Origin of the sequence: Vibrio tubiashii ATCC 19109, assembly GCF_000772105.1 — a bacterium.
GTDB lineage: Bacteria > Pseudomonadota > Gammaproteobacteria > Enterobacterales > Vibrionaceae > Vibrio > Vibrio tubiashii.
Map to the genome: position 1 here is coordinate 805881 of NZ_CP009355.1, position 114765 is coordinate 920645.

The 114765-nt window shown below is 43.9% G+C and carries 122 protein-coding genes (2 of these 122 running past the window's edge); 55 read left to right on the forward strand and 67 right to left on the reverse strand.

The window, feature by feature from the left end:
* The 8 genes in view from IX91_RS18730 to IX91_RS18765 are tightly spaced (at most 1 nt apart) and all read left to right on the forward strand, a layout consistent with a single transcriptional unit that may run on beyond the window.
* Positions 1–505 carry the final stretch of a CpaF family protein gene (locus IX91_RS18730; RefSeq protein WP_004746859.1) on the forward strand. The gene continues 761 nt to the left of window position 1, outside the view, so the window shows 505 of its 1266 coding nt (coding positions 762–1266); its start codon lies off the left edge, out of view; its stop codon occupies positions 503–505.
* On the forward strand, positions 502–1416 hold the full coding sequence (locus tag IX91_RS18735) for a type II secretion system F family protein (RefSeq protein ID WP_004746858.1): 915 nt from the start codon (positions 502–504) through the stop codon (positions 1414–1416). Before IX91_RS18730 ends, IX91_RS18735 begins: the two co-directional genes overlap by 4 nt.
* Positions 1416–2282 carry a type II secretion system F family protein gene (locus tag IX91_RS18740; RefSeq protein WP_004746857.1) on the forward strand — a complete coding sequence of 289 codons (867 nt, stop codon included), beginning with the start codon at positions 1416–1418 and terminating at the stop codon, positions 2280–2282. Before IX91_RS18735 ends, IX91_RS18740 begins: the two co-directional genes overlap by 1 nt.
* Complete coding sequence (locus IX91_RS18745; protein WP_004746856.1) at positions 2279–3403, forward strand: tetratricopeptide repeat protein; 1125 nt, start codon at positions 2279–2281, stop codon at positions 3401–3403. The genes IX91_RS18740 and IX91_RS18745 overlap by 4 nt, the downstream gene beginning before the upstream one ends.
* The gene (locus tag IX91_RS18750; RefSeq protein ID WP_004746855.1) at positions 3400–3930 is read left to right on the forward strand and encodes a TadE family protein; all 531 of its coding nucleotides are present in this window, start codon (positions 3400–3402) and stop codon (positions 3928–3930) included. Before IX91_RS18745 ends, IX91_RS18750 begins: the two co-directional genes overlap by 4 nt.
* A complete protein-coding gene (gene tadF / locus IX91_RS18755) occupies positions 3920–4504 on the forward strand; it encodes a tight adherence pilus pseudopilin TadF (protein ID WP_004746854.1) in 585 nt (194 codons plus the stop codon). The genes IX91_RS18750 and tadF overlap by 11 nt, the downstream gene beginning before the upstream one ends.
* A gap of 1 nt (position 4505) precedes the next feature.
* A complete protein-coding gene (locus tag IX91_RS18760) occupies positions 4506–5816 on the forward strand; it encodes a TadE/TadG family type IV pilus assembly protein (protein WP_174329869.1) in 1311 nt (436 codons plus the stop codon).
* A gap of 1 nt (position 5817) precedes the next feature.
* On the forward strand, positions 5818–6384 hold the full coding sequence (locus IX91_RS18765) for an OmpA family protein (protein WP_004746852.1): 567 nt from the start codon (positions 5818–5820) through the stop codon (positions 6382–6384).
* Positions 6385–6568: 184 nt separating this feature from the next.
* On the opposite strand, the gene IX91_RS18770 is transcribed toward IX91_RS18765, so the two are convergent.
* The 5 genes from IX91_RS18770 to moeA form a co-directional block, all read right to left on the reverse strand.
* On the reverse strand, positions 6569–7402 hold the full coding sequence (locus tag IX91_RS18770; protein ID WP_004746851.1) for a sulfurtransferase: 834 nt from the start codon (positions 7400–7402) through the stop codon (positions 6569–6571).
* Between the two features lie 93 nt (positions 7403–7495).
* Entirely contained in the window at positions 7496–9442 is a 1947-nt protein-coding gene (locus tag IX91_RS18775) for a methyl-accepting chemotaxis protein (RefSeq protein ID WP_004746850.1), read from the reverse strand.
* A gap of 93 nt (positions 9443–9535) precedes the next feature.
* Entirely contained in the window at positions 9536–9850 is a 315-nt protein-coding gene (locus IX91_RS25920; protein WP_236642977.1) for a hypothetical protein, read from the reverse strand.
* A 33-nt stretch (positions 9851–9883) separates the two neighbouring features.
* Positions 9884–10633 carry a molybdopterin-synthase adenylyltransferase MoeB gene (moeB, locus tag IX91_RS18780; RefSeq protein WP_004746846.1) on the reverse strand — a complete coding sequence of 250 codons (750 nt, stop codon included), beginning with the start codon at positions 10631–10633 and terminating at the stop codon, positions 9884–9886.
* Between the two features lie 9 nt (positions 10634–10642).
* The gene (gene moeA, locus IX91_RS18785; protein ID WP_004746845.1) at positions 10643–11878 is read right to left on the reverse strand and encodes a molybdopterin molybdotransferase MoeA; all 1236 of its coding nucleotides are present in this window, start codon (positions 11876–11878) and stop codon (positions 10643–10645) included.
* A gap of 156 nt (positions 11879–12034) precedes the next feature.
* On the opposite strand from moeA, the gene folE reads away from it, so the two are divergent.
* Both folE and dbpA read left to right on the forward strand, forming a co-directional pair.
* Positions 12035–12688 (forward strand): GTP cyclohydrolase I FolE, encoded by a 654-nt coding sequence (gene folE / locus IX91_RS18790; protein WP_004746842.1) that lies wholly within the window; start codon positions 12035–12037, stop codon positions 12686–12688.
* Between the two features lie 106 nt (positions 12689–12794).
* Positions 12795–14171 carry an ATP-dependent RNA helicase DbpA gene (gene dbpA, locus IX91_RS18795; protein ID WP_004746841.1) on the forward strand — a complete coding sequence of 459 codons (1377 nt, stop codon included), beginning with the start codon at positions 12795–12797 and terminating at the stop codon, positions 14169–14171.
* Between the two features lie 76 nt (positions 14172–14247).
* Here dbpA and IX91_RS18800 read toward each other — a convergent pair whose 3' ends face one another.
* The 3 genes from IX91_RS18800 to IX91_RS18815 form a co-directional block, all read right to left on the reverse strand.
* Positions 14248–14994: a MipA/OmpV family protein gene (locus tag IX91_RS18800; RefSeq protein ID WP_004746838.1), complete on the reverse strand. Its 747-nt coding sequence runs from the start codon at positions 14992–14994 to the stop codon at positions 14248–14250.
* Positions 14995–15148: 154 nt separating this feature from the next.
* The gene (gene msrB, locus IX91_RS18810; protein ID WP_004746837.1) at positions 15149–16285 is read right to left on the reverse strand and encodes a peptide-methionine (R)-S-oxide reductase MsrB; all 1137 of its coding nucleotides are present in this window, start codon (positions 16283–16285) and stop codon (positions 15149–15151) included.
* 161 nt (positions 16286–16446) lie between these two features.
* Positions 16447–17649, reverse strand: coding sequence for an aromatic amino acid transport family protein (locus IX91_RS18815; protein ID WP_004746834.1), 1203 nt, complete (start codon positions 17647–17649; stop codon positions 16447–16449).
* Positions 17650–18226: 577 nt separating this feature from the next.
* Between IX91_RS18815 and IX91_RS18820 the strand changes: the two genes are divergently transcribed.
* From IX91_RS18820 to IX91_RS18835, 4 genes are all read left to right on the forward strand, one after another.
* Complete coding sequence (locus IX91_RS18820; RefSeq protein ID WP_038197337.1) at positions 18227–18802, forward strand: acyl carrier protein phosphodiesterase; 576 nt, start codon at positions 18227–18229, stop codon at positions 18800–18802.
* A 35-nt stretch (positions 18803–18837) separates the two neighbouring features.
* Entirely contained in the window at positions 18838–20097 is a 1260-nt protein-coding gene (locus IX91_RS18825) for a DEAD/DEAH box helicase (protein WP_004746830.1), read from the forward strand.
* A gap of 71 nt (positions 20098–20168) precedes the next feature.
* The gene (locus tag IX91_RS18830; RefSeq protein WP_004746827.1) at positions 20169–20675 is read left to right on the forward strand and encodes a GNAT family N-acetyltransferase; all 507 of its coding nucleotides are present in this window, start codon (positions 20169–20171) and stop codon (positions 20673–20675) included.
* Positions 20676–20867: 192 nt separating this feature from the next.
* Positions 20868–21641, forward strand: a complete 774-nt coding sequence (locus IX91_RS18835; RefSeq protein ID WP_004746826.1) for a substrate-binding periplasmic protein — start codon at positions 20868–20870, stop codon at positions 21639–21641.
* 46 nt (positions 21642–21687) lie between these two features.
* On the opposite strand, the gene IX91_RS18840 is transcribed toward IX91_RS18835, so the two are convergent.
* Positions 21688–22815 (reverse strand): acyl-CoA desaturase, encoded by a 1128-nt coding sequence (locus tag IX91_RS18840; RefSeq protein WP_004746825.1) that lies wholly within the window; start codon positions 22813–22815, stop codon positions 21688–21690.
* Positions 22816–23069: 254 nt separating this feature from the next.
* On the opposite strand from IX91_RS18840, the gene IX91_RS18845 reads away from it, so the two are divergent.
* The 4 genes from IX91_RS18845 (at position 23070) to IX91_RS18860 (ending at position 28307) form a co-directional block, all read left to right on the forward strand.
* Positions 23070–23630: a GNAT family N-acetyltransferase gene (locus tag IX91_RS18845; protein WP_004746824.1), complete on the forward strand. Its 561-nt coding sequence runs from the start codon at positions 23070–23072 to the stop codon at positions 23628–23630.
* Between the two features lie 100 nt (positions 23631–23730).
* A complete protein-coding gene (locus tag IX91_RS18850; protein WP_038197333.1) occupies positions 23731–24849 on the forward strand; it encodes an efflux RND transporter periplasmic adaptor subunit in 1119 nt (372 codons plus the stop codon).
* Positions 24850–24859: 10 nt separating this feature from the next.
* Positions 24860–28012 carry an efflux RND transporter permease subunit gene (locus IX91_RS18855; protein ID WP_004746820.1) on the forward strand — a complete coding sequence of 1051 codons (3153 nt, stop codon included), beginning with the start codon at positions 24860–24862 and terminating at the stop codon, positions 28010–28012.
* Positions 28013–28085: 73 nt separating this feature from the next.
* Positions 28086–28307 (forward strand): DUF7661 family protein, encoded by a 222-nt coding sequence (locus tag IX91_RS18860; protein ID WP_004746818.1) that lies wholly within the window; start codon positions 28086–28088, stop codon positions 28305–28307.
* A gap of 35 nt (positions 28308–28342) precedes the next feature.
* On the opposite strand, the gene IX91_RS18865 is transcribed toward IX91_RS18860, so the two are convergent.
* Complete coding sequence (locus tag IX91_RS18865) at positions 28343–30103, reverse strand: methyl-accepting chemotaxis protein (protein WP_004746815.1); 1761 nt, start codon at positions 30101–30103, stop codon at positions 28343–28345.
* Between the two features lie 144 nt (positions 30104–30247).
* Between IX91_RS18865 and IX91_RS18870 the strand changes: the two genes are divergently transcribed.
* Complete coding sequence (locus IX91_RS18870) at positions 30248–30850, forward strand: beta-phosphoglucomutase family hydrolase (protein ID WP_004746813.1); 603 nt, start codon at positions 30248–30250, stop codon at positions 30848–30850.
* A 34-nt stretch (positions 30851–30884) separates the two neighbouring features.
* Here the strand turns inward: IX91_RS18870 and IX91_RS18875 are convergent, their stop codons facing one another.
* Together IX91_RS18875 and IX91_RS18880 are read right to left on the reverse strand one after the other, a co-directional pair.
* Entirely contained in the window at positions 30885–32189 is a 1305-nt protein-coding gene (locus IX91_RS18875) for an inosine/guanosine kinase (protein WP_004746812.1), read from the reverse strand.
* Between the two features lie 111 nt (positions 32190–32300).
* On the reverse strand, positions 32301–32768 hold the full coding sequence (locus IX91_RS18880) for a CreA family protein (RefSeq protein ID WP_004746809.1): 468 nt from the start codon (positions 32766–32768) through the stop codon (positions 32301–32303).
* A gap of 266 nt (positions 32769–33034) precedes the next feature.
* Between IX91_RS18880 and IX91_RS18885 the strand changes: the two genes are divergently transcribed.
* Entirely contained in the window at positions 33035–33541 is a 507-nt protein-coding gene (locus IX91_RS18885) for a hypothetical protein (RefSeq protein ID WP_004746808.1), read from the forward strand.
* Positions 33542–33762: 221 nt separating this feature from the next.
* Positions 33763–34410 (forward strand): HAD-IA family hydrolase, encoded by a 648-nt coding sequence (locus tag IX91_RS18890; RefSeq protein ID WP_004743828.1) that lies wholly within the window; start codon positions 33763–33765, stop codon positions 34408–34410.
* Here the strand turns inward: IX91_RS18890 and IX91_RS25925 are convergent.
* From IX91_RS25925 to torT, 3 genes are all read right to left on the reverse strand, one after another.
* A complete protein-coding gene (locus tag IX91_RS25925; protein WP_004743829.1) occupies positions 34407–34607 on the reverse strand; it encodes a hypothetical protein in 201 nt (66 codons plus the stop codon). The genes IX91_RS18890 and IX91_RS25925 overlap by 4 nt on opposite strands.
* Before the next feature lie 239 nt (positions 34608–34846).
* Positions 34847–35302 (reverse strand): methylglyoxal synthase, encoded by a 456-nt coding sequence (locus tag IX91_RS18895; protein WP_004743830.1) that lies wholly within the window; start codon positions 35300–35302, stop codon positions 34847–34849.
* 9 nt (positions 35303–35311) lie between these two features.
* A complete protein-coding gene (gene torT / locus IX91_RS18900) occupies positions 35312–36328 on the reverse strand; it encodes a TMAO reductase system periplasmic protein TorT (RefSeq protein WP_004743831.1) in 1017 nt (338 codons plus the stop codon).
* An 80-nt stretch (positions 36329–36408) separates the two neighbouring features.
* Here torT and torS point away from each other — a divergent pair, with 80 nt between their 5' ends.
* A complete protein-coding gene (gene torS, locus IX91_RS18905; protein ID WP_004749142.1) occupies positions 36409–39300 on the forward strand; it encodes a TMAO reductase system sensor histidine kinase/response regulator TorS in 2892 nt (963 codons plus the stop codon).
* A gap of 2 nt (positions 39301–39302) precedes the next feature.
* The gene (locus IX91_RS18910) at positions 39303–39830 is read left to right on the forward strand and encodes a GNAT family N-acetyltransferase (protein ID WP_004743198.1); all 528 of its coding nucleotides are present in this window, start codon (positions 39303–39305) and stop codon (positions 39828–39830) included.
* On the opposite strand, the gene IX91_RS18915 is transcribed toward IX91_RS18910, so the two are convergent.
* Both IX91_RS18915 and IX91_RS18920 read right to left on the reverse strand, forming a co-directional pair.
* Positions 39827–40450, reverse strand: a complete 624-nt coding sequence (locus tag IX91_RS18915) for a lysoplasmalogenase (protein ID WP_004743199.1) — start codon at positions 40448–40450, stop codon at positions 39827–39829. The two genes, IX91_RS18910 and IX91_RS18915, sit on opposite strands and share 4 nt — an antisense overlap.
* A 62-nt stretch (positions 40451–40512) precedes the next feature.
* Positions 40513–41661 (reverse strand): iron-containing alcohol dehydrogenase, encoded by a 1149-nt coding sequence (locus IX91_RS18920; protein WP_004743200.1) that lies wholly within the window; start codon positions 41659–41661, stop codon positions 40513–40515.
* A 141-nt stretch (positions 41662–41802) separates the two neighbouring features.
* Here IX91_RS18920 and IX91_RS18925 point away from each other — a divergent pair, with 141 nt between their 5' ends.
* Together IX91_RS18925 and IX91_RS18930 are read left to right on the forward strand one after the other, a co-directional pair.
* The gene (locus IX91_RS18925) at positions 41803–42687 is read left to right on the forward strand and encodes an AraC family transcriptional regulator (RefSeq protein WP_004743201.1); all 885 of its coding nucleotides are present in this window, start codon (positions 41803–41805) and stop codon (positions 42685–42687) included.
* Positions 42688–43071: 384 nt separating this feature from the next.
* Positions 43072–46200, forward strand: a complete 3129-nt coding sequence (locus tag IX91_RS18930; RefSeq protein WP_004743202.1) for a chitinase C-terminal domain-containing protein — start codon at positions 43072–43074, stop codon at positions 46198–46200.
* A gap of 70 nt (positions 46201–46270) precedes the next feature.
* On the opposite strand, the gene glgC is transcribed toward IX91_RS18930, so the two are convergent.
* From glgC to fruB, 5 genes are all read right to left on the reverse strand, one after another.
* Positions 46271–47485: a glucose-1-phosphate adenylyltransferase gene (glgC, locus tag IX91_RS18935; protein WP_004749141.1), complete on the reverse strand. Its 1215-nt coding sequence runs from the start codon at positions 47483–47485 to the stop codon at positions 46271–46273.
* A gap of 152 nt (positions 47486–47637) precedes the next feature.
* Positions 47638–49539: a sensor domain-containing diguanylate cyclase gene (locus IX91_RS18940; protein WP_004742775.1), complete on the reverse strand. Its 1902-nt coding sequence runs from the start codon at positions 49537–49539 to the stop codon at positions 47638–47640.
* Positions 49540–49774: 235 nt separating this feature from the next.
* On the reverse strand, positions 49775–51511 hold the full coding sequence (gene fruA, locus IX91_RS18945) for a PTS fructose transporter subunit IIBC (protein WP_004742774.1): 1737 nt from the start codon (positions 51509–51511) through the stop codon (positions 49775–49777).
* 19 nt (positions 51512–51530) lie between these two features.
* Positions 51531–52505 (reverse strand): 1-phosphofructokinase, encoded by a 975-nt coding sequence (gene pfkB / locus IX91_RS18950; RefSeq protein ID WP_004742773.1) that lies wholly within the window; start codon positions 52503–52505, stop codon positions 51531–51533.
* Positions 52506–52516: 11 nt separating this feature from the next.
* On the reverse strand, positions 52517–53650 hold the full coding sequence (gene fruB, locus IX91_RS18955; RefSeq protein ID WP_004742772.1) for a fused PTS fructose transporter subunit IIA/HPr protein: 1134 nt from the start codon (positions 53648–53650) through the stop codon (positions 52517–52519).
* A 307-nt stretch (positions 53651–53957) separates the two neighbouring features.
* On the opposite strand from fruB, the gene cra reads away from it, so the two are divergent.
* Positions 53958–54935: a catabolite repressor/activator gene (gene cra / locus IX91_RS18960; protein ID WP_004742771.1), complete on the forward strand. Its 978-nt coding sequence runs from the start codon at positions 53958–53960 to the stop codon at positions 54933–54935.
* 51 nt (positions 54936–54986) lie between these two features.
* Here the strand turns inward: cra and IX91_RS18965 are convergent, their stop codons facing one another.
* Both IX91_RS18965 and IX91_RS18970 read right to left on the reverse strand, forming a co-directional pair.
* Positions 54987–55505, reverse strand: coding sequence for a hypothetical protein (locus tag IX91_RS18965; protein WP_004742770.1), 519 nt, complete (start codon positions 55503–55505; stop codon positions 54987–54989).
* Between the two features lie 97 nt (positions 55506–55602).
* Positions 55603–55977 (reverse strand): YgiW/YdeI family stress tolerance OB fold protein, encoded by a 375-nt coding sequence (locus IX91_RS18970; protein WP_004742769.1) that lies wholly within the window; start codon positions 55975–55977, stop codon positions 55603–55605.
* Positions 55978–56151: 174 nt separating this feature from the next.
* Here IX91_RS18970 and IX91_RS18975 point away from each other — a divergent pair, with 174 nt between their 5' ends.
* The 4 genes from IX91_RS18975 to modC are packed head-to-tail and all read left to right on the forward strand — an operon-like array spanning position 56152 to position 60180.
* Positions 56152–57609, forward strand: a complete 1458-nt coding sequence (locus tag IX91_RS18975; protein ID WP_004742768.1) for a cobyric acid synthase — start codon at positions 56152–56154, stop codon at positions 57607–57609.
* Positions 57610–57620: 11 nt separating this feature from the next.
* Positions 57621–58376, forward strand: coding sequence for a molybdate ABC transporter substrate-binding protein (gene modA / locus IX91_RS18980; protein WP_004742767.1), 756 nt, complete (start codon positions 57621–57623; stop codon positions 58374–58376).
* 8 nt (positions 58377–58384) lie between these two features.
* Positions 58385–59077: a molybdate ABC transporter permease subunit gene (modB, locus tag IX91_RS18985; protein WP_004749140.1), complete on the forward strand. Its 693-nt coding sequence runs from the start codon at positions 58385–58387 to the stop codon at positions 59075–59077.
* On the forward strand, positions 59074–60180 hold the full coding sequence (modC, locus tag IX91_RS18990; RefSeq protein ID WP_004742765.1) for a molybdenum ABC transporter ATP-binding protein ModC: 1107 nt from the start codon (positions 59074–59076) through the stop codon (positions 60178–60180). The genes modB and modC overlap by 4 nt, the downstream gene beginning before the upstream one ends.
* Positions 60181–60221: 41 nt before the next feature.
* On the opposite strand, the gene IX91_RS18995 is transcribed toward modC, so the two are convergent.
* Entirely contained in the window at positions 60222–60659 is a 438-nt protein-coding gene (locus IX91_RS18995) for a DUF3069 domain-containing protein (protein ID WP_004742764.1), read from the reverse strand.
* A gap of 228 nt (positions 60660–60887) precedes the next feature.
* On the opposite strand from IX91_RS18995, the gene IX91_RS19000 reads away from it, so the two are divergent.
* Positions 60888–61823 carry a GGDEF domain-containing response regulator gene (locus IX91_RS19000; protein ID WP_004742763.1) on the forward strand — a complete coding sequence of 312 codons (936 nt, stop codon included), beginning with the start codon at positions 60888–60890 and terminating at the stop codon, positions 61821–61823.
* Here the strand turns inward: IX91_RS19000 and IX91_RS19005 are convergent.
* Entirely contained in the window at positions 61820–63055 is a 1236-nt protein-coding gene (locus IX91_RS19005) for a GGDEF domain-containing protein (protein ID WP_004742762.1), read from the reverse strand. The two genes, IX91_RS19000 and IX91_RS19005, sit on opposite strands and share 4 nt — an antisense overlap.
* Positions 63056–63273: 218 nt before the next feature.
* Between IX91_RS19005 and IX91_RS19010 the strand changes: the two genes are divergently transcribed.
* From IX91_RS19010 to IX91_RS19065, 14 genes are all read left to right on the forward strand, one after another.
* Positions 63274–63639 (forward strand): late competence development ComFB family protein, encoded by a 366-nt coding sequence (locus IX91_RS19010; RefSeq protein ID WP_004742761.1) that lies wholly within the window; start codon positions 63274–63276, stop codon positions 63637–63639.
* 20 nt (positions 63640–63659) lie between these two features.
* A complete protein-coding gene (locus tag IX91_RS19015) occupies positions 63660–63938 on the forward strand; it encodes an HlyU family transcriptional regulator (RefSeq protein ID WP_004742760.1) in 279 nt (92 codons plus the stop codon).
* 298 nt (positions 63939–64236) lie between these two features.
* Positions 64237–65787, forward strand: a complete 1551-nt coding sequence (locus tag IX91_RS19020; protein ID WP_004742759.1) for a Re/Si-specific NAD(P)(+) transhydrogenase subunit alpha — start codon at positions 64237–64239, stop codon at positions 65785–65787.
* A 13-nt stretch (positions 65788–65800) separates the two neighbouring features.
* Positions 65801–67177, forward strand: coding sequence for a Re/Si-specific NAD(P)(+) transhydrogenase subunit beta (pntB, locus tag IX91_RS19025; RefSeq protein ID WP_004742758.1), 1377 nt, complete (start codon positions 65801–65803; stop codon positions 67175–67177).
* 154 nt (positions 67178–67331) lie between these two features.
* Positions 67332–68783, forward strand: a complete 1452-nt coding sequence (gene vxrA, locus IX91_RS19030; protein WP_330216916.1) for a sensor histidine kinase VxrA — start codon at positions 67332–67334, stop codon at positions 68781–68783.
* Positions 68758–69417, forward strand: a complete 660-nt coding sequence (vxrB, locus tag IX91_RS19035; protein WP_004742756.1) for a response regulator transcription factor VxrB — start codon at positions 68758–68760, stop codon at positions 69415–69417. The genes vxrA and vxrB overlap by 26 nt, the downstream gene beginning before the upstream one ends.
* The gene (locus tag IX91_RS19040) at positions 69417–70295 is read left to right on the forward strand and encodes a DUF2861 family protein (RefSeq protein ID WP_004742755.1); all 879 of its coding nucleotides are present in this window, start codon (positions 69417–69419) and stop codon (positions 70293–70295) included. The genes vxrB and IX91_RS19040 overlap by 1 nt, the downstream gene beginning before the upstream one ends.
* A gap of 59 nt (positions 70296–70354) precedes the next feature.
* Positions 70355–71560 (forward strand): conjugal transfer protein TraF, encoded by a 1206-nt coding sequence (locus tag IX91_RS19045; protein ID WP_004742754.1) that lies wholly within the window; start codon positions 70355–70357, stop codon positions 71558–71560.
* Between the two features lie 83 nt (positions 71561–71643).
* Positions 71644–71793 carry a YoaH family protein gene (locus IX91_RS25930; protein ID WP_004742753.1) on the forward strand — a complete coding sequence of 50 codons (150 nt, stop codon included), beginning with the start codon at positions 71644–71646 and terminating at the stop codon, positions 71791–71793.
* A gap of 603 nt (positions 71794–72396) precedes the next feature.
* Entirely contained in the window at positions 72397–72807 is a 411-nt protein-coding gene (locus IX91_RS19050; protein WP_004742752.1) for a hypothetical protein, read from the forward strand.
* On the forward strand, positions 72807–72962 hold the full coding sequence (locus IX91_RS26680; RefSeq protein ID WP_004742751.1) for a hypothetical protein: 156 nt from the start codon (positions 72807–72809) through the stop codon (positions 72960–72962). Before IX91_RS19050 ends, IX91_RS26680 begins: the two co-directional genes overlap by 1 nt.
* 373 nt (positions 72963–73335) lie before the next feature.
* Positions 73336–74076 carry a toll/interleukin-1 receptor domain-containing protein gene (locus tag IX91_RS19055; RefSeq protein WP_236642979.1) on the forward strand — a complete coding sequence of 247 codons (741 nt, stop codon included), beginning with the start codon at positions 73336–73338 and terminating at the stop codon, positions 74074–74076.
* A gap of 141 nt (positions 74077–74217) precedes the next feature.
* Entirely contained in the window at positions 74218–75684 is a 1467-nt protein-coding gene (locus IX91_RS19060; protein ID WP_004742749.1) for a protein kinase domain-containing protein, read from the forward strand.
* Between the two features lie 21 nt (positions 75685–75705).
* A complete protein-coding gene (locus tag IX91_RS19065) occupies positions 75706–76743 on the forward strand; it encodes a hypothetical protein (protein ID WP_004742748.1) in 1038 nt (345 codons plus the stop codon).
* Positions 76744–76810: 67 nt separating this feature from the next.
* On the opposite strand, the gene IX91_RS19070 is transcribed toward IX91_RS19065, so the two are convergent.
* Together IX91_RS19070 and IX91_RS19075 are read right to left on the reverse strand one after the other, a co-directional pair.
* Positions 76811–77173 carry a hypothetical protein gene (locus IX91_RS19070; RefSeq protein ID WP_236642981.1) on the reverse strand — a complete coding sequence of 121 codons (363 nt, stop codon included), beginning with the start codon at positions 77171–77173 and terminating at the stop codon, positions 76811–76813.
* A gap of 4 nt (positions 77174–77177) precedes the next feature.
* The gene (locus IX91_RS19075) at positions 77178–77471 is read right to left on the reverse strand and encodes a hypothetical protein (RefSeq protein ID WP_004742746.1); all 294 of its coding nucleotides are present in this window, start codon (positions 77469–77471) and stop codon (positions 77178–77180) included.
* Between the two features lie 234 nt (positions 77472–77705).
* On the opposite strand from IX91_RS19075, the gene IX91_RS19080 reads away from it, so the two are divergent.
* Positions 77706–78287 carry a hypothetical protein gene (locus tag IX91_RS19080; RefSeq protein WP_004742745.1) on the forward strand — a complete coding sequence of 194 codons (582 nt, stop codon included), beginning with the start codon at positions 77706–77708 and terminating at the stop codon, positions 78285–78287.
* Between the two features lie 218 nt (positions 78288–78505).
* Here the strand turns inward: IX91_RS19080 and IX91_RS19085 are convergent, their stop codons facing one another.
* Positions 78506–78928 carry a phage protein gene (locus IX91_RS19085; protein ID WP_039952895.1) on the reverse strand — a complete coding sequence of 141 codons (423 nt, stop codon included), beginning with the start codon at positions 78926–78928 and terminating at the stop codon, positions 78506–78508.
* Positions 78929–79177: 249 nt separating this feature from the next.
* Here IX91_RS19085 and IX91_RS19090 point away from each other — a divergent pair, with 249 nt between their 5' ends.
* Positions 79178–79588 carry a DUF3653 domain-containing protein gene (locus IX91_RS19090; RefSeq protein ID WP_004749059.1) on the forward strand — a complete coding sequence of 137 codons (411 nt, stop codon included), beginning with the start codon at positions 79178–79180 and terminating at the stop codon, positions 79586–79588.
* Here IX91_RS19090 and IX91_RS26500 read toward each other — a convergent pair.
* The 22 genes from IX91_RS26500 to IX91_RS19185 all read right to left on the reverse strand — a co-directional run bounded on the left by IX91_RS26500 (position 79585) and on the right by IX91_RS19185 (position 90694).
* Positions 79585–79755, reverse strand: coding sequence for a hypothetical protein (locus IX91_RS26500; RefSeq protein WP_004742741.1), 171 nt, complete (start codon positions 79753–79755; stop codon positions 79585–79587). The genes IX91_RS19090 and IX91_RS26500 overlap by 4 nt on opposite strands.
* Positions 79752–79904, reverse strand: coding sequence for a hypothetical protein (locus tag IX91_RS26685; protein ID WP_004742740.1), 153 nt, complete (start codon positions 79902–79904; stop codon positions 79752–79754). Before IX91_RS26685 ends, IX91_RS26500 begins: the two co-directional genes overlap by 4 nt.
* Complete coding sequence (locus tag IX91_RS19095; protein WP_004742739.1) at positions 79897–80316, reverse strand: hypothetical protein; 420 nt, start codon at positions 80314–80316, stop codon at positions 79897–79899. The genes IX91_RS26685 and IX91_RS19095 overlap by 8 nt, the downstream gene beginning before the upstream one ends.
* 94 nt (positions 80317–80410) lie before the next feature.
* Positions 80411–80827 carry a M15 family metallopeptidase gene (locus IX91_RS19100; protein ID WP_004742737.1) on the reverse strand — a complete coding sequence of 139 codons (417 nt, stop codon included), beginning with the start codon at positions 80825–80827 and terminating at the stop codon, positions 80411–80413.
* A 17-nt stretch (positions 80828–80844) separates the two neighbouring features.
* A complete protein-coding gene (locus tag IX91_RS19105; RefSeq protein ID WP_004742736.1) occupies positions 80845–81072 on the reverse strand; it encodes a phage tail assembly chaperone in 228 nt (75 codons plus the stop codon).
* Positions 81072–81833 carry a hypothetical protein gene (locus IX91_RS19110; protein WP_004742735.1) on the reverse strand — a complete coding sequence of 254 codons (762 nt, stop codon included), beginning with the start codon at positions 81831–81833 and terminating at the stop codon, positions 81072–81074. The genes IX91_RS19105 and IX91_RS19110 overlap by 1 nt, the downstream gene beginning before the upstream one ends.
* Position 81834: 1 nt before the next feature.
* Positions 81835–82044: a hypothetical protein gene (locus IX91_RS19115; protein WP_004742734.1), complete on the reverse strand. Its 210-nt coding sequence runs from the start codon at positions 82042–82044 to the stop codon at positions 81835–81837.
* Positions 82041–82646: a hypothetical protein gene (locus IX91_RS19120; protein ID WP_004742733.1), complete on the reverse strand. Its 606-nt coding sequence runs from the start codon at positions 82644–82646 to the stop codon at positions 82041–82043. The genes IX91_RS19115 and IX91_RS19120 overlap by 4 nt, the downstream gene beginning before the upstream one ends.
* Positions 82647–83258, reverse strand: coding sequence for a hypothetical protein (locus IX91_RS19125; protein WP_004742732.1), 612 nt, complete (start codon positions 83256–83258; stop codon positions 82647–82649).
* Positions 83251–83679: a hypothetical protein gene (locus IX91_RS19130; RefSeq protein WP_236642911.1), complete on the reverse strand. Its 429-nt coding sequence runs from the start codon at positions 83677–83679 to the stop codon at positions 83251–83253. The genes IX91_RS19125 and IX91_RS19130 overlap by 8 nt, the downstream gene beginning before the upstream one ends.
* Positions 83676–83915 carry a hypothetical protein gene (locus tag IX91_RS19135; RefSeq protein WP_004742730.1) on the reverse strand — a complete coding sequence of 80 codons (240 nt, stop codon included), beginning with the start codon at positions 83913–83915 and terminating at the stop codon, positions 83676–83678. Before IX91_RS19135 ends, IX91_RS19130 begins: the two co-directional genes overlap by 4 nt.
* Positions 83912–84061: a hypothetical protein gene (locus tag IX91_RS26690; protein ID WP_004742729.1), complete on the reverse strand. Its 150-nt coding sequence runs from the start codon at positions 84059–84061 to the stop codon at positions 83912–83914. The genes IX91_RS19135 and IX91_RS26690 overlap by 4 nt, the downstream gene beginning before the upstream one ends.
* A gap of 9 nt (positions 84062–84070) precedes the next feature.
* Entirely contained in the window at positions 84071–84343 is a 273-nt protein-coding gene (locus IX91_RS19140; RefSeq protein WP_004742728.1) for a hypothetical protein, read from the reverse strand.
* A gap of 9 nt (positions 84344–84352) precedes the next feature.
* Positions 84353–85159 carry a major capsid protein P2 gene (locus IX91_RS19145; protein ID WP_004742727.1) on the reverse strand — a complete coding sequence of 269 codons (807 nt, stop codon included), beginning with the start codon at positions 85157–85159 and terminating at the stop codon, positions 84353–84355.
* A gap of 259 nt (positions 85160–85418) precedes the next feature.
* Entirely contained in the window at positions 85419–86075 is a 657-nt protein-coding gene (locus tag IX91_RS19150) for a helicase HerA domain-containing protein (RefSeq protein ID WP_004742725.1), read from the reverse strand.
* 117 nt (positions 86076–86192) lie between these two features.
* Positions 86193–86684, reverse strand: coding sequence for a hypothetical protein (locus IX91_RS19155; protein WP_004742724.1), 492 nt, complete (start codon positions 86682–86684; stop codon positions 86193–86195).
* A 12-nt stretch (positions 86685–86696) separates the two neighbouring features.
* Entirely contained in the window at positions 86697–87101 is a 405-nt protein-coding gene (locus IX91_RS19160) for a hypothetical protein (protein ID WP_004742723.1), read from the reverse strand.
* A complete protein-coding gene (locus tag IX91_RS19165) occupies positions 87101–87352 on the reverse strand; it encodes a hypothetical protein (protein ID WP_004742722.1) in 252 nt (83 codons plus the stop codon). The genes IX91_RS19160 and IX91_RS19165 overlap by 1 nt, the downstream gene beginning before the upstream one ends.
* Positions 87349–87570, reverse strand: a complete 222-nt coding sequence (locus tag IX91_RS19170; RefSeq protein WP_004742721.1) for a helix-turn-helix domain-containing protein — start codon at positions 87568–87570, stop codon at positions 87349–87351. The genes IX91_RS19165 and IX91_RS19170 overlap by 4 nt, the downstream gene beginning before the upstream one ends.
* A gap of 198 nt (positions 87571–87768) precedes the next feature.
* A complete protein-coding gene (locus IX91_RS19175) occupies positions 87769–89112 on the reverse strand; it encodes a KAP family NTPase (protein ID WP_004742720.1) in 1344 nt (447 codons plus the stop codon).
* Positions 89113–89664: 552 nt separating this feature from the next.
* Positions 89665–90474, reverse strand: a complete 810-nt coding sequence (locus IX91_RS19180) for a hypothetical protein (protein WP_004742719.1) — start codon at positions 90472–90474, stop codon at positions 89665–89667.
* A 16-nt stretch (positions 90475–90490) separates the two neighbouring features.
* Positions 90491–90694 (reverse strand): hypothetical protein, encoded by a 204-nt coding sequence (locus IX91_RS19185; RefSeq protein ID WP_004742718.1) that lies wholly within the window; start codon positions 90692–90694, stop codon positions 90491–90493.
* Positions 90695–90988: 294 nt separating this feature from the next.
* On the opposite strand from IX91_RS19185, the gene IX91_RS19190 reads away from it, so the two are divergent.
* Positions 90989–91261, forward strand: coding sequence for a hypothetical protein (locus IX91_RS19190; protein WP_004742717.1), 273 nt, complete (start codon positions 90989–90991; stop codon positions 91259–91261).
* 250 nt (positions 91262–91511) lie between these two features.
* On the opposite strand, the gene yciH is transcribed toward IX91_RS19190, so the two are convergent.
* Both yciH and IX91_RS19200 read right to left on the reverse strand, forming a co-directional pair.
* Complete coding sequence (yciH, locus tag IX91_RS19195; RefSeq protein WP_004742716.1) at positions 91512–91823, reverse strand: stress response translation initiation inhibitor YciH; 312 nt, start codon at positions 91821–91823, stop codon at positions 91512–91514.
* A gap of 6 nt (positions 91824–91829) precedes the next feature.
* Positions 91830–92207, reverse strand: a complete 378-nt coding sequence (locus IX91_RS19200; protein WP_038197061.1) for a DUF3319 domain-containing protein — start codon at positions 92205–92207, stop codon at positions 91830–91832.
* 99 nt (positions 92208–92306) lie between these two features.
* Between IX91_RS19200 and IX91_RS19205 the strand changes: the two genes are divergently transcribed.
* Positions 92307–93263, forward strand: coding sequence for a tyrosine-type recombinase/integrase (locus IX91_RS19205; protein ID WP_004742714.1), 957 nt, complete (start codon positions 92307–92309; stop codon positions 93261–93263).
* Here the strand turns inward: IX91_RS19205 and IX91_RS19210 are convergent.
* Both IX91_RS19210 and IX91_RS19215 read right to left on the reverse strand, forming a co-directional pair.
* Positions 93260–94252 (reverse strand): D-alanine--D-alanine ligase, encoded by a 993-nt coding sequence (locus tag IX91_RS19210; RefSeq protein WP_004742713.1) that lies wholly within the window; start codon positions 94250–94252, stop codon positions 93260–93262. The two genes, IX91_RS19205 and IX91_RS19210, sit on opposite strands and share 4 nt — an antisense overlap.
* 155 nt (positions 94253–94407) lie before the next feature.
* A complete protein-coding gene (locus IX91_RS19215; RefSeq protein WP_004742712.1) occupies positions 94408–94983 on the reverse strand; it encodes an SPOR domain-containing protein in 576 nt (191 codons plus the stop codon).
* A 218-nt stretch (positions 94984–95201) separates the two neighbouring features.
* On the opposite strand from IX91_RS19215, the gene IX91_RS19220 reads away from it, so the two are divergent.
* From IX91_RS19220 to arsB, 3 genes are all read left to right on the forward strand, one after another.
* Entirely contained in the window at positions 95202–97883 is a 2682-nt protein-coding gene (locus IX91_RS19220; protein WP_004742711.1) for a bifunctional acetate--CoA ligase family protein/GNAT family N-acetyltransferase, read from the forward strand.
* A gap of 143 nt (positions 97884–98026) precedes the next feature.
* The gene (locus tag IX91_RS19225; protein WP_004742710.1) at positions 98027–98368 is read left to right on the forward strand and encodes an ArsR/SmtB family transcription factor; all 342 of its coding nucleotides are present in this window, start codon (positions 98027–98029) and stop codon (positions 98366–98368) included.
* 98 nt (positions 98369–98466) lie between these two features.
* Positions 98467–99537 (forward strand): ACR3 family arsenite efflux transporter, encoded by a 1071-nt coding sequence (arsB, locus tag IX91_RS19230; protein ID WP_004742709.1) that lies wholly within the window; start codon positions 98467–98469, stop codon positions 99535–99537.
* A 51-nt stretch (positions 99538–99588) separates the two neighbouring features.
* On the opposite strand, the gene IX91_RS19235 is transcribed toward arsB, so the two are convergent.
* The 6 genes from IX91_RS19235 to IX91_RS19260 all read right to left on the reverse strand — a co-directional run bounded on the left by IX91_RS19235 (position 99589) and on the right by IX91_RS19260 (position 105329).
* A complete protein-coding gene (locus tag IX91_RS19235) occupies positions 99589–100458 on the reverse strand; it encodes an EAL domain-containing protein (protein WP_004742708.1) in 870 nt (289 codons plus the stop codon).
* 262 nt (positions 100459–100720) lie between these two features.
* The gene (locus tag IX91_RS19240; RefSeq protein WP_004742707.1) at positions 100721–101116 is read right to left on the reverse strand and encodes a GFA family protein; all 396 of its coding nucleotides are present in this window, start codon (positions 101114–101116) and stop codon (positions 100721–100723) included.
* Between the two features lie 19 nt (positions 101117–101135).
* Positions 101136–101993, reverse strand: coding sequence for a mechanosensitive ion channel family protein (locus IX91_RS19245; protein ID WP_004742706.1), 858 nt, complete (start codon positions 101991–101993; stop codon positions 101136–101138).
* A 159-nt stretch (positions 101994–102152) separates the two neighbouring features.
* Complete coding sequence (locus IX91_RS19250; RefSeq protein ID WP_004742705.1) at positions 102153–102620, reverse strand: DM13 domain-containing protein; 468 nt, start codon at positions 102618–102620, stop codon at positions 102153–102155.
* Positions 102621–102696: 76 nt separating this feature from the next.
* Positions 102697–103926 (reverse strand): peptidase T, encoded by a 1230-nt coding sequence (gene pepT / locus IX91_RS19255; protein ID WP_004742704.1) that lies wholly within the window; start codon positions 103924–103926, stop codon positions 102697–102699.
* Between the two features lie 194 nt (positions 103927–104120).
* Positions 104121–105329 carry a NupC/NupG family nucleoside CNT transporter gene (locus IX91_RS19260; RefSeq protein WP_004742703.1) on the reverse strand — a complete coding sequence of 403 codons (1209 nt, stop codon included), beginning with the start codon at positions 105327–105329 and terminating at the stop codon, positions 104121–104123.
* Between the two features lie 535 nt (positions 105330–105864).
* Here IX91_RS19260 and IX91_RS19265 point away from each other — a divergent pair.
* Positions 105865–106311, forward strand: coding sequence for a hypothetical protein (locus IX91_RS19265; RefSeq protein WP_004742702.1), 447 nt, complete (start codon positions 105865–105867; stop codon positions 106309–106311).
* 122 nt (positions 106312–106433) lie between these two features.
* On the forward strand, positions 106434–107354 hold the full coding sequence (locus tag IX91_RS19270) for a hypothetical protein (RefSeq protein ID WP_004742701.1): 921 nt from the start codon (positions 106434–106436) through the stop codon (positions 107352–107354).
* A 33-nt stretch (positions 107355–107387) separates the two neighbouring features.
* On the opposite strand, the gene IX91_RS19275 is transcribed toward IX91_RS19270, so the two are convergent.
* The 4 genes from IX91_RS19275 to IX91_RS19290 form a co-directional block, all read right to left on the reverse strand.
* On the reverse strand, positions 107388–108113 hold the full coding sequence (locus IX91_RS19275; RefSeq protein WP_004742700.1) for a carbonic anhydrase: 726 nt from the start codon (positions 108111–108113) through the stop codon (positions 107388–107390).
* Positions 108114–108274: 161 nt separating this feature from the next.
* Entirely contained in the window at positions 108275–109378 is a 1104-nt protein-coding gene (locus IX91_RS19280; protein WP_004742699.1) for a Fic family protein, read from the reverse strand.
* A gap of 299 nt (positions 109379–109677) precedes the next feature.
* A complete protein-coding gene (gene tdh, locus IX91_RS19285) occupies positions 109678–110709 on the reverse strand; it encodes an L-threonine 3-dehydrogenase (protein ID WP_004742698.1) in 1032 nt (343 codons plus the stop codon).
* Positions 110709–111905 (reverse strand): glycine C-acetyltransferase, encoded by a 1197-nt coding sequence (locus IX91_RS19290; protein WP_004742697.1) that lies wholly within the window; start codon positions 111903–111905, stop codon positions 110709–110711. The genes tdh and IX91_RS19290 overlap by 1 nt, the downstream gene beginning before the upstream one ends.
* Before the next feature lie 225 nt (positions 111906–112130).
* On the opposite strand from IX91_RS19290, the gene IX91_RS19295 reads away from it, so the two are divergent.
* Positions 112131–113045 carry a LysR family transcriptional regulator gene (locus IX91_RS19295; protein ID WP_004742696.1) on the forward strand — a complete coding sequence of 305 codons (915 nt, stop codon included), beginning with the start codon at positions 112131–112133 and terminating at the stop codon, positions 113043–113045.
* A gap of 29 nt (positions 113046–113074) precedes the next feature.
* Here IX91_RS19295 and IX91_RS19300 read toward each other — a convergent pair whose 3' ends face one another.
* Together IX91_RS19300 and IX91_RS25935 are read right to left on the reverse strand one after the other, a co-directional pair.
* Positions 113075–114541, reverse strand: coding sequence for a PepSY-associated TM helix domain-containing protein (locus IX91_RS19300; RefSeq protein WP_004742695.1), 1467 nt, complete (start codon positions 114539–114541; stop codon positions 113075–113077).
* 119 nt (positions 114542–114660) lie between these two features.
* On the reverse strand, positions 114661–114765 hold the end of the coding sequence (locus IX91_RS25935; RefSeq protein ID WP_039952886.1) for a hypothetical protein. It continues 261 nt past the right edge of the window; the window shows 105 of its 366 coding nt (coding positions 262–366); its start codon lies beyond the right edge, outside the window; its stop codon occupies positions 114661–114663.

Sequence of the window (114765 nt, forward strand, 5' to 3'; positions counted from 1 at the left end):
GACCGGTGAAGTGTCGGCTCGAGAGCTTGTCATTAACGCATTACGTATGCGTCCAGACCGGATCATTGTTGGTGAGTGTCGTGGCGGAGAGGCATTCGAGATGCTTCAGGCGATGAACACCGGGCACGATGGTTCAATGTCTACCTTACACGCCAATACGCCAAGAGATGCCATTGCGCGGACTGAAAGCATGGTAATGATGGCGACCGCGAGTCTACCAATTGCAGCTATTCGACGAACCATTGTTAGTGCTGTCGACTTGATCGTGCAGGTAAAGCGTCTTCACGATGGTAGCCGTAAAGTGATGTACATATCCGAGATAATTGGGATGGAAGGTGACAGTGTGGTTATGGAAGACATTTTCCGTTATGAAGCGAGCTCAGAGTATAAAGAGGGCAAGATTAACGGCGAGTTTCGAACTCCTGGCTTATCTACGCGTTCGGTTATTTATGAGCGTGCCAAGTTCTTCGGTCTTGAAGAGACGGTTAGGGAGATTTTTGCATGACCCTATTACTGATACTCGCTTGGGGAGGTCTCTTTGTTTATTGGATGATAGTTCACACACGCCAAAACAAGGAACTAAATAAGCTGATCCAAATGGAAGCTGAGTTTGAGGGGGTGAAAGGCGCAAGAGCAGTTATTGATGCTCAGCAATTTGAAAAAGATTTCAAAGCGCGACTACGTCAACAATATAAAGCTGCAGTGAAAGTGTTTCAGCCAAACATGCCGCTCAAGCTGTTGCTGTTCTTTTCAATCTCTGCGGGAGCAGTGTACGCGATCAACGAGTTCTTTTTCCGACAGGACTTCATGACGTGTTTGATTATCGTTGAACCGATATTGTTTGTGATGTTTTTTACCAAGCTCAAGCAAAGACAGGCAGAAAAATTCAAAAACAACTTTCCAGATGCACTGAATATTCTTAGTGGTGCGATCTCTTCTGGTCAAAGTATCGTGCATGCATTTGAGTATGTAGGGAAACAACTAGACAACGAAGTGGGCAATGAATTTAAGTTCATGGCCGAGCGACTGCTTATAGGTGAAGACCCTGATGACGTACTTGAAAGAAGTGCCGCGACTTTCCCTTACTTGGAGTACTTTTTCTTTGCGTCAACAATTCGAATCAACTTGAACCGAGGCGGGCAGCTAAAGGATGTAATCAATCGCATTAACCGACTTATGTTTGATTCAAGAGCGGTAGAAAAAAAGAAAAATGCGTTGACGTCAGAGGCACGCGCTTCCGCGAAAATCATCGCCTGTTTACCAGTCATTTTTCTAGTTATTTTGAAATTCACCAGCCCAGAGAATTACAACTTCGTCATGTTTGAACCGGGTGGACAACCGATTTTCTATTACGTGTTGATCAGTGAATTCATTGGTTTCGTGTGCATCTGGTTTATCTTGCGAGGGGTCGAATAATGGATTTTCAAACCCTAATGCTATGGGCTTTCGCATTTATGTTTTCAATGTTGATCGCAGGTGGTGTACTGAAAGCATGGGACAATACTCGAGCCAATATTGCAACGCGAAAAATTATTGGTTCTACACGCGAGGAACGTAAGCGCATCGACTTATTTAAAGTAGCGCTGTCTCAGGTGAGTTTTAACAAAGAAGAAACGCGGAAAAAGCTCGTAGCTGCTGGATTCTATAGTGATTATCTAGCTGATGTTTACTATCTAATTAAAATTATCCCGTTCACAGTTTGCCTAGCTCTAATTGGTTTTGATTACTTTCAAGGTCAAACAGAGGTTGCCTTTTCGCTACTCTACTTATTAGGCGCTTTAGGTCTATTTATAATCGGCCCCGATGCGTTTGTGACTAGTAGAGGTAAAGCCAATATAAAGCACATCAGCTCAAGACTTCCATTTCTTCTCGATCTTATGAACGTTTGTGTTCACACCGGGATGACAATTGAATCAAGTTTGGATTACTTGTCCAAAGAATTAGCGACCGTCGACCGTAATTTAGCCTATGTGGTGCGAGTCACTGTAGAACGTTCGCGATTGGTCGGTTTAGAAAAGGCGTTAGAAGAATTTTACGATCTAGTGCCTACCAGTGAATCTCAAAGCTTTGTCATGACTCTCGTACAGAGCCTTCAATTCGGTTCGTCTATTGGGCCAGTCTTGGCGACATTGGCTACCGATATTCGCGAACTCAATATGATGGATCTTGAAGAACGGATAGGAAAAATGGGCGCAAAAATGTCCATACCTCTAATTGCTTTTATCATGATACCTATCGTCGTACTGATTGCCGCTCCAGGCATTCTAAGGATGTTGACGTGAAAAAACTCACTCTTTGCACGCTATTAATCACTTGTGCTCTTTCAGGATGCGCGGCAGTAAACACTGAACTGGAAACCAAAGAAAAACTGCTTGTCGGGTCTGGGAATGACCAGCAACTGATAGAGTTTTACAAAGCAAATTTAAAGCTTGAACCAATCTACAAAGCAAAACTGGTCAATCTGTATTTGACCCAAAAAGACATAAAGTCCGCAGAACTCTATAGAAATACCTATTCCGAGAGTGATTTGGAGCAGCCAGAGTTCATATTGACCAATGCGCGCCTCGATTACCAAAAGAAAAACTACGCACAAGCTTTAGAAAACCTCGATTTGTACTTGGATGAAGGCGGTGACGAGGGACAATTCCACCTGTTAAAAGGGAAAATACTCGCCCAGCAGAAACGTTTTCCAGAAGCCATTGAGCAGTTCGAAGAAAGCAGGAAGCGAGGCGCTTCTGACAGAGAAGCGGGCAACAACATTGCCGTGGTTAAGATGATGCAGTCCGATTACCTTGGAGCAACAGATACTTTATACGACTTGTACTTAGCCAGCCCTAGCGATAAGAAAGTGCGATCGAACCTGATTATTTCTTCGGTAAACGCTGACCGTCCTGACATTGCGTTAGAAGTACTTCGACATACCAACAGTGATGAGCAGGCGCGAAAGCAACTAGCAGCATTAATGCGCTCTATCAAAAAGAACAAAAGGAGCGAAAGTTCAGTGAGACAGTCAACAGCAAAAACGTCATTTAACTCAAGGGGGACTGGTGCTAGTTTCGTTGCACCAACGACAAAGGTTAGTCGCCTTGCTACCGACAACGAGTTTCAACAGGCGAAAAACAGCCTTGATGGTTCAGAACTTGACCCAAAGAAATTGAAACCAGGAGTATTGCCAACTTATCGTGTCCAAGTGTTAGCGACTTATACTGCGATTCCCTCTGATTTTCTGAATTATCTAAAGACCAATTATGGAACCGTCTATTCATACACTCACGGTTTATGGAAGCGTTACTGTATCGGAGAGTTCAATGATCTAGATGAAGCCAAGACCTTTCTTTCTCGCTTAGATATCAAAGGCGCATTCGTCGTTGATTACACAAAAAAAAGGTACGTTAGACTATGAAGCGCTCTAAACAAAAAGGCTCGTTGACGATAGAGGCTGCGATGGGCATTCCCTTGTTTCTGGCGATTATTTTTGGCTGGGTCGAGATTTGTATCCTGACATTTAATATGAGCATGACTGACCATGCATTGACCACTGCAGTAATGCGTACCAAAAAAGCAGGTGATTCAAGCAACAGTAACACGGTTAACTATGGTCAAATGATCAAAGATGAAATGAATAAAGCCGGAGGCGCATTGTGGAGCAATGGCGTAAAGCCTGGCAGTGTTAAAATTCGGGTTGATTACTTCAAAGACTATGATGGATTCTTAAAGTGCACCGACGCGTATCAATCGTCTAAAGAGTGCCCTGAAAAAAAAGACCAACCGGAAGACATGGCACTGGCAGTGTATAACCTTGAATATACCTATGACCCTTTAGTATCAATTTGGTTTCCAGACATGGTCATTAGAAGAGAAGTGATCACCATTCAAGAGTACGAGCGTTGTTCGTTCAAGATTGGGCAGGGGGCTGGCTGTGCGAGTTAAACAAACAGGTTCTTTTGCTGTGGAGTTGGCGTTAGTCCTAGTGTTCGCTTCTGGTTTGTTTTTAGTTGTCGTGAATTACATGTTGGCTATCAACAAAAAAGGTCAGTTGGACAGAGCTTCATACTCTCTTACGACGATCCTATCTGAAAGAAAACAATTGTTTAGTTCGGACCTAGACATATGTGCAGGTAATTGTCGTAAAACAGAGCAAACCACATATTCAATTGCTTCCGCATCGATGAAACGCATGATACCAAACTTTGACAAATCTAAGTTTGGTATGCGTATCGATGAGATTCGTTTAGAAGAGACACTATTACCTAGTGGTAAAACTCATTACAAACGCGTCCAAAAAACGCTGACTAAAGGGGCAATTCATGGCTGCGATTTTCCAAATATGAGCGACATAACCAAAGATAAGGCGATTGAATTATTACCAATAACCTCTCGTGGTCGGAGATTGCCTTTGTATCAAGTGTCATTGTGCTATGAGATTCCGGTGAATCTATTGGGTGTAGCCAATGGTGAGGTTCTTCGCCTGTTAAGCACTTCTTATTCGTTCGCGAGGGTCTAGGATGAGAACATTTAAGAAACAGAGTGGTGTGGCAGGAATACTTTTTATAGGTTTGCTGCCCATCATGGTCATCTTTATGGCTTTTTCGATGCAAATGGCGCAACAAATGTTGGCCCATGCTCGTGTCTTGGAAGCGGCGGAAGTGTCAAGCCTAGCATTAATTGCAAGTCCAAAAGAAACTGAAGATGACAACGTTAAATACGCACGTCAGTTAGTGGATCGATATGTCGTTGACAATATAAATGATGTCGACGTTGAAGTGTACACGCGTAAATGCGAATACAAAGATGGCTGTGTTCAGGCGAGTGGGGAGTTGGCACCTTTCAGCGATTTTGTCGTCAGTGCAAAAGCAGAACATAAATCATGGATAGCTTATGAAGAAGCAGACTTAAAGCCTGAGTTTGAAGTCGCAGGTCAATCGGTGACACGAAAGTATCTTCCACAACCAGTAGATGTTTACTTCATCGCTGACTTCAGTGGTTCGATGAAGCATCACTGGAAAGGGGGGAAATCAAAACTAGATGTTGTTAAACAAACGATCGAGAGAGTGGTTGAAGATATTGAAAACTTCAACACCGAAGAGAAGAGTCGCATTGCGTTAATGGGGTACAACCCAATGCACGTCAAGCAGACTGGAACGGTATATTTGAATGCTTACGGTTACCGTAGGTCGTGGCCACGAAAAGTTGCCTACAATTTTGCACGAAATACAGCCAGTCAAACGGTTGCCAAGATGTTCGACAAGCCAATCGTTTACTCAAAGGTACAAGAGTATGTATCTGGAATGTCACGTTTAGAAGTTAAATCTCTTGCGCAGAATAACGATCGGTTTGTGGACTATTACAAGTTTTACGATATTCCACTTACTGAAGATTACTCCAATTTTAAGAGAAGACTATCAAACACATCTCTCGGTGCTGAAGGTGGTACTTCTTCTTGGAATGGGATCATCGCTGCTGCACAAGAAGCGAATCGAGCAACAAATATTAACCCAGAGCAGGTATTTATCGTTTTATCTGATGGTGCCGATAATGACGAAGGCTATCTACAACGATTGGTAAACCAAGGTCTATGCAAAAAGCTACGCTCAACTATATCTGCTAAAAGGAATCGATTCCAAAGCAAAACAGGCAGTGCGGGCAAAACCAAAGTCACCATGGGAGTAATTGGCGTGGACTACCGAGTTAAAGAGTCGGATGGATTTGGTGATTGTTTTGGTCGGAAAAACATTTACCACGCCAAAGATGGTGACGACGTTTACAAATATATTTTAAACCTAATCAACGAAGAAACAGGAAGACTTAAGGATTAACATGAAATACCCAGTAATTATTACTTCAATCTTACTATCGCCGCTGGGTTATGCGAACTGCTTGGGTAGTGTCGATGAATTTATAACATCAACTACCTTAGTCTCTTCTCATACAGTCAAAACTCAGGTTTCTGGCCATTTAACTCAGCGTGAACAAATGCTTGAAAATACTGTATTGAACAGCAATCGCGATGTGGTTCATGTTGAAGCTAGAGATGAACTGTGTTTTTACGACAAAGAGACACAATCTTTAGTACTTAACTACGGTATTGATATTTACAGGCTGTCGCCTAGCCATAAGCAGGTACTAGAGAAGTATTTAGGATTGGTTAGTGACAAAGCACAGATCTATATCGAAGGGCATGCAGACAGTTTAGGTGGTGAGGTTTACAATAAAGCGCTGTCTGCTCGACGAGCTAAACAGGTAGCAAAGTATCTAAAAAACGATTTAAATCAGGGTAACAGAATTGTGGAGCATGCTTTTGGAGAAAGCTCTCCCATTTGTAACCTTACTGAAAATTCGGCGACAGGCTGCAATCGTCGTGTAGTGATAACCGTTAAATCGTGATGCGCTGTCTAATCTTTGCTTGTTTGTGTATTTTGTGGGCGTCGGCGATGAGCGGGTTATTTTAAACAAAAGAGCCAGCATAGATGAAGTGACCCCCAATAGTTGGACACCAATTATTGGGGGTCTTTTTATGTCCAAATACAGCCGAGCGTTGAAATGCTCATCGTTAAACGAGTTGCCAAACTTATTTACTGCTAATCGGTAGGGATGGATCAGCTCCCCATTCCGTCCATGAACCGTCATACACTGCTAGGTTCTGATAACCGCATAAATGGGCAGCCAATAGAACGATACACGCTGTCACCCCAGAGCCACAGCTAAATAGCGTTTGGCTGGCTTGCTGCGACAGTGAGCTTGTTAGGATTGACTGCAACTCTTCCACAGGCTTAAGTTTGTGCCCTTTCATGAGTTCTGCAAATGGCTGACAGACAGAGTTGGGAATATGACCGCTTCGAATGCCTGCTCTTGGCTCAGCGACTTCGCTATTAAAACGGGCGCGTGAACGCGCATCGACTGTTAAGCTGTGGCTATTGTCAATTTGCTCCAGTACGTATTCAGCATCAACAAAGTAGTGCGGATCAAGCTGACCGGAGAAATCTCCAGTGGACTCAATTTTGCGATACGTTTTTGTGGTTGCAAGACGTTGAGATTTCCATTCTGTTAAACCACCATCAAGAATATAGACTTGCTGATGACCCATTGCGCGGAACATCCACCATGCTCTTGGTGAGGCGAAGGTGCCACTGTTGTCGTAAACAACAATGATGGAATCGTTGTTGATCCCCAGAGCCTGCGCCAAGCGATTAAACCGCTCTTCACTTGGCATCATATGAGGTAGGGAAGCGTTAGGATCGCAAAACTCTTGGTCGTAATCGAATCTTAGGCTGTCTGGAATGAGGTTGGTTTTGTCTTTTTCTACTTCGCCCGGGATCTGAAAATCAATGCTGGTATCTAGAATAACTAGATTGTCGTCGTCCATTAACTTATTGAGATCATTAGCGGTGATCAGCGGTGACATTGGCTATCCTTATGTTTTTGAAAGACATAAGGATTAAGCTACACGACCACCCGCTGACAAGCAACCGCGCAGCACTTAGAAGCAATGTGTTTGTTAAGCAATTTTGAATCGCTTCATCTGTAAATCGAGATACTGTGCGACTTCAGCGAGCTCGTGTGCAGAGTCAGCGACATGTTTGACCGTCTCGCTGTTTTCCCGCGTGATATTGTAGGTTTCGGTAATATTCTCGCTAACCGTCGTCGTCACCATACACTGTTCTTCCACAGCAGCTGCGATTTGCGTGTTAGTGTCCCCGAGCTCATCAATAGTGCTGTGTATTGCGGAAATGTTCTCAGATGCTGACTTAGCCTGTATCGCTGCTTTGGTGACTGTATCGTGACTTGAATCAATGGATTGCCTTGCAGAGTCGGCACCAGATTGCAGTGAATGAATCATTGAATCTATCTGACCAGTTGCTTCTTGGGTTCTTTTCGCTAACGAACGTACTTCATCGGCGACCACCGCGAAGCCTCGACCTTGATCACCTGCGCGCGCTGCCTCGATTGCTGCATTGAGGGCAAGTAGATTGGTTTGCTCTGCTACGCCTTGTATCACTTCCAAAATACTACCGATATTCATAGATTCATCGTACAGTTCGCCTACTTGAGTTGAACCAATTTTCATCGCTTTCTCGGCGTTTTCTATTGCTTCTAGTGTGCTCTCGACTTCATTGAGGCTGTTGTTAACGTTGGTTGTCGCTGATTGAGTAAATGAGGCAGCGTCTGAGGCACTTTGTGAAATTTCAGTAGTGCTAGTTGAAAGTTGCTGAACAGAAGACGAAATCTGTTCCATTTCATGGCTAAGCTGGTTAGATGATTGATTGGTGGTGTGGGTTATAGCCGAAAGCTCTTCTGACATCTGACCGACTTTAATACAAGAGTCGTTTACCTTTCCGACAATATCACGCAACGAAAGAATCGTGGTGCGCATATTTTTCAGCAACTCTGCAATTTCGTCTTTGCCTTTAACTTCGACATCATTAGAAAGATCACCTTCTGCGAGCTGAGAAGAGATTTGTTTGACTTTATCTATCCCAATACGAATGGAGCGGGTGATTGCAAGAGCTGTGACTATCCCTACAATGAACGCAAGGATCGCGAGCGAGATGATAATTTCTATCGTGTCATTTTTTGCTTCCAACAGATCGTTAGAAAGTACGTGTTGCTCTTCGACAGATTCTAGTTTTATCAGCTCTAGTTCTTTAGAGATATCAAGCCCGAGTGCCAACATTTCTTTCTCGGCTTTATGTTGTGTTTCTCTAAGTTTAACAACCTCTTCAAACCCCGTAGCGTAGGCAATACTTTGTTCAAGGAATTCATTTAGCAATTCAGTATCTCTACTACTGGTGATGTAGTTGCGGAACTTATCTTCAAGTGCGGGCAACTCTGAACCAAAATAGTTTCTGACTTCAGCAGCAACTTCTGCTTTCTCATTATGCAGATAGTTCAATACTGCGATATTGGCGAGTAAGAATTTCTCCATAACCAAAGACGAATAGTACTCAATATCTGCATTTGATGAATCGTGTGCGGCCTTAATCATCTGCTCGAGATCGTAAATGGCCTTTTTCTCCAATTCGACCATTTCAACATAAACTTTATGTTCTACTGCCTCAGTTGATTGCTTAACGATTTGAAAGGATTCGTCAAATAAATCGACCTCTTTGAAGACGGTTTCTAAATGTTTTTTACGTAGAGGGTCTGTGGTGGCTTTTAAGTCATCAGAGACCATTTTGCGCAATTTAGAGAGACGACTTTCGTAAATAGAGAGTTGCTGTTGAGACAATGTGTTGGCGTATTGGAGGGCACTTAGGCGGACTTTGAGAAAATTTGCTTGTATTTCCCCAGCCAAAGCGGTTTCTGTGGAAAGTTCTCCATAATGCTCAAAGTTGTGTGCGGCTGTTACCATACCTTTGTAGCTATAGAGAATCGCCACGAGGAAAAACAAAAGACAGACCGCAAAACCAAGGCGTATTTTATTGGCAATAGTAAGATTCAACATAAGCGTCCCTGCCCGTATAGTGTGCTAAATAACCTACTGGTACTTTAAATAAGCTTACACGCAAATTGATATTTATCTAATTTGTGTGCCACGTTACTCATAACGGGGTAGGCAGGACGAGTAGCGATAGTTGCTACTTTTGCTAATTACATTTTGCTCTTTGAGTAAGGATATGACTGAACCTTCAGGGCATGGAGTAGTAATAGGTGCGGTGACGAGTACGGTGTCGCCATTGTCCAGCTGAACATTCAAATAGCGACGCTGGCCATCTAAAGACTGAGTGACTGTCTGAGAAACGACCACTCCATTAAACGACCTATTTTGAGTTGGCGATAGAAGGTAGATGAGTAAGGCTAAAGTGAGCGACAGGGTAATTAAAGCAGTAAGGAAAATTTTGGGATTATTCATCAACAAGTGATTGTTCCTTACTGCTTAGAAAAGTTAACCACAAACGGGGCAGTTTGGCATTTTCATTAAGTTCATTTCACGCCAAGACATGCTCATTGCATCAAGCATAAGGATTTTACCTTGCTTTGGCGTTCCATAATTGGCAATCACCTTGATCGCTTCCATAGCTTGCACCGCGCCAATGATACCAACGACAGGAGACATAACCCCGGCCTCAACACAACTTAGGGCTGCGTTACCAAACAGAGCACTTAAGCACTGATAGCATGGCTGGCTGTCTTCTTGGTAGGTAAAGACACTGACTTGACCTTCCATTCGGATAGCGGCACCTGATACCAAAGGTATTTTAAGAGCATAGCAAAGCTTATTAAGTTGATTTCTGGTTTCAACATTATCAGAGGCGTCGAGCACTAAGCTGTGATTTGCTACCAGTGCGGAAAGCGCTTCGTCATTTAGCCTTTTATCGATCGTTTCAACTTCAAGGTGTGGGTTCAACTGTTTGAGCGAATTAGACGCAGATAACACCTTCTTAGTCCCAACATCAGCATCGTAATGCAATACTTGTCGTTGAAGGTTAGAAAGCTCAACCACATCATCATCAATCAAGGTGAGTTTTCCGATACCCGCAGTTGCCAAGTACTGACTAGAGGCGCAGCCCAAGCCGCCAGCTCCCAATATCAACACTGAGGCTTGTTTCAATGCTTCTTGACCGTCAAAGTCAAACTGCTTAAGAATGATTTGACGGTTGTATCGCAGCATTTCTTGATCAGATAAGATCTCCAAACGTCACCTCTAGTATAGGGTCGGGTTGAATAGCTGAATGTTGACTGTCTCACCGACTTCAACACGACCACGCTCACGCTCAAGAACGACAAAACAGTTAGCTAAGCTCATAGAACGGAATGCGCCTGAACTTTGGTTACCTGTGGTTTCGACAACAAATTTGCCATCTTCGATTGAGTAGATGCCACGTTGATAGTCTGTACGACCAGGTGCTTTTTTAAATGCGCTGCGTGTCGTCGCAGGAATAGACTCAGGCGCTGCCCACTCAGTGTGCCCTGCTAATTTAGCCAGTAGTGGCTGTACTAGCACATACATGGTTAATACGGCTGATACAGGGTTACCAGGCAAACCGCAGAACCAAGCAGTAGAAAGTTTGCCGAATGCGAAAGGTTTACCCGGTTTAATTGCCAGCTTCCAAAATCCAATTTGACCAAGTTTTTCAAGAATGTCTTTCGTGTAATCGGCTTCACCTACGCTGACACCGCCCGAAGTCACCACCACATCCGCGAGAGATTGAGCTTTTTCAAACGTCGCTTTGAGGGTTTCAGGACAATCAGGAATAATCCCAAGATCAATCGCTTCACAACCAAAGTTTTCAATCAGTGGCTTAATACCGTAACGGTTGCTGTCGTAAATCTGACCTTCAGCTAGTGGTTCACCCAGTGGTTTCAGCTCATCACCTGTCGAGAAAAAGGCAACGCGCGGTTTACGCACAACGGTCACATGGCTGATGCCCAAAGTGGCAATCATAGGAATATCACGAGAGGTGAGACGAGCGCCTTTGTTAAGCACAACGTCACCTTGCTTGATATCGTCACCCATAGGTCGGATGTTGTTCTGCGGTTTTACGTCGCTTTGATTGAACTGGATCCCTTGTTCGAGTACTTCGGTGTTCTCTTGCATAATCACTGCATCACAACCGTCTGGAATCTTTGCTCCGGTCATAATACGAATACATGTTCCTTGCGGCCATTCCCCATCAAATGGTTGACCTGCAAAAGACTTTCCAGCCAGTGGCATAACATTGTTTTGTGCAAGATCCGCTAGGCGAAGCGCGTAGCCATCCATCGCTGAATTATCAAAAGGAGGGACAAAAATAGGAGAAAGAATGTCTTCTGCTAAGACAAAACCAATAGCTTCAGCAAGTGGGAGTTGCAAGGTCGTTTGGATAGGTTTGATTGGCGACAGCATTTTATCCATCGCTTCTTCGATTGGCATCAAGCCAGGTGCGTCACAGCATCCCATAAATAATCCTACTCTTTTATTATTGTTAGCTAATCAGGTCACTCTACCACAGAAAGCCTTGTGCAATAATGACCTCCGATAAAATATGGGTGTAATTATTCAAAAATCCGAGTATCCTTGTCAGCCATCCTAAAGGGGTAAATAAGAGGAAGTGGTATGTCAGGTCTTAGCGAATCCGCAAAGTTGGTAAAAGATGCGCTAGAACGTCGAGGATTAGAGACGCCAATGGCTCCTAATCAGTTCAATCGAGAAGAGAAAAAAGAGAAAATTCAGCACCATATGCGTGAAATTCTCTCTCTACTAGAGCTTGACCTTACCGATGACAGTCTTGAAGAAACACCGCATCGTATCGCGAAGATGTATGTGGATGAAATCTTCTCTGGTTTAGACTATTCAAACTTCCCGAAAATCACGGTGATCGAAAACAAAATGGACGTGAGCGAAATGGTTCGCGTTAAAGATATTACCGTGACAAGTACCTGTGAGCATCACCTTGTAACGATTGATGGGCGAGCGGCGGTCGCTTACATCCCTCGTGGTAAGATCATTGGTCTTTCGAAAATTAATCGCATTGTTCGCTTTTTCGCGCAGCGTCCACAAGTTCAAGAACGTATGACGCAGCAGATTTTGGTAGCTCTACAAACGCTATTAGAATCGGATGATGTGGCGGTAACAATCGATGCAACGCATTACTGCGTTAAGTCGCGTGGCGTTATGGATGCGACTAGCGAAACAACAACGACTGCATTAGGCGGCATTTTTAAATCTAATCCTGCAACAAGACACGAGTTCCTTCACGGGATTCGATAGGGCAGCGATTAGGTTATCGACTTATTCAAAACCGCTTCTATTGAGGCGGTTTTTACTTTTTGAATCGAGAGTAAGATACTTTCGATAAACCACTAAGGTTAATATTGTGACGACTACATTTAAAACGCTTGGTCTTCGTAGCGAACTGCTAGAAACACTCGATAGCTTGGGCTACACCCAAATGACTCCTATTCAGCAGCAGGCTCTACCAATGGTATTGGCAGGCAAAGATGTGATTGGTCAGGGAAAAACAGGTTCAGGTAAGACAGCGACGTTTTCATTGGGCTTATTGAGCAACCTAAACGTGCAACGATTCCGAGTTCAGACCTTGGTTCTTTGTCCAACTCGTGAGCTTGCCGACCAAGTGGCGAAAGAGATTCGTACCTTAGCGCGTGGTATTCATAATATTAAAGTTCTGACCCTATGTGGCGGTATGCCAATGGGGCCTCAGATTGGCTCGTTGGAGCATGGCGCACATATTTTGGTGGGTACGCCGGGTCGAATTCTAGACCATATGTCAAAAGGGCGTATTAGTCTTGATGAGCTTAATACGCTTGTGCTTGATGAAGCTGATCGAATGCTTGAGATGGGTTTTGAAGATGCAATTGATACCATCATCGACGTTGCGCCAACTAAGCGCCAAACACTGTTATTCAGTGCGACGTTCCCTGACAATATTGAATCACTTTCCGCCAAGGTGATGGTTAACCCAGAAATGGTAAAAGTAGAATCGACTCATCAAAAGAGCACTATTGAGCAGCGATTCTACAAGCTAGATACAACTGAAGTACGCGACGATGCACTGGAAACATTGCTGCTGACTCATAAACCTGAATCTTCAGTGGTGTTCTGTAACACCAAGAAAGAAGTACAAAACGTCACAGATGAGCTAAGCCATCGAGGCTTTAGCGTAGTTGAGTTGCATGGTGATATGGAGCAACGTGAGCGTGAACAAGCGTTAACCATGTTTGCCAACAAGAGTATTTCAATTCTGGTTGCGACAGACGTTGCGGCGCGTGGCTTGGATGTTGATAACCTTGATGCTGTATTTAACTTTGAGCTATCTCGCGATCCAGAGGTGCATGTTCACCGTATTGGCCGTACAGGGCGCGCAGGCTCAAAAGGAGTAGCATTTAGTTTCTATAGTGAGAAAGAAGAGTATCGCGTGGCTCGTATCGATGAGTACATGGATATTGCGATTACGCCTTCACAATTGCCCGAAAAACCAGTTGAGCGTCCTTTTTATCCTAAGATGCAAACAATACAAATCTTGGGTGGCAAAAAGCAGAAAGTACGCGCAGGGGACATCTTAGGCGCACTGACTAAGCAAGCGGGGATCGATGGTAAGAAGATCGGTAAGATCAATATTTTGCCAATGGTCTCTTATGTCGCCGTTGAACATGACATTGTTAAAGCTGCCCTTAAACAGCTTCAAACCGGTAAAATGAAAGGTCGTAACTTCAAAGCTCGAGTTATGAAATAAAAGCCACTATAGTAAAAATCCCAGTAGGCGAAGAGCCACTGGGGTTTATTTTCTGCGCGGTTAGGCTTATTGGTCGTTAATCAGTGAACTTATAGACCACACCAAGACTTACTACCCAACCTAAATCACGCTGCACTAGCGGGCTATTTGAATCATGATGTTGTAGCTCGAGCTTAGCTAAGCCAAGCCAATCCGGTGTGAGGGTATAGATACTAATCAAACCCGCTTGATAAACCCAAGATTGCTTCGCTTCAAATGCACTGAATCGAGACTGGCTCGCTTCAAGAGGGCTAACATTATAAAGGTGCTGTGAGAGTTTTTTGTCACGGTAGTCGACCTCAACATATGGGGTGAGAGTAAAGTTTTCGAAAGGCAAATCTAGCGTTCGACCTAGATGAAGTTGAACTTCATATCCTTTATGCTCACTTGTGACATCATGAAGAAAGGTTAATCGCGCACCTACCGTACCGATTGTCACACCAAGTTCACCATTGCCATCGCGATCTTGAATGCCACTAGGAAGGTCATCAAAATCGTTAGATACTTCTGAAAATCGCCATTGACCTGAAATACCAAGATACGGCAACACGGAAACGTTAACTAAGCTGCCATCAATAAAGCCATATTTACCGTTATAAAACAGGTTCGGCTCTGCAGAGGCTTGTCCCTTATCACCGTCAGTAAATACAGATTGGCCGAAAGTGCCGCTCGCTCCGACAAAACCAAAATCATAGTACTGCTCGTTGGCGTTTGCATGAGCATTGGTAACGCCAAAGGTAGCCGCGAGTACTCCTAATGTAACTGCTTTGATATTTAAACTCATTGTGATTCTCCTTGTCTTCACAAATAGGAGAAAGGGTATCGAGCAAATAAATTGCATAAAAACAGAAAAAATAATCAATAGTTTTGATGTGAGACTAGATAAGAAAAGAGCCAATTCTGATGGGAATTGGCTCCTTGGTCGACGTTTGGATGGATTAACTGTCGAACAAATATAGGTACTCTGCGTAGCCTTCTTTTTCTAACTCTGAAACAGGGATGAACTTCATCGCCGCAGAATTCATACAGTAGCGCAGACCTGTTGGGGCTGGTCCGTCTTTAAATACGTGACCCAAGTGTGAGTCGGCAAAACGGCTTCGTACTTCAGTTCTTGGATAAAGAAGGTGATAGTCTGTTTTAGTGACAATGTAACCTTCATTAATTGGCTTGGTAAAACTCGGCCAACCCGTACCTGACTTATATTTATCTGTCGACGAGAATAGTGGCTCACCAGAAACGATATCGACGTAAATACCAGCTTCTTTGTTATCCCAATATTCATTATCGAAGGCACGCTCTGTCCCTTCTTTTTGAGTGACATAGTACTGTAAGTTCGTCAGCTTCGCCTTGATCTGCTTATCTGAAGGCTTATTGTACGCTTTGATGTTGGCGACAGCATTTTTCTCATCGATCAATTGACGCAATGTCACTGGATTTTCTTCGCGATCTTCACCAAAGATTTCATCGAGATATTGGTCGCGACCCGAAGCATATCGATAGTAGTTGTAACGAACTTTATTACGCTTGTAATAGTCTTGGTGGTAATTCTCAGCCGGCCAGAACTTTTCGAATTTAATCAGTTCCGTTTTTAATGGTTTCTTGAATATACCCAATGCATCGATCTCAGCCATAAATTGCTCAGCGATCATTTTTTGTTCATCGTTATGATAAAAGATCGCAGGTCGATAGTGGCGTCCACGGTCGACAAATGAACCTTTATTATCCGTAGGATCGATATGGCGGAAGAACTGGTCAAGAATCTGTTCATAGCTAACCGCTTTTGGATCATATTTTACTTCTATGACTTCAATATGACCGGATTTTCCTGACGATACTTGCTTATAGGTTGGGTTTTGTAAATCGCCACCTGAATACCCAGAAACAACGTCCAATACGCCGTTAAACTTCTCTAGGTCTGACTCTGTACACCAAAAACAGCCTCCTGCTAGTGTGGCAACTTCATATCCATTTGAAGTTGTGGTTTTGGGCATGTCACTTTCTGCAGTGCCTACAAAAGAGGCAAGGGCAGCTACGGCTGCGAGAGCGGATAGGACAAACTTAAACTTCACTTTCATATCAACCTCATCGATTGTTTTCGTTATCGATTAATAAGAACGGGCTAGAGGGCAAAAAATTACTAAGTAGATACAAGTTTTATCCATGTTCGCTGAAAACAGATCAAAAAAGACGCCAATATAGGCGTCTTTCTTTGAATTCTGGACTGTACTAATAAGGATTAACCTAAAGCGGGTAGGAAACCTGCCGTAATAAGAACCTGTGCACCAATAATCAATACGCCCACTGTACTTCCAATCGCTAGACCTAGATTACCACCAAGCACCTGATAGTGCTCTGCATCAGATTGAGCGCGTGCCTTCTTTACCATCAATATTGGTAAAAAGATTGCGAGAACGACAAGTGCAATAGCGGCATAACCAAGCGCCATGATAAAGCCCTGTGGGTAGAAGAGTGCGAATCCCATTGGTGGAAGGAAAGTGATCATACCAACTAGTGCACGTGAATTGCCTTTTTCTTGTTTCTTCAGGGTATCCCCTAAGAACTCAAACAAACCTAAACTTACGCCCAAGAAAGAGGTCAGTAGGGCTAAGTCAGCGAAAATACCAATGGTTTGGCCTAGGCTAGAAGCGTGAACTGTTGTTGCGAGTGTTGAAATTAATGCACTAAGACCTTGGTTTTCAAGCAGCGTAGATTGGTTTACAACACCAAGCGTTACCACTTGCCAAAACACATAAATAACTAGAGGAATAGCAGAACCGACTAAAATCGCTCTTCGCAGTGAAGGGGTATGACCATCAAGGTAATTCACAATGGCAGGAATGCTGCCGTGGAATCCAAATGAAGTAAAGATCACAGGAATGGCTGCGATGACCAATCCTTGTTCTACAGGCATGCTCAAAAGGTAAGACTCTGTGACGTTTGGCGCTAAGAAGGTGAGCACCATCGCCATCGCGACAATCTTGACCAAAAACAGCACTCTGTTCACCTTATCTACCGTAGCAGTGCCAATAGTCACAACAGACGCAACGATGAGGGTGAAAATCAAGGTAGATGTCGTGTTTGAAACTTCTATGTTGGTGAAACCGGCAATACGGTCAGCGAATTGAGCGCCGCCACCAGCAATGTACGCAGCACACAGGGCATAGAATAAGAACATCATTGCAAAACTCGCGACCCACTTGCCTTTGGTGCCGAGAAACTGCTTAGCTAATGTATGCAAGGTCGCATCTTGTTCAGCATGCTGGTGGACTTCAATCATTAACAGCGCGGTGTAAGCCATTAGGGCCCACAATGCGATCATGATCATTAGAGATGTAGAGAAACCGATTCCGGCGGATGCGAGTGGCAGTGCCAGCATGCCTGCACCAATAGTGGTGCCTGCAATGATCAAAGTACTACCCAATACCTTTGATTTTGTCATTGTATAATAATCTTTACGTTGTAATGTGCTTTTGTAGCTATATAGGCTATTAAATGTTCAATATATGGTATTAATAACTACCAATGGTGTGATTGTGTAAAATAATTCAAACACAATCAAGCTTTTTGTACAGTTAAATTACCATAAGTGTAAATATTGATGTACAGAGTGAAGTTTACCCATGACGTAATCGTTTACTTGGGATTGGTTTCAAATCGTGGCCACAATTTACTTTTCCCTTTCAAAAAACTGTCATATAAGTGGTTTAAAAAGGAACAATAGATCCACATATTCAAGTTAAGGCTTGCTTATGGGTCTTAAGAAGTGTTTTTATTAAGGAGGTCAGAATGAGTGACCAAACAGTAAACGAAGAATGCCTTGAGCTATTAGATGCGATGGAAATTGGCTTTGAGCTCTCAGATTATGAGCAGTCAATTGAAGAACTCGCAGAAGAAATCTTCAAATAACAATTCTTCAACGATGATATCGCTACTGAGGTAGCAAACAGAAAGAGCCAGTGCATTCGCGCTGGCTTTGTGCTTTTATTGGTCAAGGTGTTATTAGCAAGGCTAATCGATTGAACTATCTCGCTCACTTACATATTGCAGATCATTGCGATTCGAATTTACTTGGCAACTTGCTTGGTGACTTTGTAAAAGGTAATCCTGACTCTCAGTTTCCTAACAACGTTTCCCAAGGCGTGCGCCTGCACCGATATGTCGATTCATTCACAGATCATCATGAGCAAGTTCTCGAAGTAAAAGGCTTATTTCCAAATGGAGTAAGGCGCTTTTCAGGTATCGCTTTGGATATGTTTTGGGACCACTGCTTAGCGAACCAGTGGAGTCAGTTCCACTCAAACTCACTGAATGAGTTTTGCCAACAAGCAGAGCATCGAGTGTCTCTCGACAGCCACAATGAACTACCAGAAAGGTTTTTACGTGTCTCCACCGCGATGTGGCAAGGGCGCTGGTTGGAGTCTTATCAACATCTAGACAATATTGAATATGCTTTGCAACGAATGTCTGCTCGATCCCCGAGAATGTCACGGTTGAGTGACTGTTTTCCCCATATTGAGCGAAATTATGACCACTTGGTTGAGACATTTTCCACCTTCTACCCTGATGTGCTAACTGCGAGCAAAAGTTTTTGATAGAATCGTCCGCCTTGCAATTAAAGGTTACGCGCATGTCGACACAATTTGAAGCACTAGGGCTTTGCTCAACACTTACCCAAACCACTGACAAACTCGGTTTTAGCCAACCAACCGAAGTACAGGCTCAGGCTATTCCACATGTTCTTGAGGGTGCAGATGTCCTTGCTGGTGCTCAGACCGGAACGGGTAAAACCGCGGCCTTTGGCCTGCCAATATTGCATAAGCTACTTGCGTCCGATGTGAAGCGCGATCCTCAAAGCAACGATGTGCTCGCTCTGGTCCTTGTCCCAACACGTGAGTTAGCTCAACAGGTGTACGATAACTTAGTTCAATATGCGCAAGAGACGACAATAAAAATCGTCACTGCCTACGGTGGTACAAGCATGAACGTACAGACTCGTAACCTGAGCGAGGGGTGTGACATACTCATTGCTACACCCGGGCGTCTGCTCGATCATATGTTCTGCAAAAACATCAACTTGTTCAAAACGCAATACTTAATACTGGATGAAGCAGACCGAATGTTGGATATGGGCTTTATGCCAGATATCAAACGCATCCTTAAGCGCTGCAATGAAGAGCGTCAAACTCTGTTCTTTTCTGCAACCTTTGATAAACGTATCAAAACCATCGCTTATAAAATGCTCAATGAGCCGGTAGAAGTTCAAGTAACCCCTTCCAATAGTACGGCCGAAACAGTAAAGCAGATGGTGTATCCGGTTGATAAAAAACGCAAAGCTGAACTGTTGGCGTACTTAATTGGCTCAAGAAATTGGCAACAAGTGCTGGTGTTTACTAAAACCAAGCAAGGGAGTGATGCACTGGCGAAAGAGCTTAAACTTGACGGCATCAAAGCAGCTTCGATCAATGGCGATAAAAGCCAAGGAGCACGTCAGAAAGCGCTGGATGATTTTAAGTCAGGCCAAGTACGAGCGCTTATTGCTACCGATGTAGCCGCTCGTGGTCTCGATATTCAGCAACTTGAGCAGGTCGTTAACTTCGATATGCCATACAAATCGGAGGACTACGTTCATCGTATCGGTCGAACTGGTCGCGCTGGAAAAGAAGGATTTGCGGTATCTTTAATGAGTCGCGATGAAGAGTACCTACTCGAAGCAATAGAACGCTTATTGGACAGCAAACTGCCTCAAGAGTGGTTACAAGGCTTTGAACCGAGTTTGATAGAAGAAGTCGAACCCGAAAAATCCCCACGTCGTAGAGGTCGTAACTCAGACAAGCGCAAAATGAAGGCGAAGCTTAAGATTCACGCCAATCGTGGCAAAAGAAAATAGAAAAATAAAGAGGGCTCTGGTTGACGAAAACATAGCTCTTTTATCAAGGAATAATGACAAGGAACTCGTTAGTGAAATTGGCACTCATTACATTAAAAGATGCTGAAGCCTTGCTGGAGTTTGAACTGGACAACAAAGCTTGGTTTGAAGAATTTATTCCGCCACGTGAAGAAGGTTTTTATTCGATACAAGGTGTGCAGCAACATATCCGTGAGTTCCTGCTTGACTATCAATGCAATGAAATGATCCCGCTGCTTATCAAAAGTCTTGATAATCAAATCATCGGCAGGATCAATCTGACTAATCTCGACTCAGTGCGTCGCAGTGCTCATTTGGGTTATCGAGTTGGCAAAGCGTCAACGAACCAAGGTGTGGCTAAGTGGGCTGTTTCCGAAGTGACGAAATTAGTCGAACAAAAAGGGATAAAAAAGGTTTTTGCTTACGCTGCACTAGAAAACCCTGCATCGCAGAAAGTGCTGACTAATAATGGGTTTCAACCAGTGAAAGTCGTTCAAGATTATGCGGAGCTGCATGGCAAGTCGATCGATTGTATCGAGTTTAGACTTTTGGTCGGGTAAAGCCGGAAGCATTTAAGTAAAATACTGCAAAGCAATTCCACAATAAAGATCTCTTAGTTATCAATAAACTAAAGTGCTACTTTACTCAATGACTATCACTGTGCTTGGTTTCGATATCTTGACTTAACCCCCGTATAGACTATTACTTAGCGATAGCACAAAGGTTTATCCATAGATTCATTGGGGGCTATGATGAGATTACTTTTGACACTATTATCTACGCTTTTACTGTCTGGTGTTGCCGTCGCGAAAACCGATATTACGATTTACGGCGACGACACATACCCACCTTATTCCTACGTTGAAAGCGGCAGGCTTACCGGGATTTATACCGTCATCCTAGAAAACATTTTTGCCAAAATGCCTGACTATAACATTACCTTGAAAGGAACTCCTTGGAAGCGAGGTTTATCTCAAATTGAAGGTAGTAAAATATTCGCGCTTTACCCACCCTATAAGCGTCCAGAACAGAGACCTTATATGGAATACGATGTACCAATCTTGGATGAGAAACTGGTTGTTGTATGCCAAAAGTCAGTATTAAGCACTGCTAGGCCAAATTGGCCTGGTGATTATATGGGCTTAACTATCGGTAATAACGCGGGCTTTTCTGCTGGTGGCGATGAATTTTGGTCAGCAGTGAAAGCAGGGCAGATTAAAGTAACTGAAACCAAAGGGACGCCTAAGAATCTATTGAAGCTAATCGCTGGGCGCATCGATTGCTATATGAATGATGCTTTATCCATACAGTGGGAGCTTAAGAAATTACAAAATGAAGGCAAGTATGATGGTCAAAGCGTGATTGAAGGCGCAACCATTAGTTCAGAGCAGGGTTTTTTAGGCATTGTTACTAACGGCTCTGGTTATCCTTATAAAGAAAGCTTCAAAGCTGAATATCACAAAATACTATCTGAAATGAAGCAAAGTGGTGAAATAGATAGGATCGTAAATGACTTCATTAAGTAAACAGAACTGGGATAAAAAACGGAAGCCGAGGCTTCCGTTTTTTATATTAAGCGTATTGGGCAACCATGCTTTCCCAACTCTTTCTTTGGGTGGCAAGCTCTTGCTTCATTTGCTGATAGCGAAGTTTAAGTAGCGATTTCTCATACTTCTTGGCAAGGTCATTTTTCTTTGCCTCGAGCACCTGCTTCTGCACATCGTAGTAATCAGACATTTTACCCATCAGGGCTTCAAACTCTTTATTCAACGCTTCGTTAAGCAGTGCTGCGTTAGGCAGTTTACTAATGTTTCGCGATGCGGTGCTTAGGGATTGTTTAGCTTTGGCTTTTTCAATGATCAGCTTAGGCGTAACGCGAAGCTTCTTCGTTAGACCAAACCAAGAGCAAGATTTGATCAACCATTTGGTAGGATCGTACTGCCACCAATAGATGCCATTACGGTAGTCGTTCTCAAAGATATGGTGGTAGTTGTGGTAACCCTCGCCGAATGTAAACACAGCAAGCACAGCGTTATCACGAGCGGTATTCTTGTCTGTGTATGGCTGGCTTCCCCAGATGTGCGCCAAAGAGTTAATGAAAAACGTCGAATGATGGCTAAGCACTAACCTCAAAACGCCAACAATTAGAAGCATACCTAAGACATCACCGTGTAATAATCCAAGCGCGATAGGGATACCAAAGTTAGTCGCAATGGCTAAAGGTACGTAATACTTGTGTTGCCACATAACGATTTTGTCTTTCTGCAGATCACGGCAATTGCTGTAGTTCTCAAAAGTATTTGCATTGTACTCTCGCAACATCCAGCCAATATGGGAAAACCAGAATCCGCGTTTCGCTGAATATGGGTCTTTGTCGTTGTTATCGACATGCTTATGGTGAATGCGGTGATCCGAACTCCAATGCAGCGCACTGTTTTGGAGTGCAAATGCGCCACCTAAGGCGAAAAGGAGCCGCAAAGACCAGTGAGCTTCATAGGTTTTGTGGGACCAAAGGCGATGATAACCCGCCGTGATTGAAAGGTTACAGAAAGAGAACGCGACTAAAAACCAAACTAGGTGCTCGACGCCGTAACCCGAGGTCATGCCATACCAGGGCATGACAGCAACAGCGACGATAAAAGAGGATAAGAAGATAAATACATTTAACCAAATCAGAGGTGGTTTGCTAGAGCCCGACATGGTGATTTCCTTTCAGCTAACAGTTGTGCGCTAGAATATCAGCGTACAAGTGTAAGTCAAACGGAATTAAGGAGTTTGATGTCTAACTCACGCCTTTAGTGCATCGAATATGTAACTAAGTTTGTAATCGTTGGTTTGGCTAGATAATTATTCAATTTCTTGCGTAACTAGTTTCAGAATGTTTGGCTTTTAGTTAAATGTTTTATAGTATGAAGAGGTAAGCAATCCTTACAGGAAGTAATAAGGAACTATAAATGGAATTAAAAGTAGCTGAATATAGCGACTATGAGCGCATTGCTACTCTGCATGCTCAGAGCTGGAAGCTGTTCTACCAAGGTATTTTGGGCAAAGACTTTCTTGAGAACGAAGTTCTCGATGAAAGAATGGCTATTTGGCAAACACGTCTTATCAATCCTCCCTTCAACCAACATGTTCTTCTTATAGAAGAAGGAGGTTTACTATGCGGGTTTATTTGCGCATTCGGTAACCACGACTTTGAGAAAGGCACCATTATTGATGCATTGCATGTTGACCCCTCATATAGGGGTAGGGGTGTTGGGGTTAAGCTTCTTTCGGAAATGGCGAAGTGGATCGCACAATACTTTCCTGATAACGGAGTTTACCTTGAAGTAATGAAAGACAACAAACAAGCTGTAGACTTCTATGAACACCTTGGCGGTGACTGTCATCTCGAGCGCTTATGGAATGCTCCGTGTGGTAATAAAGTTCCAGAGTTAGTCTATACATGGAATTCAGGAAATGATTTGACGTGCAGCGTTGAATCTCACATAAAGTTAGACGTTGTAACAGGTTGAAACAAATAAGCCTATAACCCTGATATTTCTCGGACATTTGCTTTGTGGCCGTTAGGTAGTTTTAGATAAGCCCATTTATTAATTACCTAACGGTCTATTCATGAAAAATAAGATACTCTTCACAGCGCTCAGTAGTGCGCTTTTTCTCGTAGGATGCGGCGAAACTACACAAGGAAAAAATCAAGTTCCAGCCCAATTGGTTGTCGCCGAGCAAGCGAAATTCACTTCTCATCAACAAAGCAAATCGTATATTGGCCGTGTCGAGGCGGTTGAAGATACCAACATCACAGCGCAGGTGACTGGTTACCTTAAATCTCGCCATTTTGAAGAAGGGCAAATGGTCGAAGCAGGTCAGCTGCTCTACACGATTGAGCCATCTTCTTTTGAAGCGCAACTTGCCAGCGCAAAAGCGGAGCTTGCACAAGCAACAGCGAATCTTAAAAAAGCAGAACTTGATTTTAAGCGTGGTGAAAACCTGTTACCTAAAGGCAGCATTTCCCAGTCTGAGTTCGATAACTTAAATGCTGCGCTTCTTGGTGCTAAGGCTCAAGTAGAAGCGGGTAAAGCACAATTGCATTTGGCCGAAGTTAACCTTTCATATACCCAGATCAAAGCCCCATTTTCAGGCCGAATCGCGCAAAGTAAAGTGAGCACGGGTGATCTCGTCTCTCCACAGTCAGGAATTCTTACCACGTTGGTTAGCTTAGACCCAATCCATACAAGCTTTAGTGTGAGTGAGCGTGAGCGCCTTGAACTCGGAATGGACAGAGTCAAAGGGGACGGCGATGTTGATCTAGTCGAAGTGCAAATTGTACTTGAAAACGGTCAACCTTATGAATATCTAGGTCAGCTTGATTTTCTTGGAAATCGTATTGACCTAAATACGGGCACACTTGCTATGCGTGCGGTAGTAAACAACCCAGACTATCGTTTACTTCCAGGACAACATATTCGTGTTGAGTTGCGTGAGAAAGAAGCGACTGATGTGGTAGTTGTGCCACGTCGTGCAGTACAAACGGACCTAGAAGGTAACTTTGTCATGGTCGTTGCGGAAGGCAATGTCGCTGAGCGAAGAAATGTTGAATTGGGTCGACAGCTTGAGCAGGGAATCATTGTTCAAAGTGGTATTAGCGCAGATGAACAAGTGATTACCCAGGGCCTACAACGTATCCGAAATGGCGTTCCTGTGCGTTTTGACGAAAAGTCTGCAGCTGAATAACGAGGTCTAAATGTTAAGTCGCTTCTTTATCCAGCGTCCTAAGTTCGCGCTGGTCATTTCAATAATACTTACGCTCGCAGGTGCAATCTCGCTAATGATTTTGCCCGTTGCTGAGTACCCAAAAATCAGCCCTCCATCGGTTAACGTTTCTGCCTACTACACAGGTGCTAGTGCAGAAGTCGTTGAACAGGCTATAGCCGATCCTATAGAAACTTCCGTTAATGGCGTTGAGAACATGATTTATATGTCCTCAAAAAGCGCGAATGACGGTTCGTACAGCTTAAATGTGACCTTTGATGTTGGTACAGACCCTGATATGGCTCAGGTAAACGTGCAAAACCGAGTGTCGCAGATTGAGTCTAAGCTGCCGCAAGAAGTACGTATGGTTGGAGTGACAGTTCAAAAGCAGTCACCAGATATGTTGATGGTGCTGAACTTCTACTCGCCAGACGGTAAGTATGATGACAAGTTCCTGATCAACTATATCAACCTAAACGTTAAAGATCAGTTGGCGCGCGTTAAAGGTATCAGTAACGTTAACGTTATTGGTGGTGGCGAATACGCTATGCGTGTTTGGTTAGATCCTGAAAAAATGGCTAATCTAAACCTGACCACAAGTGATGTTTATTCTGCACTAGCGGAACAGAACGTTCAGGTAGCCGCAGGTCGAGTGGGTGCAGCGCCATACAGCAGTGCACAAGAAGTTCAGTTTAACCTAGTGACCAAAGGCCGTTTGGAAAGCGTCGATGAATTTGAAAATGTCGTTTTACGTGCAAACAGTGATGGCTCTACTGTTTACTTGAAAGATGTTGCGCGAGTTGAACTCGGCAAGAAATTCTACGACGGTACAGGTAAATTCCGTGGTCAAGATGCTTCAATAGTCGTGCTTTCTCTGCAGTCAGATGCCAACGCGCTAGAAAGTGGTGCGGCGGTCATGGAGTTGCTTGAGAAGTTAAGCACCAACTTCCCAGAAGGCATGGTGTACGAAACCAGTTATGACACAACGCTATTTGTCTCGGAATCGATTAAAGGTGTAGTTAAGACGCTCATCGAAGCCATCTTGCTGGTTATTGCGGTTACCTATCTTTTCTTGGGTAGTGCGCGTGCGACGCTAATTCCAGTCGTGGCGATTCCAGTGTCTTTGATTGGTACGTTTGCCATCATGCAAGCCACCGGCTTCACCATCAATACCGTAACCCTGTTTGGTCTTATTCTAGCCATCGGTATTGTAGTTGATGACGCCATATTGGTGATTGAAAACGTCGACACAACCATGGCCAAGGATCCTTCCATTAGTCCGAGAAAGGCAACTTTGATCGCGATGAAGGAAGTAACAGGGCCAATCATTACCTCAACATTAGTCTTGCTCGCGGTATTCCTGCCAGTAGCGATGTTGCCGGGCATTACAGGGATCATGTACAGACAGTTTGCGTTAACGATCTGTATTTCGGTAGTAATCTCATCCATCAATGCGTTAACACTATCGCCAGCTCTGTGTTCTCTGGTTCTAAAACAAGGCGGTGGCAACACAGCTCGTTGGTTTACCGCGTTTAATGCGGGTTTAGAAAAAGTAACCGCTCGTTATGGGCAAGTGGCAGGTTTCCTTGTTAAGAAGAGCGTGCTACTGGTTACCTTCTTTATTGTGGCCGTCGCAGCGGTAAGTTTCTTTGCTAAAACAACCTCTACTGCCTTTGTTCCGCAAGAAGATAAGGGCATCTTACTGGTTAACGTTCAGCTGCCGGATGCGGCTTCATTATCACGAACTGAAGAAGTCACAGAACAGCTCATAAAAATTGTTGAGCAAGAGCCAGGCGTAGAGGGCGTAACGGTTGCAAACGGTTATGCGTTTATGACTGGAGCGTCGGCTTCCAATGGTGCATCACTGTTTATCAAACTGCATGACTGGGACACGCGGAAGGCGTTAGAAGGGGAACACTCAGCTGATGCAATAGGACAGCGAATTAACGCTCGTGCTGCGAACGAATTACCGCAGGCAATTGTATTTGCAATGGGTGCACCAGCGGTCCCGGGCATGGGAGCGGCTTCCGGATTTGAGTTCGTGCTTGAAGATAGCCTAGGCAGAAGCCGCACTGACCTAGAGATGGTGATGGGGCAAATGATCGAAGAGGCGAACAAACAGCCAGAAATCGCATTTACTTTCAGCACATTCCGTGCAAGTGTCCCTCACTATTACGTTGATATTGATCGCGAGAAGGCTCAACAACTTGGCGTTCCTCTCTCTAGCGTATTTCAGACGCTACAGGGTAACTTGGGCTCGTTGTATGTAAATGATTTCAACTTATTCGGTAAGAACTTCCAAGTGACGATGCAAGCGGACGGAGAACACCGCCGCGGTATGGAAGACTTAGAGCGTTTCCATGTACGTTCATCGAGTGGGGAAATGATTCCTCTAAGTACACTGGTTAGCTACGAGCAAATCTTTGAACCAGACGTTGCATGGCGATACAACATGTATCGTAGTGCGGTGATTCAAGGTCAACCTGCTCCTGGTTACTCAAGTGGTGATGCCATTGCAGCGATGGAACGCGTTGCTGCTGAATTGCTACCGCAGGGTTACCAATATGAATGGACTGGCATGGCATACCAAGAGGTGCTTGCCGGAAACCAAGCGATATTCGCTTTCGCTCTAGCGCTCATCTTTATCTACTTATTCATGGTGGCACAGTATGAGAGTTGGACCATTCCATTGGCTATTATATTGGTTGTGCCTGTCGCAACTCTAGGTTCATTCCTTGCGTTGAACTTAACCGGAACTCCGCTGAACTTATATGCGCAAATCGGTCTCGTTCTACTTATAGCGCTAGCGGCGAAGAACGCAATCTTGATTGTGGAGTTCGCCAAGGTGGAGCGTGAAGAGAAGGATGTTCCAATCGACGATGCTGCTGTAGAAGGTGGTAAGCTACGTTTCCGTGCCGTTAACATGACGTCGTGGTCGTTTATCTTGGGCATTTTCCCTCTGATATTCGCTTCAGGCGCAGGACATGTAAGCCAAAACTCACTCGGTATTTCGTTGATTGGTGGCCTGTTGTGTGTGCTATTAGCAGGTACATTCTTAATTCCGGGCTTTTACGCATTCGTTCAGCGTCGACGAGAGAAGGCACATGGTGGCAATACCAAATTGATTCCTTTAGATGACGAGTAACGTTTGGTAAATTCAAAATCCCCTCAGCTGATTAGCGAGGGGATTTTTTGTATTTAGAATTTGGAGAATAAGCATGAGACTCTTCTTTAATGTGTTCGGCAATAAAATGTCTGTAGAAAGAAAAGGAGAAGAGTGGTTACTGTATCAAGAATCAGATACTTCAATTCGCCGAAGGGTTTACGATATCTATATCCCTAGTGATATAGATTGTGACCAACTCGCCCAATACTTGGCTGATATGTATCATGAAAACGCGACAGAGAGATTTTCATCGGTAGAAAAAATAAAGCCCTAACCAACAGGTTAGGGCTTTGTCGATAGCTGAGCCGATTAAGACGTTTTGAACTCAGCGACAGCGTTGTCCATATCTGTGGCTTGCGCAGAGACACGGTCAACTTCGTTCATACACTGCTGAGCCGAGCCCATATTTCCTTCAGAGATTGTGTTCAATTCGGTAATCGATTCACTCACTTGATTCATCACAATGCCTTGCTCTTCAATTGCCGAGGCGATACGTTCAGAGTTGGCTTGGATGTTGGTCATATCATCAATGATTTGCGTCAGGCTACTATCAAGCGTACGTGACGCATCAAGAGTTTGAGAGCCTTGCTCATTACATTGATCGATGTTGGTCACCACTTGCGACATCTGAGACTGAATTGCGGTAACCACTTTGGTGATCTCTTCTGTTGACTGGTGAGTTCGACTAGCGAGTGCACGCACTTCATCGGCAACCACAGCAAACCCACGACCTTGTTCACCAGCGCGGGCTGCCTCAATGGCTGCGTTGAGAGCTAACAAGTTAGTTTGTTCTGCGATTTCTTGAATGATATTTACAGCATCGCCAATTTTATCGACGTGATTGTTTAGGTCACTGATAGATTCTTGGCTGCTTCCCAAAATAGATGAAAGCTGATCAATATTTTGAACTGTTGTTTCAACGACTTTACGACCATTTTGAGCGTTAACTGAGGCTTGCTGAACCCCCTCTACTGCTACAGCGGTACTTTCTGAAATTTCACTGATGGTAGAGACCATCTCTTGAACAGAAGTAGCCATAGTACTGGTGTGGTCGGCTTGAGTGTGGAACTGCTCAATAACATTTTGCAGTTCATTGTGCATATTTGAGGTACTTTGAGACAACTCAGCAGACTTAGCCTGAGTACCTGATATAAGCTTTTCGAACTCATCTAATAGGCGGTTGAAGTAGTTACCTATAACACCTAACTCATCATCTTTAGCTAAGTTTGCGCGTAGTGAAACGTTATTGGTACGTGCGATCTCTTGTATTGCCGTAAGTAACGAGGCGACTTGTTGATTGATGGTACGAGAGATTTGAAAGATAAATCCAAAAATAACTAAAATGACCAGCGTTGTAAAACCAGTTTTAAACGTTGTGAGCCGCTCTTTTGTTGCTGATGTTTCGTCGTTTAGCAAAGATGAGAACGATTTAAATTGTTCTTCTACAGTGTGGGATAGATTGCGAGTATCACCGAGTAGTCCCTCGTTGTATTTGAGACCGATTCGTGTGCTCTGGTCGATATACGCTTGGGCTGCCGCTTTAAGAGATGAAGCAGTTGTAGGTATTAAAGACGTGTCTAATTTACCCTCCAATACTTGTTTATTGAACTCGAATAGTCCAACAAGTTCGTCGCTTGAGAGAGAGGGTTTAATCCCGGTAAGCTCGGAATTGTAACGTCCGACTAGCTTTTCCTCGGGCTTTAAACCACGTTGATCAAACGCCTGAACTAAAGTATTAAAGCCTGTTTGATATTTAAGAATATCTTGTTTAAGTTGACTGCTAGAAGGTAAAGAGTGTTGGGTTAATAGTGTAGATAACTCAGACTCAACCGCCAAAAAAGTATCCATATTTTTGTTAAACTTATCGAGATATTTCATATCCTTACGGAGTAGGAAATCTTTTTCATTACGACGAAGGTTTAGAAGTCGAATCTCGAGTTTGGCAACTAATAAACTTGCGTGATTGAGTTCTGAGGTAGATTGGGCAAAATGAGTTGAGGTTAATAGTACTGAAACAACCCCTAAAATGGCGACAGCACCCAATGAATACAGCTTATTCTTGATATTCATGAGATTACCTTATTTGTTAAACAATTTGATTTATAGGTAGTTAATGTGATGTTAGTTGCTATTCGCAAATATATCAATTATCTATATACTCCTAGTTTTGCATAGCGCAAATGTTGATCAGGCGCATATAATCGAGAAAATTAAATGTTTGAAAACATAGAGAAATATCAGGCGTTCATATTTGATATGGATGGTACCATAATTGACACCATGCCTGCACATTTAAAAGCCTGGCAGCAAACCGCTGAGCATTTTGGATTTCCGTTTTGCGAGCGATGGCTACATAGTTTGGGCGGAATGCCGAGCTATAAGATCGCGGCTGAAGTAAACAAGAAGCATGATATGTCGTTGGAACCTAAGGAAGTATCGCGATTCAAGATGGATGCGTTCGCTTCACTCGATGAGCATGGTGAGCCTATTGCTTGTACGGTGAATGTTCTTAACCACTTCTTTGGTAAGAAAAAACTTGCCGTTGGTACAGGAAGCCAACGAGAAAGCGCGATCAGACTACTGACCAAAGCGAAACTAATAGATAAGCTAGACGCTGTTGTTACCGCTACGGATGTGGCTAATCACAAACCGAATCCCGATACCTTCTTGCAAGCAGCAGAGTTGGTGAACACAGTGCCAGCGAACTGCCTAGTGTTTGAAGATACCAAGCTCGGCCTTCAAGCGGCCCATGCAGCAAAAATGGATTGTATGATGGTCGAAGGCGATAAACTTGTGTTCTATCCGTACATTAAATAATAAAAGAGCCGCTAAAGTTAGCGGCTCTTGAATTTTATCTGTCCCAGTAAGCTTCTTCTAAGCTATCTTCCCTCTCTGGAAGCGCTCGCGCTAGGCGAGGTGAGTGCTGAGTTAACACTTCATAGCTAACGCGGTTTGCGTATTTACAAATTTGCGATAGTGAAGAGTAAGTTAGGTATGGCTGATCATGTTTTGATGAATTTGGTACATTGACCTGATGATGGCTATTCGCCGCCATATCATGCAGCAGTGCAGACAGAGCTGCATCACCAGCACCGTTAGTGTTTTTTATCTCAAGTGGGCCACCTAGATACGGACCAATATGAGAGTACACTTTTACTGGATTCTGACAGTCTGACTTGCGCATTGCGCGGCTGAACTCGTACTTATTGAACTCAGGGATATTACCCGGCAATAGCGGTAATTCTGTTTCGCGCTTAACAGATTCTTCCGTGTAACCTGCCATGTAAAGACCAACTGGACCAGCGGTACATAGAACCACATCTACCCATTCGAGTGCTTTGTCAGCAGCAAGAAGAGGATCTTTTTCACCAGTTAAGGCTTCGCCTTCTTCTTCGTTCATCGCGACGATAGCAATATTTTCTTTAATGTAGTCTTGCCACCACTTTGCATTGCCTTCGATTACCCATTTTGTACCCAAAGTCAGGACAACGGGAACATTCTTCGATTTAGCAATCTCGATTGCGCGAGCAACAGCTTGAGGCATTGGATCTTCAGGCTTTCCGCGCATTAAATATGAAGAAACCACAAGGGCAGAGGCCTTATCAAACACATCTTCAGGAATGCTGTCAGGGCGCAGTTGGTTCATATGGCCTTCGTTAATTGCGAAGGTACGTTCACCGTTTTCAGAAATTAGGGTGTAGCAACGACCGATTGATCCTTCAACCATTTGTAAATGGTTAAGGTTCATACGAGAAGAGGTTCTACATAGGTAACGGTAGGCGAACGAGCCCACTTCAATATTGCGCGACATAACGCCAAGTAATACTGACTTGCTGTCTGCAAGCACAGAGTAGTTGTGAAGCGTGTTGCCGATCGTATCGCCAGGGTATTGGTGAGTGATCAGTTCACGTTTTACAAGCTCTTCGTACAGAGCATCGGCTTTGGCTTCTTCTAAAACTAGAGAGTGTCCTTTACTCAAGTCATATTTCGCGAGAAATTCATCATCGACTCTGGCTTCAATATCAACGATTGTTTGACCAACACCTACCACAATTGGGCGGTAAAGTTTTGGTGTTTGTTTCATCTGATTGACGAGTGGATCACGGGCGTGAGTTGGAAAGTAGTGCTTAGATTTGCGCTGTCCGGGAAACTTCATGTTTAAAGTGGAGTTGGAAATTTTCCCGCATAATATCACATTAAATTAAGATTGCTTTCATATTTATTACATAAAAAAGTGCCAATCGGACACGATTGGCACTTAATTGAGCTATTTCTCTTTGGTAAAGCTACCGTAGGCTTTTGTTCCCCAGAGCGGCACGGTTGATAAACTGTGCTTGAAGCTGCCGTCAGTTTCTTTGGTTGTGTATGAGAGGTAAAGAAGCGTCTGATTGTCTGCATCGTAGATGCGTCTAACCTTCATCGATTTGAAAAAGATACTTTTAGATTTCTTAAATACAACTTCACCAGATTTACTCTTATCAATCTGAGCGATCATTTCTGGGGTGATATCGCCCGTTTGGCGGCACGAGATAGAGCTATCGCTTGGGTCTGCAAGGCTAAAATCCGCTTCAATAGAAGCAATGTGGCAGGTAACACCTGTGACGACATCATCTTTTAGGTTTTCGATCTTAATGTCTTTCAATGTAAAAACGCCAAGCGAAACATCGCCAACTTCGTTGTCAGAACAACCCGCTAATAGTCCGGTTAAAAGCATTGCGGTGAGCAGTTTTTTCATTCTAAATCCTTGCTATTGTTTAGTTATCCGAATCTTTGGCTCAAGTATCAGGGCAATCAAGAAACGATAAAGGCAAATACCAACACTGTCGTTTCAAAAATGACTAACATTCAGCTTAAAGAGACAAGATGCAAATAGAGTACTGATAGCATATCAGGTTTTTGAATAGTTTACTGAATCACGTTTTAAAAGACTTGAGAGGTCAAGGTGTTATCTAGTAAGCTTCAGCCTAACTTCCTTAAGCGAGTACAGGTCTAACCGACGTTATGACGATACCTAAGATTGCTGAAATCAAAAATGAATGGCTTTATCAACAAGTCGATGTTGAATACCCAACAAAAGAGAGTATCGCTGGGTTAGCACTGTATAAAGAAAAGGTCACCTCGTGCCAATATGATCAATTAGAGTCAGTGCCGACTGAGTCGAGTGTCTTTGGCAAAGATGATATCTTCCTAGTTGATTTTCATCGTTTAACCGTTATGTTTGCCTTGTTACAGGCACGCCGTTGGCAAAACCAAGCCGACAAAGATCTGATTTTAGAATTCCTTTCGCAAATCATTTACTCTGAGCCATGCAGCTTGTATTTAGGTTTTAAAGCGGGAGAAGCGGTTGCAGCAGCGATCGTTACAGAAAGTGAAGATGCTTCACTGATTTCAGATATCGTTGTCAAAGACGAGTCAGCGCAGCTAAGCAAACAAGATTTTATTGCTGGGTTGTGCGCCAAATTAGGCATCTCCAATGACGGTGACCTTAGTTTGTTCGTTGAAAGCTAATTGCACTTATAGGAAACGAGTAGGAGTGAGTCTTAAACTAGACTAAGTTCTACTACTCTGCCTCACTGATAGCGCCTTGTTTACCTAAATAGTGGTAAATGGTGATGCGCTTTAAACTTCTGATTATAAATCTCCAATAAACCAGTGAAATGTTAAGCTGGTCATTTCAAATACTACTATCTGCCTTATTATTTCTCTTAGAAAATTAAGAGGATAGTGATATGGCAAGGCCTCAAGCTCAATGTGTAATTTTTGATTGTGATGGTACTTTAGTCGATAGCGAAAGGCTGTGTTGCCAAGCGTTGTGCGATACGTTTAACCATTTTGGCGCTTCATTATCGATGGATGAAGCGGTCAGTCATTTTGAGGGGGGGAAGCTAGCAGACATCTTAGCGGCGACCAAGCAAAGGCTAAATGTTAATGTTTCTATCGATCGACTCGAACCTGTCTACCGCCAAAAACTCGACTTGCTGTTTGAAGATCAGTTACAGCCAATGGAAGGGGTGTTCGAGGTTTTGGATTACCTCAATGAGAATGGTGTCGAATATTGTGTGGCTTCTAATGGTCCGAGAGACAAAATCGAGCGCTGCCTTGAGTTGACTGGGTTGTTACCGTTTTTTAAAGGGAAAATATTCTCTGCATTTGATACCAATAGCTGGAAACCCGAACCTGATCTTATCCTTTACAGTGCAATGAACATGGGTTTTAAGCTCGAAGATTGTATTTATGTGGACGATACGCCAAAAGGGCTCGAAGCTGGAGTGAGAGCTGGCGTGCAAACTGTTCATTTAACTGGATTAAACAACAAGCATCACACGCTAGATCTGAAAAAAATAAGCCACCTACGGGAGCTTGAAGAGATGCTTTAATGTAGGGCAGTCTGGGAAATTGTTGGCGTTGTACCTACTTTATGCAGTAGCGCATGAGTCGGATTGAGCTGTGTGACATTTTCAAAAAAGGACCCACATTCTGCGCAAAGCATGTTGTTGTTATCAGATAGCAAGTACTCCTCGCTACCGCATAACGGACAGCACAGCACATCGTTGAGCATTTCATCTTTATTCATGGGGGAATCTCCCGGCAGCGACAATAGAAACAATATATTATTAATTTTGTAATGTTCCTCGACAGGATAACTGGGCGTTGTTTGCCTGACAATTCCATTTTAGTCGAATGGATCGCTGTATTGCTCAATAAATGGAATTATCCGCAAATATTGAGAAGCATTTCATATATTGGGAAGATAGTAGAAGAATCAGATTTGATAAAAGCTCGCAGTCTCGCGAGCTTTTTGTTTTTTGTTACTTATGTTCTGTTGGCAAGGTAAGCTTCATAGTCAGGGATTTCGATATCCACTTCTTGTTCGATGAGCTCAGATTCAATAATGAACTTGGCCGTTGCACGGTTTGTCGCGACAGGAATATTCCATACACTTGCGATACGCAGTAGTGCCTTAACATCTGGGTCATGCGGAACCGCATTGAGTGGATCCCAGAAGAAGATCAGTACATCAATCTTGCCTTCAGAGATTAAAGCACCCAGCTGTTGGTCACCGCCCATCGGGCCACTGATCATACTTTTAATCGCTAAACCAGTATCCTTGCTCAGCATAGATCCCGTGGTGCCTGTTGCGTAGAGGAAGTGACGTTGTAGCTTTTCTTTGTTCTCTTTTACCCAACGTAGTAACTCAGGTTTGCAGTTGTCATGTGCGACAAGCGCGACGTGTTTGTGTGCAGGCAGGGTACGCGTCGTTTTTTCCATTTAGACTTCCTAATTGTTTTCGTTATATACGTAAAATGTTGGTCGATACTCTGAAGGGGATAGAGATTGCGCTATCACTTCAGGGTTCAAATTATTCGGTGTTAGCGGCTCAATAATAGGCGCTTCGATTTTGTTATAGTTTTCACCACGCAAATAGTGCACGGCTTGCTGAATCGAGAGGCGGCCTTGCAGTACCATTTTATCCGTTGGGGCAAATTCAACTCTGCTCCTCAATAGCCCTCGGTATACGCCGTGGCTTAAGTAGGTCGAAACAAGACCAATATCGTTGGCTTTGTTCGCGCTACGTAACTCGCTAATGGCTGCTTCAATCGCGACTGCGCTTCCTACTATATAATTAATATTTTTGTTATCAATGGCTTTTTGAACTAGGTTGCGTTGCAGCTCTTTATCATTGTCTGCCCAGTAGGTGTCGACAACATTAATGTCGCTACCTTTAATAGCAGAGTAAAACCCTTGGATCACGGGTTTAGTGCCACCACTGGATTGAGGTCCGGGTAATAGGGCAATATTGGTTTGCCCAGAGCCCGCAGGGTGCTTAGATTTTAGATAATCACCGACGTAGTAGCCCATCCAATACCAGTCGACGCCAACTTCCCCTTTTAAAGCGGATTGGTTTTGTGGATCAACCACGAGTTTGTTGACTGTTGCAAACACAGGAACTGATGAAGAGACAGTACTCAGTGATGAATAAAATAGGTCGGGTGCTACCGTACCTAAAATGATCGCGTCCGCTCCCCATTTGACACACAACGCCAAATGTTCACGTTGCTTGTCTAAGTTGAGGTAACCACCTGCTTCTAAAACTCGAAGATCGACATCTTGTTTGCCGGCTTCATCCACCATGCCGTAATTGACTGACAGCCAATAGGAATCTTTAAGATGTGGGTAGATAGCACAGATACGAGGAGGCTGAGCAGCATAGGTACTGGCAGAGAACAGGAAAAGGGTGAGCAGTATCGACGAAGTCAATGTTTTAGGTGTTTTGATTGCGGAGATCAAAGACATGCAGCATTTCGTTGGTAATGGGCGAATAAACACTGCAAAATATAGCGCATTATAGAAGAGTTAAGAAGTGAAGATTCTCAATGTTACTTGCTAAAGCGAGTATTGGCCGTAAATTGTTGCTGTCATTTTTGGCCATGGCGCTGCTGGTTTTAATATCCGCATTGATCGGTATGTTCGGATTTTCGTCCGTAGCAAAAACCGAGCGCAACGTGGTTAACTCTGCAATCCCTTCGATGATCGAAGCTCGTCAGGTTTCGGAACTCAGTTCGCGGATCATCTCATCTGTACAGACACTCTCGAACGCTAAAACTGAAGCAGAACGTCAAGAGTCAGGTAAAGAGCTCTTTTCGCAACTCGAAACCTTGCTCACGCATATAAAGCAGTTGGGTTCGGATTCGTTTGACTCGTCATTGCTAGATAGATTGGAATCAGACGTACAAGGTGTTATTGATACGTTGGCAAAACTGGGAATTGTTGTCGAAAGACGGTTATTTCTTAGTGATGATCTTGCGATAAGAACTCAAGAGCTAAGAAAACTAGCGAGGGAGTTAGAGCAGCTTACTCGTACACAAGTTGCAAACACGTCGACCATTGCTGTAGCTAACGTTACGCATATCTATGCGCTGCTGGAAAAAAACAAAAAAGATCAGGCTTATCAGGCGCTCGATACTTTAGTGGAAGTCGATCTCGATTTGGCTGAGCGTTTACACGAGCTCCATCTACTCGCTTTTAAGCTTCTTAATCATATTGAAGAGACACGCACGATCTCTGATATTGATCGTATTCGCACCATACGCCAAGAATTCAACAACAACTTGAGCATTATGAAGCGTCGAGTTCAAGCGGTAGAAGATCCAACGCGTTCCGCTCAGATGACGGCCTTACTTGATAAGTTAGAACAAAGGGAAGTGGTGTTTGATGTTCTCACTCAACGTTATGAGAACGAACTTTCAGCACAGCAGTTGATGCAAGATACGCTTACCCAGTTTTCGACACTAAACACAACGGTAAACAAGCTTGTCGATGATTCGAACTCGGCAACGACACGTGCCGTCGCTGAGTTAAAAACCACACTAAATTACGCACAGTTGACCCTAACGATCATCACAATATTGGGTATGTTGATAGTGGTCATTATCGTGTGGAAGGTCGTCTATGTATCGGTCGTTAAACGACTCGCTGAGTACTCTTCAGCGTTGCTTTCGATTGCCAAAGGACAGCTTGAAGTTGACCTCAAAGTGAGAGGGAGCGACGAGCTGGCTCATATGGGCCAAGCGATAATTACCGCGCGCAACACAGCGAAAGCGTTAAAGGTGGTTGCAGAGAGTGAAGCGGCCGCCAAGAGAGAATTGGAAGAACACAAAGGTCATCTTGAAGAGCTAGTTGCTGAGCGAACACATCAGCTGCAAAATGCCAATACCCGCCTAAATGAGGAAGTAGAGAACCACGCCAGAGCGCGTCAAGAAGCCGAGCAAGCTAGCCGAGCTAAATCCGCCTTCTTAGCTACAATGAGCCATGAAATTCGTACACCGATGAATGGCGTTCTTGGTACAGCACGCCTGCTTAAAGATGCCGGTCTCAACAGTACCCAAGCGCACTATGTTGACGTGATCAATCGCAGCGGTACGACACTATTAGCCATTCTCAACGATGTTTTAGATTACTCAAAAATAGAGGCGGGACATCTTGAGATCCGCCCGGTTGATTTTAATCTTCCTGCGATGGTCGATGATACCAAGCAACTGCTATTGGGCAGAGCGAAGGAAAAGTCCTTGCAGCTTGAGTACTGTATCGAAAGCGATGTTGAAAAATACTGGTTTGGTGACGTGACTCGTATCAGTCAGGTTCTCAATAATCTGGTTGGTAACGCGATTAAGTTTACCGAACAAGGCAATGTCGATATCTATGTGTCGCTTGATCCAGATACTCCACAGCACATCATGTTCGAGGTTTCCGATACCGGAGTGGGGATCAGTGCAGACGAACAACTGACCTTGTTTGATGCGTTTACCCAAGCAGCTGGTGGCATGGGATCAAAAGGCGGGACGGGCTTAGGCTTAGCGATCAGTAAGCGAATTGTTGAAGCAATGGGCGGACAATTGTTTGTAGACTCAAGCGTCGGTGAAGGTAGCTGTTTTTGGTTTTCTATCCCACTAACACTAGGTCAGGAGTTTGAAGAGCTAGAAGTAACCACTGATTGTCGAATCAAAGCTAAGGTTTTGCTTGTCGAAGATAATCCGGTCAATTGCATGGTTGCAGAAGGGTTCTTGAAAAGTATGAACCACGAGGTACATACAGCAGTGACTGGCGAAAAGGCCTTCTCTTTGTTTAAACAAGAGCAGTTCGATTTGGTGTTGATGGATATAAATCTCCCCGATTGTAACGGCGCAGAATTACTCAAAGATTTTAAGACATATGAGCTTGGTCAAGGGACTACAAACGTTGTTCCGATGATTGCCGTCTCTGCGCACGTATACAACGAAGAGGTTGAAAGTTACTTAGCAGCAGGCTTTGATGGTTACTTACCTAAACCATTAGATAAGGATCAATTATGCCAAGTAATTCAAAATAGTTTAGAAGGGAAGCCTCTGTTACTTGCCCAAAGTGATGATTGTGATGTAGAAATAGGCATGCAAAAACGGTCAATTATTAATCCGAATGTTATTCTGGCTGATATGGAAGTATTAGGCAGAGACAAAATGAAAGAAATCAGCCTGATGTTTAATCAGGGGGCTGATGAAATACTTGAACAACTCGATGCCGCTGCTAAACAAGAGAATCAGCATAACACGGTACAGTTAGCACATAAGTTAAAAGGTTCTGCGGGCAGCTTAGGCTTAGACTCTTTATACGATCTTTGCTTGGAGATAGAAAAGTCTCCCAACCCCTTAGAGTGTTATCAACAACACAAAGCCGGGTTAACTTTGCTTGTTTCGCAATCGAACGAGGCACTGAAAGAATTATTAGATTAGATATGAACCAAATTGAATCAAAAAAACTTTCCATGGCTCAGATCACGGAAGATGATTGGGCGCTGTTTGAACGATTAAATCAAGATGAAGATGTGATTCGTTACGCTTTCGATAAACCGTCTACTGAGCAAATCCGAGAGCGTTTTACATCGAGGTTACCCGCGTGGAGCTGGCCGGACAGCCATTGGTTGTGTCTGGTGATTCGAGAAAAAGAGTCCGGTGATGCTGTTGGCGTGACAGGCTTGTGTGTCTCTGAACAAAGCAAGGATGAAGTAGAAGTAGGTTATCTATTACTGCCAGAATTCCACGGTAAAGGCTATGGAACGGAGTCTTTAGTTGCTTTGATTGATCATGCTACTAGTGAGTTTCCGATTAAAACGGTCAATGCGATTGTGACCGACGGAAACATTGCTTCATGCAAAGTGCTTGAGAAAGCTGGCTTTACCTTAGCTGAACGTGAAAAAGATGCCTATTTACTAGGTGGTAAATACTACGATGACTTAATTTATCGTTTTCAGGTATCGGCCTAAGAAGTGACGACTGACAAAGTCAGCAAGGTTTGAGCCGTGTAATAGGTGATCATCACAACGTGACGCGAGTATGCTGAGTGGCTACGAAAACGATCCACCGCCAGTACAACATCCGACACGATGAAAATGAATGCGCCTAACACGGCATAGCCCGCACCAGAGCCTAAAGATGAATTCCAATGCTCAATGGTGCCCCAAGCCATCATCAATATTCCTAAGCTATAGACGGCGATAGGTAGCTTCCAACGACCTAAGTTTGGCAATAACAGTAGATACACAAGCGTTCCAATCGCAAGGAGTGTTAACAATATCCAGACATTAATTTGCATATCTACCGCACTGAAAAATGCGATGCTATAAGCAAAGTGGGCAAGTAAAAAAACGCTAAGACCTTGTATAAACTTATCTTTTGGGTGCATTAAAAAAATGTCGCCTATGCAAGATAAGATCAGGCCAACGCCAATCCACAGGGCGTAGGTTGCCTGGGCTAGTTGATTGCCAAAGACAATAATAGACATAAGAAAGATCGGTGTCGGCTTCGATAAATAAAAAATCCAACGATTGCTTTGGTTAATACTCCATACGTGTATTGCGCACGTTAGGGTAATTAATAGCCACATAAATCCTTCTTATACAAAAAAAGCAGCGAATGCTGCTTTTTAGATTAATAACTTAGCTGAATTTACGCAATAGCAAGGTCAAGGATCTTACGGCTTTGCTCTAAGTTGATCGCTTGGTTTTCGCCCAGTGCAACCATGCCGTGTTGCGTCAGTTGATTAATCACAGAGTCAACGGCCTGTTCTTTATCAGTTTCGTACTCACTAAATTGAGTGGCAACACCTAGCGATTGGTAGAAAGATTCAATCGCTACTATGGTTTGCTCAGCAAGATCGTCTGTCGCTTCTAGACCAAATACGTTAATACCCATCTGTTCTAGTTTTGTCTTCTTAACGGCAAATTGATTACGTAGCAAAGAAGGCTGTACGATAGCGAGTGAGCGTGCGTGATCAACACCCCAAAGCGCCGTAAATTCGTGACCGATCATATGCGTCGCCCAATCTTGCGGAACGCCCGAGCCAATTAACCCATTAAGTGCTTGGTTCGCTGTCCACATCAAGTTTGCACGCCACTGATCATTGTCGCGCTGTGCAAATTCAGCACCTAACACTTTTAAGTTTTTAAGCAGCGCTTCTGCGTAACCATCTTGAACCATAGCGCCGTGTTGGTTAGTTAAGTACTGCTCGCAGACATGAACCCATGCATCGACAATACCATTGATTAATTGCTTCTCTGGCAGAGTTTTCATTACATCTGGGTCCATGACCGCAAACTTAGGCTGTACATGCGGTGTCATGAACGGGAGTTTGTCGTGAGTTTCTGCTTTTGTAATCACAGCGCCCATGTTTGACTCTGACCCTGTAGCTGGCAACGTTAAGATAGCGCCTAGCGGCACGGCTTCAGTTACTTGATGTTTGCCAACCATAATGTCCCAACCATCACCGTCATATTTCGCAGCAGCCGCGACATATTTTGAGCCATCGATGACCGAACCACCGCCCACTGCCAGTATGAAGTTGATACCTTGTTGCTTGACTAAAGCCACGGCTTTATCGAGAGTTTCTTTTGTTGGGTTTGGCTCTACGCCGGAAAATTCACTCCAAGTGTGGTTGCTCAGAGCCTGCGAAACCTGATCATAAACACCATTGCTTTTAATTGAACCGCCACCGTAAATAACAAGTACTTTTTGATCGGTAGGGATGATGGATTGAATGCTTTGAATTTGACCTTGACCAAATTGAATTTGGGTTGGGTTAACGTATGAAAATTGCATTGTGTTATGCCTCTTGCTTCCAGTTATGGATTGTAATCTTTATCGCTAACATGCATATTAGTAGTGGAGTTTAGCTTGATAAAGGCCAATTACTCCAAATATTATGCCTATTTCTCCAAGATTAATTTTAGCGGAGCAAAAATGTCACTCGCAGAACTTATGCAGCAATACGTCGATATGAAAGGTTTCGATCAACTCGAAGGCATTGCTAAAACTGAAATCGAAGGGCTCTACTTTTATCGAAGTAGTCAGGGAAACACGCGTCGACCTTTTGTCTATCAATCTGGCGTTATTGTGCTTGGACAAGGTAAAAAGAACATCTACCTTGGTAATCAGCCTGTTCAATATGGACCTGATGACTATCTCGTTGTCGGCGTACCAATGCCTTTAGAGTGTGAAGCAATCGCTGTTGATGGAGAACCCTTGCTAGGTTTAAGTATCGATATTGACCCACAAGTACTGCACCGGCTCGTGAACAAGCTGGAAACTATGAACTGTTACAAGCCTTGTGCCGATGGCAGTGTACGTTCCGGTCTTAAATCTGTTGCTATGGATGACGATATGCTCGGTGTCTGCAAAAGGTTGATGAAAGCACTTTGTAATCCGATTGAGCTAGCGGTGTTAGGCGATAGTTTGATGGAGGAGTTAGCGTTTAGAGCCTTAATGAGCAAAGAAGGCCATGTGTTATTCGATCTCGCTCGCCATGAGGGGCATTACGCACGAGTGGCAAAAGCGCTTGATTACCTCCATCAGAACTATACAGCTTCCGTAACAGTGCAAGATCTTGCTGAACAAGCAAATATGAGTGTTTCTGCGTTTCACCAAGCCTTTAGGAGTGTCACCTTAGCATCACCAATCCAGTACATTAAAAAGGTGCGATTGGATAAAGCGCGGGAGCTGATACAGTTAGAGGGGGTTAAAGTTGGAGAAGCCGCTCGTTTAGTGGGATACAACAGTACTTCTCAGTTCTCTAGGGAGTTTAAACGCCACTTCAATGAAACCCCGAAAGCCAAACTTGTTAGCTAACTGTAAAAAGAGGAAATCAGGTTTTACAAATTTACAGTGTTTTTTAACTCAAGTTTGAGTAATATTATAAAAACAAAGCGAATTATTCTCGTTTCCCTATAGGAGATCTAGTCAATCTTCTGTGATAAGCCCCTTTTTCAGTGATGATGAAGGGGCTTATTTTTTTATCAATAACCAAGTAAAACTAGTTATTGATGCAAATTAAGTGTCAGCTTGTTGCATATATTGAGCTGTAAATTGCGAGTCATTTTATAGTCTGACCAAACAACACGTGTCATTTTGGCATTCTTATCTAGGGTTATTTTACGCGAAAATTTAAGTGTTCAATCTTATTGATAAACATAGAAATTAAAGCGTTTAAACAACAACTTAAGGATAAATGAAATGCATAAATCAACGTCAGGAACGGCTAGAAGAGTATTTACCCTTAGTACTCTTAGCGCGTCATGTTTAATGGCATTTAACAGTTACGCCGCAGTTGACTGCAGCCCTCTCGGAGCTTGGGATTCATCGACCATTTATAACACTGGTGATCAAGTTCAACACTTGGGCGAGGGTTATCAGGCTAATTATTGGACGCAAGGAAATAACCCAACCCAAACGTCGGGCGAATGGGGTCACTGGAAACATTTAGGAGCGTGTGATGCTACTGGAGGAAATGAGCCTCCAACGGTGTCAGTGACGTCTCCTCTTGCCTCTGATGCAATCACTCAAGGTGACGCTGTCACTATTTCTGCAAGCGCGTCAGATGTCGATGGAACGGTCACCAAGGTGGAGTTTTCTGTTGATGGTGTTGTGGTTGGTCAAGCGACACAAGCTCCTTATAGTGTGGCTTGGACCGCTACCGTTGGCAGTCATCAAATCGGTGCGGTTTCTTATGATGATGCGGGCGCTCAGAGTACAGTCAGTAGCGTGACAATAAATGTCGTCTCTGCAAATCCTGATAACATTGCACCAACAGTCGATGTTGCGCTATCGACCAACTCGGTAGATGTAGGAAGTGCAGTGACACTTACGGCTAATGCAGCGGATGCGGATGGGTCAGTTGATAAAGTAGACTTTTATGTTGGTGGTAGTTTGGTGGGTACTGCCGCTACTGCGCCTTACACTTTGAATTACACAACGGTGCAAGCTGGCAATCTTGCGGTGTATGCCGTTGCAACAGACAATCTAGGGGCGAGTACTAATTCGACGCCTGTTACTCTCGTCGTTAACGGTGTACCGCCGGTTGCTAATTGTCGTCCAGACGGTTTATATCAGACACAAGGCGTGAATGTTCCTTACTGTACCGTCTACGATGGCGAAGGTCGTGAGCAGATGGGAGCGGATCACCCGCGTCGCGTGATTGGATATTTCACTAGTTGGCGTGCGGGTGATGACCCACAAGCCTCATACCTCGTCAAAGATATTCCATGGGAACAACTGACTCATATTAATTATGCCTTTGTTGGTATTGGTTCTGATGGGAAAGTGAACTTAGGTGATGTCAACGATCCAAACAATGCAGCAACCAGTAAAGAATGGCCAGGGGTAGATATTGACCCAACACTGGGTTTTAAAGGGCACTTTGGTGCGTTAGCGACTTATAAACAGCGCTATGGTGTTAAGACGCTGATTTCTATTGGTGGCTGGGCTGAAACTGGTGGTCATTTTGATGCCAATGGTAATCGTGTTGCTGATGGTGGTTTCTACACCATGACAACCAATGTCGACGGATCAATTAACCACGCAGGTATAGAAAAATTTGCCGCTTCAGCCGTTGAAATGATGCGTACCTATAAGTTCGATGGTCTGGATATTGACTACGAATATCCGACGTCAATGGCAGGTGCAGGAAACCCTTATGATAAAGCCTTTATGGAGCCGCGACGCCCATATTTGTGGGCTTCTTACCAAGAGTTAATGAAAGTTTTACGTGAGAAGCTCGACGCAGCTTCAGCGCAAGACGGTATTCATTACATGTTAACTATTGCGGCGCCATCATCTGGATATCTATTGCGAGGCATGGAAACTTTTGATATCACCAAATACCTCGATTACGTCAACATCATGTCCTACGACCTACATGGAGCATGGAATGATCATGTAGGACACAATGCTGCGTTGTTCGATACAGGAGAAGACTCAGAGTTAGCGCAGTGGAATGTCTATGGTACGGCCGCCTATGGTGGTATTGGCTACTTGAACACCGACTGGGCTTACCACTATTTCCGCGGTTCGATGCCAGCAGGTCGTATCAACATTGGTGTTCCATACTACACTCGCGGTTGGCAAGATGTGACAGGTGGGACTAATGGTCTTTGGGGCCGCGCTGCCTTACCAAATCAAGCCCAATGCCCTGAAGGAACAGGGGAAGGCGAGAAGAACAATTGTGGTAATGGTGCGATGGGCATCGATAACATGTGGCATGATAAAGATCCTCAAGGCAACGAAATGGGGGCGGGCTCAGGCCCAATGTGGCATGCTAAAAACCTAGAGAAGGGAGTATGGGGTACGTACAGCGCCGCTTATGGCTTAGATCCTGTTAATGATCCGAGTGATCAATTGGTTGGCACCTATACAAGACACTATGACAGCGTTGCGGTTGCACCTTGGCTATGGAACGCACAAAAGAATGTTTTCCTTTCCACTGAAGATGAAGCTTCGGTTTCTGTTAAAGCGGACTACGTCATTAACAAAGAGATCGGTGGGATTATGTTCTGGGAGCTAGCAGGGGACTACAACTGTTATCTGATTGAGAATGGACAGCGTACCTCTGTCGACTTGACTGAGCAAGCCTGTGCAAATGGAACTGGTGAGTACCATATGGGTAACACCATGACGAAAGCTATCTACGATAAGTTTAAGTCTGCGACGCCATATGGCAATAAGGTTTCAACGGGCGCAATACCTACCGAGGCCGTTGATATAGCAGTGACGATCGGCGGCTTTAAAGTGGGTGATCAGAACTACCCAATCAACCCTAAAGTGACCTTCACGAACAATACAGGGCAAGCCATTCCTGGTGGTACTGAGTTCCAATTCGATATCCCAGTTTCGGCTCCTGATAATGCTAAAGATCAATCGGGTGGCGGGTTAAAAGTCATCGCGTCTGGCCACACAAGAGCGAACAACATTGGTGGCCTTGATGGACCAATGCACAGAGTCGCATTTAGTCTGCCAAGCTGGAAAGAACTGCCTGTCGGTGGGACTTACGAGCTTGATATGGTCTACTACCTACCTATCTCTGGGCCTGCGAATTACACTGTAAATCTGAGCGGAGTAGATTACGCATTTAAATTTGAGCAACCAGACTTACCGCTAGCGGATTTGTCTAATGGTGGAAACAACGGTGGTAGTAATGGAGGTAACACCGGTACTGTAACAGCATGGGAGCCAGGCGTGACCCAAGCAATCAATGGTGACACCTATTCTTACAATGGAAAATGTTTCGTTGCCAAGAATAATCCCGGTACATGGGAATCACCGACTCAGTCAAACTGGTTTTGGGATGAGGTTACTTGCCCTCAGTAAGTGAATCTTGCTTAGTACAAGGCCCTGGCATTCCACCAAGGCCTTTTTTTATAGGGTAAACCCATACTGACTAAAATTTGTAGCTTTCAGGAACAACCACGATGCCGTTCTCTGAGATGTGGAATCGTTTGGCATCTTCAATGGCATTTAATCCGATTGAAGTATAGGCAGGAATTGAAACATGTTTATCAATGATGCAGTTGACCAACTTACATCCTTCACCAACTTCAACATCATCAAATAAAATACTGTCTACAATGGTGGCACTGTCGTTGATACGTACATTGGACGAAATCACCGAGTGTTGCACTGAACCACCGGAATTAATCACGCCATTGGCGATAATCGAGTTGATAAATATCCCTTCATTACCCGTTGCTGAGGAGACGGTTCGTGCGGGGGGCAGCTGCGGTTCATAAGTACGAACCCCCCAGTTAGGTTGGTACAGATTCATCGGTGGAATCGGCTCTAGCAAGTCCATGTTCGCCTGATAAAATGAATCGATTGTTCCTACATCTCGCCAATAGCAGTCTCGAGCAACACGGCCACGATCGGAGCAAAAGTTGTAAGCGTAAACGCATTGCTCATCGATTAAGCGAGGAATGATGTCATTACCAAAGTCATGCGAAGAGAAGTCATTATCAGCATCTTCTCTGAGCACCCTCTGAAGTGTTTCCATCTCGAATATGTAGATACCCATAGAAGCTAAACTACGATCCGGCTTGTTAGGCATGGATTGTGGATCTGCGGGTTTCTCGGAGAAGGTCTCGACTAAGCCTTGATCATTAACAGAAAGAACACCAAATGCGGATGCGTCTTTTCTCGCGACATCCATAGATGCAATGGTCAGCTTTGCGCCATTTTCAATATGGTCTTTCAGCATTTCCGCATAGTCCATGCGATAGATGTGATCACCAGATAAAACGATAACGTGCTTAGCGTCACTTCGCTCCAATAGCCATAGGTTGTGGTAGATTGCGTCGGCTGTCCCTTCATACCATTTACCTTTACCACGCATCTGAGGTGGGACGACCGAAATAAACTCGCCCAACTCAGGATTAAACAATGACCATCCATCTCGCAGGTGCTTTTGCAATGAGTGAGATTTGTATTGTGTAAGCACCAATATCTTACGAAGCCCAGAGTGGAGGCAATTGGTTAAGGTAAAATCAATGATTCGGTACTTGCCTCCGAAAGGCACGGCAGGTTTAGCGCGGTCATCCGTAAGCGGGCTTAAGCGAGAGCCCATTCCCCCAGCTAAGATAACGGTAAGGGTATCTTGCATGTTTCTATCTCCATATAGCGCAACTAACGACATATGAAGGTTAGTTCAAGAACCGCGCCAACTAAAAAACAGCGTACCAATAAGGGTTGTTGCACACGTCTGCACAATAAATGTGTGAACTTGGTGCATATAAAATGACCATTGCACCAAAATTATGCAATTGAATGTGTTTCGCTGACAGAAAGGACAGAGACTTGATTGCGACCCAGAGATTTTGACTCATAGAGTGCAATGTCTGCACGTTTATAGGTCTCTTCTGGTTTCGCTGAGATCTCCGTTGCGCCTGCACTTACAGTGATGTTTAGCTCGCTTTCTATATTGATTGCCGTTCTTACACGGTTGAGCACCATTTCGGCTTCTCGAAGGTCGGTGTGTGGCATAATAATGGCGAACTCTTCACCACCAATTCTGGCAATAACGTCGGTTTCGCGTAAATGGTGGGTTAAGCAACCCGCAACGTCTTTTATGACCTCATCACCGCGGTCATGTCCATAGTTATCATTGACGCGTTTGAAGTGATCAATATCTATCAACGCTAATGTGGCTGACTCATTATCAGAGTATCGTTTTGTACGCATCGCTTGATTTTGCATCTCTTTATCGAACTTACGGCGATTCCAAAGTGATGTCATCGGGTCTTTTTCACTTAGTTCTCTTAGACGATCTTCTAGCTCTTTTCGATGAGATATATCGACAAAAGAGGCAACATAGAACTGAATGACACCAAAACGGTCTTTAACCGTCTGTATACGCAGGATTTCCGTGATTAATGAGCCATCGCGACGTTTATTGACCACTTCGCCTTCCCATAATCCCTTTTCTTCAAGAATCTTCCACATATTCATATAGAATTCTTGCAGGTGCTTTCCTGAGGCGAATAACGAAGGTGGGCGACCTTTTACATCTTCTAATGTATAGCCACTAATCCTTGTGAACTCGCTATTCACTTGGATGATTCTGTTGTTACGGTCTGTAATAACTACGGCTGACATGCCATTCATCGCGGCGCGCGCAATCTTGCTATCTAAGCTATTTTTCTCGTGGTTATGATTCCATGTCACAAAAGTGAATGTGAGCAAAAATAAAATAATCAGGATAAAAGCCGCTTGGATATAGAGATCATGGCGAGCGTCATCAGTGAATGCATGAGCTTCATCAAGTGAGGTTTTAATAAAAAAGATTAACTCTTCAACGTGTTCTACGTCATTGAGTTCAGCTGTAGTGTAAGAAATCCAATAATCACGTTCTTTAACTGTGCCGAATTTATCAAACTGCAACGAACGCCATAGCTGAGGAAACTGCTGTGAAATGTTGGAGTCTCTGTGAGCGTCTAGCAAGTTGCCGAGTATCTTTTCACCATTGGTCGACATCAAGTAGTAGCCGTCACCTGTCGCTACTATAGGTAAATTGAGCTGATTACGCTTGTAAGCCAGACCATAATACAAACGAGCGAGGTCAAGATTTGCGACAAAATATCCTTTACGTTCACCATTGAGCGTAATCGGGTAAATGACTCGATAAGCAGGTTGATGAGGGGTTACCAGATTGCCATTTTCGACTTCAAGGTCAATACCGAAATTACCCGTATCATGATCACCTAGTGTTTTGGCAAAAGCAAAGTAATCGCGGTCGCCTTTGTATTGTAAACGTTCAGGTTCGACAATCTCTATAAATCGCTCACCGCTATTTATCCGAACAACCTCCATACCGTCTTGGTCTATAAAGCGCAATTGGGAGTAATAGCCTTGTGTTCGAGCAATGAGCAACCAAAACTCTTCTAAAGCATCTAGGTTTTCACGGGTTGGGTTTAGGATCGCTTGGTTTAATACGCCATTGTTTGATAGGTAACGAAGTGATGTTGAGATCTTTTGCAGAGATGTTTGCAACTCCACTTTTGAATACTCAAGCTTATTGCGATTGAGCTGCTCGACATATTGCTCGGTTTGCTGATCGACAAGTGAAAGCTGAGTGTAAAAGTAGAGGAAGGGGACAAACGACAGCGCACAAAAAACAGCGATAAATTGGAAGACGATTTTGGAACCACGTTTGCGCATTTAACTATTCTAATTATTAAGTTAATCAGTAAAGGTTACATCATACTACGATATCATTACACTTACTGTGAGCGTGGTTGAATATTAATTGCGTATGTATGTGGTTATCGAAATAAATGAGGTTTTGTACACCTTACCAATGAGTTGTGTTGATGAACTAGAATTGCTCGGAATAAAAAAAGCACCTCTAACACGAGGTGCTTTTGCCATCTATCGGGGGAGTGGCAAGAAACGTTTAAGCAGTTGCAGTTTCTTGTTTTGCTTCTGCTTTGTTTTTTAGGAATGCGTAAGTAAAACCTGTTACCGCCGTTCCTGCCGCGATAGCAACCAAATACATCAGCACTGGAGTGATCGCGTTAGGAATCAGTAGTACGAACAGTCCACCATGTGGTGCCATTAATTTTGCACCAAACAGCATAGATAGAGCACCTGTTAGTGCGCCACCGGCCATACATGCAGGAATTACACGCATCGGATCTTTCGCAGCGAATGGAATTGCACCTTCAGAGATAAAGCACAAACCTAGCACGAATGACGCTTTACCCGCTTCACGCTCACCTTGTTCAAACTTATTCTTAGCAATAAAGGTTGCGAGACCCATACCAAGCGCTGGAACCATACCTGCTGCCATAATAGCGGCCATTGGCGCGTAAGTTTGCGAAGCAAGTAGGCCAACACCGAATGCGTAAGCGGCTTTGTTTACTGGTCCACCTAAGTCGAAGCACATCATTGCACCGAGGATAATACCCAGTAATACCGCACTGTCAGAGCCCATGTTGTTGAGGAAGTCAGTTAGACCATTCATGATGCCAGAAACAGGGCCGCCTACGATGTAAATCATCACAAGACCCGTGAACAAGGTTGCTACGAATGGGATGATCAGAATTGGTTTAAGCGCTTCCATCGATTGTGGCAGTGATACCTTATCGGCAAGGAACTTAGCTGCGTAACCTGCGATGAAACCTGCGGCGATACCACCAAGGAAGCCCGCACCCGTAGAGCTTGCAAGCATACCGCCAACAAGACCCGGTGCTAGACCAGGACGGTCAGCAATAGAGAATGCGATGTAACCTGCAAGAACAGGAATCATTAGAGCAAACGCCGATCCGCCACCAATGGTCATCAATGCAGCAGCGAGTGTGCCTTCTTCTTTAAACGCTTCGATACCAAATACGAAGGATAGGGCGATGATCAAACCACCGGCAACCACGACAGGAAGCATGTGAGATACACCCGTCATAAGATGTTTGTACGCGCCTTTCTTCTCTTCTGATGCAGTAGAGCTATTAGAAGCGCCTGAGTGTTGGTAGATACTGGCTTGTTCAAACGCCTTATCCATCTCTTCAGCCGTTTTTTTAAGAGCCGGACCGGTTTTGGTGCGGTACATCTTCTTGCCATTGAATCGATCAAGTGGCACTTCGATATCAGCAGCAATGATGACCAAATCTGCATCAGCAATTTCTTGGTCGGTCAGTTGGTTTTTCGCGCCTACTGAGCCACGCGTTTCCACTTTGATTTGGTGGCCGCGGCGTTTACCTTCTTCTTCAAGTGCTTCAGCTGCCATGAAGGTATGGGCTACACCAGTAGGACATGCTGTAATAGCAACAATCTTCTTAGTTGCTGATGTATTTTCTGCTGGGGCTGCGACTGTGGTTGCTTGCTCTAGAATTGCTGCGTTTTCAACGGCAGTTTGTAAGAACGCCGATGTATCTTTCGCTACTGTACTGATATCAGCTTGGTAGACTTTTTTACCTACGAAACGAGAAGTATCGACCGGAGTGTTAGCCGCAATGATAACGACTTCTGCTTGTTGAATGTCTGAATCAGCAAGCAGTGTTGATTCAATCACGCTGGATTGGCACTCAATTTTCGCATTCCATCCTAGTTTAGCGGCGGCTTGTTCTAGTAGACCTGCCGCAATGATGCTGTTTGCAACACCACTCGGACAAGCTGTAATAATGGCAATATTCATACTGATAACCTTCTGTTCCTTAGTTGTTGTCTAAGTTCGTATTAGGGTAGAGCTCGCTTACTTGTGTTTGGAGCTTGATGTTATCCAGTTCTTCCTGACTGGTAATTCCAACGCCAACCTGGCTTACTGCAAGGGCAGAGAGAGCGGTGGCGAAGCGTAATAAATCTTCTTTGGGCATGAGTTGCATGTGACCCCAACACAATCCCGCGACAAGCGTATCGCCGGCGCCAACTGTGCTGACAACATTCATACGTGGTGGCTTGGTATGTAACCATTGACCTTGGTTAAGCCACATCACGCCGTCAGCACCCATTGAAACGACAATATTGGCGATGCCTTTGTTGCTTAGCGTTTGTGCCGCTGATTGGCATTGTTCTGGTGTTGAGAGATGCTCACCGATAAGATCACTGAGTTCCTCATCATTGGGTTTGATCAGCCAAGGTTGAGCCTCAATGCCAGCGCGCAATGCCTTTTTGCTGCTATCAAATAAGACCTTCTTACCTTGCTGATGCAGTTTTTCGATCCAAGCAGCGCATTGCTCAGGGCTAACACCGCCCGGTAGGCTGCCGGCGAGTACGAAGTAGTCGTGAGTTTCCGCTAGCCTAAATAGGGTTTGCTCAAAGCGATCAATTTCTTCTTTCGTTACGTGAACGCCAGGGAAGTTAATGTCGCTAACTTGACCATCGGCTTCGACGAGTTTGACATTAATACGAGTTGCACCCTGCACCTCTACAAACTCATTGTTGACTTGGATATCGTCAAATAGCTGATGGAAAAGCTCCGGGTTATCTTTCCCAAGAAAACCAGTTACCGTGACCTCAGCACCAAGGTCACTAAGGACCTTGGCAACGTTTACTCCTTTGCCCGCAGCATGTAGGTTGCTTTTTTCTACTAGGCTTACTGAGCCAACTGAGAGCAAGTTTAATGAGCCTGTTAGGTCAAGAGCCGGATTGAGCGTGATGGTAACGACTTTATTTGTTTTCAATGCAGACATAACCACGCTCCTTATCCTTCACCTAGACCAGAAGCAATGGCTTTACCAATCGATTCTAATGCTTGTGCTGCATCTGGACCTTCTGCAGAGAACTGAAGCTGGTGGCCGTGTTTGACACCGAGCGCAATCACTTTCATCAGGCTCTTCGCGTTAACGGTTTTACCGTCGCCATCGAGATTCGCAACGCGAATGTTTGATTCGAATTTTTTCGCTTCTGCAACGAGCATTGCACCCGGACGAGCGTGTAGGCCATGTGCATTTTTAATCTTGAAAATGGCGTTGTTACCTGTTTCATCGGCGTCAGTTGCAACCTCTTCGCCTTTCAATAGTGCTAGTATTTGCTCAGCGGAAGCATCCAGTAACTTGTTGTGTTCGTTGTTAAACACAAGCGTTGAAATCGTCTTGAGAATAGGCTGATGAGCGTTGTTACAAGCAGCAAAAGCGACGAGTGCACGAACTTTCTCACCTTCAAGCTCACAATCATTGGCAGTAGATACAAAAGAAACGCCTGTACGGGTTACTTGCTTATCGCTACCTACAAGCCAGAGACCTTGCCCAAGGTGTGTGGGTGTTTTGGTCACCAGATCAGCAACGAATTCTGCGCCGGCACAACCTGTGTTTTTAAGAAGGCCACCCGCAACCGCACTCATTTGCACCATGTCACTCGCAGGGAACTTTAATTGAATATGTGCGGCATCGAAGTCTGCTTCTAATTGAACATCGCCGTTGAGTAGGGCAATGATATCCTGTTCGCTTTTAGCACTACGTAAACGTTCTTCAACGCCATCAGCAGACAAAACTTTTGTTAGTTGTTTAAGGATGCCCAAGTGCTCATCGGATTTAGCCGCGATACCAATGGCGACAAACACTTTGCTGCCATCTCCCCACTCAACACCGTTAGGGAAATGATGAACGGAAACACCAGTCGTTTTGACCATAGAACGTGTGTCGGTCGTGCCATGTGGGATCGCAATACCATTCCCTAAGAAGGTTGAGTTTTGCTTCTCACGGTTTAGCATGCCTTCAACATAACCTTGCTCAACAAGGCCTTTCTCCGTTAGAGCCTGCGCAATGTTCTTGATCGCTTCAAACTTATCGGTCGCTTTTTGGGAAAGGGTGATGTCACTTTTCACTAACTTAAGCATGGTGCTTCTCCAGCCTTAAGGGATTTAAACTTTTAATCGAGTCTTCATTTACAATGTCTTTTTGCTTAACTGAATCGATTCAGCAAAAAGATAAAAAATATTGGTTCAGCGTTAACAGGTCTAACTTGTTGATAAAAGGCTATTACTTAAAACAACCACTCAAGCAAATTTGGTGATTTCACTCACTTTATAGACATTGCTGAATCCTTTCAGCTTTTATACTGAATCGTTTCAGCATATAATTCAACTCATCGTAAGATCATTTATAAAGTATTATGATCCGGCGCACAGAACAAAGGTTGTGGATATGACACTAGATGAGATAGCAAAGCTTGCTGGGGTTTCAAAGACGACGGCGAGCTATGTGATCAATGGTAAAGCTCAAAAGTACAGAATCAGCGAGAAAACGCAGAGAAAAGTGATGGGTGTGGTGAATGAGCATAATTACCGCCCTGATCTTGCTGCTAGCACATTAAGAGCCGGACAGAGCCGATCATTTGGGCTTATCATCCCCGATCTCGAAAACACCAGTTATGCAAGATTAGCTAAACTGCTTGAGCAGAATTCACGTTCGGCAGGATATCAGATCCTAATCGCGTGCTCTGACGATGAACCAGAAACAGAAAAAAACGTCGTTCAAGCATTGGTCAGTCGTAAAGTTGATGCGCTGTTTGTCGCTAGCGTGATTCCAGATGCTAGTGAGTTCTACCTGCAACTGAAATCGAAAGGGACGCCAGTGATTGCGCTTGACCGTCCGCTCGACGATGAACACTTCTCTTGTGTAATCAGTGAGGATTTTGGCGGTGCTTTTGAGCTGACTCAGTCGGTTATCAGTGACAATGTAACATGTGTTGGCCTTATTGGGGCATTACCAGAGCTGAACATATCTCGTGAGCGTGAGTTAGGGTTTGTTTCCGCGGCGAAACAGCAAAATGTGGCCTGTGTTGTTGGCTATGGCGAACACTTTAATCGCAAAGATGGTAAACAAGTGCTTGAAGCGTGGTGCAAAGAGGATAAAGTGCCGGATGCTATTGTCACCACTTCTTATACTTTATTGGAAGGGGTGTTGGATGTATTGTTGGAACGGCCAGATTTAGCAAATAAGGTCAAAATTGCGACATTTGGTGATAATCGTCTGTTGGATTTTTTACCAATGAAAGTGAACTCGTTACCTCAGCAGTTCGAACTTATTGCAGATAGTGCGATGGAACTGGCGCTCAATGCGGCGGCGAAACGATATCAAGCTGGTGTTGAGTTAGTCCCCAGAAAGATCATTGTTAGATAAAACTAAGCCCTGTTTTAAACAGGGCTTAGTTTTTATGTTTGGCCAGATGGCTTAATATTGGAATCGAACCGACATAGTAACTTGCGGGCCATAAAGGCCGTTATTGCGGGTTTCCGCTGAAAGGGAAAGTTGTTGAGTAGAGTGGAAACGTACGCCAGCATGGAATACAGAAGAGTCATCATTGCGGCCGATACGTCCTGTTGCTTCAACTTGATCTGTTAACCAAAGACGGACACCAACGTTTATTTCGGCTTGGGTATCACTTTCGCCGCCTGCTTCTTTCGTGTACTTCACTTGGTGGACAAGTAATTGACCATAGATGTCGGCAAACTGACTGACAGGGCCGTTAAATCCAATACCACCAGCGAGATCGTAGTCTTTATCAAACTGGGTATCTGCGCGGAGAATAAAGTGAGAGTTTTCGGTAAAGAATGTACTAAACTCTGCGCCCGTCATTTCAGGTCCAATAGCTGTTCGAACTTCGAAAAAGTTATAGTTAAAATTGTTCGCTTGGGCGCTTGTGCTGATTCCTGCAATCGCTAGAGCACTGGCCAAAATGAGTTTTTTCAAAAGTAGTCTCCGACTAACAACAATAAATTGACTAATAAAAATGGCTTGCAATAAGCAAGCCAAATCATAGCGTAATCAGAGAACTAATTCAGGGGATTTATAGAATCTGAATACGATCAACTTCAATTTCTGGTGTGTTGCCGCCTTCGTATTCACCGAACAGACGTACTTTCGTCGTATGATCAATTGGCTGTGCCATATGAATGTCGTCGTCCAGTTCTACTTGAATCTCACCTTTGCCATCAGAGAAGATAAAAGTATCGCCTTTAACTTGTCTTAGAAGGTTACCTTCTACAACAACATTCTTCTCAGTAAACATACTGGTATCTGCTAATAAGGTGTCTACAGTAGTGAGTTCAACAGGGCCACTGTACTGAATTCCAGTCCCTTTTTCATGGTGACCATCTTTTGCTAAAGCAAAGGTAGGAGCTAGGATAAGGGTTGCAGCGGTCGCAAGAATTACTTTTTTCATCATGTTTTCCTTTCTAATGTCAGGCAGTGTTTGTTTGATGGTGCTATTAAAACAAACCCATTTTGAATCCATGCTGAGCGTAAGATTCATATTCCATTCATATTGTTGAGGAAATCAGCCAAATACCGTTATTATTAGCCTTATCTCAATGAATCAAATAAGTATTAATAGTTCATGCAATCCACATTGAAAGCGCTTATGGTCCAAGGCACTACCTCAGACGCAGGCAAAAGTGTTCTAGTGGCAGGTTTATGCCGCGTATTGGCTCGAAGAAATATTAAAGTCGCCCCCTTTAAGCCGCAGAATATGGCGCTCAATAGTGCCGTCACCCCAGATGGGGGAGAGATAGGCCGAGCGCAAGCTGTTCAAGCGCTCGCGTCTAACATTGAACCTAGCGTTCATATGAATCCGGTTTTGCTTAAACCAAATACGGACATGGGTGCTCAGGTCATTTTTCAGGGGAAGGCAACGACGACAGTTGATGCAATTGGCTACCAGAGTTACAAAAAAGTGGCCTTGCCAGTGGTGATGGAGTCTTTTTCTATCCTTCAGTCACAATACGAATCCGTGTTAATCGAAGGTGCGGGTAGTCCCGCAGAAATCAATCTAAGAGCTAACGATATAGCAAACATGGGATTTGCCGAAGAGGCCGACGTTCCTGTCATCATTGTTGCCGATATTGATCGCGGCGGTGTATTTGCCCATCTTTACGGGACATTAGCGCTACTATCTGAAAGCGAACAAGCGCGAGTGAAAGGCTTTGTCATTAACCGCTTCCGCGGCGATATTTCCCTTTTGCAGCCAGGACTCGATTGGTTAGAGGAGAAAACAGGTAAGCCTGTCATTGGGGTATTGCCTTACTTACACGGTTTCGATCTAGAGGCTGAAGACGCGATCAATGCCCAGCAAGTGAGCAGCGAAAACAGCAAGCTAAATGTTGTCGTTCCTGTATTTCCACGCATTAGTAATCACACAGATTTTGATACGCTCAGACTTAACCCAGATATTAACCTTAGGTACGTTGGTAAAGGAGAACGCTTATCTGATGCGGACTTAATCATACTGCCTGGTTCAAAATCAGTCAGAAATGATCTCGATTATTTACGCAGCCAAGGGTGGGATAAAGATATTAATAGGCACCTTAGGTTAGGCGGAAAAGTCATGGGTATTTGCGGTGGATATCAGATGCTTGGTTCGATGATTCATGATCCTCTCGGTATTGAAAGTGATCCGGGATCTAGTCAAGGACTAGGGCACCTCTGCGTAGAGACCGAACTTAAGCAAAGCAAAACGCTAACCAATGTGAGTGGCACGATGACATTAGAGGGTAATGATATTGCCGTCAGTGGATATGAGATTCATGCTGGAGTCAGTCATGTATCAACGAATCATCTGATTGAACTGGAAAATAAACAGTTCGATGGCACGATTAGTGATTGCAATCAAGTGCTCGGTACCTACCTACATGGTATCTTTGATAATGCTGACGCTGTATCCGCCATTTGCAAGTGGGTGGGTGTTGAAAACGTTGCGAAGATAGATCACCAACTAAACCAACAAAAAGCCATTGATAGGATTGCCGACGCCATAGAGCAGCATCTTGATCTTAAAAAGCTATGGCCTGAATTATAATCAATGTAACCATGACCAGTTTAAAACATTCTCTTTTTGCTTTTATTGCATGTGCGAGCTTTAGTGCTCATTCTGAGTCGCTACGCATTTACGCGGCTTCATCTATGACCAACGTGGTCAATGATCTTGTCGAGCAATATGAAGAGTCGAATGATACCTCTGTAACAACCGTGTTTGGTGGAAGCGCTTCGTTGGCGCGTCAATTGGCGCAAGGTGCTCCTGCGGATATCTATATATCAGCGAACCACAAGTGGATGGAATACTTAGTTGAGCAGAGTATCGTTAATGGTGACGGCGTCACAAATATTGCAGTGAATAGTTTAGTTGCTATTGCTCCGAAAGGTCATCTTCTTAACTTAGATGTAGATTCAGAGGAGTCGTGGATATCCGCATTAGCGGGATATCGTCTCGCGATTGGACAAACTAATGCCGTACCAGCGGGTATGTATGCAAAACTGGCACTAGTTAACTTAGGTGTTTGGGATGAGGTGAAAACGCATCTCGCACCAACAAACAACGTTCGTATTGCGCTGACGTTAGTCGAAAGAGGTGAGTCTCCTCTCGGCATAGTCTATAAAACGGATGCGTTACTAAGTGATAAGGTTAAGGTAGTGGCGACATTACCTAGCAGTGCACATGCAAACATAGTCTATCCGATGGCGCCGCTTAATGAGAAGATAGAGACACAGCGCTTTGTTAAGTTTATCCACAGTCAGCAAGCTCAAAGTGTGTTTAAACAGTATGGTTTTACTGAGGTAGTGGAATAGAGGTGAGTTTGTTAACGGATTACGAGTATCAGGCATTATTGTTAAGTTTAAAGGTGGCGTTGTTTGCCATTGTTTGGCTGATTCCTATAGGGGTTGGTCTCGCATGGCTATTAGCGAGAAAACAGTTTTTCGGTAAAAGCTTATTGGATTCAGTGATTCATCTCCCTTTGGTTTTACCCCCTGTGGTGATTGGTTATCTGCTGCTTATCTCTATGGGTAGGCAAGGCTTTGTTGGCAACTGGTTATATGAGCATTTTGGGTTAGTGTTTTCTTTCAGTTGGAAAGGGGCGGTTTTGGCCTGCATTGTGGTCGCACTTCCATTAATGGTTCGCTCAATAAGGCTTAGTTTAGAGAATGTTGATGGTCGCTTAGAGCAGGCGGCGGCAACGTTAGGCGCTTGTCCCATTAAGATCTTCTTCACTATTACGTTGCCGCTAACGATCCCAGGGATCATCACCGGCACTATGCTTTCCTTTGCGCGAAGCTTAGGTGAGTTTGGGGCGACAATCAGCTTTGTCTCAAATATTCCTGGTGAAACTCAAACTATCCCGCTGGCAATGTACACCTTTATTGAAACGCCAGGCTCTGAAGCAGAAGCAATGAGGCTGTGTCTTATTTCGATTGCGATAGCACTTGCGTCGATGCTGATCTCAGAATGGTTATCTAGGGTGAGTGCTCGTCGATTGGGAGCAAGCCAATGAAGGGAATAACTGCACGCTATAAACAGCAGCTAGGCGATGTTAAGTTCGACATAGACCTGACATTACCAGAAAAAGGGATTACTGCTGTTTTTGGTCGCTCTGGTGCTGGAAAAACGTCACTGATTAACGTTGTCGCAGGGTTAAAACAGCCTGACAATGGCTTGATTACTATCGGCAACAAAACACTCTTTAATTCAGAGCTTCAAATCGATGTTCCCGTGCATCTGCGTAATGTTGGTTATGTGTTTCAGGATGCGCGTCTATTCCCTCATTTTAAGGTAGAGCGAAACCTTAAGTACGGGGTATCCGTCTCTGATAATTCCCACTTTGAGCAGATTGTTCAGTTGCTGGCGCTAGAACCTTTACTAAAGCGCTATCCCCATCAGCTTTCTGGCGGTGAAAAGCAGCGTGTGGCGATTGGTCGTGCCTTATTGTCTAAGCCAGATATCTTGTTGATGGATGAGCCTCTTGCGTCACTCGATTTACCGAGAAAGCGAGAAGTGATGCCATTCTTAGAACAGTTATCGCAAAACGTTGAGATCCCAATAATCTATGTTTCCCACAGCTTAAATGAAGTGCTACGCCTTGCAAGCCACTTAGTTGTGATTGATGAGGGTAAAGTTGCGGTATCTGGGCCAATTGAAGATGTTTGGTCTTCACGAGCTATGAAGCCTTGGCAATCTTTCTCTGAACAAAGCTCATTGTTTGAAGCTAGAGTAGTGGAGCACAACAATCAATATGCTTTATCTAAGGTTGAACTTGCGCCCGACGTTGCTCTGTGGGTGCAAAAGATCGACGGTGAAATTGATTCCCCAGTAAGGTTGCAAGTAAGAGCCAATGACGTGTCTATAATGCTTGATGAGCCTCAGCGGACTTCCATTCGAAACGTCTTAAAAGGCAAGGTGTCGAAGATAGAAACTCATTCGAATAGCCAAGATAGAATCAGTGTGTCGGTGCAAATCGAATTATCTAAAGGCTGCCACTTAGTCGCAACCATTACCGCTTGGGCTAGGGATGAATTAGAACTTGAACAAGGGATGGACGTTTACGTTCAAGTTAAAGGCGTCAGTGTCACTCAGCGCGATGTCGTTGTATCGAATTAAAAAACGCCGCGAAATACGGCGTTTAAGTTTCTAGCGTTTAATTATTTTGCGAACACGTCTGTGAAATCGCGTTTTAGAATTGGGTCACGGCGCGCTTTTTTGATCTGCTTAACCATGTCTTTAACACAGTTGTGCAGTACTTGGTCAAGTAACTCAGCGCGGTATTCTTCTTTTTGCTCTTCAGTCATGTCTTTTGGAAGGTTTAACGTAGGAAACTCTTCCATGACATTCAAACCAGCAAAAGCTTGGCTCACTGATACTAAAGCGTGAAATTGTTCAAAATTATCTAGAACATTTTGCGCACTGCTTGGCAGTTCATTCCACGATTCACGAACGGCTTCTTCAGAAACTTCATGGATTGACGTTACCATTAGGTGCATTGCTTCTGGAACTTCATCAAATTCAATTACTTGGCGCAATTCAGCAGATACTTCTGCAAGATCTACTTTTGGCTGTTCTGTTTGATTAACGTCAGACATGGATAATATTCTCTTAAAATGTGTGTGTATCGGCGCTATCGTAAAAAATTAGGGATAAATGTCAACCTTGAATGGATGATTAAACCAAGGTGGAGTATGCTTTTGTTAAGCATGTGATTTCTTAGTGATTTTGTAGGTTTAAATCTATGAAACAGAATGACTAAAATTGGCTAAGACAAAAACGGATTTCAAGGGTGGTAGTAAACAGTGGAAATATCGGGTTCCTCGATGAACATCCTGCTGGTTGACGACGTTCAAATGGAGCGTATACAACTAGCGATAAGGTTAAAACAACTAGGTCACGCGGTTGAAATGGCTAGCTCAGGTCACGAGGCTTTGGAAATGTACCCTAAGTTCGAACCTGATCTTGTTTTGCTTGATATTTCCATGCCTGAAATGAATGGATTTGAAGTCTCAGCGAAAATCCGAGAGCTCTATCCTGATTGGGTTCCTATTATCTTTTTAAGTAGTCACGACGAACCGACGATGATTGCAAGTGCGATCGATGCGGGTGGCGATGACTACCTAATAAAGCCTGTTGACAAGATTGTACTCAACTCAAAACTTATCGCGATGCAGCGTATCGCCTTTATGCGTCGTGAACTTAAGCAAAAGTCTGCTGCTTTAGCGAAAGCAAATGAAGAGTTAGCACAGTTAGCACAAGAAGACGGATTAACGAAAGTCAAAAACAGACGTTATATCGATGAGAAGCTCACAGAGATGATATCATTGCATGGGCGTCACCAGCTTCCTCTAAGTATCATTTTACTTGATGTCGATCGATTCAAACTATACAACGACAATTATGGTCACATTGAAGGTGATCGATGTTTAATAGAAATCGCTTCTACATTATCCAAGTTGTTTACGAGAAGCGGGGAAGTCGTAGGTCGTTATGGCGGTGAGGAGTTTGTTGTGTTACTCGGCTATACCGATGATGAAAAAGCGACGAAAAACGCCGAGCGAATTAAATCGTCTATAGAGGCTGCAAACTTGAAGCATGAATATAGCGATGTCGCGCCAGTCGTGACGGTGTCACAAGGTGTATACCAACTTATCCCAAGTGGACGCGAAACTATAGAGCAACTCTATGAACTCGTAGATAAGCGTTTGTATCAAGCTAAAGTCAACGGTAGAAACCAGTACGTTGCGGGTGACGTTTAATTAATACAGACTCGGTTTCTACCTGCTTTTTTCGCCTTGTATAATGCGTTGTCGGCAGCTTTCATAACTTCAGAGACTTTATTCGAATCTAAGCTGTCTGCAACGCCAATACTAATTGTGACGTTAACATATTCTTGCTTTTTCTTAGCTCCACGGCTTTTAGAGCCCAGTTTATCGTCTTTTGGCCGCGCATCTTGATTTCTCAAAACCATGTTGTAATTTTCGATCGATGCTCTGAGTAGTTCTAAATGATCACGTGTGTCTTCAGCTAATTTTCCTTTGAACAGCACAGTGAACTCTTCACCACCATAGCGGTATACCCTCGCTCGACCACCGACCTGTTGAAGTTTGGTCGCAACAAGCTTTAAGACGTCATCCCCTGTGTCATGCCCATAAGTATCGTTGAATGATTTAAAGTGATCGATATCCAACATGGCAATGGTGTATTTTCGTCCGAGATGTTTTAGATCTGACTCAAGCGCAAGTCGTCCTGGTATCTCAGTTAGCGTATCCATGAAGGCGAGCTCATAGCTAGCAGAGAGCAGGTAGACGAGCAACAGCACACCTGCTAAAGAAAATAGAGTGCTAGAGATGTAGGTGACATCAAAAAACACAAACGTTGCGGCTGATAACAGCGTTGCGGAGTAGAGCACAACATCAATGATGCTATTTCTGTTCAAGACGCAAATAGCGAATATCAACACCATGGCGGTGAGAAAAACAACCAGAATAAAGGGCAGTCTTGATACCTGAGGCAAAACAAACAAAAACGTTTCGTTAATGTTTTCAAATCCGCCTTCATAGAAGTAGGTCAAGATCAGATACGACCATAACAGCAGCATGGCGAGCTTAAACAAGTACAAGCCGAACGTGCGAGTAAACAGCGAAGAATCTTTGTAGCTGTAAACAAAAATTAAAGCGATAGGAAGCAGCGCTGCGAGCAATGATAACTCAAGGATGGTTGTCCCTGATGAGAGGGGAGATTGTAGCCTTTCTTGTATGACCCAATAGGAGACAACTAGCGCAGAAGCGACCATAGCTATTCGACTTTGTTTAAATGCGTCAGCTAGCACTATAGTTATAGCGAAGAGTACAAATGGAAGCTTTGACACGATACCTAGGTTTGAATAAGTGAGGTTGATTACATTGTTCATCCCAAATGCAATAAACGTCAGCAACATCAAAGGTAGTGAAAGACGGAACCAGTTTGTAGTGACTACAGAAAACGACATTCAACCTAGCCTAATTGGTCTTATTATTAATTAGTAACTTGTTAAGAATACTTTTATTTGATGAATTTCCAAGCTTTTTACTAAACTTATAGATGAAAATTAGGGTCACGTTTAGATAGTGGTCATAAATTGGCGTTGAAATGCGCAAATCCGTAGAAAGCGTTAACTAATTGAAACATACTAGAACGAACAATTGTCCCTACAAGGAGTTGAGTAATATGCAGATAAGTGTGGACGTACATAACTATATGGAGACATTAGTCGGTCAAGAGCTTGCGAAATCCGAGTATGTTGATAATTTTGACCATGAGCAACTTGCTGATCTTGCCTGTTTAGCTTTGTCTCAATTGCGACCTGTGTATATTCGCTATGATATAGACTTTCTATCAGCGTTACCGGAAGAGAGACTGGTTACTTTGAAACACTATGCGTCGACGGCAATAGAGGCCGCGGTGAGTATGATTGTTGACGACCGTAGAAAAAACAGGAAAGATGAAGTTCTTGTCGTGTTTAGCAAACAGCAGATGTTTGATGACGACATTGAACTAGAGTGGTTTGAAAAACCAATCCTCAAGAAAAACTAATCGTTACCAAGGAGTACTTTGTGGGACTTTTTTCTCGCTTGTTTGGTGGTCAAAAAGAACAACCTAAAGTCGAAGTCGAGCCTATCGAGTATAAAGGCTATCTAATTTACCAAGAAGCGCTTGCTGAAGGTGGTCAATATCGTATTGCGGGTCGTATTACGAAGCAGTTCGGTGAAGAAGTGAAGACACACCGTTTTATTCGCTCTGATGTCCTACCGAGCGAAAGCGACGCCAACGAATTTATGCTCAAGAAAGCGCAAATGTTTGTAGACCAGATGGGCGACAACATTTTTCAGTAGATCCTCTCCAAATTGACAAACATCATAATTTTAAGAGCCATTAGTCGTTATTCTGATGGCTCTTTTAGTATGTGGATGTCACATAATCAGTTGTTTTAATGAGATTTTTCGCTTACTGGTTTGACCTCTTAACACTATCGTGTAGTGTGGTTAGGTAACAAACACATAAGCAAAATGGTTCATTACCATCGGTTATATGTAATGATATTTTGTGTTTTTGTTACAAAATGCTTGAAGTATCTAAAATCGTTGGATAAAAACAGAACAATCATTGTTGCGAATAGTCAAGGAATAGCTAATGCAAATTGGTGTGCCAAAAGAAATACTCGCCGGAGAAACGCGAGTGGCTGCATCGCCAAAGTCGGTTGAGCAGTTATTAAAATTGGGCTTCGAGGTTAATATCGAATCTGGAGCGGGTGAATTAGCGAGTTTTGATAACTCTGCTTATGAAGCTGCCGGAGCTAAAATTGTTTCCACAGATGAGGTATGGACGTCGGATCTTATCCTCAAGGTCAATGCGCCGCTTTCTACAGAAGAAAACGACGAGATTGCTCTGTTAAAAGATGGTGCCAGCCTAATCAGTTTTATCTGGCCAGCACAAAACCCAGAGTTAATGGAAAAGCTTTCAAGTAAAAACATTAACGTAATGGCAATGGACGCTGTGCCGCGTATTTCACGCGCGCAGGCTTTAGATGCACTTTCTTCAATGGCAAATATCGCTGGTTATCGTGCGGTCGTTGAAGCGGCACATGAATTTGGTCGATTCTTTACCGGTCAAATTACCGCTGCAGGTAAAGTGCCACCAGCGAAGGTACTTGTTGCTGGCGCGGGTGTAGCCGGTCTTGCTGCAATCGGTGCTGCGGGTAGTTTAGGTGCGATTGTTCGTGCGTTTGATGTTCGCCCAGAAGTAAAAGAGCAAGTCCAATCTATGGGCGCAGAGTTCTTAGAAGTCGATTTTAAAGAAGACTCAGGCTCAGGTGACGGCTACGCGAAAGAGATGTCCGATGAATTCAACAAGAAAGCGGCTGAGCTTTATGCTGAACAAGCGAAAGACGTTGATATCATTGTGACCACAGCGCTTATCCCAGGACGACCAGCTCCAAAGCTTATTACCAAGGAAATGGTTGATAGCATGAAAGCGGGTAGTGTCATCGTCGATTTGGCTGCTGCAAATGGTGGTAACTGTGAATATACGGTTGCAGATAAAGTCATCACAACAGCGAACGGCGTGAAGATCGTTGGTTATACCGACATGGTTGGTCGTTTGCCTACGCAATCTTCTCAGCTTTACGCGACCAACATTGTTAACCTTCTTAAGCTGTTAGCGAAAGAGAAAGATGGCAACATCAACATCGATTTCGAAGATGTGGTGCTACGCGGCGTTACGGTAGTTAAAGAAGGTGAGGTCACTTGGCCAGCGCCTCCAATTCAGGTTTCCGCTCAACCAGAGCAAAAGCCTGCTCAACCAGCTGCAAAACCAGAACCTAAAAAAGAAGAACCGACTTCTCCAGCGAAAAAAGTTGTGGCTCTAGTCGTAGGTTTAGGCGCATTTGCATGGATTGCTTCTGTGGCACCTGCTGCGTTCTTATCTCACTTTACGGTATTTGTTCTTGCATGTGTTGTTGGTTACTACGTTGTTTGGAATGTAACCCACGCGCTGCATACTCCACTTATGTCCGTCACTAATGCTATTTCAGGCATTATCGTTGTAGGTGCGTTACTGCAAATTGGTCAGGGGAATGGCGTTGTGTCGTTCTTGTCCTTTATTGCTGTCTTGATCGCCAGTATCAACATCTTCGGTGGATTCACCGTCACCAAGCGTATGCTTGAAATGTTCCGTAAAGACTAAGGAGTAACAGGGAATGTCTGCAGGATTAGTACAAGCAGCTTATATTGTTGCTGCATTATTCTTTATATTGAGCTTAGCAGGGCTGTCTAAGCAAGAATCGGCAAGATCGGGTAACTACTACGGTATTGCCGGTATGACGATCGCCTTGATCGCGACGATCTTTGGACCAGAGTCTGAAGGCTTTGTTTGGATCATCATTGCTATGGTCATTGGTGGTGGTATTGGCATCCACTACGCTAAGAAAGTTGAGATGACAGAAATGCCAGAGCTAGTGGCGATTCTTCACAGCTTTGTTGGTATGGCAGCAGTGCTGGTTGGTTACAACAGCTATATTGATGCACCTGAAGCGGCAACGCACGCAGAACATGTTATCCATTTAGTGGAAGTGTTCTTAGGTGTATTCATTGGTGCAGTGACGTTTACGGGCTCTATTGTCGCCTTTGGTAAATTGCGCGGTATTATTTCATCTTCACCTCTAAACCTTCCGCACAAGCATAAAATGAACCTAGCAGCGATTGTTGTATCGACGCTGTTGTTGCTTCATTTCGTCAATGCTGACGGCAGTATGTTTGCGTTAATTGTGATGACGTTAATCGCCTTCGCTTTCGGATACCACTTAGTAGCTTCGATTGGTGGTGCAGATATGCCAGTGGTCGTGTCAATGCTTAACTCATACTCTGGTTGGGCGGCAGCGGCGGCAGGTTTCATGCTAGCAAACGATCTATTGATTGTGACTGGTGCACTTGTCGGTTCTTCAGGCGCGATCCTTTCCTACATCATGTGTAAAGCGATGAACCGTTCGTTTATCAGTGTTATTGCTGGTGGCTTTGGTCAGGAAATCGTAATTTCATCTGATGCTGAGCAGGGCGAGCATAGAGAAACGACAGCAGAAGAGGTTGCTGAGCTTCTTAAAAACTCAAAATCTGTTGTTATTACTCCTGGGTACGGTATGGCTGTGGCTCAGGCGCAATATCCTGTTCACGAAATCACAGAGACACTACGTTCGCAAGGTATCGAAGTCCGCTTTGGTATTCACCCAGTAGCGGGTCGTTTACCAGGTCATATGAACGTTCTGCTTGCAGAAGCTAAAGTTCCATATGATATCGTGCTTGAAATGGATGAGATCAACGATGACCTTTCTGAAACAGATACGGTACTGGTTATCGGTGCGAATGATACGGTGAACCCTGCGGCTCTAGACGATCCAAATAGCCCAATTGCTGGTATGCCAGTACTTGAGGTGTGGAATGCGAAGAATGTTATCGTGTTTAAACGCTCGATGAATACAGGTTACGCAGGGGTGCAAAACCCACTGTTCTTCAAAGAAAACACCCAGATGTTATTCGGTGATGCAAAAGAGAGTGTCGAATCTATCTTCAAAGCATTGTAGATTCGGATTACACTATACAGAAGCCAGCATAACGCTGGCTTCTTTCGTTTCGTGAGTACCATTTCTGACATTGATATTACATTTCAGTTTTATATTTTTGCCATAATGTTTTACTCTAAATCATAACTTACTGATTTAATGAATTTTTGCATTGATTAAGACAACAGTTAAAGCGATCGCAATAGGTATTGCGGTCCTCTCAGGTAGCGCATCTGCAGAGTCTTTACCGGAGCGTATTGACCGATTTGTTGATCTTTTCGATCAAGAACAGGCAACGGTTTCTTATGATATCCGCAGTTTGCAGTCAGATTATCCAACAAGACTTCTTACTCCGGAATCGATGTTACCGCAGACCTCGGCATACCCTTTAAAGGATGTGCAAAGGCTATACAGGCTAGCGCAAAACTGTACTGGAAAGCTGCCACTGAGTCCTCTTATAACCGAGCCATTGGTGTTTACACGTGCTATGTGTAAGGGGAACAAGCTTAGCGAAAAATGGTTTGCCCGAAGTGCATTAATTCACCCAGGTGGTGGAACCTATGCGAGCAGATATGTTCAAACTTATCCAGAGTATATTGAGCAACTGCAGCAGTACATGCACATAAAAGAGCGTCCTTTAGCCTCTGATTCGACCTTATTGGGTCGATTACAAAGGATGAACGAAGATACCATGGTCGCGCTCATTTCTGGCTCTAGCATGTTTATTGAGCGTAACGAACTCTGGCTAAGAAAAAGCGATAACTACTTAGTTTATCCAGAACGAATTTGGAAACAAGCTGTCGAAGACGCAGGGCTGTCATTTAGCTTAAGAAAAGAGTCGAGCAGCTGTTTTGTACAACGTGGTAACTTATGTTGGGACGTTGAAGACCATTCGGATATCTTACGAATCAGCATGGTCGCGCTGGTCATTGCCAACATATTGTTGGTGTTAGGCTGGTCTGCGTACCGTTGGAACACGAAGCGTCAAGAGATGAAGAGCCGAATGCTGATTCTACAAATCTTGACCCATGAACTAAGAACGCCAATTGCCAGTTTGTCTTTAACAGTAGAAGGCTTCAGACGTGAATTTGAGCATTTACCTGAATCCGTTTATGACGAATTTCGCCGTTTATGTGAAGACTCAAGACGATTACGTCAGTTAGCTGAAGCGAGTAAGGATTATCTTCAGTCTGATAACAAACCGCTCGCAACTGACTGGGTTCCCTCTGTAAAAGAGTGGTTGGAGTTTAAAGTAGAAGAAGAGTTTGGCGGAAAAGTTAAGCTCAATGTAAACCAAGATGTCGCGGCCAAGCTAAATGTCTATTGGCTCGGCACTTGTATAGATAATTTAATACGCAATGCCAATAAATATGGGGTTGCGCCTGTTGTACTTGATGTAACAACGGAAACACAGAAAATTACGGTTAAAGTTCAAGATCAGGGCGAACTGTCAGCAAAAGATTGGCGACAGTTACGCAAGCCATTTGTCAGTAAAAGTGGCCTTGGTCTTGGCTTGACCATAGTGGAATCTATGGTTGGTCGAATGGGCGGTAGAATGTCGTTAATTGGCCCACCAACAGCGTTTATTTTGGAGATACCTTGTGAAACAGACACTGCTTCTTGTTGAAGATGATAAAAACTTAGCTGATGGTCTTTTGGTTAGCTTAGAACAAGCGGGGTATGAGTGCTTCCATTCAGAGACAATTGCGGATGTTGCGCAGTACTGGGATAAAGCAGATCTCGTGATACTTGATCGTCAATTGCCAGATGGTGATTCTGTTGATCACCTAGTTGAGTGGAAAAAGATCAAAGACGTTCCAGTGATCTTATTAACGGCGTTAGTAACAGTTAAAGACAAAGTCATGGGTTTAGATGCGGGTGCAAATGATTACCTGACTAAGCCATTCGCCGAAGCGGAACTGTTTGCACGTGTTCGAGCTCAGCTAAGAGCGCCAGAAGGTGAAGCACAAGACGATAACAAAGTCGTGACTGATTGCCTTGTGATTGATAAAGCGACGCGTGAAGTCACATACAAAGATGAGTTGGTGACTTTGACGCGAACAGAGTTTGATTTACTGCTGTTTTTGGCAAGCAACCTTGGCAGAGTGTTTACTCGTGATGAACTATTGGACCATGTTTGGGGTTATAACCATTTCCCAACCACACGTACTGTAGATACCCACGTACTGCAGCTTCGTCAAAAATTACCTGGATTAGAAATCGAAACATTACGTGGCGTTGGCTACAAAATGAAAGCTTAATGGATAAAGCAAAGTTATTGATTGGCGCACTGATGGTCAGTGCGTCGACAAATGCAGCACAAGTGCCTTGGTTTGAAAGTAACTCGCCTTTAACACAGGCACATAGGCATCTGTTAAATAACGATTTACCAGCGATGTTTACATCGCTTGTAGAGGTGTGGCAACTAGAAAAAAATCGTTCAATCACGCCTCATCTCAACGATCTTTTTCTTCAGTCCCTAGATGTAGATTGTGGTAAAAGCCTAGATAATCGATCATTACCCGAATGGATTAGCAACGTTACAGTTCGCCGAAGCGAAATACAAAGTCCTGGCAGGGATGCGTATCGTGCAATCGTTGAAATTGAATCTAACCGAGATATAAAAGATATCTCTCTGACTCGTTGGGTATCTAAAAACCTTTCTACCGATAACTCTTTCATCCAATCATCTCCTACAAACGACCTCGGTACCCAAAAATACGTAAAGCGCTATAACTTAAATAGCAGAGTCCGAAGCGGTCTATATAGAATTGATGTGACCGCAGCCGATGAGTCTTCTTGGAGTTCATGGCTAGTATTGGGCGAACCTAAGTCAGAGATGACGGTTCGTTGGGATGCGAAAGCTCAATGGAAACTCGAAAGAAACGCATTATTAAATCCTAATTGTCCGTTACCTAAACTCGATGTTGCACTCTATGACTACATTGATGGTAACTACAACCAAGTGTGGGGCGAGAGCTATGATTCCGACTATCCAACTTCATTAGATAATGGGATTGTTGACAAAGGTCGGTATGTTTTAGCGGTTTCGATTAACCACCAAAGGTGGCAAGGCCCGATAATTGTTGAACAACAACAAATAATTAGTAAGACCTATGATGTTTCAGTGGAGGAATAACTAAAGTTAATAGACAATAGAACGATATAAACATATGGAACTAAAAAGTTTATACAATTATGGAAAATAAAATAAAATTTCTTACATTGTCTATTGCACTTGCAGCCAGTTCAGCTTCTGCTGCAAACTACGCTATTGAAGCCCGCGGAGACGCAATGGGCGGAGTAGGTGTAGTTTCTGCAAATTTCCTCACCGCTCCATTCTATAACCCAGCACTGACAGCCATATATCGTCGTAATGACGATTATGGAATGATCACTCCAAGTATCGGCTTATCTTATAGCGATGAGCATATGATGGTGGATGACCTTAAAAAGGCGTCTGATCTAATTGATCAAGCTGTTGGTGGTGATTACTCTAATGTTTCAGAACTAGAAAGTACACTGAATGCCCTGCAAGGAGATGTCGCCAATCTTCAATTTGGTGGTGTTGTCGCGTTTGCTATTCCAAATAAGTTCATAGCTGCTAATGTTTTTGGTAAAGCTTATGCTGAGTCTTTTGCGCAGACCGATATATATACAGGTGCCAACAGTGCAACACCCAACCTCAATCCTGCTATCAATGCAGAGTTGAGTGGAGTCGACGCTGTAGGTCTGGGTGTTACTGAAGTAGGTATCTCACTCGCAAAATATCAAACGTTCTTGGGTCAACATATTTCGTTTGGTATTACTCCAAAACTGCAACGCATTTACACTTACGTTTATCGAGCCAATCTAAACAATTACGATATAAAGGATGTTCGAGAAAATGGACAAGGCGAAACCATGTTCAATATGGATGCAGGTTTCCTATGGTTCTACGGTCCTTTGCGGGTTGGTTTCTCTGCGATGAATTTAGTTTCACGTGATATCAAGTCCCAAGAACTTGCTGGTACAACTGTGACCTCTAGGGTGGACTCAAGTCAGTCTAGAACCTTTGAGGCGGTGACTTTTGATTATCAAATGCGCCCTCAATACACTGTTGGTGTTGGTCTAGTTGCTGACTACGCGACTCTAAGTGTTGATTACGATCTTAGAGAAGAGGAAAAGTTCACTAATTTCAAAGATAACTCTCAAATGCTTAGAGTCGGTGGCGAAATTGACATCATGCGTCAGTTAAAACTGCGTGCTGGTTGGAATCGAAATCTAGCATATGACAATCTTGACGACACAGTGACTGCTGGTATTGGCTTGTCACCTCTAAACTTATTCCAATTGGATATAGGCGCGAGCTACACGAATGAAAATTCAATGGGCGCCTACATTAACTTCCTGACGAGTTATTAAGTTATAGGTTAGGGGAGTAATGCACTAGCTCTTACAGTCAAATCGTAATATAGTCGGCTCCTAAAGTTTTAGGAGCCTTTTTTATGTTTGATGATCTACCGCCACTTTCCCATGAAGAACAGCAAAAAGCTGTCGAGAAAATCCAAGAGTTAATGGCAGAGGGTATAAGTACAGCTCAAGCGATAAAAATGGTCGCAGAAGAAATTAGAGCTGAAGCCGCTAAACAGCAGTAGCTACAATTTAAACTTAGCAACAGATACATAGAAGAGCAGGGAACTGCTCTTTTTTTATGCCTGCATTAGATGATGCACTATAACAGAATTCCGTATCAACAAGCTTACTCGTCCGTACTCACACATCGACGAAAACAAGATAAAACTCGAACTAAATCGTCATTTGTAATAAAAGTGAAAGTCTCATCTTTATAGTGCTCTAATTATATCATTGTGATTTAAAACAATAGTTTAGCGTAGTTATTTGTGCTGCAGGTGGGGTTGCGAATGTGCAGGTTGTAATAAAATTACATCTTTGTAATTCAAGTCTGCAAGCGCTTACTATCATGTAGTGTATTATTCTGACTCGTGATCGTGTAACTAATGAAATCTGAAGCCAGTCTCGAACGTCCCCTAATCCGTTATCGATTAATAATCGATTTTCAACAGGTACAAAAAGGTTTTGTACCTATGATTTTGTGCCTACTAAAGAACGTACATGCATTGTTACGCCGTAACAATGTGTAAATAAAAAATGGGAAATAGTTGGTGTGGAATGTATGGGGGAGACTTAAAGTCGCTTAAAGATGGTCCACACATTTAGCTCGATCGCCAGGTGTACCCATGATTGGTGCAATTGTCAGTTTGTTTAATGGCGGACTCGAAACTTATCGGCAGTACAATCGCAACAAAGCCGAAGCGTTAAAGCGCAAAGACGAGCTCGACCAGGAGAAACATCAGGCGAGGGTGCGCCGATTGCAAAAGGGCGAAGAGCAAGCCAGTAGCCTCGATGAAGTCAGCATCAAAGAGCGCGGCGTTAAAGACGAGTTCATCCTGCTTGTGGTGTTTGTTCCGCTCATTCTTTCCTTCATTCCCGATTACGCGCCCTATGTGGAACAAGGCTTTGAGGCGCTGCAGAATATTCCCGAGCCGTATTGGTATGTGGTGGGTGCCGTCGTCATCGATACCCTTGGCATGCGCGCCATGGTGCGCTACTTGCTCGAATTCTTCTCAGGCAAGTTCAGGGGGCAGTGATGGGATTACTTGAAGCGATGCTGATTTCCTTAATCACCGGCGTGGTTTCAAGCGCGGGCACCATTGCAGCGCTCAAAACCGACATCAACTGGATAAAGAAAGTGCAGCAAGACCAGGAACAACGAATACGCAAACTGGAGGACTCTCATGGCTAAACGATGTTGTAAGTGCAAAGGCCGCAAGCAAAATGGTCAACTTAAGAAAGGGTACACACTACGAGGCGGGAGGGTAGTGAAAGCCGCCACGAGAAAGCGACGAAAAACTCGACGCAGACGCTAAAGAAAGCCGCTCAACATTGGGCGGTTTTTTTCCTTTATTAAGTTGAAATTTTTGATTTAAAGCATGTTATTCAGGATTAGTATGCACTTTGGCGCAGTGCGTGATTGTTCTCTATCTAAGCGACTGATAAATTGCAAAAAACAGATAACCCAAAGTACAAATAGACAACAGGAGAGAGGTGCTTTTTCAGCACGTAAAGAATATTTATACCTAGTAGCTGTTATGTATTCAATTAATTTGAGGAAACCTATGTCTACACCTAAAGTATTTATCTCATATTCACACGATTCTCAGGAGCACAAAAAGTGGGTGCTCGATTTAGCGACGCGATTAAGAAATAGCGGTGTTGATGCAATTATTGATCAATGGGAATTAAGGCCGGGGGACGATCTTCCTCACTTTATGGAAACACAACTTGCTGATTCAGACTACGTAGTTATGGTTTGTACCGATAAATATGTTGATAAGGCAAACAGCGGGGTTGGTGGCGTAGGCTATGAAAAAATGATTATTACTGCTGATCTACTTTCAAACATTGATTCAAATAAAGTAGTCCCGGTAATTAGACAGTTTGGTACACACAGTGTTCCGACATTTCTCAAAACTAAACTATTTATAAATTTCTCTAAAGATGATGACTACGAATTTAGTTATGATGAGTTAGTAAGAACTTTCCATGGTGCTCCTCTTTTCCAAAAACCCGAAATCGGAAACAATCCTTTCACACCTATTAGTGATATTCCCCCGGAGAAAACAGGCGACCCAATTAGAGAGTTAATGACGTATGTAGTTGCAGACTTTGAAAGAGGTGAAAACTACACCGTATATACAAATCTTGTACATGCATCAAGTATGTCTCGCGTCATGCTCGATATGTTGATTGAAGAAGCTCTATCAAAAGGGTTAATTCGCCTAGATCACGATGGCGATCTGTACCTAGAGTCCGCTGGTAAAAAATACGCAATACAACATAAGCTTGTAAATGTATAACAATAAGTTTAAGAGTGATTTACTACGTTTGGTATTTTGCTGTGCGTCGCGTTTTGTGTGCGGTTCCATCGGTATATTTTTGCTCACATCTTGACTGAGCGTCGGGCTACCTTAAAGGTTGTACATAAGTAGGTTTGAATAATGAGTCCTAATAAAAAGAAAAGATTAAAAGTCCAAAAGGGCGCTAAATTTGGTAAGTACCGCCTGGTTGATAAATTAGGATCTGGCGGAAATGGAGATGTATGGAAAGTGTCAAATGATGAACATGATCATTATGCGATGAAGATACTAAAAAATATCGATCCGATTTCCTACCAACGATTTAAGGCTGAAGTGCATGTTCTATCCACTATAGATATTGATGGAGTTTTGAAAGTATTAGAGTCTAATCTACCAGAGGACCCAAAATCTGAATTTCCATGGTTTATATTAGAGATTGCTGAAGATTTTAATGTATATCAAAAAGACAAAGACGCTTTAGAAATAGTGTCAGGTTTTGTCCCTTTAGCTAAATCGTTAGAAGAACTACACAAGGAGAATATATCACATAGAGATATAAAACCGTCGAACATTCTGTTTTACAACGGTCGCCTGTTTTTTACTGATTTTGGTTTAGTAAAGTATCCAACTAGAGAGGATATAACACCCAAAACGCGTGATGTAGGGGCTAAGTTTACGATGGCGCCAGAAATGCGAAGGTATGCTGACGTTGCTGATGGTAAAAAAGCAGATGTCTACTCTTTTGCAAAGACTATTTGGATAGCTATAACAGGTGAAGAAAAGGGTTTTGATGGCCAGTACATTGCTAATAGTGTCTTAGGTCTTAAAAACTATCATAAAAGTTTATATTTAACTAAGTTAGATCAACTGTTGGCTGAAGCAACTGATAACGATGAAAATGTTCGTCCAACAATTACTGAATTTATATCTAGATTGGATGAATGGCTCAAGTTAAATAAAGACTTCAAAAAACGTAATGTCACTGAGTGGTTTGAAATTCAGCAAATATTGTTTCCTTTGGGTAGCCCCAAACATGCAACTTGGACAGACTTAGATTCTATCATAGGGGTGCTTAACGAAGTCGCTCAAGTAAAAGCTCTCAACCATATGTTTTACCCTACCGGCGGTGGCAATACAATAACGGCTGTTTCAAAGGCTAAAGAGGATGGAATGCTAGCTCTTCATGTTGGTGACATTGGTGCTGAGATATTGAAGCCAAAGAAGCTTACATATGAGTCATTTGGTCTAGAGCCTTCCTGGAATTATTTTCGATTAGAGGTGGAGGAGACAACCGCTATAGGCATTCCGGGTGTGGGTTCATTCAAAGGTACTTTTCAAGAGATGACTGAAGTTGAACCCGGTGTATATGCTACATACCAATGTTGGGACAACAACTTGTATCAAGGCAAACCGTTGCCACCGCTTGCTAGACCAATCTCCCGTTTCATGAATGGCTCTTTTGTATTCTTCTGTACCACATCACCTTATAACAATCTGAGAGGTGAGTATGATGCCTACAATGGTCAACATAACACGCTTACAGAAGATCAATTTCGAGAGTTTATTAAGCAAGGTGCGGAGTACTTCGCAACCAAAAAGCTTGCCTAAAAAGGTTTAGGAGTAGGTTAGGTGGAATTAAAAGTAGTAAAAACACTAGCAAGACAGTCAAAGCTTACACCTGAATCGATAAAGCTAATCTATAGAAAAAGGGCCGGTGAAGAGGTCCTTGTTCGAAGTAGAGGCTTAGGAAATTGTAGTGGCTTTGAAGTTCAAATTGGAAATCAAACGATTTACCTTACCGATAGACCTATTTCATATTATACAAGCCACTACCATCTGGTTACAAAAATGCAACAACGCATTCTTTCTGTTGCAGTTCCGATCCCCTTGTATATAGGACAAGGGGATATGGACCTTCAATTGCATCGTGTATTGAATTCGTCTATCCCCGAAACAGCAGCAAACAAATGGCTGCTAGATGTCTTTTCAATCGATGTAGCGATGGCTTATTTTAATAAATACTTCTTAGCTAGTAATTATTTTAGTGATTACAAAACAATAATTTTTGAAGCTATAGAAGCTTTCTATTTAGGCATGGATCACATAGCTATAATATCACTAATGCCGGTGTTCGAAGCGGGGTTAAGAAATGCACAAGAACAAATTCTATGTGTAGACAAAGGTAACGTGAGTGCGAAGGCTTTCGAGCAAGGTCTAAAAGATTTGATTCTTGTATGGGGACGTAATCAAGTCTCAGCGTATGATTGGTATCCAGGGAAAGATCATAACCCCGAAGTCGAAATAGAGTTCTTTACACAAATTAACCCCCAATGTGATGTGATAAATGCTTTTCGCTTATACTTTGCTGAGGTTTTATATAAAACTAGTAATGGGGGTTCTGGCGGATTTAATCGACACCTCATAGTTCATCTTTTAAAGAATGACTTTAATGAACCTTCAAACTTTATCCGAATATTTTTGGCGCTTACTCATATTCTGTTCATAGAAAGTCTTTATAACGATAAAGTTCCGTTTTTTTGGCAGGGTATCGATGAGAAAGATGTAGATTTAGGTAATTACATTAGAAACACGTCAAGAAGTTTTGGTGACTATAGGTGCAAGTTCTTAAACCGGATGGGAATCAGCAACTACGACTTATCAGTTTAAAAAACTGTTTAAGAGGGATTCCCAAAGCCTAGTGTTTATAATGTCATAAAGTCCGCATTAGCGGGCTTTATGATTTTCTTAGTAAAGTAGGCACAATGAGCAAGATAATAAAGAGGGCGTACAGGAGCGGCAATAGTGAGACTGCGACGCCAGCAAAGGTAGCTTGACTATCAAACACATTGGAAAAGGTGGCGATAGTGCCAGCTATAACGCCAAAGACCCCAGAAACCAAAGCCGTTATGGATACAGAAGAAAACAGTTTGTCTTTAGAGTAAAGAACACTCCCCACACCAACCAGAAGTGACGGAAAAAAGACGGTTATAAAAGAAGTGACGTCAACGTAGATCTCGACCCCAGCCAGAACCCACAACGTTGAGACCACATATAAAACTGCCAGAACATAGATACAATAGAAATACTGAAACTTCATGCCATTACCACCAATAACCATACATAATACTATTCGGATCTTTGGGTAATCTCATCATAGAATCTCGGTCTTTTAAATATCTATTTTTGAAATTACGTGTTCTTGCTCCAGAAGGCGGTAAATCAGCAATCGCTTCAATCAGTAATGTCATTTGTGGATCCGATAACGGCACGTTTGACTCTAACGCCTGGTGAAGAGCAGGGACCAGGACTTTATACAAACGATTCGCCTCAAGCTTACTGGACACGCGACCATACACTTTATCTAATGCTTCCATGAGTAAGGATTGAGCTGACATAGGCACTCCAATTTCAGAAAAAGCCAACAAACACCACTGAAACAACGACTAAATAATCACATTGCTTGATTCAGTTTCGTATCCTGTTGTTATCGCATCATTTGTGTCTTAACCGCACATTATTTCGTGTAATTAATCCTGGTTTACGCTCGCGCGAGCCTCGAAAAAGCCCTTAACTTATCCTCGACCTAACCGTCACTGTCCATCCTTAATTTAAATAAAGGCGCGAGACCTATGAACAACAAAGCCACACCCTTAATAGAACGTCAGTCGATTGATGTGCAGTTTCTGCAAGATGTCATCAATCAAACCCAGCTCGAGCTGAAGGTGTCTTCTTTGAGCGAAAAGAGCTACCGTGCGCTCACAGATGACGAAAGTCCGGTCCTGGATTGGCTCAGTCATTACCACTTATCTTGTTTTTCCGGCCGTGCCTTTCATATCGGCGTACAGCGCTTCAAAAAACCACGTTCAGGGCTGCTGGTTGGCGTGTACGACAGTCGGGTAGGGAGACAGCATACACTGTTGCTTGAGCCGTTAAGCGGGCGGGCGGCTCAGTCCATGACCGAGCGATTGATGTCGATGATCACCTACATCGCACTGTATTTTCTCACCACGTACCCCAACAGTGTCGGTGTGTACATTGTCGATCCCCCCAAAGCCTTCCTGTCGCATTATGGCTTGTATGGCTACAAAGTATTGGACAGCTGGCATGAGGTTCCGGTGATGTTTGCTACCTTTGACAGCCTGTTTGAACGTCAGCAAGACGTGCTGTTCGAAATGCTGCTCGATGAAGAGTTAGATCTATTGGCTCACTAACGGACCCTGCATTATGTTAAATCGACGACGCGTACGGCTACGGCCATCACAACGCCAGGTGAAACAAACGTTGCTCAAAACGGCCAGTGTGTTACTGCAGGATGAACGCTACAAAGTGCCGATCGACGAAGTCGCGCCTCAACCGAGTCCAACCCAACCTTCTCAACCACGCCGGACCTAACGTCCGGCGTGTGTTTGCCCAGTGCGAGGCGCTGACGTCATTTGAATTTACTCGGCACCCAAGGCTTGGGCTCGACGCGGCGGCCACCGCGAAAAGGTGCTCGATTGGGCACCGGTGGCGTGGGACAAGGATGGTGCAGTCGGCCATACAATTTGACCAACTGACGATGTTCGTCGCGCCAGTAGACGAAATTCTCGAGCTCTTTGGGGTTAAACTCGCGTCGATCGGGCGTAATCAGCGTGGCGCGCTCTTCATGGACGCGAAAACCGTCCCAGCGGATATCGAGCGGCAGATAACCGCGGGCTTTAATGTTGAGCAGCTTTTCCGCGAGTGGATTGACCGGCGTGACGCCTAAAACCCAGCGCTTAACGGTGACGGGTTGCACGTGAAAAAATGCGGCCGCTTGGTGCAGATCCATAAATTGTTGGTGAACCAGCTGTCGGAAGTTGGGCGTGAGCAACGAGGACATTTTAAAATTGCTAAAAAGTGACATTACAACTTTGCTCTTACATGCTAAGTGCGCATTATTATGGTTTATGTTCAATTAGTTACATTACTGACTAAACACACACTATGCACTAAGTAGACAACTTTTAACTAAGTCACACTTTATAAAAGTTGGGAAAATGAATCGCTTCTACTTAATTGTTACTAAACCCCACAAAAAATATGATTTTTGTCCCATTTATAATAATGAGACATGAGTCACATGAAAAGAAAGATAAAAGACGAGCTATTCGCCCATAACCTTTACATCAACCAAGTTTCAGATCTGCTGTTATGGCACTTTGACGATCACAAACAGGCGGCTGAATACTTCGGTGTCACGCCTCAAACGGTGAAGAACTGGCTTAAAAAAGGTAATTGGCCTCTATCAGTGGTGCGTTTGCTGCTGATAATGCATAGGGGCTATTTGCCTATATCGCCACTGTGGCGAGGCTTTAAGATAAGAGGCGATGTGCTTTACACACCCGGAGGGCGTGAACTGAGTGCTTATGACTTGATGGAGCTAGATATTCGTATGAGTTTGAAAACGACGTCTAACGTGGTTCAGTTCAGACGGAAAAAAAAGAAACGATATAGGTTAAAAAGCAAACAGGGCTTGCGAAAGCCCTGTTAGTTAATGTGATCAATGAGTTTGCTTAAGTTGGGTATCGGCTCTGGTGAACTATCAGGAAAGTTCTTTAACGAGTAGTCATCAAACTTACGTTTTCGCTGTGAAGCTGCATAAGCGTACATAGAGCCAAACAATAGAACAGGCACTAAGCCTAGATACCAACGTCTCATAATTTGTTCTCTAATCGCGTAACACGATCGTCCATCTTCTCTAGCATCATTCTAAGCCAACGAACATCTGTCTTAAGTACTGCACCTACACCAACGCCTGAACATAGAGAGCTCACTGCAAAGACTAATAGTGTTTGGTAGTCAACCATTCACACCTCCAAAGCGCTTTTGCAACCAGTGTTCAAACGCCACTCTTACCATACGACGAAAACCGAACGTATCCACATAAATCATGCCGAGCGCATACCAGTAGTATTCTGGTACGCCATCAAGTGCAGAAAAACCCGCATCCACGATATGCGCCCAGTCGGGGATAAATGACAGGCCGAGTGGGAGTGTGGTTAAGATCAACAAGTATTCATCTTTCCAACCACGTTGTTTGATGCTGAGTTCATCAAGTTTAGCGGCTGACTCGTCACCAGACTGTAAGCGCTTAATCTGAGCATCTAGTTTCGCTTGCTCTAGTTGATCGTCACGCTCTTGCGCTTTGTGTTTGGCATCTTGTTTGCGCTTAAAATACCCAATACCTTCAGAAAAGAGGGAAGTAACTAATCCAATCATAGCCAACCTTGTGTCCTTAAAAATTTGATTGTGTAAGCCGCCGCCACCGCACCAACAACGGTGACGGCGATTTTTTTCGCGTCACCTTTATTGATCATCGGTAGTACGCCTTATCCAGTTCGACGTGTGGACCGTCTTTGAAGGACTTCCAGTCGCCACCCCATTTGATAGGCACATCCAATTCGCGCGCGGCTTGCTTGAATGCCCAGCTCACTTGCTCGTAGTAGCTAAAGCCCCAAGTCACTTTGTTGTTTTCGTCGTAAACAACAAAGTCGACCGCGTGGCCTGTTTGGTGACGGCTAAGTTTTGAATAGCCGTCTAACTGGCTCGCCCCTTTTTTAAACAGCGCGTTTTGCTGTTCTGCTGTGCGCTTGCCGGACGTAATGCCAAAGTCAAAAGGCGATAGTTCAATCGCACGACGAACCACAGCCTTTAGGTCGGTATGAACCCCAACCATACGCGCTTCACTACGGGCAGACAGTACCCACTTAGAGACCGTTTTTTGTTTCATGATAAGTATTCCCCCAATTAAGCAGACGCTTGCGGCAATGATGGTTTTTGCGGCCATTGCACACCTTCCGGCGATTGATAGTGTTTGGTAATGTCGCGCAGGGCTTGGCGATATTGACGAAATGGAGTGACGTCAACGCCCAAATCTAGCGCTGTTTCAACGAGGTAATCCGCTTCAGCGAGTTTTGGTTTACGAACCTCACGTAGCATGTTGAGCAGACATTCAGGGTGTAAATTTGCTTTCATTAGCCAATCTCCGGAATGGTGAACAGTTTCTCAGGACGGTTTAGGTAGCCCGTTGCCACTACGGGCAGCGCCATTAAAAACGAGCCTGTTTCACTGGCTGGGAAGGGGTGCGCATATATATATGAACCGAAATGTGTATCTTCATGCATAGTGTAGCAGTAGCGCCACTCACCCAAAACCGCTCCCTCTGCAAAGTAGCTATTCCCTTTAATTAAACTGCCACTTTCCAGCTTAATGAGCGCTGCCGAGGTCAGCGGTTTAATGTTGTGAATGGGAATGCCAACACTGTTAGACAGCGGATAACAGAGGTAGGGCGTTTTGTCGTAGTTCGAGAAATCCCAAGACACACGAAAGATATTGAACGAGTCGCGGTAGTGATTATTCGCCAGAATACTAAAATCAGGGAATTGAGTTTTTACCCCTGCTTCAATGTCAGCAAGCATGGCTTTCATTTCCGCCGTTCTAAGTTGTGGCTGACCATCAATGGCCGTCACGCGCGTCATGGTTACGCGCTCATTTGCCCCAAACAAACTTGGAATGGTTGCGCCTTCAGCTACCTGCAATGTTTGATTGCCCGACAGGGCAAGGTTAGGCACCGCATCCTGCATGTTGGCTAAAAACGCCGTCGCATCAGCGTTAAACTTGGCTAGCGCTTGTGTGTGCTCAGTTTGCATGGTGTTAATCGCACCACCTTTAATCAGGTCGAGCAATTGACGGCTTTCTGAAACCAACTCACCCAAAGCGGTGTAATCAGTTGTCATACTAGTTTCCTTTTAGTAGTGAGTTGACCGCACTGTCTGCGGTCAACTGCTGTGTGAAGCTCGACACCAAGGCAGCACTTAACACCACTTGGTTGCTGTAAACGCCGCGCATCATTTGCAGGGCGTCCACTTGCTCCGGTTGTAAGTTCTTGAGGTGTTCCGTCAAAGGGTCATTAATCGCGACCACTCGACGGGGCATCATGTGACTCATCGATACACCTCCATCAACGCCAATTTGAGCGGCTGATTACTGTTATTGAACGCCCAAAGTTCACCACCGCCCGTAAGCGTGATACCCGCTGGCGCTTTTCGGTCACCAAGTATGGGCATGCCGACCACAGCTGATACCGTGCTGTCACCAATCATGGCTTCAGTTTCGGTATCGCTGATATTTTGAATGATGGTTTCAAGGCGTGAATAAGAAGCGGCGACTAAGCGCTTGCTCTTGTTCGGCTCAATCGTGATGTGCGCCGGACTGACGAAGCGTTGCGCGGTTTCCTGTCTAGTCGTAACAGGGGCGCGAATTTCCGACACTGCCATTGAGTCAGCAAACTGCACCTTAGTTGGCGGTGTGGTGTTCAACTCAACTTTGGTCAGCTGGAAGACAAAACGAATAGGGGCGGTATGTGGGTTGACAATCTCCAGCTCTCTAAAGCTTGAAATGTCGAGCTTGTCACCCGCATCCACACGAATTTTTTCACCGTTCTCGCTTTGAATATAAACGTACTCTTGCGCCTCACGAACGATGAGCCATTTATCCGAGCTAACGCCAAAACGCTTCACTTCATAAGGTTGTAATGTGACGAGTCTCATTTAACCTCTCCCTCTAGTGACTGCAAAGGCCACGGCTGCGATACCAAAGGCACCTGCCACCGCGATAACAACTTTAGTCATATCGCCGGAGTTACCCGTTTGACTGCGCTGTGCGGTCTTTTCTGCCATGTGTAACGCTTCGCGGGCGTTCAGCCCTGATTGCGCCGCCATTGCTTTGACTGCATTGATGGAGTCTTCGCTGTTCCTGCGCATGTTATCCATTGCCACTTGGTTGACGGCGCTGTTTTCTTTCAGCGCTTCACTGCCAAAACCAAGCGATTCTTTAAGCGACTCAAAGCCTGTATCAAGCGCTTTTTTACTCACGCTTTCATTGGACTTAAGTGCCTCTTTGGTCACGTTTTCATTGGACTTAATCGCTTCTTTGCCCAAGTCACTGGCTTCTTTCATGGCTGAGGCATTGCTGGCGACCGCCGATTTTGCGATGCTTTCAGCGGTGTTCATGGCACCGTGGTCAGTGACGGTAATGTTGCCCACATTGCCATTGACCCCAGAAATCACCACACCAAGGTTGTCGCCACTAATGGCGCTCGTGCCGTTGGTGTTGGTGGTATTGGTTGTGTTGCTACTTGAGCTAGAGCCTCCTTTACCCATATACACCTCCAAGATCTAATAAGTATCGGCGCTCCGTTGGCGTCACTAACTTGTCTAGCTCAAAGCCAAACCCTGCGAGAATTCGCCCCATTCCAAGCCTGTACGTACTGTAAGTAATGGATTGATAGCCCATAGCTAGACAACGTTGAATGATGAGTGGAGCAGCTTGATGTAAGCCTTTTCCGCACATCGCATTAATGTGATAAGCCCCATCAATCACGCGGCCAACAAAACGAAGTAACACGCCCTTAGATTTGATAACGTACAATGCCGCCTCACCAGATTTGACGCGGCTGACCATCTCTAACCATTCCGATTTAGGGCAATCTGAGCCCGCAAAAGCGGGCTTTAATTGCTCAAGGTGGTAGTTCAAGTCCTTGCGACTGGCGGCGAGGTAGGTGATGGTTGTTAACTTTTTCATCGACTCACCGCCCATATCACGACACCTAACCCAAGCAATAACATTGGCGCATTACTTGCGAGGTTTTGCCAACCGCTACCACCAAAGTTGATTGAAGCGTTGCGAATCCCCCCAATGGAGTTGGTCGCCGTCGCTTCACTGGGGCCCGCTGAGCCGCCACCCGCATCAATAGGCATCGAACCACCCGCGGACAAACCGCCACCGAGTGCGCTTGCAGCGCCCATAGCCGGAATCATTTCGCCCCCTTAATCACTTTGTAAGCGATGTAACCGCCGCCCCCAAGAGCGGCTATCTTCAGAACCTTCGATGCGCTTGAACCTGCAAAGAAACCTCCACCAAAGCCCACACCGCCAGCGGCGAGGGCGACCCATATCAAAGGCATGAGTCCTCCTTAGCTTTTTGCCAACACAATAAGCAGACCCACACTCAACACCGTGCCGACGCCCAGACCGACATAAAGCAATGTTTTGTCTTCTGTAGGTTGTGGTAGTGGCGTGACTTTGTTGCCGTGGTTATCGGCCTGTTTGTCCAACTGTGATGTGGTACCAGGGTTGACGGTTTGCTGCTCTTGCGTCGTCGCGGTTTTGACTAAGTTATCAAAGCCTTCACCCACGCTATCAAGCATCCCAGAGCCAAAATTCCCTAGGTCATCCCATAGAGACATGGTGCCTCCTTACTGAATCAAGTCAGGGCGAACGACTTCGACGGCTTCAACCAAAATAGGGATCGTGTTGACCACCGAATCAGTCTTAGCTGTCAGTTTCAGCTCGTTCTGGTGATTGGTTGGGAACAGCTCATCTAGGTAGTAACCGCGCATGATAGGATCGAAGTGATACATACCCGCTTGCCAGTAACGTTTGTTGCGCTTGGCACGCATGGTTTCTACCGAGCGTGATGCGTCATACAGCTTGATGTAGTCTTTGCTGATTTTGAGATTGTTCATCTGACCTGTCATAAAATGCAGACGACGCACAAAGATATAATCACCGTGCATCAGCGTTAGAAATTCATTCTCTGTTGCACCTGCTTGCATGGTCTGCTGCTTAATCATTGGCACAACAATACGCGCAGGTTGTGCAGGGGAGACCGTCGCATGCGCTTTAAGCTGTACGTCTGGTGCATCTGCGGCAGGTTTATCCGCAATCTCGACTTCCAACGTGATGTTGTCACCTTTTTCAGTGACTAACGCCGTGTAACGCATGCCGTTTTTCGTCTTGGCGGTGATATCCGCTAATGGGATATGGTAGAAACCGTCCACTGCTGGCATACCTTTATAGGCTTCCAGCATCTTCATCAACTGACCATCCAGTACAATGATTTCGTCAGCGTTTAACGTGATAGACACACGCTTGATTTGCTCAGGCGTGAGGTTGGTTTCAAGGAAAATCTCTTCATAAGTCGGGCCTGTTGACAGTTGCACGGTGGCGCGTTCGCCCCAACCGTGACCCGTGAATGAGTTAATTTTCATTACTGAGTTCATGTAATTACTCCTTAACCGATCGCATCTTCAACAGCATCAACGTTGTTTGACGCCCAAATCAGACCGCCAGCAACAACCGCCGCGACGCCAGCAATAATGCCAAGACTTCTCGCATTTAATTTCATAGTTCGATTTACTCCAATCAATAAACACATGCCCTAAATGGGCGATAGGAGCTGTATTGGTACTGCGTTATATGCCTTGGATTCCTAATGCTGATATGCCTTGGATATACCTTAAGTGTGACTGCCTTCACAGTTCACCACCGAATGCGGCCTTGTTCCACGGTCACACCGTACTGCTTGAAATACTCAAACTTGGCGAGTTTTGCCTGCTCTAAGGCACAGATTCCGGTCAGGTCTTCAAGGTAGCGGCGACTCTTAGGCGTCTTGGTCAGCATGATGTAGCCATATTCACAGTTATCGATGATGGTCTTAGGCACTTCTTGACCACGTTGAAACAGGTTGATGGTGTGAATATTGTAAGAACGGCCTAGACGCAGCAGCTTGCCGTGGTAGCCCGTTGCTTTACCCGCACTGGTTGAGTTCTCCGCAACCTCTTCACAAATAGTTTTAAGTGGCTTGATGTGCTTACCATTACCGCAGCACCAAACCACCTTGCAGAATAAATCGAAGTCCTTAGCGCAGGGTTCTGTAGGGCGGTAAGCAATCTTAAAGCCTTGCTTGGTGTCGCGTCCGGCGAATAGGGCACTGGCAAAGGTTTTCAGGTTGGTATAGACGCGCACTTTTCGCCCCAATAACAAGCCATCGTATTCACGTTTGGGATCATAGATTGCCACTTGGTCAGTGGCTTTGATGAGTAGCTTTTTCGCTAATGAGGACTTGCCCGAGCCGGACATACCGACGACATAGGCGTGATGGTTATCAAGCTCGTTATTGTTGTTGATAGGCTCCATGAGGTTACTCCAATAAAAAACCGCCCAACAGTAGGCGGTCTTATTGGTACTGGCTTATATGCCTTAGATACCTAATCAGATTTGGCTTAGATATGCCTTAAGTGTGACTAACTTCACTTATGCGGCTTGCTCGGCTTCTTCGGCCTGCTTAGCTCTTAAGGCTTCAAGGCGATCGGCTTTCTTCAACTGGCGATGCTGCAGGAACAACGAAAGTCCGACAGTCGCCACGGCTAAACCCAGTCCAATTTCTTCTTTGTACTTCACCGCCCATTCTGGCGGCTCAACGTTGTACTTGAGAATGACCGGGGCGGCGGCTTCTGCGACTTTGACTGCGTTTTCTTCACCAATCTCTAGGCGAGGGTCTGCGGCTTCCTGAATGACCATTTCAAGGCCACCCATCAGCGTGAGCGCTCCTTCTTTAGCGGCTTGGAGCATCATTTGCTCACCGTCGGCTTTGGCTTGCTTTTCTTGCTTTTCAGTTTCTTGCTTCTCGAGCGCGGCTTCTGGGTCGAACTCTTCTTCAAGCTCTTTGAGGAAGTCGTTTTTGTCTTCGCTTGAAAGGGTTTGTAGTTCTTCGTTGAGTTCTAGTTGTTCTTCGTTCTCTTTCATTCTGAATCGTCCTTAAATTGCTTTTAATACGGTGAAGGCTTTGCCAAAGGCGAGGCCAAGTCCGGCACCGATACCCGCACATAACCAACCCGATACGCTGCCGGATGTGTTTTTAGGGGCAGAAGTCGTTTGTTTTGGCACTTCCGATTGCACTTGTTTGGCTTCTGGTTGCACTTCTTGTGCTTTTGGTGGCGTTGAAATCCGTTCCTGTTGCACTTCAAGTGGCTTATCGAGCTCTTCCAAAGGCATATATTGCTTTAGGTATTCTTGGGTGTTGGCATTGGCACGTTGCTCTGTGCAATTACAAACGTTACAGCGTCCCTTTAGGAAGGCCGCACGTTTACCATTACAGCGGCTGACTTCCATGGGTGCGTTGCAGTTAGGGGCGGTGCATTTTACATAGCCTAGAATCTCCATTACTTCTCTCCTTGTGTTTGTTCCACTTGGTCGCGCAGCTCGTCAATCTGCTGCTGTAGGTTTTCCAGTGCGGTGACTTTGCTTTCGAAGATAGACTTGGCCGCTTCGAAGTTCTTAATGGCGTAGTCTTTGACGACTCCGGCCAGTTTGAACGCGGACACGCTCGACCAGTCAGGGGAGGCGTCTTCGAGTTCCTGACGTGAGCTTTTGATACCAGAAATGATTTGGGTGAATTGGGTTCTTAGAGTCATTGCACGGCCTTAACTAAGCCGAGCTTAAGCAGTACATCAGTGGAGACTTGAATTTGTCCGGTTTCCCAGCGAGAAAGGGTGGCTTGAGTAACGGAAAGCTTATGCTTGTCTATGAACTCTTGTTGATTGAGTCCAGAGCGAATACGAGCATCAGAGATTAGGTGTGCGGTCATTGGATAACGGCATTCGCCGCTTTGTGCCGCTAGATTAGTTTTCATGGCTCATTACCTTAACTGACGTTAATAGAAACAAGCCGGAAGAGTTTACGAAGTCATCGACTAGATATTATACATACAATATATAAATAAGGTACTTGTTTTATATATCTTGAATAGGGTTGCAAGTATCATAAAGGCCGCGGTTGCGGCCTGCTCAGTGCGAAAATTACAATAATATACGTGAAGGTATTTATGTAGTTATTTGGCAAGATTAATGGTTTGTATTACGTCAGCAAGTAACTTTAATCTTTCACCTTTTGCTGGAGGCCATCCAATGCCTTTAAAGTATTGACCAATTTCTTGATCCCATTTGTCCCGTTCTTGTTGGTCTTGTGCGATATAACTTTCTGAGTTGATATGGCATTCAGAACCAAGCATTACAGCAATCACTTGAAGGTGAGTGGGATGACGTAATTGGTCATTCCAATCAGGCAGTTGAGCAACGCCCACAAACTCACCTAGAGCAGCAGCATCTAAACGATTACTTAAGGCAGAGTTAGCTAGATCAGGTTTAAGACTCGCCAACAAAATACCTAATAGTCGAATTTTCTTATACACCCAAAATACTTGGTTGTTTAGGCCGTGGTTGTTGGTGAGGACTTGATATATTTCGACGTGGCGTACGAAAGTCTCTACTTCACGTAAGGACAGGTTATTAATAGCAATAATTTGGGAAACAAACTTAAAATCGGAATCATGAGCCAAATCAGCGACCTTAATAAGTTCACTACTTTCCAAAAGGGCTCTGTAATGACGAATTGACGCTAATGTACTATGGTGGTCATGCTCAATCGTTGTGTTTGGTATCGTGACGGTAAATTTAAGAAACTTGTCTAAATAACGCTGAGCGTCAATACTTTCCCCATAACGATGATTAATCGAAGCTTTTAGCTGATTCAAGTTTGTCACTAACACAAAATTGACACCCTCAACGTCAAATGTATGTTTAATTGTTTCCAGCATCTGGACAGCAAAATCTGGGCGACAACGGTCAAGCTCGTCAATAAATATAAAGATTCGTTTCTTTTCGGCAATATCTTGTAGAGCTTCTTGTAGAGCCTTTAGATTTTTCTCAGCTTCAATATGATCTTTTAGCAATGATTCAACAGAAGTATCTATTGCTTTGTCAGCAACTTCTCTAATTTCATTTTCAAAGCCATCCAATACATGGTCAGCATCTTGCCTAAGGATATGGGAAACGAGCGCTTTACCACCAACTTTTAAGCCATACCTCAATGCGGGAACCGACTTTTGGATAATTCCTTTTTGTTCAGTTTCATCTGGTATAACTTCTAAGACTTTGGCCAGCACCGTTAATAGAGGTTCATCTGCATGGTCTGCTTTGAATGCATCAATGTAAATTAGATGATGCTCCTCTGTCTCACTCATTAGATGGATTAATTTTTGGCAAAACTCAGTTTTACCTAATCCCCACGAACCATCAATTACGAGGGGAGATGTAGAGATGTTGGAGTTAAGTATTTTAATGATCTTTTCAGCTATATTTCTACGCTTAAACTCATCACGTTTTTCAAATGACATCTGGTTATTTTCTAGCATCTTACTGGTATGTTGTGGTGAATTGTTTAGCTATCCTATCATCTGTATACAGCTAAAGTATTGATGCAACGCGTGTTATAGATTTTTGTGCTCAGCGAACAACATCACCTTTCATCTTGCTAGAAGCATCGCGAAGCGATAGAAACGGCCTATATCCTCAAAGCCTTTGAGAAAGCCTGTCGATTGTATTGGGGTGATTCAGCGCAATTGAAGTAGCCCCTAGCTTTAGCTAGGAAATGGCACTTCACTCTCCAGACCTCAGAATGAGGTCGTTATTCCTTTCTTTTTAATTTATTAATTTGGGGAAAAGGTAATGCGGTATTTCTCCCGTCGGATTCAGTAACTAATCTAACTCCGTATGCACTAAAAAAAATAACTAGGTGCGACATACCCAAACGCTATGGGAATTTTTCGAATAATGGGAAAATATCAGTGGGCAAATCCGTCTTGTTGATGGGTCATCGAACAATAAATAGACAGCGTTAGAGTAGGGAGATCGCGTTAAGATCCGGAGCTAACCGGATAGACTGGAGATTATGCGGAGAATCCGCAGGATTTGAGCCTTGTATTGACCATACGGTCTAGCTCATAGTCAGAGAGTAGGAGGTGTTCACCGCGCTTTGTCATGCGGTCTAGAATGATTTTGACGGCTCTAGAGCGGTCAGTAATCTTTGAGATAGTCTTCTTGAAGCAGCCTTCTGAAATAGCTTTCACACGTCTTTCAATTGTGCCTTCCCATAGGGTGTTACGCACCGTTAAAAGCCTTTCATGCAAGTTCCAACCTGTTTCAGCATAAGCCTTTTCATCGGCTATTCTGAATGCGTCTTCAAGCTTGCGCCCAGCGACAGGCCCTGCCAGGTAACAAAAGTCATCTTCAACCTTGTAGATTTGGTTGTAAGGTAGCCCGTTCTCATCGAAAACAAGTCCGGCTTTCTTGTCGGTCGTTTCTTTGTCACCAGTGAAAGCAGGGGAGATAATACCCATTTTCACGGCCAACTCTAACAGGCGCGATACAGTTGGCTGACTCACGCCAATATCTTTAGCGATTTGGCCTTGAGTACCGTTACTTGAGAATGTACGTGTTTCTAGAGAGACATTAGCCGTGATCCAAAGACACAGCTGTGTGAAGTTATTGCGGCGGTTCATGCGCTTAAAAGTATCAATGCCGTGATTCTTGTATAAGCGTTGAACGAAAGAAGGTTTGGAGAGCGCGCCATGCTTCATAATGGCGCGGAATACGTCGGATTTTCCTTTGGGTAGATAAGCTTTACCACCGTTCTTAACACTCTCACGTGCAAAGAAGTTGTATTTGGTGACTAGCTCTAGGTAATCCGGTTTGCTCATGGTAGGTTAAGCCGCCTTACTTATCGCGCCAAGTAAGAGTTGCTTCAATTTGGTTTCTAACAACCGTTAAGTGATTGATAGCGCCACGATAGTAGTTAGCGTTTAGCTGTTTTTGGTGTGCTGTGAATTCTTCGTTGGCTTGATCGTTAGCCATGTGCTTTTCTGCTAATGCGATGCGCTCATTTATGAGATTGAGAGCTGTTTTACTATTTGCTGACATAATGTTGATCCTTATTTGATGCTCTTGGTCAATAATTGGGGTTAGGAAACATCTTCAAGAGTCCCGCTGTTAGAGTTCCGAACCTCTAACAGCGGGTCGTTCATCGTTATAAGGGAACATGAACTGTGATGATGTTTCGTAAAGTCTCCCGACTTGACATGCTCAAGTATCACCGGCGCTCTTCAAAGCCTGTTCAACCTGAACGATTCAGATTAAAGATCATTTTCATTTTGAATGATAGTCAGTTGTTTATCACCACGGGGTTAATCTATCCTTAGGATGGAGGTAGAAAACATGATAACCACTCTAGACTTGTTAAACCGATTACGCGTTGAAAAACAACTAGATAGCGACAGACAGGTCGCTAGATTTTTAGGATTAAGCCAACCTTCAGTTCAAAAATGGCGTCACGGTGGAACAATGAGTGATGATATAGCGTGTGAAGTAGCAGAAATCTTAGGATTAGATGCTGATTTAGTATTACTCGCCATTATCGCTGAACGTTCTAAGAATGGACGTGCAATTGAAGCTTTAGAGCGTCTAACTGATAATAAAAAATCAGCTTGATTATTGAGGCAAAAAGTAAAGGTATCTAGTTGATATTGTTAAGAAAGATACCTTTCTTTTTTGTCTCTTTCAGTGCGTATTATGTACGTTATGTTAAATGTGGTTTGGTATTAAGAAAGGACTACTTTTGTCCTTTCTTCTCTACTCTATGGTTTTCTACTTTGAGCCGCGAAATTCAACATAACTAGATTTACCATAAAATACCTAATAATCAGTTCGATAATCAGAGATTAACTCACTGCTTATTGGTTTAGCCGCCAGCGAGTTTTACTGTGTGGCCTTTCTTTTCTAGGTGCGCTTTGATCTTGTCACGTGCATCACCTTGAATTTCAATTGTGCCGTCTTTAACTGAACCACCGCAGCCACAAACTTTTTTAAGTTCTGCGGCTAATAGTTTAAGTGGCGCATCATCTAAATCGAGCCCAGTAACAATAGAAACGCCTTTACCTTTGCGTCCTTTAGTTTGGCGTTGGATACGTACAATGCCATCGCCTTTTTCGCGTTGAGGCTTTTCTTCTTCAGGTTTGATGCGACCTACGTCAGTGCTATATACAAGAGTCATACAGTTTTACTTCTTCTGTTGCTGTTCAGCTTTTTGCTTAGCGACCAAGTATGCCTCTATGTGCTTCTGAATAGCAAGCTTTCCGCCTTTAATTAGCCTTCCATTAAAGAAACAGTACCAGCTGTTTACGTCACCGGTGTCATTTTTGATGGTGTATCCATGAAAGTTTTCTTGTGCGGGTTGCCCGGTAGCTTTCTGTTTACTCGCCAGTGAATTGAATTCTTTAGGATCAATGATTGTTGCCGTATCACAAAACCAATCGATGCTTTTCTTCACGGCTGCCATACTTCCTGACAACACGTGTTGTTTGATTTGTACTTGCCAAACTTCAGTCGAATTTCCAGCAGATTTGAGGGTGAAACCTCGGTAAGTTGCAGCAGCCATAGTCATTATTATCTTTGTATTCAGATAGTTTAATAATAATTGTAAATCTCTCATTATCAAGTATATTTATCGTACGTTTCGTGGTTATGGTGCGTTAAAATGCGGAAAAATGTTCGCGTCGTCACATGTGAAGGTGAGAGAAAACAATTCGTTAATAAGTTATTAAACAATATAACTATCGAAGAGGTAAATGATTTATTGAACGGTGAGTACGCCCGCAATTCTCTATTAGCTATGCGCAAAGATTGGAATCTATTTAACGAATTTTGTTCGCAAAAAGGTGTGAATTCCCTACCCGCAGCGTCCACCGCAGTACGTTTGTTCTTAGAGAAAGAGTCGAAGCAAAGGAAGTACTCAACCATCAAACGTTACAGTGTGACATTGGGTTTATTCCACAAAACGTTAAACTTACCAGACCCTACTTCTAACATTTCCGTTCGAAACTTACTTGCGTCACTAAGAATCGATAAAAAATCCGACGCGAAATCAACAACCTCTTTCAATAGACAGCATTTGGAAACGCTAACAAATCTACTTACGCCTTCTAAGCATGTCAGAGATGTTAGAAACCTAGCGATATATCATCTTATGTTCGAGTGCATGCTTAAACGTTCCGAACTACGAGATCTAGAATTGAAAAGCGTTTGTTTAAATGACGGTGTTGTTAGTATTTGGATAAGCACTGAAGAGTATCGTTTATCAGACGAAGCCTGTGAGATTTTAAATCGATGGTTGACTGTACGTGGGAGTCACAATGGTGCGCTCTTTAACGCAATAGACAAACACGGCAATATAAGTGATGAGGCGCTTAACGATTCGTCAATTTATCGTATTCTGCGTTCGGCCAGTGATAAGCTAAAGCTAGGTGTTAAGTTCTCTGGTCTATCATTGCGAGTGGGTGCGGCGAATGAGCTCGCTTCTCAAGGTATGAAAGTTAAAGATATTCAACGCTTTGGGAGATGGAAAAGTGCCGCTATGCCCTATCAATACATAGGAAATCAATCTCAAGCAGCACTTGAACGCATGGTTTATAAAAGCTTTAAACCGTGGGATTAGAGCGAAGTTTTAACACAGTTTGCCAAGAAGTCCGCAAACGAGTGTCCATTATGCTCTAGCATTTTCGGGAACATCGAAATTGGAGTCATTCCTGGGAAGGTGTTAACTTCATTTAGGTAAATCTTCCCATCAGGTGTTAAGAAGAAGTCGATGCGAGATAGATGGCGTAAACGCATCTGAGTAAATACTTTTTCTGAACTTTGACGGATAACTTCAAGTTGCTCTTGGCTGAGATCTGATGCCTCTACCTTGGTTATTGAATGACTTGATGTGCTGTACTTCTCTTCGTAGCTATAGAAAGCATCTTCTGGTGCAATGATTTCACCAGGCTTAGATATGTGAAGTTTACCTTCGTACTCATACGCCGCTACTTCAAGCTCTCTCGGCTTAACTGCTTGTTCGACTAATACTTGATCTGAATAACCGAATGCATCATCAAGCGCTTTCTGAAGTTGTGAAGCATCCGTTACCTTGTAACAACCCACAGAAGACCCCTGTCTAGCCGCTTTAACGAACACAGAGCCCCACTCTTTAAACGCAGCTTCACTGCGCGCGTAGGCATCTTGATTGTTTTCAGACAAGAAAATGTAAGGAGTATTAGGAATGCCTAGTGCGTCATACCAAAGCTTAGAGGTGATTTTGTTAAAGCTATTAGTGCTCGCCTCTGGGCCGCAACCTAAATAAGGAATACCTGATAGCTCTAGCATAGATTGGATATCACCCGTTTCACCTGGGAATCCATGAATGCAAGGAATTACAAAATCTAATTTGGTCGAACTTGAATCCGTGTTAATTGTGCCCGCATTGGTATCGAGATAAGCAAGCTCACCATCATTGGTGAACCAACCATCTGCGTTCATTTCAATGCGAACAACATTAAAGCCTTGAGTTGATTCTAATTGAGACTGCAAGAAATCGGCGGAAACAAGTGAAACTTCATGTTCTGAAGAACCACCACCGCAAAGGAGAAGAATAGTCGTATTTGTCATTAAAAATCTTTCCGTGTGACAACAGGGAGAATCTCAGACCATGATAATAAAAACCGCTATGAGTTACACGGTTTTACCAGACAAAAATCCGTTTTGTCGGCTGAGTGAAGAAAATATAGGCGATAAAAAAGGGGCTGACGCCCCTTCTCTTTCAATTAGTTTAGCTTGTTAAGCGTTGGGTATTGTGAGTTCTTAATGTCATCAATACTCTTAACGAACGGCTTAAGCGTGCGGAATTCTGCAGGAAGTTCAGAAATCGCTGCTTTTGCTTCTGTACGTGTCGCGTAGTCACCGTAAAGAATCGTATACCATTTAGTACCGTTCACAACTTTATAGTTTTCCCAAACTGGCTGGTTATCTTCGCGAGGTAGTTTACGCGCAAAGTGATCCACTTTAGTTTGTGAACCGACTGCCACTACCTGAATAGTGAAGCCATAACGTGGATTCATTGCTTGCTGTTTGGCGGTCGGCGGAATAATAGCAACAGCCGGTTTAGGCTTAGCTTGCATCTTCACGGTTTGGCTGTGTTGAGCAGGTGCGGTATTCACGACCTTAGCAACGTTATCTTCAGAGATGCCGCTAGTCATTCCTTGCTGAGTTACGACAGGTTGCTCAACCTTTGCCGTTTTGTAATCCTCACGATAGCTTTCTGAGCTCACGTCTGTCACATAATCGCTCGAAACACATGCAGAAAGCACCACTGATAAGCCAACTATTGCTATTTTTTTCATGAATTATTCAAATGCCTTAACTAGAAATTACTGTAAATCATGCCGTTAGATAGACTTAGAATCAACCCAACATTTTAATTATATATCAATACTCTGTGACACATGGCACAAACTTCGCTCGTACCTCAGTGATCTGATTAAAACAACATCAAAAATGCCAAGTATTAGAGCCCTTTGTTGGTTAGGATTATACCTGTCGCCCCTTTAGGAGCCTTGCAATGAGCCACCTTACCCATCTGTTGAGACCAAAATCCGTTGCTGTTATCGGCGCTTCTACCAAACCAATGCGTGCTGGCAATATCGTTATGAAGAACTTACTGCATGGTGGGTTTGAAGGCGCGATTATGCCCGTGACACCTAAATACTCTTCCGTGTGTGGTGTGCTCGCCTACTCTTCAATTGAGCAGCTGCCAATTGTGCCCGATGTCGCCATCTTGTGTACTCACGCAAAATACAACGAGAAGATATTTGAACAGCTAGCTGAAAAGAAAGTAAAAGCGGTGATCGTTCTATCGGCAGATATGCACTTTGCTAACGAACAAGGCGAAAGCATTCAAGATGCTTGCTTATCGGTTGCTAGAGATAATGGAATGCGAGTTCTTGGGCCTAATAGCTTAGGTTTGATTCTCCCTTGGGTAAACTTTAACGCTTCTTTCTCTCCTGTTACTGCCATTAAAGGCAAGATAGCTTTTATCTCTCAATCAGCGGCGATGTGTACCACTATTCTTGATTGGGCGAACGATAAAAACATTGGCTTTTCTGCCTTCGTATCGTTGGGAAATGCCCTTGATATTGACTTCGCTGACTTGCTAGATCACCTATGTACCGACTCTCACACAGAGGCGATCCTCCTTTACGTCGATACGATCAAAGATGCGCGTCGCTTTATGTCAGCGGCTCGGGCGGCGTCACGCAACCGACGTATTCTGGTTTTGAAAGGTGGGAAAACATCTGCAGGCAGAGTTGCTGCAAGAGCACATACAGGTGGCGACGACACGTTAGATATTATCTATGACTCTGCGATCCGCCGGACAGGTATGCTCAGAGTAAACAATTCACATGAGCTTTTCGCAGCAGTAGAAACACTGACACATTCAGTACCGCTTCGTGGAGAAAGGCTGGCGATCATCACTAATGGTGGCGGCCCCGCGATTATGGCCGTCGACACTCTTCTCCAGCGTGGCGGTAAACTTGCCGATCTGTCAGACGAATCTATTGAGAAATTGAGTGAGATTTTACCCGCCAGTTGGAGCCACAATAACCCTATTGATATGGTCGGCGATGCGGACGAAAAACGCTACGTCAATACACTTAATGCTGTGATGGATGCTGATTGTGCCGACGCCATTCTTATCATGCATAGCCCATCAGCGGTGGCGCATTCAGAGCAAACGGCGAGTGCCATCGTTGAAGCGATTAAATCGCATCCTCGGCATAGACGTTTCAATTTTTTAACCAACTGGTCTGGAGAATTAACTGCGAAACCCGCGCGAGATATTTTTACTCAAGCAGGTATCCCGACCTATCGAACGCCAGAAAGTGCCGTGGTTGCCTTCATGCACTTGGTCGAGTATAGACGAAACCAAAAGCAACTGATGGAGACTCCAACGACTGCAGAACCTGTGCATATTGCAGAGCTCAACGAAGCCAAAAAATGGATTGAAACCAAACTGCTGGATGTAAACACAGTGTCTTTAGATACACACCAAATTGGCACCTTTTTACGCCACTTCAACTTTAAAGTGCTACCAACTTGGATTGCATCAGACTCAAGTGAAGCTGTCCATGTTGCTGAGCAAATTGGTTATCCAGTGGCTGTTAAACTTCGTTCGCCTGATATTGCGCATAAATCCGATGTCCAAGGTGTCATGCTCAACTTACGTAACAGTAATGAAGTCGCGAGTGCTTCTGAAGCTATTCTGGATCGAACCAAGCTCTCCTACCCGTCGGCTAATATTCACGGGCTGCTAGTCCAAGGGATGGCGAAGTTAGCAGGTGGCGAAGAGATTCGAATCAAAGTCAAAACAGACGAAACTTTTGGTCCTGTGATTCTTATTGGTCAAGGTGGTTCTGAATGGGATGAATCAATTGATGCAGCATCTGCGCTTCCACCATTAAATATGGCGTTAGCTCGGTATTTGATCGTACGCGCGATTAAGAGCGGTAAGATTCTCCCACAAAAATTACCGGAGCCTATGGATATTCATGGCTTGTCCGAGCTGCTTGTTAGGGTATCTCAAATGGTGGTTGATTGCCCTCAGGTATACGAACTGGATATACATCCAGTACTAGCTAATGGTTCCGAATTTACCATTCTCGATGCGGATTTGATTCTTAAAAAATATGAGGGAGATGCGCAGCAACGTCTCGCTATACGCCCTTATCCGGTTGAATACGAGCAGCTCATCACGCTTAAAGATGGAGAAGAAGTCTTGTTAAGGCCGATTCTTCCTGAAGATGAGCCGCATCATGCCGACTTTATCCATAATGTATCTAAAGAAGATCTCTATAAACGATTCTTTACCGATGTCGGCGAGTTCAATCATGAGGCGCTTGCTAACCTCACTCAGATAGATTACGACCGTGAGATGGCCTTTGTTGCCGTTAGCCAAAGTCGTGTGGGAAGCCCAATTATTGGTGTATCGAGAGCGCTGATTAACCCAGACAATACCGATGCCGAGTTTGCAATTCTTATTCGGTCTGATCTTAAAGGTAACGGTTTAGGTAAAGTGCTAATGAAGAAGATCATCGAGTATTGTCAGCATAAAGGAACTAAGCAGATGTCAGGTATGACGATGCCAACTAACCGCGGTATGCTCATGCTGGCTCAAGGGCTCGGATTTAAGTTAGATGTGCAGTTTGAAGATGGAACTGCAGATATGGTACTCCCCCTCAACTAGCCTCGGTAGTTTATAGTTAAGTCGCTCGTATTGGGCGACTTGACCTTTTCGTTCACAAACTATTTGGTGTTTATCTTGCGCAATGAAATTTGTCGGAGTATGATTAATCGCAATTCGACGATAGACTATAGAGTGAGTAGAAAATGTCTAATCCGTGCAGCAGCGCTAATACAAAAGCTTTCGAATCTTCAGAGCAAGATCTGGCACTAGAACAGAAGTTCGCCACACAAGCGAAAGCTTTGTCTCACCCTGCTCGCGTACGTATCGTTAAAATTCTTTTGAATTTAGAGAAGTTAGGTGGTTGTTTAAACAGCGATTTAGTTTCAGAGCTCGGTTTGGCACAGTCTACCGTATCTGAGCATCTACGAATCCTTAAACAGGCAGGATTTATTAGCGCGGAATCAATACCACCTAAAGTCTGCTATCGCGTTGATAAAGCGGAAATTGAACAGTTTTCGAATCGTTACGCATCGATATTTAGTTAATATTTAGTTTAGCAAGTACATATACGGGAAGAGAGCATCTTCCCATTTTTTAACCTTTTATAATCGTCATTCGACGATAAACGAAAGAGAGCGTTGCAATGAATCAACAAGTCGCAACACACCGCACAGCATCATCGGCGGCAAATAACATGAGCTTTTTAGATCGTTACCTCACGGTATGGATTTTTGTCGCTATGGCAGTGGGTATTGCTATTGGTGTCGCTTTCCCTCAAGTGGCGGAGTGGAATGAATCTATGTCAGTAGGAAGCACAAATATCCCACTCGCTATTGGCTTGATCTTAATGATGTACCCGCCATTGGCGAAGGTTAACTATGGCTTGTTAGGTAAGGTTCGAAAAGACAAAAAGGCAATTCAGTTGTCTTTGTTTATGAACTGGATTGTTGGCCCTACCCTAATGTTTGTCCTTGCTCTGGTATTCTTAGGCGATAAACCAGGCTACATGGTCGGTATCATTCTTATTGGTTTAGCAAGATGCATTGCAATGGTACTTGTTTGGAATGATATCGGTGGCGGAAACAAAGAGTACGGAGCAGCTCTGGTTGCGTTAAACAGCGCATTCCAAATCGTGACATACAGTTTTATGGCCTGGCTATTCATTACCGTTCTTCCACCGATACTTGGCTACCAAGGGTTTGATGTCGATATCTCGATGATAGACATTGCTGAAAGCGTTTTGATTTATCTTGGTATACCGTTTTTAGCTGGTTTTCTCAGTCGTAAATGGTTAACTAAGTTAAAGGGAGAACAATGGTATAACGAGGTGTTTCTTCCACGTATCTCACCGATAACCTTGATCGCTTTGCTGGTTACTATTGTTCTGATGTTCAGTTTAAAAGGTGAAATGATTTTCGAACTGCCTATGGATGTGGTTCGAGTAGCGATTCCATTGGCGATCTACTTTGTCGTTATGTTCTTTGTGAGCTTCTTTGTCGGTAAAAAAATGGGCATTGAGTATGATAAGAATGCCTCTATTGCGTTCACCGCAACGGGTAACAACTTTGAGTTGGCGATTGCGGTGAGTATTGCGGTGTTCGGTCTTAACTCCGACCAAGCCTTTGCAGGTGTGATTGGCCCACTAATTGAAGTTCCCGTTCTGATTGCACTTGTTAACGTAGCGCTAAGAATGAAGAACAAGTACTACGCTTAGTTTAGATTCTTGCCAAGACTAGTTTATTCAATCTCTAGTCTTGGCTTTACTTCATTTGCAGAACGTAAGCTGTGAACACACTTGGTCGAACGGCATCGGCTTGTAAAAGTAATAGCCTTGTATCGACTTTATCCCCAAGCTAGAGATGAACTCTAGTTCCTCGTTTGTTTCTACCCCTTCGACGGTAATCTCCGCTCCAGAGAGTTTGACTAAATCAGTGGTAAGACGGAACATTTCTCGGCCATTTTTATGACCGATGTTGGTCACCAATGAGCGGTCAATTTTAACTTTGTCATACTCGTAGTTAATTAGGTTTCCAATAGAGGAATACCCTGCCCCAAAGTCATCTAGTGCGATGCTTACTCCGGCACGCTTTAGTTGGGTGAACACTACCCGCATCTGGTTTGCGTCTTGAATCAGTACATCTTCAGTGATCTCGAGTTCAACTTGGTGATACTGAAGGTTACTTTGGATAATCATCGAAAGAACGGTGTCTGCAAATCCTTTAATAAGGAAGGTTTGCGGCGAGACATTAATCGATATCTTAAATTCTCGATTCTGCGCTAAGGAAGAGACTTCCTGTAATGCTCTTTTAATCACCCATGTATCAACTTCCGGTATTAGCCCCAACTTTGCAAAGCTTTGTAAAAATGTCGGTGGCGTAATTAGCCCTGTCGACGCTTTATGTCTGATTAGAGCTTCGAGTGACGTAATGCAATTTTTCTCGATGTTCATTTGTGGTTGATAGTAGAGAATGAACTCGCCGGATTGTTGAAGTTGTTTAATATGCTGGTAGGCGCGTAGGTCTTCCCCCTGACGTAGCAAGACCCTACTTGCATTAAGTTTTGCGTGTAGTTTGTCGTGAAATAGCCTGTTAGTTTCTTTTGGGATAGCAAAAGGATAGATGACATTTTCGTTCATTAAGGAAATAAGCCAATTGGTTCAAATTACATGACGCTTATTGATGCGTATATGTTGCCTGAAACACAGCGATTCCTTAATGATGTGATTGTATCCTTTTGCTGTGTTTGATGCCTCAGTGATAGACCACTAAGCTCATATCGGCAATTGAGGGCACCATACTCCTTTCTCACACATAGTTCTAATTAGAAAATTAACCGTGATGACAAACAATAATTATCGAGAAGTATGGTGATTGATTTAGGTAATTGCCCTTTAGAATTTAACGGTCTGCAGGATGATTTACGCCATCGTGCGTGACAATGTCACCTAAATCAAAAGGATTGACTCCTTCTAAACAGCCGACATTAAAGCCATATTCGTCAGGGAATGAGCGCCTTTGATGGTGGGTGTAAATCCCACAGTTCGAACAAAAGTAATGTTTAGCCGTGTTGGTATTAAACTGATACAGCTTAAGCTTATCTTCACCTTTGAGAATGCGAATACCATCTAACTTAACCGACGCGACAATAGCTCCCTTTCTACGGCAGATAGAGCAATCACAGCGGCGGGGCTTCTCAATTCCATTTGGTAGGCTAAGCTCTAATTCAACCGCACCGCAGTGGCAACTCGCCTTATGTTTGGATTGTATTGGTGTGTTCCCTACTTGCTTAATCATTTATCCTCCTGACATTGTCTTATACTTTTTCTACTTCTTTTTCGTTTGAAAATCGCTCCTCGTAGATTTGCATAAAGTCGGCGCGAATTTCTTGTTCTAGATGTGTTGCCTTATCCGTTGGACAGAACAGCATAAAGTGAACAATCTGCTCGCCTGTGCTGCCACTAGTAATATGAATATGAGGTTCTGCTCCCGGTAAATCTACACCTGCGTGCTTTTCAATAACCGTGTTGTAGCGCGTTGCCACCTCATAAAAGTAACTTGTGTGCCCATCGATCTTTTCTAGCATCGTCGGGATCAGTGGATAAAGGTTAACAAACTCAGGTACAACGATAGAAAAATCGTGGTACACGTAGCGCTTCATAAAGTTAAGGTTTTTTACTGGATAGGTAAAAAACATGCTGTTTGGCAACGTCGCGGTTTTACCCGTGTAATGATACTGGCCGTGATGCAAATCGATTTCCTGGATGACCGTTGCCATCATGTTGTGCTCGATGACTTCACCACAGATTTTTCCGACTTCAATCCAATCGCCAATTCGGAATGAACGTGAGCTCGCGCGTTGAATCGATCCTGTGAAACAAAGAATTATCTCCTTTGAAGCGACGACGATTGCAACAGCGATAGCAGTCACTGAAAGTGCAAATTCATTGATCTCTGATTGCCACAGAATGAACAGCAGAAGCACGGTAGTGATAAAGGTGCCATTCTTCGTTCGTGACATCCAGCTGCGTTGTTCTTCTGATACAAATGCCACATCTCCACGAATCATGGAAAGCACCATTCGGCGAATAATTGAGATCAGAATAACGATTAACGCGGTGAAAACGAGTTTGTGAGTTAGAAGAAAATCGATTACGGCTTGTACTTTCTCCACGCTCTGCTCCTATTAGTGAAAAGGGGCAAAAGCCCCTTTGTTTAGTTTGTATTTTTATAGTTTTACATGCGTAAGAACTAACTTCCCACACATCTCAAGAGAGATCTAGTATCGCGATGCAATATTGCAATAGATGTTCTGAACCTAGACAAAACTGAGTTATTTATAACGCGCTGAGGTAATGAACTCGCCAAAAGTCTCACACCACACAATAACCGTGTTGTAGTCCTGAATAGCAAAATCTTGAGGGAGATTTACGGTAAATCGATCGAAGCTCTTTACTTCCCCAACCTGCACCATCGTCTGCTTTTGAGCATTAAAATCTGCCTCTGTTTCTACAAACGTTGGTGAAAAGTACAGTTTATAATCAGGCCCTGGAGCCAACTCACCAACAAAGGCCACTTTGTCTGCACTGATCGAGACAGACCCCTCACCCCAGTGGAGAAAATCACTGTCTTTGCGGTCTTTCTGAAATGAGGCGTTATAAATTGCGTTGTTAGTAACGGTTTGCACGTCACTCATGCTTGGAGATGTTGGTTGAATAAGGATGGGCAACGCATAAATGCCAAGAGCGAAGCCCAATCCAATACACGCACAATGCGTAATGATCAAAAGGAGTTTTTTCATCCTGAAATCCACTGAAGTAATCTATATTAATAAATGTATATGATTTTCAATGAAATATCAGGTTTACGTTAGGTGTTTATTGGTATTTAAGCGCTGTTTTCTCTGCAAGAGTCACAATAACTTTCACAGCTTGCTCCATACCCTCAATTGAAATGAACTCATGAATACCATGGAAATTGTAGCCACCTGTAAATATGTTAGGGCAAGGTAACCCCATAAACGAAAGCCTTGCACCGTCTGTCCCGCCACGTATTGGTTTGATTTGTGGTTCAACGTCACAGGCAATCATGGCTTCTTTCGCTAATTCAATGACATGAGGGAATGGCTCTACTTGTTCTCTCATATTGAAATAGCTGTCAGTCAGTTTGAGTTCTACACGTCCATGTTCAAGCTTTTCATTGATCTCTGCCACTTTATCAATCATGAATTGCTTGCGCTTTTCTTGATCATCGCGATCAAAGTCTCGAATGATATAGCCAAGTTCACTTCTCGCAACGGACATCTCTGCCGATTTTAGATGGTAGAAACCCTCATAGCCTTCTGTAGATTCTGGCGTCTCTTCTGCAGGCATCATCAACTGAAATTGCGCGGCAATGTTCATAGAGTTAATCATTTTGTTTTTGGCCGTTCCCGGGTGAACATTGACGCCATAACAAATAACATCAGCGCTGGTGGCGTTAAAGTTTTCATATTCGAGTTCGCCAACCGGGCCACCATCAATGGTATACGCCCATTCTGCGCCAAATTTCTCTACATTAAACAGGTTCGCACCACGGCCAATTTCTTCATCAGGTGTGAATCCAATACAAATATCCCCGTGTGGAATATCAGGATTGCTAATTAGATCCGAAATGGCGGAGATGATCTCTGCGATCCCTGCTTTGTTGTCAGCACCCAGAAGTGTCGTGCCATCGGTTGTGATTAAATTGTGGCCATGCAGTTTATGAAGGTCTGGGTACTGTATCGGAGAAAGAACCTCATCCCCCTTACCTAACGCGATATCACCGCCTTGGTAGTCGTCAATGATCTGTGGTTTCACATTTTCACCAGACGCGTCAGGTGCCGTATCCATATGGGCGATAAAGCCGATAGCAGGGACAGGATAGTCAACATTGCTTGGTAGCTTTGCCATCAAATAACCATTGTGGTCTAATGAAACATCCGCTAAACCTAGTTCTTCAAGCTCTCTCTTTAAAAACTGAGCAAACGTCAGTTGCCCTTCACTGCTCGGGCAAGCTGTATTTGCTGGGTTTGATTGGGTGTTAAAAGCCACATAGCGCAAAAAGCGTTGAACTAATTCATTCATAGCAAGATCTCTTATAATTCTGACACTAAAAACGTTGAACTTAGAACATCCTACGCCTTCTAGTTTGGAAAATTTTGCTATAAATCAGGTTTTAAGCAATCAGTGCCATACATGATGTCATTTTAAGTTTGCGGATTTTGGGTATAAAAAAACCGAATAGTCTCCTATTCGGTTTGTAAGCGAAATGATGCGAATTAAAGCAAGATAAAGATCCCTGCTAAACATGCGCTCATCAGGTTAGCTAAAGTACCGGCCAGTACAGCCTTAATACCTAGATTAGCAACCTCAGCACGGCGCTCTGGGGCAATCACGCCAATAGAACCGAGCTGAATGGCGATAGAACCAATATTCGCGAAGCCACATAGTGCGAAAGTGACAATAACCTGAGTATGTTCAGACAGCATCGCTTTATGTTCAACGAAGTCAATAAAGGCAACAAATTCGTTCATTACAATCTTTTGGCCAATGTACGATCCTGCCATCAACACTTCATTTGAAGGAACGCCAATTAACCAAGCAAGCGGAGAAAACAGGTAACCGAATAGCGCTTGAAGAGTCACACCAGTAAAACCAGCCACTTCGCCTAAGCTCTCAAGGCCTGTGTTAACCATCGCTATCACACTAACAAACGCGATCAGCATAGTACCGACAGCGACAGCCACTTTCATACCGTTCATCGCACCGCTTGCAAGCGCATCAATCACATTGCTCTCTTGCGCTTTATCCATCTCAATATCGGATTGGTCGATAGGTGTTTCACGTTCAGGAACGATGATCTTTGCCATCATCAAACTACCTGGAGCGGCCATAAAGCTTGCAGCAATTAGGAATTTCAGCTCTACGCCTAAACCTGCGTATCCACCAAGTACACTACCGGCGACTGACGCCATGCCACCTGCCATTACTGCAAATAGTTCAGAACGAGTCATTCTAGAAAGGAATGGACGAACAAGAAGTGGAGACTCGCCTTGAGAAAGAAATATGTTGCCAGTCGCAACAAGAGATTCAGCTTTACTCGTCCCTAGGAACTTTTGGATACCACCACCGATAAACTCGATGACTTTCTGCATTATGCCTAGGTAATAAAGCGCAGAGATTAGGGCACTAAAGAAGATGATGATAGGAAGAACGCGAACCGCGAAGATAAAGCCAGTGTTGGCAAGGTCACCGAATAGGAAGCCAATACCTTCATCAGCAAAGCCAAGTAAGCTAGAAACACCACTACTTAGACTCGTCAGAGCGGCTTGTCCCCACGGGAAGTAAAGTACCAGAGCGGCGAAACCGACTTGAAGTAACAGCGCGCGTGACACTGTTTTCCAGTTAATTGATTTACGACTTTCAGACAGTAAAACCGCACATAACATTAATGCGATGACACCGATTAAGCCAAACAAAACATTCATTAAAGATTACCTCTACAAGCATTGAATAGGTAGCTGGTCCGGTCCGTGGGGTCATTCACCATCCTTGTGACGGCTTGTATTGGTAGAGCTGTTACTCTCAACCGGGCGGAAAGTATAGCGCCCAATGTGAGATATTCATCACATATTTTTACGCAAACGTTCAACCGTTCACTCAGTAACCAAACTTATGAGTGATCAGCGATTGATTCGCATATCGGGATTATTTTGTCAGCTGACTCATATGAACACTATTGCTATAAAACATTGAACTAAGATCACAATATAAGTCAATATACATTACAAATCTAATCATAAAGTTTGCGCTTCTAGGTAAAGCATCTAATTTTAAGTAAGAATTCTTAACGTACTTTTTGGTAACGACAATAAATTCTCTAACAACGTCAATGGCTACTAGCAAACACAACGAATATTGCCCCGCTGATCTAGCGGGGCTTTTTTGTATAGGGTTTTCGAGTAGTAATTATTGTTGAAAACGTTAGAATACCTCCCCATTTACTTTTGCCAGACTAATAGCATGCAACGCGATTACACTTATCACTGCTTATCTCAAATGCCACGAGAAGAGTTAGAAGAACTTAGCTTGAGAATGGTTCACCGTTTGGTACCCGAAGAATCTATGACTGAGCTTTTCACTTTTGATTTAGATGAGGCACAAGACGAAGACAAGCTTCAAGAAGCCCAGTTTGATGCGATGTTGCGCATGAGTGCAATCGCGCTTAGTGAGCTCCCTGCTCTATTTGAAGCGTCGGAAAGCAAAGAGCAAAACATCCAACGTATGCAACGTCTGTTATTGTGGCATTTTTACTCGGTTTCTTTTCATCTTGAACGAGCGATCCCACTTGAGACACACTGCAACCACGTAGAAATCATAGTCAAGCAGTCACCACAAAATGCTCTTGAATGGGTAACGACGCTGACCGATCTGCTACGCCAATACTCGCAGATAGCACAAGGTTCTTAACCAAATCGCCAACCATTTTACGGTTGGCGTTATAAAATTTTCACTTGAATTCGTTAAAACATTGACCATTTGAATGTGTTTTAGACATACTCAAACTCTAAGCCTCAAAATGTATTAATGAATTGCGCTACCTAGTTCTCATCTCTACCTTTTTATCTGCTGTAACGTACGCCGATGGCGAAATCGATTATTCCGATTGCCATAGTCAGCCAGATAGTGCCGAGATCCTCGACTCCGCTTTTAACTATGTGAATACTAAGCTTTGTGAACCGGCGATTTGGTTTGATAGTTTTTTCGTTGATGAGCGAGTAGACCAAGACGCACGTGCTGGCAGTACTGTTCGTTGGAGAAATGATTTCTCTTATGTAGAGGGTGAAGGCTACAAGTTTAAGACTCGATTCAAAGCGCGCTTTCACTTACCTAAGGTAACCAAACGACTTAAGGTGGTTTTCGAATCGGATGAAGAAGATGATTTATTCGACTTGTTCCCGCAATCGAGCGAAGATGCCGAAAATACGTTTGGTCTTAGATACGATTGGCTAAGTAAAGAACGCTATAGTTTCAACGTTAAGGTCAATGCAAGACCGGGTATCGAAGGACGTTTTAGATATACATACCCTATCAATGATGAATGGTTACTGCGCGTTACTCAGAAGTTGTATCAGAAAAAAAGCGTAACGGGTGAATCTACCGATATTGATTTAGATTATTCAATCAACCGCGATTTTTTGCTTCGCTGGAGCAACTACGCTCAGTGGGAAAGCGATATCAAAGGTTGGGAAGTGGGTACAGGGTTTACACTCTATCAGCATATATCCGACCATCAGGCTCTTAGCTATCAATTAAGTACCACCGGAACTAACCGACCTTTTCATTACATTACCAATACTCACGCCTCCGTGACTTATCGACAGAATGTATGGCGCACTTGGCTGTTTTACGAGTTGATCCCTGAGTACAACTGGAATCGTGAAGAAGATACGCAAAGAGAAGGCGAAGCAAAAATGACGTTTAGATTAGAAATCCTGTTCAATAATATTTAGCGCCAGAATAATTGCTGGCGCTATGAGTTTTTACTATTCGTTTTCTAGCACTACACGAGCGTTTTTAGCTTGAATAGGCCGATTGTTTTTCCCCATTACTTGTTTAAATAGTTTCGTTTGCTCCTGACTCAGTGTCTGTGCTTGTTTCAAAACGAACCAGCGCACGCCTTCCGAGCATGGCGGCGTTGTTAGCGACCCGTTAAAGCGATAGTAATGCTCGGTATCGGGGATCATATCCGCTACGTTAATAGTATGATTCAAAGAAACCGTTTCACCTGACTTTGGTAACGTCTCTAATAGAGTGGCGATTTCACTATTGTTAGTTGGAGACGTGTTATACATAACAGCCAGTACTGCTAGGTTGCCATTACTATCCGCGTTTACGAAATGAGCTTCGAGCGGGAAACTTTGGCTCTTGATTAGGTTTTCTGATGGTGTATGAAAGTGAAACTGAACGAGGTTAAACGCCTTGCCATCAACAGTGAAAGTATTATCTCCTTCGACCACGCCTTGTAGCGTATGTCCATTGTTGGTCAGTGCAGTGACCTTTCCTGAATAATCTAGATTTAACTCTGCGATGTTTGCCGTAACTTCATCTTTAACGTCGATTGGACTTTGGTTCTTTCCAGATTGGCACTCTGCACCAAACTCGCCCCAGTGCTGTGGTCCTGTTTCTCCTTCATAACTCCATTGTGCAGAATGAGCAGTAGTACCGACTAACGCTGTAGCTAAGCCAATTGATAATAGTGTTTTGTTCATTTTTATTCCTATAGGTCACTAACGTTGACGGTCATAATACGTTGGTGAGAAATGCCATGAACAGATAGAAAACTATGATTACCTACAATAGTTGGAAGCAGGTGCAAAGGAATTGAAATCTACATAAATATCAACAGATTGTTATGAGAGTTGACGCTATTTTAACTTTGCTTGGCAAGCATATATCGAGTGCTACGTCCGGCACCTGATTTTACTAAACATCCCTGCTCTACTAATGCAGTCAAATGTCGAGTCGCTGTTGGTTTACTGACTTTCGCTACTTTGTGATATTGAGAGGTATTAATACCATCAACAAAGTCACCATCAAGCATTCGATTAAGAACCTTTGCTTGCTCTGACGTCAATTGAGTCTGATCTACGTCTCGCCAGAAATTGGTTTTAAATACCGTTTGTTGGATCTCTTTTAAGACTTCATCGAAGGTTTCATTCAGGACGTCAAGAAACCATACTACCCAGTCGGTAATATCGACATCGCCCTTCTGCGTTTTTTCTAGAATTTGATAGTAGCTTTTTCGATTCGCCAATATACCTACTGACATCGCATAGAAACGAACTGATTGCTGATCCGCTTGAGCTAGAGCCAGATCGGTTAACAAACGCGTGATTCGCCCATTGCCATCATCGAGTGGGTGCAGAGTAACAAACCACAGATGTGTGATGGCCGCTCGAAGCAATGGATCCAAAGTCGTGTTTTGCTTTGAATGATTGAACCAAGCCACGAACTGGTCAAGCTCCGTATCAAGCCTCTCTCCCCCCGGTGCTTCAAAGTGAACAACTGGTCTATCGATTCGTCCAGACACTACCTGCATAGGTGCAGTCCCTCTGAGTCGACCCCCAACAACAGGGTTGAACAGCGTGTACCCTTCAGGGAAAAGCCTATCGTGCCAATGTAGGATTCTTTCTATGGTAAGAGGAGCATCAAGGTTATCGACAGCATCAAGCATAATCTCGGCAAGCCCATCTGTTTGCTCTGTCGTTGGGAAAGGTCGCTCTTCTGTCAAACCCAGTTTGTTCGCGAGCGAAGAACGAACTGAAAATGCATTCAGCTTTTCACCTTCTATCGCACTAGAATGGACTATGTTGGCTAACAAGGTATCAAGCATACTTTTGTTCTGATCTTGAGGCTGGCTAGTCATCCTACCCAGTAAGATACCTTGGTTTAGTCGTGTCTTCCTAAGCAATGGATCTACGACCGCTTCATCCCAACAAAAGTGAGGCCAATTTGTTTGCTCCCAGATCCACATAACAACACCTTGATTTGAAAATTGCTCTTATTCGACTCATATTATGATTTGATTAGTTAAACTATTCAACTCATTTTGTGATTCGATTAGGTTCCTTATTCGAATCACCCGCTAACCAGAAATAGTAAAATCTACAAGGCACAATTGCTGGATACAAAAAGACGCCTCGATTTAACTCGAGGCGTCATTCAGTTTCTGGGGCATTTCTAGGTGGAAATCAGGGCTATTTTTACTATTCACTGTCCGGATAAACGGTAACCAGTTAGCTAGCAACATGCCATAATCAGCCTAGTATTTCCCTACTCCCAATCTAGGATAACTTTTCCTGACTTACCGCTACGCATAGCATCAAAGCCTTGTTGGAAATCATCAATCTTAAAGTGGTGAGTGATAATTGGCGTTAGATCTAGGCCTGACTGGATTAATGAAGCCATCTTGTACCATGTCTCAAACATTTCGCGACCGTAGATACCTTTAATCACTAGACCTTTAAAGATTACTTGGTTCCAATCGATACCCATATCTGATGGTGGAATACCTAGTAGTGCGATACGGCCACCGTGATTCATTGTTTTAAGCATCGAGTTGAACGCAGAAGGTACGCCGGACATTTCAAGACCAACATCAAAGCCTTCTGTCATGCCAAGCTCTTCCATAACGTCTTCAAGCTTTTGCTCAGCAACGTTAACAGCGCGAGTCACACCCATCTTACGAGCTAGATCTAAGCGGTATTCGTTAACGTCAGTAATGACAACGTGACGAGCACCCACGTGTTTAGCGACTGCTGCCGCCATGATACCAATAGGACCAGCGCCGGTAATTAGTACGTCTTCGCCAACAAGATCAAAAGACAGCGCTGTATGAACAGCGTTACCAAACGGGTCGAAGATAGAGGCTAAATCGTCAGAGATGCCTTCTGGGATCTTAAATGCGTTGAAAGCCGGAATAACAAGATATTCAGCGAATGCACCTTCACGGTTAACACCCACGCCGACAGTATTGCGACATAAGTGTGTACGACCGCCGCGACAGTTACGGCAGTGACCACAGGTAATGTGACCTTCACCTGATACGCGGTCGCCAATTTCAAAACCACGAACTTCTTGGCCAATGCCTACCACTTCACCCACGTATTCATGGCCGACAACCATAGGCACAGGGATCGTGTTTTGCGACCACTCATCCCAGTTATAGATGTGAACGTCAGTACCACAAATTGCCGTTTTCTTAATACGGATAAGAAGATCATTGTGACCAAGCTCAGGCTTGTCCACTTCTGTCATCCAGATGCCTTCTTCAGGCTTAAGTTTTGATAGTGCTTTGATTTTCATTATTTAATGATCTCCATGTCACGACCAACTTCGATAAATGCATCGATCGCTCGGTCTAGCTGCTCACGCGAGTGTGCTGCTGACATTTGTGTACGGATACGAGCTTGACCTTTTGGTACGACTGGGAATGAGAACCCAATAACATAGATACCTTTTTCAAGAGCACGCTCTGCAAACTCAGCGGCTACTTTAGCGTCGCCAAGCATGATTGGAATGATTGCGTGGTCTGCACCACCCATAGTGAAACCTGCCGCTTCCATACGCGTACGGAAATGCGCTGCGTTTTCCCATAGTTGGTCACGTAGGTCACCACTTTGCTCTAGTAGGTCTAGAACACGGATAGAAGCATTAACAATTGCCGGAGCAACTGAGTTAGAGAACAAGTAAGGACGCGAGCGTTGACGTAACCAATCGATAACTTCTGCTTTACCAGATGTGTAACCACCTGAAGCGCCGCCCATCGCTTTACCTAGCGTACCTGTAATAATGTCGATGCGGTCAACAACATCATGGTATTCGTGTGTGCCCGCGCCTGTTTTACCCATAAAACCAACAGCGTGAGAATCATCAACCATAGTCAATGCGCCGTACTTATCTGCAAGGTCACAGATAGCTGGCAAGTTTGCTACCACACCGTCCATAGAGAATACACCGTCAGTCACAATAAGAATATGACGAGCACCCGCTTCTTTAGCTGCGATAAGTTGCTGCTCTAGTTCTTCCATGTTGTTGTTCGAGTAGCGGAAGCGCATTGCTTTACACAGACGAACACCATCAATGATTGAAGCGTGGTTAAGAGCGTCAGAAATGATCGCATCTTCTTTACCTAGAATGGTTTCAAACAGACCTGCGTTTGCGTCGAAACAAGAGGTGTAAAGAATCGTATCTTCTTTACCTAGGAACTTTGACAATTTTTGTTCTAGTTCTTTATGGATGTCTTGAGTACCACAGATAAAGCGGACAGAAGCCATACCGAAACCGTGTACGTCCATACCCTGCTTACCCGCTTCAATTAGCTCTGGGTGGTTCGCTAGACCAAGGTAGTTGTTTGCACAGAAGTTAAGCACTTCTTCACCAGTAGAGATCTTAACAGCCGCTTGCTGTTGAGACGTAATCACACGCTCTGACTTATAAAGACCTTCAGCCTTTACTTCTTCAATTTGGTTTTGAATCTGTTCGTAGAATGCAGAAGACATTTCAAATTCCTTCCTAGTTATTATGCGCATTGCTTATTGTCGGGTTCTAGCCGATTGCTAGAGCCAAAATCTGATGTTGTAAGTGTAATTCAAGCACGTGTTTTTCATTATCCCGTTAGTTGGAAAAACATTATTGAATCTAAGGCACAAATAACGACTTTTAATGATGACCGTCACATTTATAGGGTATAAAATGGCTATAAATAGTTATTTGAAGCCATTGAAATGAAGAATACGAAGTTGATTGCGCTACTTCCCGATCTAGCGAGTTTTATTCTGATTGTTGATGAAGGGAGTTTTACTGCTGCGGCTAAGATTCTCGATGTGACCCCTTCAGCACTAAGCAAATTGGTTACGCGACTAGAGACATCCCTTTCCGTCAAATTGTTCGAGCGTACTACGCGTAAGCTGATTATCACCCACTCTGGTCAACAGGTATATGACCAGGCTTTAGTGATGGTTGATGCTGCAAAGCGAGCAGTAGAACTCTCTACGACAGACCATCAAGATATGTCTGGAGCGTTAACCGTTGCAGCGCCAGAGGCATTCTTAAACTCAGTATTGCAGCCCCATGTTGTTCCGTTTTTGCAGAAGTACCCTGAAATACAGCTAAAATTGCGTGCGGCAGATGGTGAAATCGATCTAATCCGAGATGGGATTGATGTTGCGTTTAAATTGACGGATAAGCCTGACGAGAACTTGGTACTCAAAGAAGTCAGTAAAACCAACTTAGTCCTTTGTGCCAGCCCCGACTACATAGCCAAACGCGGGATGCCTAAACACCCAACGGAACTGTCTGAACACGATTGCCTCTATCTCGCAGAAACAGACAGCGATCATATATGGGATTTCTTTAAAGAAGACGAGTATCACTCAGTGGGAGTCTCAGGTCGTTACGCGGTCAACCATTCACAGATGCGATTGACGGGCGTTAAAAATGCGCTAGGTATCGGCATTTTTCATGATTTTGTTGTCTCAGAGGCAATTGAAAACAACGAAGTGATTCCTGTACTCGCTGATTGGACGATAAAAAGTAACTATCATGGCGCAATCGCCATGCAATATCCGCAAAACAAATACATGCCAGCCCGATTGCGTGGATTTATCGATTACATGACACAACAACTGAGCGCAAAATAAGAACAAGCCCCGACTTTGGGGCTTGTTGTTTATGACAAATAGGCTTTCAATTTTTGACTTCTCTTAACGAGCAACGTATCTAGAATTAACACGCTAATGATGGTCGCGCCCGCCAAAGGGAAAAGAACGCTCACCAATATTACGGTTGCGGCGCCAACCTTCCAAATACCTTCATGTTCGAAACGGGCTGGTACGCCCAACTTATTCTGATTGGTCGGGCGACGTACCCACCACATCAAAGCCCCTGTAATTGAAATAACGATAAACGCTAAACAGAAGAAGACATTCAGCAACTTATTTATAATGCTTAAATCACCTTGGTGAAGTGAAACCCCAGCAGCCATAAGCTTAGCGACAACATTGTAGTCATCCCAAGTAACATCAACGAGCACTTCTCCAGTGTATTGGTCAAAGTGAGTGGTCCTATCTTTTCTTGGGTCAGTAACATCACCCGCCATTGAGTTAGCGGATACTGTGTAAACGCCGGTCTCAGATTGAGGTAAATAGACTTTAAATTGGGTGAAGCCGAGTGATGTCGCTTTGCTTACTATGCTATCGATTCCAACGCTCTGTGATGTATCAAAAGGTTGATCAGAATGATGCTCGTGATGCCCTCCATGATGACCTTGCGATTCAGGAACTGCAGCGAGTTCTAAGTTCCAAGGCATTTCTTCCTCGCTACCGTGATTTAAGTCTGAGTGAATTAAAGTAGATTCCGGTTTTTCACCCCATGTGTAGTAGGTAGGAAATGTGTTCCAGCCTTGAACCATTTTCGCGCCCCATACCCCTGCCCATGCAAGGCCTGAAAGTAGAAATAGCAGTAAAACGATTGAAAGTGTTCCCCCTAGATTGGCGTGAAGATCTCGCATTAGAATACGCGAACCGCTGCGCATACGTACTTTGAGAAAACCCGCCTTAGTGGCGTTATCTGTTGGTAACCACAGATAAATGCCGCTGACTAACAGAAGAATGCCTAAACTCGCAGACACTTCAATCAAGTAATCTCCCCATTCACCAATCAGCAATGTTCCATGGATATCGTTAGCAAGTTGATACCAGCTGTCACTGCGATCGATTTCACCTAGAACTTCACCGGAGTATGGATTAACCGTCACTAAGATAGACTTGCCATCTTCATGTCTGACATTAAATCTGTTCGCTTTTGTACTTGATTCAGATGCAACAAATTGGGTGACTTGCGAGTCAGGATACTTTTCCTTGACCGAACGCAGTTGAATGGAAGGTGGTAGAGTTTGCGCCTGCGGAGCAACTGTGATGATTTCACTGTATCTTGTTTGTTCAATTTCGTCATCAAATAGCATCACAAGCCCAGTAATACTTAACATGAGCATAAATGGGATAACGAAAAGACCTGCATAAAAGTGCCAACGCCAGGTGAGAAAATAGCGTGCTTTTGCTTTAACCTTATTTGAATCGTCACTTTGAGATGAACGTAGTGATCCCTTAGGTTGAGTCTGAGATTGACTACCCAACATTACAATTTCCTTTTTTGAGCGCACAGCAAAAATCTCGAAACATAGTCGAGTCGTTAGTGCTGAGCTTTACTTTAGTAAGTGGCTTATAGGGTCAATTGCCCTAGCCTTTGTTATTTGATTTATATGAAGTTGTATGGAAGTAATGTAGGTGGCGCTCGGGGAATAGCGAGCTGAAATCGTTCACTTAGAGCCAAATAAGCGTACGAGTCGAATGTCGCTATCGA

Bases quoted from the DNA above. Each gene is read 5' to 3' on its own strand.
- IX91_RS19040 (WP_004742755.1), top strand. From the start codon at position 69,417: ATGGATAAAGCAAAGTTATTGATTGGCGCACTGATGGTCAGTGCGTCG.
- IX91_RS19080 (WP_004742745.1), top strand. From the start codon at position 77,706: ATGAACAACAAAGCCACACCCTTAATAGAACGTCAGTCGATTGATGTG.
- IX91_RS19260 (WP_004742703.1), bottom strand. From the start codon at position 105,329: ATGAATGTTTTGTTTGGCTTAATCGGTGTCATCGCATTAATGTTATGT.
- IX91_RS18735 (WP_004746858.1), top strand. From the start codon at position 502: ATGACCCTATTACTGATACTCGCTTGGGGAGGTCTCTTTGTTTATTGG.
- pepT (WP_004742704.1), bottom strand. From the start codon at position 103,926: ATGAATGAATTAGTTCAACGCTTTTTGCGCTATGTGGCTTTTAACACC.
- IX91_RS18800 (WP_004746838.1), bottom strand. From the start codon at position 14,994: ATGAGTTTAAATATCAAAGCAGTTACATTAGGAGTACTCGCGGCTACC.
- IX91_RS18925 (WP_004743201.1), top strand. From the start codon at position 41,803: ATGTCACTCGCAGAACTTATGCAGCAATACGTCGATATGAAAGGTTTC.
- IX91_RS26680 (WP_004742751.1), top strand. From the start codon at position 72,807: ATGGGATTACTTGAAGCGATGCTGATTTCCTTAATCACCGGCGTGGTT.
- IX91_RS18915 (WP_004743199.1), bottom strand. From the start codon at position 40,450: ATGTGGCTATTAATTACCCTAACGTGCGCAATACACGTATGGAGTATT.
- fruA (WP_004742774.1), bottom strand. From the start codon at position 51,511: ATGAATATTGCCATTATTACAGCTTGTCCGAGTGGTGTTGCAAACAGC.
- IX91_RS18870 (WP_004746813.1), top strand. From the start codon at position 30,248: ATGTTTGAAAACATAGAGAAATATCAGGCGTTCATATTTGATATGGAT.
- IX91_RS18880 (WP_004746809.1), bottom strand. From the start codon at position 32,768: ATGAAAAAACTGCTCACCGCAATGCTTTTAACCGGACTATTAGCGGGT.
- tdh (WP_004742698.1), bottom strand. From the start codon at position 110,709: ATGAAAATCAAAGCACTATCAAAACTTAAGCCTGAAGAAGGCATCTGG.
- IX91_RS19225 (WP_004742710.1), top strand. From the start codon at position 98,027: ATGTCTAATCCGTGCAGCAGCGCTAATACAAAAGCTTTCGAATCTTCA.
- pfkB (WP_004742773.1), bottom strand. From the start codon at position 52,505: ATGTCTGCATTGAAAACAAATAAAGTCGTTACCATCACGCTCAATCCG.
- moeA (WP_004746845.1), bottom strand. From the start codon at position 11,878: ATGGGATGCTGTGACGCACCTGGCTTGATGCCAATCGAAGAAGCGATG.
- IX91_RS19095 (WP_004742739.1), bottom strand. From the start codon at position 80,316: ATGATTGGATTAGTTACTTCCCTCTTTTCTGAAGGTATTGGGTATTTT.
- IX91_RS18850 (WP_038197333.1), top strand. From the start codon at position 23,731: ATGAAAAATAAGATACTCTTCACAGCGCTCAGTAGTGCGCTTTTTCTC.
- IX91_RS18845 (WP_004746824.1), top strand. From the start codon at position 23,070: ATGGAATTAAAAGTAGCTGAATATAGCGACTATGAGCGCATTGCTACT.
- IX91_RS19000 (WP_004742763.1), top strand. From the start codon at position 60,888: ATGAACATCCTGCTGGTTGACGACGTTCAAATGGAGCGTATACAACTA.
- IX91_RS19100 (WP_004742737.1), bottom strand. From the start codon at position 80,827: ATGAAACAAAAAACGGTCTCTAAGTGGGTACTGTCTGCCCGTAGTGAA.
- IX91_RS19275 (WP_004742700.1), bottom strand. From the start codon at position 108,113: ATGAACAAAACACTATTATCAATTGGCTTAGCTACAGCGTTAGTCGGT.
- IX91_RS25920 (WP_236642977.1), bottom strand. From the start codon at position 9,850: ATGAATAATCCCAAAATTTTCCTTACTGCTTTAATTACCCTGTCGCTC.
- IX91_RS18890 (WP_004743828.1), top strand. From the start codon at position 33,763: ATGGCAAGGCCTCAAGCTCAATGTGTAATTTTTGATTGTGATGGTACT.
- IX91_RS18775 (WP_004746850.1), bottom strand. From the start codon at position 9,442: ATGTTGAATCTTACTATTGCCAATAAAATACGCCTTGGTTTTGCGGTC.
- IX91_RS18895 (WP_004743830.1), bottom strand. From the start codon at position 35,302: ATGGAAAAAACGACGCGTACCCTGCCTGCACACAAACACGTCGCGCTT.
- IX91_RS19060 (WP_004742749.1), top strand. From the start codon at position 74,218: ATGAGTCCTAATAAAAAGAAAAGATTAAAAGTCCAAAAGGGCGCTAAA.
- IX91_RS19200 (WP_038197061.1), bottom strand. From the start codon at position 92,207: ATGGCTGCTGCAACTTACCGAGGTTTCACCCTCAAATCTGCTGGAAAT.
- IX91_RS19135 (WP_004742730.1), bottom strand. From the start codon at position 83,915: ATGATTCCGGCTATGGGCGCTGCAAGCGCACTCGGTGGCGGTTTGTCC.
- IX91_RS19010 (WP_004742761.1), top strand. From the start codon at position 63,274: ATGCAGATAAGTGTGGACGTACATAACTATATGGAGACATTAGTCGGT.
- IX91_RS19215 (WP_004742712.1), bottom strand. From the start codon at position 94,983: ATGAAAAAAATAGCAATAGTTGGCTTATCAGTGGTGCTTTCTGCATGT.
- IX91_RS19295 (WP_004742696.1), top strand. From the start codon at position 112,131: ATGAAGAATACGAAGTTGATTGCGCTACTTCCCGATCTAGCGAGTTTT.
- torS (WP_004749142.1), top strand. From the start codon at position 36,409: ATGTTACTTGCTAAAGCGAGTATTGGCCGTAAATTGTTGCTGTCATTT.
- IX91_RS18875 (WP_004746812.1), bottom strand. From the start codon at position 32,189: ATGAAGTTTCCCGGACAGCGCAAATCTAAGCACTACTTTCCAACTCAC.
- IX91_RS19155 (WP_004742724.1), bottom strand. From the start codon at position 86,684: ATGAAAGAGAACGAAGAACAACTAGAACTCAACGAAGAACTACAAACC.
- IX91_RS18740 (WP_004746857.1), top strand. From the start codon at position 1,416: ATGGATTTTCAAACCCTAATGCTATGGGCTTTCGCATTTATGTTTTCA.
- IX91_RS18920 (WP_004743200.1), bottom strand. From the start codon at position 41,661: ATGCAATTTTCATACGTTAACCCAACCCAAATTCAATTTGGTCAAGGT.
- pntB (WP_004742758.1), top strand. From the start codon at position 65,801: ATGTCTGCAGGATTAGTACAAGCAGCTTATATTGTTGCTGCATTATTC.
- IX91_RS18835 (WP_004746826.1), top strand. From the start codon at position 20,868: ATGAGATTACTTTTGACACTATTATCTACGCTTTTACTGTCTGGTGTT.
- msrB (WP_004746837.1), bottom strand. From the start codon at position 16,285: ATGAAAGTGAAGTTTAAGTTTGTCCTATCCGCTCTCGCAGCCGTAGCT.
- IX91_RS19075 (WP_004742746.1), bottom strand. From the start codon at position 77,471: ATGTCAGCTCAATCCTTACTCATGGAAGCATTAGATAAAGTGTATGGT.
- glgC (WP_004749141.1), bottom strand. From the start codon at position 47,485: ATGCAAGATACCCTTACCGTTATCTTAGCTGGGGGAATGGGCTCTCGC.
- IX91_RS18970 (WP_004742769.1), bottom strand. From the start codon at position 55,977: ATGAAAAAAGTAATTCTTGCGACCGCTGCAACCCTTATCCTAGCTCCT.
- IX91_RS18815 (WP_004746834.1), bottom strand. From the start codon at position 17,649: ATGACAAAATCAAAGGTATTGGGTAGTACTTTGATCATTGCAGGCACC.
- IX91_RS19105 (WP_004742736.1), bottom strand. From the start codon at position 81,072: ATGAAAGCAAATTTACACCCTGAATGTCTGCTCAACATGCTACGTGAG.
- IX91_RS19235 (WP_004742708.1), bottom strand. From the start codon at position 100,458: ATGAACGAAAATGTCATCTATCCTTTTGCTATCCCAAAAGAAACTAAC.
- IX91_RS19020 (WP_004742759.1), top strand. From the start codon at position 64,237: ATGCAAATTGGTGTGCCAAAAGAAATACTCGCCGGAGAAACGCGAGTG.
- IX91_RS18995 (WP_004742764.1), bottom strand. From the start codon at position 60,659: ATGTCTGACGTTAATCAAACAGAACAGCCAAAAGTAGATCTTGCAGAA.
- IX91_RS18840 (WP_004746825.1), bottom strand. From the start codon at position 22,815: ATGTCGGGCTCTAGCAAACCACCTCTGATTTGGTTAAATGTATTTATC.
- IX91_RS19220 (WP_004742711.1), top strand. From the start codon at position 95,202: ATGAGCCACCTTACCCATCTGTTGAGACCAAAATCCGTTGCTGTTATC.
- IX91_RS19115 (WP_004742734.1), bottom strand. From the start codon at position 82,044: ATGAGTCACATGATGCCCCGTCGAGTGGTCGCGATTAATGACCCTTTG.
- IX91_RS19165 (WP_004742722.1), bottom strand. From the start codon at position 87,352: ATGACTCTAAGAACCCAATTCACCCAAATCATTTCTGGTATCAAAAGC.
- IX91_RS19240 (WP_004742707.1), bottom strand. From the start codon at position 101,116: ATGATTAAGCAAGTAGGGAACACACCAATACAATCCAAACATAAGGCG.
- IX91_RS18910 (WP_004743198.1), top strand. From the start codon at position 39,303: ATGAACCAAATTGAATCAAAAAAACTTTCCATGGCTCAGATCACGGAA.
- IX91_RS18860 (WP_004746818.1), top strand. From the start codon at position 28,086: ATGAGACTCTTCTTTAATGTGTTCGGCAATAAAATGTCTGTAGAAAGA.
- IX91_RS19265 (WP_004742702.1), top strand. From the start codon at position 105,865: ATGCAACGCGATTACACTTATCACTGCTTATCTCAAATGCCACGAGAA.
- folE (WP_004746842.1), top strand. From the start codon at position 12,035: ATGTCAGGTCTTAGCGAATCCGCAAAGTTGGTAAAAGATGCGCTAGAA.
- IX91_RS19110 (WP_004742735.1), bottom strand. From the start codon at position 81,833: ATGACAACTGATTACACCGCTTTGGGTGAGTTGGTTTCAGAAAGCCGT.
- IX91_RS19050 (WP_004742752.1), top strand. From the start codon at position 72,397: ATGATTGGTGCAATTGTCAGTTTGTTTAATGGCGGACTCGAAACTTAT.
- IX91_RS18855 (WP_004746820.1), top strand. From the start codon at position 24,860: ATGTTAAGTCGCTTCTTTATCCAGCGTCCTAAGTTCGCGCTGGTCATT.
- IX91_RS19280 (WP_004742699.1), bottom strand. From the start codon at position 109,378: ATGTGGATCTGGGAGCAAACAAATTGGCCTCACTTTTGTTGGGATGAA.
- IX91_RS26500 (WP_004742741.1), bottom strand. From the start codon at position 79,755: ATGAGACGTTGGTATCTAGGCTTAGTGCCTGTTCTATTGTTTGGCTCT.
- torT (WP_004743831.1), bottom strand. From the start codon at position 36,328: ATGTCTTTGATCTCCGCAATCAAAACACCTAAAACATTGACTTCGTCG.
- IX91_RS19125 (WP_004742732.1), bottom strand. From the start codon at position 83,258: ATGGGTAAAGGAGGCTCTAGCTCAAGTAGCAACACAACCAATACCACC.
- IX91_RS18930 (WP_004743202.1), top strand. From the start codon at position 43,072: ATGCATAAATCAACGTCAGGAACGGCTAGAAGAGTATTTACCCTTAGT.
- IX91_RS19090 (WP_004749059.1), top strand. From the start codon at position 79,178: ATGAAAAGAAAGATAAAAGACGAGCTATTCGCCCATAACCTTTACATC.
- IX91_RS19170 (WP_004742721.1), bottom strand. From the start codon at position 87,570: ATGAAAACTAATCTAGCGGCACAAAGCGGCGAATGCCGTTATCCAATG.
- IX91_RS19145 (WP_004742727.1), bottom strand. From the start codon at position 85,159: ATGAACTCAGTAATGAAAATTAACTCATTCACGGGTCACGGTTGGGGC.
- IX91_RS18975 (WP_004742768.1), top strand. From the start codon at position 56,152: ATGCAATCCACATTGAAAGCGCTTATGGTCCAAGGCACTACCTCAGAC.
- IX91_RS19070 (WP_236642981.1), bottom strand. From the start codon at position 77,173: ATGAAGTTTCAGTATTTCTATTGTATCTATGTTCTGGCAGTTTTATAT.
- IX91_RS19130 (WP_236642911.1), bottom strand. From the start codon at position 83,679: ATGAAAAAGTTAACAACCATCACCTACCTCGCCGCCAGTCGCAAGGAC.
- arsB (WP_004742709.1), top strand. From the start codon at position 98,467: ATGAATCAACAAGTCGCAACACACCGCACAGCATCATCGGCGGCAAAT.
- IX91_RS18825 (WP_004746830.1), top strand. From the start codon at position 18,838: ATGTCGACACAATTTGAAGCACTAGGGCTTTGCTCAACACTTACCCAA.
- cra (WP_004742771.1), top strand. From the start codon at position 53,958: ATGACACTAGATGAGATAGCAAAGCTTGCTGGGGTTTCAAAGACGACG.
- IX91_RS19140 (WP_004742728.1), bottom strand. From the start codon at position 84,343: ATGTCTCTATGGGATGACCTAGGGAATTTTGGCTCTGGGATGCTTGAT.
- IX91_RS18940 (WP_004742775.1), bottom strand. From the start codon at position 49,539: ATGCGCAAACGTGGTTCCAAAATCGTCTTCCAATTTATCGCTGTTTTT.
- IX91_RS19120 (WP_004742733.1), bottom strand. From the start codon at position 82,646: ATGAGACTCGTCACATTACAACCTTATGAAGTGAAGCGTTTTGGCGTT.
- modA (WP_004742767.1), top strand. From the start codon at position 57,621: ATGACCAGTTTAAAACATTCTCTTTTTGCTTTTATTGCATGTGCGAGC.
- IX91_RS25930 (WP_004742753.1), top strand. From the start codon at position 71,644: ATGTTTGATGATCTACCGCCACTTTCCCATGAAGAACAGCAAAAAGCT.
- IX91_RS19180 (WP_004742719.1), bottom strand. From the start codon at position 90,474: ATGAGCAAACCGGATTACCTAGAGCTAGTCACCAAATACAACTTCTTT.
- IX91_RS18760 (WP_174329869.1), top strand. From the start codon at position 4,506: ATGAGAACATTTAAGAAACAGAGTGGTGTGGCAGGAATACTTTTTATA.
- IX91_RS19250 (WP_004742705.1), bottom strand. From the start codon at position 102,620: ATGAAAAAACTCCTTTTGATCATTACGCATTGTGCGTGTATTGGATTG.
- IX91_RS18770 (WP_004746851.1), bottom strand. From the start codon at position 7,402: ATGTCACCGCTGATCACCGCTAATGATCTCAATAAGTTAATGGACGAC.
- IX91_RS19190 (WP_004742717.1), top strand. From the start codon at position 90,989: ATGATAACCACTCTAGACTTGTTAAACCGATTACGCGTTGAAAAACAA.
- IX91_RS19160 (WP_004742723.1), bottom strand. From the start codon at position 87,101: ATGGAGATTCTAGGCTATGTAAAATGCACCGCCCCTAACTGCAACGCA.
- fruB (WP_004742772.1), bottom strand. From the start codon at position 53,650: ATGCTTAAGTTAGTGAAAAGTGACATCACCCTTTCCCAAAAAGCGACC.
- IX91_RS19175 (WP_004742720.1), bottom strand. From the start codon at position 89,112: ATGTCATTTGAAAAACGTGATGAGTTTAAGCGTAGAAATATAGCTGAA.
- IX91_RS19210 (WP_004742713.1), bottom strand. From the start codon at position 94,252: ATGACAAATACGACTATTCTTCTCCTTTGCGGTGGTGGTTCTTCAGAA.
- yciH (WP_004742716.1), bottom strand. From the start codon at position 91,823: ATGACTCTTGTATATAGCACTGACGTAGGTCGCATCAAACCTGAAGAA.
- IX91_RS26690 (WP_004742729.1), bottom strand. From the start codon at position 84,061: ATGCCTTTGATATGGGTCGCCCTCGCCGCTGGCGGTGTGGGCTTTGGT.
- IX91_RS26685 (WP_004742740.1), bottom strand. From the start codon at position 79,904: ATGGTTGACTACCAAACACTATTAGTCTTTGCAGTGAGCTCTCTATGT.
- IX91_RS19055 (WP_236642979.1), top strand. From the start codon at position 73,336: ATGTCTACACCTAAAGTATTTATCTCATATTCACACGATTCTCAGGAG.
- IX91_RS18865 (WP_004746815.1), bottom strand. From the start codon at position 30,103: ATGAATATCAAGAATAAGCTGTATTCATTGGGTGCTGTCGCCATTTTA.
- IX91_RS18750 (WP_004746855.1), top strand. From the start codon at position 3,400: ATGAAGCGCTCTAAACAAAAAGGCTCGTTGACGATAGAGGCTGCGATG.
- IX91_RS18765 (WP_004746852.1), top strand. From the start codon at position 5,818: ATGAAATACCCAGTAATTATTACTTCAATCTTACTATCGCCGCTGGGT.
- modC (WP_004742765.1), top strand. From the start codon at position 59,074: ATGAAGGGAATAACTGCACGCTATAAACAGCAGCTAGGCGATGTTAAG.
- IX91_RS19185 (WP_004742718.1), bottom strand. From the start codon at position 90,694: ATGTCAGCAAATAGTAAAACAGCTCTCAATCTCATAAATGAGCGCATC.
- IX91_RS19005 (WP_004742762.1), bottom strand. From the start codon at position 63,055: ATGTCGTTTTCTGTAGTCACTACAAACTGGTTCCGTCTTTCACTACCT.
- IX91_RS19300 (WP_004742695.1), bottom strand. From the start codon at position 114,541: ATGTTGGGTAGTCAATCTCAGACTCAACCTAAGGGATCACTACGTTCA.
- IX91_RS19150 (WP_004742725.1), bottom strand. From the start codon at position 86,075: ATGGAGCCTATCAACAACAATAACGAGCTTGATAACCATCACGCCTAT.
- IX91_RS19290 (WP_004742697.1), bottom strand. From the start codon at position 111,905: ATGTCTTCTGCATTCTACGAACAGATTCAAAACCAAATTGAAGAAGTA.
- IX91_RS19205 (WP_004742714.1), top strand. From the start codon at position 92,307: ATGCGGAAAAATGTTCGCGTCGTCACATGTGAAGGTGAGAGAAAACAA.
- IX91_RS18885 (WP_004746808.1), top strand. From the start codon at position 33,035: ATGACGATACCTAAGATTGCTGAAATCAAAAATGAATGGCTTTATCAA.
- IX91_RS25925 (WP_004743829.1), bottom strand. From the start codon at position 34,607: ATGAATAAAGATGAAATGCTCAACGATGTGCTGTGCTGTCCGTTATGC.
- IX91_RS19045 (WP_004742754.1), top strand. From the start codon at position 70,355: ATGGAAAATAAAATAAAATTTCTTACATTGTCTATTGCACTTGCAGCC.